Source organism: uncultured Lutibacter sp., from assembly GCF_947493565.1.
Taxonomy (GTDB): Bacteria; Bacteroidota; Bacteroidia; order Flavobacteriales; family Flavobacteriaceae; genus Lutibacter; species Lutibacter aestuarii.
Genome location: NZ_CANLRG010000005.1, coordinates 57,672 through 173,014 on the forward strand (window position 1 = coordinate 57,672; position 115,343 = coordinate 173,014).

The following is a 115,343-nucleotide window of genomic DNA, read 5'->3' on the forward strand; positions in this document are numbered from 1 at the left end:
ATTTGACTTCCCCAAAAAGTAGTTGTTTTTTTATGAATATCAGGGTCGAAATCTTTTTCCCCTAAAGTTTTCTCATCGTTTAAATAACGAAAATTTATAAAGCTCACCCAACCTTTTTCTGTATTGGTATATTGCCAACGGTTCATAATATTTACTTGTTTTGTAAGTGGCGTATCTAAAAAATGATCATTATTATCATCGATTTTTTTGTTTCTCATATTTCCATGAATATACAATCCAGTAGCCCATTTATCAGAAATTTTTGTATTTATATGAGTGTTTAATTCCAACCTTCCATTTAGTGAACTATAAGCGTTTATAAATAGCTTTTTATCAGTTAAGGGTTTTACCAACTCGGTGTTTATTAATCCGGTAATGCTCTCGTAACCATTAACTACGCTTCCAGCACCTTTGGTAATTTGAATACTTTCCACCCAGGTTCCGGGAGTAAATGTTAACCCGTAAGTTTGTGCTGCGCCTCTAATATTTGGAATATTTTCTTGAACTATTTGAATGTAGGGGCTTGTTAATCCCAACATTTTTATTTGTTTTGTTCCTGTAAGAGCATCGCTATAATTTAAATCTATTGAGGGGTTGGTTTCAAAACTTTCAGCTAAATTGCAACAAGCTGCTTTTAAAAGTTCTTCTTTGCTTATATTAATTATGTTTTTTACTTCGTATGTAAGTTTATTAGAACTTTTTTTTCTAGTTTGTATTTCTATTTCGTCTAATTGATTTTCTGCAATTAAAATAATATCTACCTTTTTAATATTATTTATTTGAAGTTTTTGAGTTTTGTAACCAATAAAACTAATAACTAAACTGTTGTTGTTTGCTAAAGTTTTAATTTCAAAAGTTCCGTTTTGATCAGAGTTTGTTCCTAATTGAGAATTTTCCCAATATATGTTTGCTCCAAAAATAGGAGAATTGTTAGTATCTAAAATGGTTCCTTTAATAGTTTCTTGACTAATTGCTATAAAGGGAAATAGCATTAGTAGTAATATTATTTTTGTATTCATTATTTGTAATTCTTAACAATTGATAAATAGCCTATATCAATACATAAAGGCTTCAATATTCTTTTTATAAAGAAATTATTATCAGATTAAAAAGGTTTGAAAAAGTATTTGTTTATTTAATAAACGTGAAGGAGGGAAAAAATTTTTAAAATTATTTTTTGATGTATTAACAATAGTTATTTTTTGAATAAAATTGTAATAAAATGAAGTTAAAAATAATACTTGACCTTTGGTTATTTTAACCGTATTTGTATAATCAAAATGTAGAATATCTTTAATCGAGGCTTCGTTTTTACAGCAATTTTGTTCAGAAAACTTAACTTGGTTTGATGATTTTATTTTTTCAGTTTCACAACAACTATCAAATTTTTCTGTTGAGATAGCTACTAAATTACCTTCGCAAAAATGTTTGTAAACAGAAAATGAAGTTGTTGAAAACAATAAAATTGTTATCATTAAAATCGCGGTTATTTTCTTAAAAACATCTTTCATTATTACAAAAATACAATTTAGGTTTTATTCTAAAAGTTAAAACTGTATAAATTTAACGCTCACTTACTTTAAGTCTTGCGGTTGCCGAAGTTGGTTCTTTTAAGAAGCTACCGTTTAAATATTTTAGATAACCAACAATTGCTATCATAGCAGCATTGTCTGTGGTGTATTCAAATTTAGGGATATAGGTTGTCCATCCAAATTTATTTTCAGTTGCTTTAAGTGCTTTTCTAATTTCAGAATTAGCACTAACCCCACCTGCAATAGCAATGTGTTTAATTCCTGTTTGTTTTACGGCATTTTTTAGTTTGTCAAACAAAATTTCTACAATGGTATGTTGTATAGATGCGCAAATGTCATTTAAGTTTTCTTCAATAAATGTAGGACTTTCTTTAGTCTTTTTTTGAATAAAATAAAGAATACCTGTTTTTAAACCACTAAAACTAAAATTTAATTCATCAACCTTAGGTTTGGTAAATTTGAATGCTTTTGAATTTCCAAGTTTAGCATATTTATCAATTAAAGGTCCTCCAGGGTAAGGTAGTCCAAGTATTTTGGCAGATTTGTCAAAAGCTTCTCCAACAGCATCATCTAAAGTTTCACCAATAACTTCCATTTCAAAATAATTATTGATTTTTACAATTTGTGTATGTCCACCGCTAATGGTTAAACACAAAAAAGGGAAAGGAGGTTTTTGTTGATTTTCTTCTTCAATAAAATGCGCTAAAACGTGTCCTTGCATATGATTTACTGCTATTAAAGGAATGTTTAAAGCTAGGGACAAAGACTTTGCAAACGAGGTTCCAACCAATAATGAACCCATTAATCCAGGTCCGCGAGTAAAAGCTATGGCATTTAAGTCTTTTTTGTCGATATTTGCTTGTTGAATGGCCTGTTGAATTACAGGAACTATATTTTGTTGATGTGCACGTGATGCTAATTCAGGAACTACGCCGCCGTATTTGGCATGAATTTCTTGATTAGCCACAACATTTGACAGTATTTTTCCGTTGCAGATAACAGCTGCACTAGTATCATCACAAGATGATTCTATACCCAGTATGTAAATAGGTTTATTTTTAATCATTAATTAACAAATAAAGGCATAAAAATTGCCATTAAAATGCAAATTTAGCGCTTATCAAACGAATTAAAAAAATAGTTGTCAAATTTTTACTAGTATTAGTGCTATTCATAGCACTAATAAGTACGCTATTGTCTATACCTGCTGTACAAACCAAGTTAGGTAAAATGGTAACTAATTATTTACAAAGTGAATTTGATGTTGATATAACTATTGATAAAGTTGATTTGGCTTATATTGGAGATGTGCAGCTAAAAAAAGTTTTTGTAAAAAATCATCATGCAGATACGTTAATTTATATCAATGATTTAACAACTTCCATATTTAGCTATAGAAATTTATTAAAAAGTAAGCTAGAGTTTGGGCAAATTTCATTAAACAATTTCATACTTAATTTAAGAACTTATAAAGGAGAAAATGATGATGCATTAACGGTGTTTGTTGATAAATTTGATGATGAAACCGTGAGTGATAAACCTTCAGGATTTTTGCTTACATCAACAAACTTGAAATTAAATAAAGGGTATGTTGAATTATTTGATGAAAATAAAGAAACTGAAAAACCATTATTTTTTAAAAATATAAATGGAGATGCAGAAAATTTTAAAATAGAAGGGCCAAACGTATCTACAGCTATAGATAAATTAAGTTTTACCGAAAATCATAATGTTGAGGTTTTGAGTTTGTCTAGTAATTTTTCATACTCAAAGCAACAGATGAGTTTTTTTAATACAATATTAGAAACTGAAAAATCAACAATTTCCGCAGACATAGTATTTAATTATAATAGAGAAGATTTTTCAGATTTTAACAATAAAGTAGCTATAGAAGCTAATGTTGAAAGTGCAAATGTTTCATTTTTAGATTTACAAAAATTTTATAATGAGTTTGGAACGGAAGATATACTTCATTTTTCAACCAAAATAACAGGGAATTTAAATAATTTTACCACACATAATCTTCAATTAAAAACAGATCAAAACGCCATAATAAATGGAGATTTGAATTTTAAAAATGCATTTAATCAAGAAAACGGTTTTTCATTAGATGCATATTTAACCAATTTAACATCGGATTATATTCATTTAAAAAAACTATTACCTAACGTTTTAGGAAATAATCTGCCATCTACATTTAAAAAATTTGGAAGATTCACTTTAAGAGGAAATACATTTATAACCGAAAATTTAATCAATGCCAAGCTAAATTTAAATACAGCTATTGGTTCTGCTATCACTGATTTGGAGTTGACAAATATTTCCAACATTGATAATTCATCTTACATTGGACATATTAAAGTTGTGGATTTTGAATTGGGAGAAATTATTGGAGATCCTTTAGTTGGTCAAATTTCTTTAGAAGCTGATATTGAAGGAGAAGGGTTTACCTTAGAAAAAATAAATACTGCAGTTAAAGGGCATGTTTCAAAGCATCAATACAAAAGTTACACCTATAAAGATATCACCATAGATGGAGTTGTAAAAAACAAGCATTTTGATGGAAATATGGAGGTAAATGACGCTAATATTAAATTAAATTTTAATGGTCTGGCAGATTTTTCTAGTGCAATTTATACGTTCGATTTTAAGGCAATTGTAGATTATTGTGATTTGAATAAAATAAACCTTTTTAAACGTGATAGTATTTCGAATGTAAAAGGAGATATTGAAATTAAAGTTAAGGGAAATACACTCGATGACTTGGTTGGAACAATTGATTTTAAAAATTCTTCTTACACCAATCAAAAAAATAATTACTTTTTTAAAGATTTTAACATTACCTCCTTATTTACCGATAGTATTAGAACCATAACAATAAATTCAACTGAAATTATTGATGGAAGAGTAAAAGGAAATTTTAAATTTAATGAACTAGGGAAACTAACTAAAAACTCTATTGGAAGTATATTTACCAATTACAAACCTTATAAAGTAAGCAACAACCAAAATTTAGATTTCAGATTTAATATTTATAATAAAATTGTTGAAGTTTTTTATCCTGAAGTTACACTTTCACCCAACACTATAATTAGAGGTAACATTAGTTCTAACAATAACTTATTTAGATTAAATATTAAATCGCCTAAAATTGAAGCATTTTCAAATATTATTGATGAGTTAAGCCTACAAATAGATAATAAAAACCCAATTTTTAATACGCAACTTAAAGTTGATAAAGTAGCTACAGATTTGTATGATATTTCTAAATTAAACTTGGTAAATATTACATTAAATGATACCTTATATTTTAGAACAGAATTTTTAGGAGGTGAACAAAATACTGAAAAATTCAACTTGTCTTTTTACCACACATTTAATGAAGATAATAAATCTGTTTTTGGGTTAAAAAAATCAGATTTTACCTATAAAAATAATGTATGGGAAATCAACCCTGAAAATGATAAAATGAATAAAGTTGTTTTTGATGGAAAAACAAAGATGTTAGATTTTAAACAATTTTTAGTTAGCTCCAAAAATCAAAAAATAGAATTTTTTGGAAAAGTAAATGATTCCATTTCAAAAGATTTAAAATTTAAATTTGAAAATGTTAAACTTGCCAGTATTACACCAAATATTGATAGTTTAAAGTTAAGAGGAACATTAAATGGTAATCTAAATTACAGGCAAATTAACAAAAAAATAGAACCAACAGCCAATCTATCTATTGCAGATTTTAACATCAACAATTCGCATCAAGGAAATTTAAATATTGCTATTGAAGGTAGAAACTCATTAAAACAATATGATATAGATGTTGCATTGGTTAGAGAAAATAACAAAAGTTTTTCAGCACTTGGTGAGCTTGATTTTACTTCAAACAACCCAACACTAGATGTACAAGTTGGTTTTGAAGAGTTTAAATTAGATGCTTTTAGTCCTTTAGGAGAAGACGTTTTCAATAATATTAGAGGTTTTGCCTACGGAAGTGTACATGTTTCAGGTTTGCTAAAAAATCCAAAAATGGATGGAGATTTGTTTTTAGATCAGGCAGGCATGTATTTTCCATACTTAAATGTAGATTATAACTTTGATGGCACAAGTATAATTAGTTTAAAAGATCAAACATTTACTTTTGAAGATGTTACTTTAAAAGATACTTTTAAAAATACTAAAGGAGGATTATCAGGAACTCTCAGTCATAAAAATTTCGATAATTGGTTGCTAAACCTCAATATAAACACAAAAAATTTACTAGTTTTAAATACTGTTGAAGATGAAAATTCTGTGTATTATGGAACTGGTTTAATAGAGGGAAATGCAGTAATTAATGGGCCTACTGATAAATTAGTGATTGATGTTGTTGGGAAAACTAAAAAAGGTACCTATTTTGTAATTCCATTAAGTGATGTTAAAACGGTAGAGTCTTCTCAACTAATCAGATTTATAAATAAAAATGAATCTGAAAATGATGATGAAATTCGCAAAGCATTTATTTCTGAAAAGCTAAAAGGATTATCGTTAAATTTTAATTTAGAAGTAACTAAAGATGCTGTAGTTGAAATGGTGTTAGATAAAGCTACTGGCAGTTTTTTAAGGGGGAGTGGAACAGGAAATTTACAAATTGAATTAGACACCAAAGATAAATTTGATATGTATGGCGATTTCATTGTTGATAATGGAATTTATAATTTTAAATATGGTGGTTTTATCAACAAGCCATTTACTGTTAAAAAAGGAGGAAGTATTAGTTGGAGTGGCGATCCGTTTACGGCCATTTTAAATATAGAAGCAGTTTATAGAGTTACAGCAAATCCAAGATCATTACTAGAAAATATCACATCTAATAGAAAAATTCCAATTGACCTAATTACTCGTTTTTCAGGAGAATTATTTAATTCAGAAAGAGAATTTGATATTGAAATTCCAAATTCTAGTTCAACCGTAGCCTCTGAGCTGGCATTTAAACTTAATGATAATGATGACAATACCAAAACTAGACATTTTGTTTCATTATTAGCGTCAGGTGCCTTTTATAATGAAAGTGATTTAAGTATTAACACAACAGGATTGGTTTATGGTACCGCTTCAGATATGCTTTCCAATGCATTGGATAATATTTTTAATCAAGGAAACAATAAATTTAAATTAAAACCAGTATATACAGTTGGAGAAAAAAGCAAAGTAGATAATTTAAATATTAATGACCAGTTGGCAATTGATTTAGATTATCAGCTCAACGATAGAATTATTATTAACGGACGTGTAGGTGTTCCTGTAGGATCTAAAGAACAAGCCTCTGTAATTGGCGAAGTAAAAGTAGAATTTTTAATAAATGAAGATGGTACATTTAGATCAACCGTTTTTAATCGTCAAAATGAAATTCAATACACAGAAGAAGAAGAAGGTTATACTCAAGGAATAGGTTTAAATTATCAAATCGATTTCAACAGTGGCTCCGAATTATTAAAAAAACTAGGCTTAAAAAAGGACAAGCCTAAAGATACAATCAGTACAACTAAACAATTAGATACCTTAAAAAATAAATTACTCAATTTTAAAAATAAAACATCAAAAAATGAATAAACCAACATTAGTAGTTTTAGCTGCGGGAATAGGAAGCAGATATGGAGGGCTAAAACAATTAGATACCTTTTCTCCACAGGGAGATACCATTTTAGATTTTTCTGCATACGATGCCATTCAGGCAGGTTTTGGTAAAATTGTATTTATCATTAGAAAAAGTATAGAGGAAGATTTTAAATTATTTTTTAATAAAAAATTAGAAGGTAAAATAGAGGTTGAGTATGTGTTTCAAGAAGTAGAAAATATTCCAGAAAAGTATAGAGATAATAACCGTCAAAAACCTTGGGGAACAGGTCATGCACTGTTGATGGCAAAAGACGTTGTAAAAGAAAATTTTGCTGTAATTAATGCGGATGATTTTTATGGGAAAGAAGCTTTTTTTGTAATTGCAGAGGCTCTAAAAAACATAGATAAAAATTCTACAAACTTTAATATGATGGGCTATGTGTTGAAAAACACCATTTCAGAATACGGTTCAGTTTCAAGAGGTGAATGTAGAGTGAATGATCATGGGTTTTTAACAGGAATAACCGAACGTACACATATTGAAAAAATAAATGGAGTTCTTAATTTTAAAGATGACGATGGCAAGTTGAAGCCTATTTTAGAAGATACTACAGTTTCTATGAACTTTTTTGGATTTACTCCTAAATATTTTGAACTTTCTGAATCTCTTTTTGAAAACTTTTTAGAAAATAACTATCAAGAACCTAAAGCAGAGTTTTTTATTCCGTTAGTTGTCAACCATTTAATCGTAAATAATTTAGCAACTATGGAAGTATTAAAATCTGATGCGCGTTGGTTTGGGGTTACTTATAAAGAAGATAAAGAATATGTGACTTCTGAAATTCAAAAACAGAAAGATCAAAACATCTATCCTGAAAATTTATGGAATTCTTAATTTAAAATAAATTTCATTCAAAATATAGTTTTAATTTTGCATTTCACTTATGGGTAAAAAAATAAAAAAAATAGGAGTTATGACTTCTGGAGGTGATGCTCCTGGAATGAATGCAGCAATTAGAGCTGTTGTAAGAACTTGTGCGTATTACAATATTGAATGCGTTGGAATCTATAGAGGCTACCAAGGAATGATTGATGCTGATTTTGTAAAGCTTGATGCACGTAGTGTAAATAATATCATTAACAGAGGAGGAACCATATTAAAATCATCGCGGTCTGCCGAATTTAAAACAAAAGAAGGAAGGGCAAAAGCCTATGAAAATATTAAAAATGCTGAAATTGATGGATTGATTTTAATTGGTGGAGATGGAACCTTTACTGGTGGAATGGTTTTTTATAATGAATTTAAAGTTCCCTGTATTGGTATTCCAGGAACCATAGATAATGATATTTTTGGAACCAATTATACTATTGGTTACGATACAGCTTTAAATACAGTTATAGAAGTAATTGATAAAATTAGAGATACCGCTAGTTCACATAACAGATTGTTTTTTGTTGAAGTTATGGGGCGTGATGCTGGTTTTATTGCTTTAAATGCAGGAGTTGGAGCTGGAGCTGAAGAAATTTTAATACCTGAGGAAGATTTAGGATTGGATCGATTGTTAGAATCTTTAAAAAGAAGCAAACGTTCAGGGAAATCTTCGAGTATAGTGGTGGTTACTGAAGGTGATAAAATAGGAAAAAGTGTATTTGAACTAGCAAACTATGTAGAAGAAAATTTACAGCAATACGAAGTAAGAGTTTCTGTTTTAGGACATATGCAGCGTGGAGGTTCTCCAAGTTGTTTTGATCGTGTTTTGGCGAGTAGACTTGGGGTGAAATCTGTTGAGTTACTTTTAGACGGAAAATCCAATTTAATGGTTGGTTTAACGAATAATAAAGTAACTACTACATTATTGGATAAAGCGGTAAAAGGGCGACATGAAATTAATATGGAATTAATTCGAGTTAGCGATATTATGTCTATTTAAAACTAAACCTATATTACAATAAGTTAAATAAAAAAGGATTGAGTTAGGGTTAAAGTTTTATAAAATTAAACGATTTAAAAGTTAATGATTAAAATTGGAATAAATGGGTTTGGAAGAATCGGACGTTTAGCGTTTAGAACTTCAATTCAAAGAGTAAATACTGAAGTAGTTGCTATAAATGATTTACTTGAAGTTAATCATTTAGCATATTTGTTAAAATATGATTCTGTTCATGGAAAATTTAATGGAACGGTAGAAGTGGTCAATGGAAATTTGGTGGTCAATGGAAAAACTATTCGTATCACTTCAAAAAGAAATCCTGAAGAAATTAAATGGGATGATGTGGATGTGGACTATGTAATTGAATCTACAGGGTATTTTACAGATAAAGATAAAGCAGCCTTACATATAAAAGGAGGTGCCAAAAAAGTTGTGATTTCTGCTCCATCAAAAGATGCTCCAATGTTTGTTATGGGAGTAAATCATAAAGATTTATCAAAGAATGATGTAATTTTTTCCAACGCATCTTGTACAACAAATTGTATTGCTCCTTTAGTAAAACTTCTAAATGAAGAATTCGAGATTATTGAAGGACTTGTTACAACAGTACATTCGGCAACATCAAGTCAAAAAACGGTTGATGGACCCGAAGCAAAATGGAGAAGAGGTAGAGCAGCTTTAAATAATATTATTCCTACTACTACGAGTGCAGGTTCTGCAGTAGTAAAAATTATGCCCGAATTGAAAGGAAAATTTATGGCAATGGCTGTTCGAGTTCCTACAGTTGATGTTTCTTTGGTAGATTTAACAGTTCGTTTTAAAAAATCAACATCTTATTCAGAAATTAAAAGTGTAGTTAAAAAAGCTTCTGAAAATCAATTTAAAGGAATTATTGGTTATACTGAAGACGAAGTTGTTTCTCAAGATTTTGTTTCAGAACCTAGAACTTCAGTTTTTGATGCCGCAGCAGGCTTTGCTTTAAATGATAACTTTTATAAAATTATTTCTTGGTATGATAATGAATTTGGTTATGCTACCAAAATTATAGATTTAATAGAATACTCAGCATCTTTATAAAATTAAATATAAATGGAAATTGCAATAATAGCACATGATGGAAAAAAAGCTGAAATGATTCAGTTTTTGATGGATTTTAAAGCCTTAATAATTTCAAAAAAAATTGATTTAGTTGCCACAGGTACAACTGGCAAAAATGCTGAAAAAGCAGGTTTTAAAGTTACTAAATTTTTGTCTGGTCCATATGGAGGTGACGCTCAAATTGCGGCAAGAGTAGCCGAAGGAAAAACCAATATGGTATTCTTTTTTAGAGATCCTTTAAATAGTCATCCCCATGATCCAGATATTGCAATGTTAATGAGGTTGTGCGATGTACATGATGTTCCTTTAGCTACCAATCCTGCAACTGCAGAATGTTTAATAAAATCTATATAAAGATTTATTTAATTGCTATCATAGAAATTTCAACATTTACAAATTTTGGTAAATTACCAACTTCAACAGTTTCCCTTGCTGGAGCTGTATCAGCATTAAAATAGCTTCCATAAACAGTATTTATTTTGGTAAAATCGTTCATGTTTTTTACAAAAATGGATGTTTTTACTACATGTTCAAAAGTCATGCCTGCTTCAGTTAAAACGGTCTTCAAATTTTCCATGACCTGTTTAGTTTCATCTTCTATACAATTAGTAACTAATTCTCCATTTTTAGGATTGATGGCTATTTGACCAGAAGTATATAAAGTGTTTCCAGAAAGCACCGCCTGATTATATGGTCCAATTGGTGCAGGAGCGTTTTGAGTGTTAATTATTTTTTTCATTTTATAATACCATTTAATTTTTTAATTAAAATAAAGCTCTGTCAGGTACTTTTCTTTTATCATATTTTAAATCACTTAACATAGATGATTTAACACCAATAAAGAAATAATAAGTTTGGCGATCTCCAAACGGAACCCAGTTAAAATTAAGTTTCCAACTATCTAAATCTCTTGAAAATCTTAATTGAGTATATGTAAATCCTTCATTTTTAATATCATATCCAGAAGAGAAACCAACACTCCATTTTGGTGTTAGTTCAATATCTCCTGAAAACATTAATGAATTTGATGAGATTTCTTTTTCTCTATTACGATTGCTGTAGTTAAGGGCATAAGCAAATTTTAAAGACCAAGGAATGCTACTTTTATACAATTCAGTTTCTTTTACTGAACCATCATTAGGTTTACTGGTTTCAGCTGAGCCATTTTGTTGGTTACTAGCAGTTAAATTTTCACCAAAAATACCATCCGAGTTATTGTCTTCAGCATTTTTTTGTTTGGTACTTTTTTCTTTACTTCCTTTACTTGAAAGGCTATAGTTCATAGTGATACCTGCTGCTGTTAATCTAAATAAACTTCCTCCATTATTAATATTAAAAGTATTTATTTTTCGTCCATTAACATCAATAGCATATGGATCTAGAGTAGCTCTAACATTTAAACCCAACTTATCTTTAAATAATTTGGTTCCAGCATTGACTCCAACAGGGCTCCATTTTAATGAATCGGCAGCCATATTATAGCTTGTGGTAAAATTTAAATTATTAATTAATACTATTTTTTTAGCTTCTGTTTCTGTAGAGTCTTTAGATCTAACTTTTGCTTCAATATTATTATTCAATGAAAAATTTAAACTATTTGATAGCCCTTTACCTGGTTGTCCAAAAATTCCGTTAGCAAAAGGAGAGTATTCAATAATATCGTTTGGATCTGCTGTTTTTTGAACTTCTTCATCATAACTACTAAAATCTGGTCGATAGCTATAAGAAACAGATGGTCTTACAGTGTGTCTAATAGCTTCTAGTTTTCCTTTCTTAAAAGGAAACATTCCATAAAATGTGGTTGATAAAGATACTGCTGTTGAATATTCTCTAAATGTACTAAAGCTACTAATAGTGTCGGTTACAACTGCATTTTCAACATCATCAAAAGTCTTTTTGAGTCTATCAAAATACCAAACCTCTTTATAATTTACACTTGGTGAAAGGGTAAAATATTTTAAGGCTTTCATATTGGTATTCATAGATAAATTGTGCTGTATTCCTGATTTTGCATTTTTAAACATTTCTTTTTTAAAGAAGAATTCATCAGAAGTATCAATTCTATTATCAGCTTTCATGGAGTAATTTAAGCCAGTTTTTTGAATAGCGTTAGTTTTAGCTCCATTTTTTCCAGCAAAAGGATAAACTCTATCCATATTAACTTGTAATGAAGGAAGTGTCATATTAATTTTCTCGGTATTTGTATTTTGAGAATGTGTTACTGATAATGACATATTAAATGGTGTTCCAACAAACTTTTTATAATATGAAATTGAAGAACTTAAATTGTTATTTAAAAATGCATTTGTGTTGTATTCATTGTTTGATTGTCTATAATACGTACTACTTCCTAAATTTACGGATGCTGAAAATCTTGAATTTGGGCTAGCTTTAGCATCTTGAGAATGACTCCACCTAATGTTGTAGTTAGAGGCTTTTGAATAATCGTCTAAACCTTTTAAACTATTAATTAAGTTTTCGTACCTAAAATCAAATTTACCAGAGTATTTGTACCTTTTGGCATATCCAGATTCTGCTCTCATACCCCAACTTCCGTTGGTGTAAATATCACCTAGCAAGGCCAAATCAAAATTATCATTAATTACAAAATAATATCCACCGTTTTGTAAAAAATATCCTTGTCTATTATTTTCACCCCAAGTTGGCATTAAAAAACCAGACGTACGACCTTTAGTTAAAGGAACGTACGCAAAAGGTAAAACTAAGGGTGTTGGAACATCGGCGATAACTAATTGACTCGACCCAGCAACTAATTTTTTATCTTGAATAAATTTTGCTTTTTTTATATTGATATAATAGTCTGGGTTCTCTTTTTGAGATGTTGTAAGTCTAATATTTTCAATATAAATTACAGAATCATTGTGTTTTTTACTAACTTCCCCTTTAATTAAAATACCCTGTTGTTCGGTTTGTAAATTATAAATTTTAGCTTTTTCCGATTTAAAATTAAAAACAATAGAATCTTGTGTAGATTCCTGTCCACCTTGTTTAAAAACTGGAAGTTGAGAATAAGTTCCAACGCTGTCTTTAATCCCTTTTGCTTTTACCAAAAAAGTATTATTATCAATTTCTATATAACCAGCAGTTAAATCAATATCTTTATAATGCACATGAGCATTTTTATATAGAGTAATTTTATTGTTTTTAATATCTTGCCTTATTAAACTATCTGCACTATGATCTATTATACTCTCAAGGAGTTCTATAGGTTTATTAATGGTGTCTTTAGGTTTTATTGATAAAGAATCTTTTGCTGAATTTTTTATAGAGTCTAAAGCTTTGATAAATGCAGCATTTTTTGTGGTATCAATTACAGCTTTAATTGTGTCCTTAGCTTTTAAGGGTTTAATTTCTTGCGAATAGATAGTTGAATTGATACTAAAAAAAAGGAGCATCAAAAGAATTAAAAAATAGGTATTTTTAAAAGATGTTTTAATAACTAATGTTTTATAAAAATAGCTTTTAATTGGGTTGATAACTCAAGTTTTTTTACTTTAGCTTATTAAATTATCAACCATAAATTTTTTGTTTGTAAATGTATGGCTTAATATTTGAATCATACAAATAACAGTTGCCAAAAATAATTAAAATAATTGATGAACTCACAACTCTTACATAAAATTAAAATTACAACGAATCTTAGTCTTATTTTCGTGTTTTTTTTATCACTTTTTTTTACAACAACTAGTGTATTTGCTCAAAAAAAAGAATTTGTAGTAGTACTAGATGCTGGTCATGGTGGGAAAGATCCTGGGAAAATAGGATACAAAAAAATTAGAGAAAAGGATATTGCACTAAAAATTGTGTTGCAAATCGGTAAACTTCTAGAGAAAGAGAAAGGGATTAAAGTTGTTTATACTCGTAAAACAGATGTATTTGTTGACTTATGGGAAAGAGGAAGAATAGCAAATAAAGCGGATGCCGATTTATTTGTATCGGTACATTGTAACGCGCATCATACTCAGGCATATGGAGCAGAAACTTGGGTTTTGGGAACTCATGCAAACAAGCAAAATTTTGAAGTTGCCAAAGCGGAAAACTTGGTAATTGAATTGGAAGATAACTATCAAGAAAACTATAAAGGTTTCGATCCACATTCACCTGAGTCTGTTATTGGTTTAACATTAATGCAAGAAGAATATTTAGATCAAAGTATCCAGTTAGCAAGTATTATTCAAGATGGGTTTACAAACACCTTAAAAAGAAGAAATAGAAATGTAAAACAAGCTGGTTTTGTTGTTTTACATCAAACTTATATGCCGAGTGTATTAATTGAAACAGGATTTATAACTAATAAAAATGAAGCGGCATTTTTAAGCTCTGTTGATGGGCAACAAAAATTTGCAAATTCAATTTACAAAAGTATAAAGAAATATAAAGAACAACTTTTTTTAAATACTATTGAAACAGATAACACTATCGTTTCAAATCAAGTAAATATCGAAACTGAAAATACCACTAATGAAGTGTTTGAAAATATCCAATTTAAAGTTCAAATTGCTTCAGGATCAAGAAAATTAGTTACAAAACCGTATAATTTTAAAGGATTAAAAAATGTGGAGCGTGTTAAAGTAGGAAGAAGTTATAAATATTATTTAGGATCAACTTCTAATTATTCCGAAATTAAAGAATTTCAAAGGTTGGCAAAATCTAAAGGATATTCTACTGCTTTCATTGTAGCCTTTAAAAATGGTAAAAAAATAGCTATTGAAGAAGTTTTAAAAAAATCATAGCTGTATTGTTAATTACTCACAAAAATAATTAGTAATATTGCTTCAATAAAAAATTTTGATTTGAAAATTACAAGAGAATTTAAAACAGGCGTTGTCGCAGTTATAGTGCTAGCATTATTTGTTTGGGGATACAATTTTTTAAAAGGACTTAACTTATTTGATGGTCCACTAAATACGTATTTTACTGAATATAGCAATGTACAAGGATTAAATACAGCTAGTGTAGTAACTATAAATGGCGTAGAAGTTGGTAAAGTTATAGCTATTAAATTCAATAAAAATCCAGAAAAGAGAGGAAGATTAATAGTAGAGTTTAGTGTTGAAAATGATTTTGAATTTTCAAAAAATAGCATTGCTAAAATTTATAGTGCAAGTTTAATGGGAGGAAAATCATTAGCTGTAGTGCCTTCATTTGAAGGAGAAACCGCAAAATCTGGAGATTTTTTAACAGGAGAAATTGAATCTGATATATTTTCATCAGTAACCGAAAAATTAAATCCGCTTCAGGCCAAAGTTGAAAATGTAATCGTAAGTGCCGATTCTTTAATGACAGGTTTAACAGATGTTTTAGATATGAAAAGTAGGGAGAATCTAAAAAACAGCATTGCGCAACTAAATTCAACCATTTCCAACTTTAATTCAGCTTCAGCATCAATAAATAGTTTGCTTAAAGATAATGAGGCTAAGCTCAATAACACATTATCAAATGCTGAATTATTGTCAGGAAATTTAGCTAAAATATCAGATTCTTTAGTTAATGCTAATATTGGAAGTACCGTTAAAAATTTAGAGAATACGGTAAAAGATATAAATCAAATTTTAACCAATTTAGAAGCAGGAAACGGCACTTTAGGGAAGCTGTTAAACGATGAAGCAATGTATACCAATTTAACCAATGCTTCTAAAGAATTAGAGGAATTGTTAAGAGAAATGAAACTGCATCCAAAAAGATTTGTGCATTTCTCTTTGTTTGGAAAAAAGGATAAAGGTTATAAACCTGAAAGTTCAGAAAAATAAGTGTTGAATTTTACCTATTAATTGGGTTATATTTTTAACTAATATTAAATTTTAATAGGCAATAATTGTTAAAAATCAACCAAGTTTTCAATAATATTAATTTAAATTTGTAACTAGATTTTAGTTATAAAAGTTGAAAATCAATATAAGTAAAAAGAATTAAAAAATCAATAACAAACTGGGTTTATGAACTATATTGGTACTATTGCATTCGCAATTCTTCTTATCGCAGGAATTGGATTTTTTGTAAAAAATATAAAAAAAATTTACAGAAACATTCAACTAGGAAAAACAATCAATAGAAAAGACCATCCAGCTCAACGATGGAAAAACATGGGCATGATTGCTTTAGGGCAATCTAAAATGGTAAAACGCCCAATAGCTGGAATTTTGCATATTATTGTTTATGTTGGTTTTATAATTATTAATATTGAAGTTCTTGAAATTATAATTGATGGATTATTTGGAACCCATAGAGCATTTACTTTTTTAGGAAGTTTTTATCACTTTTTAATCGCTTCTTTTGAAATATTAGCATTTTTAGTTTTAATCTCTGTAATTGTATTTTGGATACGAAGAATGATTGTTAGAATTCCTCGTTTTTGGAATAAAGAAATGAAAGGCTTTCCTAAAAATGATGCCTTATACATTTTATATTTTGAAATGGTTTTAATGAGTCTGTTTTTAATTATGAATGCTACCGATGTACCTTTTCAACAAAACAACGCAGGAAACCCAATTAGTCAATTTTTAGTTCCTTTTTTCGAAAACAATTTTAATGCAGGAACTTTATTTTATATCGAACGCACTGCTTGGTGGTTGCATATTGCTGGTATTTTAGTATTTTTAAATTACCTATACTATTCTAAACATCTTCATATTTTATTGGCATTTCCTAATACTTATTTTGCCAGTTTAAATCCAAAAGGGCAATTTAATAATTTGGAAGCAGTAACCAATGAAGTTAAAATGATGATGGATCCAAATGTAGATCCTTTTGCTGCGGCACCAGAAGGAGCAGAAGAAGAGATGCCAGAAAAATTTGGAGCCAGTGATGTAATGGACTTAAATAGAATTCAATTACTAAACGCCTATACTTGTACAGAATGTGGACGTTGCACTTCTTCTTGTCCAGCAAACCAAACAGGTAAAGAATTATCGCCAAGAGCTATTATGATGAAAACTCGTGATAGGTTAGAAGAAGTAGGTAAAAATATTGATAAAAACGGAACGTATAAAGACGACGGTAAACAATTATTAAATGACTATATCACTCCAGAAGAAATTTGGGCTTGTACAAGTTGTAATGCTTGTGTTGAAGAATGTCCTGTAAATATTGATCCGTTATCTATAATCATAGATATGCGTCGTTATTTAGTAATGGAACAGTCAGCAGCTTCTCAAGAGCTTAACATAATGATGACCAATATTGAAAATAATGGAGCACCTTGGCAATACAATCAAATGGATAGATTGAATTGGAAAGATGAATAATAACTAATAACTATAAAAAATCATTTAAACCCATAAGAATGAAAAAAGAAGATGTAGATAAACTTTTACATAAAAAAGTTGAAGAAGGATTACATATAAGTCCAATTTTACCAGAAGGAATTAAAAACTATTTAATTGATATAGATGGAACAATTTGCGACGATATTCCTAATGAAGAACCAGAAAGAATGCTAACGGCTAAAGTTTACCCAGATGCTTTAAAAACGTTAAATGGATGGTATGATGAAGGACATATCATTTGTTTTTTTACATCTCGTTTGGAAGCGCACAGAGACTATACTGAAATTTGGTTAAAAAATAATGGTTTCAAATATCATAGCTTATTAATGGGAAAACCAAGAGGAGGAAATTACCATTGGATTGATAATCATTTGGTAAAAGCAACTAGATATAGAGGTAAATTTACTGATTTAGTAGAAAAAGAAGTTACTATTGAAGTTTTTGACGACGGTAAACACGAATAAAAAATATAAAATTTTAAAACATGAATGTACCAACAATGGCTGAAATGATGGCACAAGGAAAACAACCAGAAGTTTTATTTTGGGTAGGTTGTGCTGGAAGCTTTGATGACAGAGCAAAAAAAATAACAAAGGCTTTTGTAAAACTATTAAACAAAGCAAATGTTGAATTTGCTGTTTTAGGTACTGAGGAAAGCTGTACAGGAGATCCAGCTAAAAGAGCAGGAAATGAGTTTTTATTTCAAATGCAAGCTATGACAAATATTGAAGTCTTAAATGCGTATGAAGTTAAAAAAATTGTTACAGCTTGCCCTCACTGTTTTAATACGTTAAAAAATGAATATCCTGAACTTGGAGGTATTTATGAAGTTGTGCACCATACAGAGTTGCTAAAATCCTTATTAGATGAAGGTAGAATTACTATAGAAGGGGGTAAATTTAAAGGAAAACGCATCACTTTTCACGATCCTTGCTATTTAGGAAGAGCTAATGATGTTTATGAAGCACCAAGAGATTTAATTAAAAAATTAGATGTTGAATTGGTAGAAATGAAACGCTGCAAAACAAATGGTTTATGCTGTGGAGCAGGTGGAGCACAAATGTTTAAAGAACCTGAAAAAGGCACTAAAGATATAAATGTTGAAAGAACTGAAGATGCTATTGAAGTACAACCAAATATTATAGCAACTGGCTGTCCTTTTTGTAATACAATGATGATTGATGGAATAAAAGCTACTGACAAAGAACAAGAAATAGAAGTTTTAGATATTGCAGAACTAATTGCAAATGCTGAAGATTTGTAAAATTCGTTCTTGTTTTTCTACTACATATGATAAGTAACTATATTAATGCAGCTCGTTTAAGAACCTTACCTTTATCGGTTTCAGGGATTATAGTTGGAAGCTTTATTGCTGCATCTGAAAACTATTTTAATTGGAAAATTTGTGTTTTAGCTTTATTAACTACCGTAGGTTTTCAAATTATTTCAAATTTTGCGAATGATTATGGTGATGGTATCAAAGGAACAGACAATTTGGATAGAGTAGGCCCCAAAAGAACTATCCAAAGCGGTGTAATAACGCCAAAAGCAATGCGCAAGGCAATAATTATAACAAGTGCGGTTACTTTTTGTATTGCAATTCTATTAATTTACTTGGCGTTTGGAAAAGATGATTTTATAAACATAAGTATTTTTCTTATACTGGGCTTAGCAAGTATTGTAGCTGCTATAAAATATACCGTAGGCAAAAAGGCATATGGTTATAGTGGTTTTGGAGATTTTTTTGTATTTATTTTTTTTGGATTGTTAAGTGTTATCGGAAGCTATTATCTATATACCAAACAATTTCAAATAACAATACTTTTACCTGCATTTTCAATAGGTTTTTTAAGTATAGGTGTTCTTAACTTAAACAATATGAGAGATAGAGCTTCAGATATTAAATCAGGTAAAAATACTTTAGTAGTTAAAATAGGTATTGAATTTGCTAAATACTATCATTATTACTTACTAATTTCTTCATTTTTATTTGCACTACTGTATACAATGATACATTTCAAGTCATATTATCAATTTATATTTGCACTGGCTTTTATTCCAATAATAAAACATTTTATAGTTGTATATAAGAATAATGACCCAAAAAAATTAGATCCAGAACTTAAAAAACTAGCAATTAGTACATTTTTGTTTTCTCTGTTATTTGGTTTAGGTTTTATGTTATAATTTTTTTTAATATAGTGATTACAATCACAAAAAAATAAAAAAATAAAAGATATATTTGTCCATTATTTAAACCCTGTTGATGAAACGTCAGTTTTTAGGCATATTTTTTTACTTATTATATTTATTGGCTATGGTTCGTCCAGTAATGCCAATTATTGAGTATTATGCAAACTACGAATATATTGCAACAGTGCTTTGTGAAAACAAAGACAAACCTTATTTAGAATGTAATGGAAAATGTTATTTAGAAAAACAGCTAAAAGAGGTTGATCATACCAACCACGATCATAAATCTACAGTTCCAGGAATTGAGTTAAAAGATTACCCGATAAGCCCTTTAAATGAATTTTCTTACAGTTTTAAAGAACAACAATTAATAGTTACTAAAAGTATAGATGTTTATAAAAACACTTCTCAAAACTTTTTAAATACTATTTTTAAGCCTCCAAGAAACCTTTCTTAATTTTTTACATCACTTTTTATTATTTCGAATTATTTTGAAGTTTTATGAACAAATAAATACTTCCGATACTTCGTAAACATTTTACATTAAATTTTTAAAACATACTAGAGAGTATGTTGGAAATAATTTATAGTAGAGTGGTGTAATTGTATACTTAAATGAAAAACTATTCAATTAACGATAAATTAATTGAAAAAACTATTGCAATTATTTTAAAAATTGAAAAAAACTAATGAAAAATAAATTACTACTTAGCTTTATTGTTTTACTAACAACGGTGTTTTCTTATGCACAATCAACTAAAATAAAAGGGAAAATTGTTGAAGAAAATACAAATAATCCAATTGAATATGTAACTATCAGAGTTTTAAAAAATAATGTTTTTGCTACTTCAAAAAACAATGGAGAGTTTTTGATAAATGCTGAAATTGGAGATAAAATTGAAATTACACACATAAGCTATAAAAAAGTTATAGTACCATTACAAAATAATATGGTAATAAAACTAGCCTTGGCTCAAATTGAATTAAATGAAATATTGGTAGCAGCAAACCCACTGCAAGATATAGCACAATCTACTGTAATAAATGATGCGGAAAAAAGAATAAGTCAACCTAGAAGTGTGGGGCATTTGTTTAAAGATATTAAAGGTTTTGGTATCACTAAAAAAGGAGCTTATGCCTCGGAGCCAGTGTTTCGTTCGTTTAAATATGAGCAGTTAAATGTTCAATATGATGGAGGTATGAAAGTACTGAATGCCTGTCCGAATAGAATGGATCCTATAACCACACACGTTATCCCAGAAGAAATTGAAAAAATTGAAATTGTAAAAGGACCTTTTACAGTTCGCTTTGGACAAAACTTTGGAGGTATTATTAATTTAGTATCTAAAAATCCAACCAAAGAACAAATTGGATTTCATGCAAGTGTTGAAGGTGGTTATGAAACCAATGGAAATAATTTAGTAAGTGGTGCTTCGGCATTATATGTAGCAAAAAAATTCGATATTCATTTAAATGGTTCGTATAGAGATTTTGGTGATTATGAAGATGGAAACGGAACAGAAGTTCCTTCATCTTTTAAAACAACAGATTATTCTTTAAAAATTGGGTTTAATCCAACCGAACAACAACGTTTGCAATTAAGCTGGAGACAATCCTTTGGAAGAGATATTGACCATGCAGGTTTGGCAATGGATTCACCATATGATGATAGCTATTTAGCAGGAATAGATTATAAAATGAAAGAAATTTCTGAAAAAATTAATAGCTTTTCTGTAAAAGCATTTTATTCGTACGTAGATCATTTAATGACCAATGAAAATAGACCTAATTTTAAAATGGTTGATGCACAATCACCAGTAGAATCTTGGACTTATGGAGGAAAAGCTGAATTGGTGATAACTCCTTCAAATACTACCAGAATTTATACAGGAATTGATGCAAACTTAATAGATAGAAAGGGTGATAGAACACGAATAGTGAAAATGATGAATGGTATGATATTACCAACTCCTAAAACTTTTACGGATAAAATATGGCAAGATGCTAGTTTAAATGATGTTGGAATTTTTGCTGAAGGAAAATTCAAGCTATCGGATTTTACAACGATTACTACAGGAATTAGAGCCGATTTTATTTCTACCTCTTTAAATGATGCTGCAGCAGATTTTGAAGAATTATATGGTGGAACTATTGGTGATGTAACAGAAACTAATATAAGCGCTAACGCTTCTGTAAAACACCAAAAAAACGGATTTCAAACGCAGCTAGCCATTGGTAGAGGAGTAAGAACAGCTTCTATGGTTGAACGTTATATTAACCATTTTACTGTAGGAGTAGATCCTTATGAATATGTGGGAAATCCAAATTTAAAACCTGAAGTAAATACTCAACTAGAACTTTCTTTTTTAAAAAGTTTTAAAACTATTGAATTAGGCGCTTCAGTTTTTCATTCTTTTTTAACAGATTATATTTCTGCATTTGTTAATACTTCAATACCAAGAAAATTTATGTCAACAACTCCTCCGGTATATGCAAAACAGTTTATAAATATAGATAAAGCTTCTCAAACTGGTTTTGAATTTTCTTTCAATGTAAAGGCTTCAGAGCGTTTATCCTTTACTTCTGACATTTCTTTTACAAGTGCTCAAAATAAAGATTTTGACGAACCTTTGGCACATATTCCTCCATTTATGGCAAATTTAGGAGCTAAATATGAAGGTACATTATATTGGCTAGCACTAAGCTCTCGTTTGGTAGCTAAGCAAAGCAGAGTGTCAGAAACTTTTATGGAAGAAGAAACCCCAGGTTTTGGAACATTAGATGTTAGAGCGGGTATTGAGCCCTTTAAAGGTTTTTCTATAGGATTTGCAGTGCTAAACATTTTTGATAAAACGTATTATGAACATTTGAATTTTTCTTATAACAATTCAAATACTCTTGCAGGTAATATTTATGAACCTGGTAGAAATTTTACAACGTATTTTAAGTATCAGTTCTAATATTAGAAGATACTTATTTGTTTGTTTGTTAACCACAGAAAGAAAGCTTTCTGTGGTTTTTTGTTTATTTATAGGAATTAAAATTAAATAAATTTAAAATGGTTGAAATATATTTTTTAAATTGCAGTAAACCAATTAAAAACCACCCATACAATGAAAATATCATATTTAGGACATGCAAGTTTAAGTATTGAAACAAAAGATAAAACCCTTATAGTAGACCCTTTTATTACAGCAAATGAGTTGGCCTCAACCATAGATATTAATAAATTACAGGCAGATTATATTCTAATTACTCATGCGCACCAAGATCATATATTGGATGTTGAAGCAATAGCAAAACGAACAGGAGCCAAAATAATTTCTAATTATGAGATTGTTACTTATTTTGAACATAAAGGCATTGAAGGACACCCAATGAATCATGGGGGAAAATGGAATTTTGATTTTGGTACAGTTCATTATACAAATGCCATTCATTCAAGCTCATTCCCAGATGGAAGTTACGGAGGTCAGCCAGGGGGATTTGTAATTGAAACTGGACATCATAGAATTTACATTGCAGGTGATACGTCTTTAACCTACGATATGAAGTTAATACCTGATGTTATTGGAGATTTAGATTTGGCAGTTTTACCTATTGGAGATAATTTTACAATGGGTATTGATGAAGCTATTAAAGCGAGTAAATTTTTAAATTGTAATAAAGTTTTAGGATATCATTTTGATACGTTTGGTTATATAAAAATTAACCACAAAGAAGCTTTTGAAAAGTTTGCAAAGTCTAAAAAAGAGTTGTATTTATTACCAATAGGAGGAAATTTAAAAATATAAAAATTTATCAAAGTTGTGCGATGCCATTAAATAAAAACCCTAAAAAAGAATCCCAAAACTAGAGTGTTGGAAAAATAATTAATTGCTTTTAACAATAGTTATAGATGTTTTTTCTCTTGTTTTTAAACGGGTTAAAGTATTGATGTTATTTTCATCATCAATAATTTCAATTTTAGCAGTGTTTGGAGAAATTGTACCAATATTTAAAGCTTCAACTTGAACAGTAGTTGATTTAGACTTTAAAGGAATTGTAAGTTGCTTTATTTTTTTATTTACAACAAAATTTCTGAGAAAAATGGTGTCATTTATATAAATATTAATTTTATCACCATCTACTTTTCCAGCATCATAAATTTTTAATTTAACTTCAGATGAAGTTGAAAACATAGTTAAGTTTTGATTGGGTTTTAAAATATTCATTTTTAAAGTATCTAAAGTCTGAGCCACACTCACAGTTGATTTAATAGTATTATCAATACGTTTTGATTTTTGAATTACTTTGTCAATTTTTCCAGCTTTTTTTTCTATTTTTTCAATATTCTTAAGTTTAATTTCTCCATCTATACAAGTGCTTCCATCACTGTACAGTCCTCTAAATTCACCTTCTATATTTTTTTTTGAATTTACATTGAGTACTTTCCCTTCAAAGTGTATGTAACAAAAATCATAGTCAGAGATTTCAGATTTAGTATAAATAATTCCAATTTCTTTAAATGACATCATATTGGTTTTATTGTTGTATGTGCCTGTAATATTGGATTTAGTCTCGTGATCACCACCAATATCAGTAATTGAATATCCAGATATTAAATTATTATTTTCAAATAAATTTAATCTGTAGGATATAAAAGAAGAGTCGTTTAATTTAATAACCCCTAAATATTCTTGTTCATTTTGTGCATAAATAGTTTTATTAAAAAGTAATAAGGTTAAAATTAAAATAAAGGATGTACTCTTTTTAGGCATTTTTTATTAGATTTGATTACAAATTTAAATTTAAAAGTTATGAAATTAAAAATTATTTTATCAATAGTGTCTCTATTATTGATGACAAGTTTTAGTTATGCTTCTTTTCCAGTTAAAAGAGTTTCAACATTTGATACCTCTACACAAGTTAATAAAACTTCAGTAGCAGAAGTGTTAGTTTCTCCAGCTGCTGCTGGCTCAGAAAAAAGTCAAGGTATTGCATTGTTATTAGGTATTTTTTTAGGAGGTTTAGCTGGACATAAGTGGTATTTAGGAAATCCTTGGTATATTAATGTACTTTTTATAATTACGCTAGGAGGTCTTGGAATTTGGTGGATAATTGATATGATTAGAATTATAACTGGAGATTATAAGCCTCATAATGGAAGCTATAAAGCAGATTTCTTTTAGAAAAAACTCAAATTTATAAATGGAAAGAGAAGTATTAACTTCTCTTTTTTTATTCAATTTTTTTAGATTTAGATGATAGCCATTCTTTTCGTAAATCATCTGATACTAATCCTGTACCATCATGTTTCCATCCAGGAGGTTTTATAAAATACTTTAGCTTATTTAAAAAAGTTGTTTGAGCGGAAAAAGCATCTTTAAAAACAGCAATCCATTCATGAAAAGCAATTTTTAAAGGATTAAAAGTAGTTATGTTTGAAGTTAATCCATAAATTACTTTTTCATCATTAAGTTCTGGTTGAAATGTTCCAAAAAGTTTATCCCAAATAATAAATATTCCTGCATGATTTCGATCTAAGTACAATGGATTACTTCCGTGATGCACTCTGTGGTGAGATGGAGTATTAAAAATAGCTTCAAACCATTTTGGCATTTTGTGTATTAACTCTGTATGAATCCAGTATTGATATAGCAAACTTATACTCATCTGTGTAAAAATCATCAAAGGATGAAAACCTAAAAAAGGTAATGCGATATAAAATATAAAACTAAAAAAACCACCAGTCCAAGTTTGACGCAAAGCGGTACTTAAATTGTATTTTTGAGAAGAATGGTGTACAATGTGTGAAGCCCAAAAAAATCTGCTTTCATGTCCAATTCTATGTGACCAATAATAAAAAAAATCATCAGCAAATAAGATTAGTAACCAAGCCCACCATACAAAAGGAATGGTTGTAATTCTGAAATTTTCATATAAAAAAGTAATAATAAAAGCAACTAATAATTTACTTAATAAATTAGAAACTACGTTACCAATACCCATAGATAAAGAAGCTAACGTATCTTTAATTTGGTATGTCTTAGGATCTTTTTTAAACAATATAATTCCTTCAAAAATAACAGTGACTATAAAAAAAGGAATTGCGTAATAAATTAAATTAGGTATGTGTGGAACTTCCATTTTTATGATTATTATGTACCAATATAAAATAAATTTTTAAATATTTGTATCTTTCAATTTTTAAAAGAAATGAAGGCAACATATCAAAAATATACGTTGATTTTTAAACAAGCAAGTGGAACTTCTAGAGGGGTGTTAAAAACAAAGGAAACGTATTTTTTAAAATTATATGAGGATACTAAAATAGGAATAGGTGAGTGCGGTTTATTTAAAGGTTTAAGCGCTGATGATAAACCAGATTATGAAGAAAAATTAAAATGGCTTTGCAATAACATCAATCATAATATTGAAGAATTGTTGCTGAAGTTAAAAGAGTACCCTTCCATTCAATTCGGATTAGAACAAGCGTATCTGTCATTAAAAAGCTTAAATTCTTTTGAATTGTTTCCATCTAAATTTACTCAAACAAAAGACTCCATTTGTATCAATGGATTAATTTGGATGGGAAGTGAAGCTTTTATGAAACAACAAATTAAAGAAAAGTTAGAAGTGGGATTTTCTACTATAAAAATGAAAATTGGTGCTATTGACTTTAATTCTGAGTTGTCACTCTTAAAAAGTATTCGTGATGAGTTTAATCCGAAAGAGATTACGTTAAGAGTTGATGCAAATGGTGCTTTTAAGCCAAATGAAGCTTTGGAAAAATTAAAAAAACTGTCAGAGTTTCAAATTCATTCAATAGAGCAACCAATTCAACAAGGTCAGCCATATGAAATGGCAAATTTATGTTCAAAATCACCAATACCAATTGCTTTAGATGAAGAGTTAATAGGCGTTTTTGATGTAACAAGAAAGCAAGAATTACTACAAATAATACAGCCGAAATATATAATTTTAAAACCTAGTTTGGTAGGTGGTTTTAGAGGAAGTGAAAAATGGATAAATTTAGCCGAAAAAAGTAATATAGGTTGGTGGATAACATCAGCATTGGAGAGTAATATAGGATTAAATGCCATAGCTCAATGGACTTATAATTTAGGAAATAAAATTCCACAAGGTTTAGGTACTGGAAGTTTATTTACAAATAATTTTGAAAGTCCGTTAGAAGTAAAAAAGGGACATTTGTTTTATAATAATAGTTTAAAATGGAAATATAATTTAGAAGTATGAAATTTATACAACAAGCATATAAAGGAAATAATGAGTGGTGGGCATATTTAGTAACACTTTTTTTATTGGTTTTTGGTTGGCAATTTTTGGGTGTGATACCTTTAATTGGAACTGCATTTTTATATGCTGAAAATACACAAGAGTTTATGGATGCTGCCATAAATAATTTCACAAACTTAGGAATAGACTCAAACCTGTATTTATTGCTCATGATTTTTACTTTTTTGGGAGGTTTAATGGCGTTGTTACTAGGTGTTAAAACAATTCACAAAAGAAAAATAACAAGTTTGGTAACTAGCAGAACAAAAATTGATTGGAGTCGTATTTTTTATGCATTTGGTGTTTGGGGACTTATAGGTGTTTTAATGATAGCTATAGGTTATTATTTAGAACCAGAAAATTATGTATGGAATTTTAAACCAGTTTCATTTATACTATTAGTAATCGTTTCCTTTTTATTTTTACCAATACAAACCAGTATGGAAGAATTATTGTTTAGAGGTTATTTAATGCAAGGTTTTGGAACGTGGTTTAAAAAATCATTCGTGGCATTAATTTTAACCGCTGTTATATTTGGATTGCTACATGGTTTAAATCCTGAAGTTGAAAAATTAGGTTGGATAAGTATGGTGTATTATATTGGTACAGGTTTAGTATTGGGTGTTTTTACTTTAATGGATGAAGGCACAGAGTTAGCGCTAGGGTTTCATGCTGCGAATAATATTGTAGCAGCGGTATTAGTTACAGCTAATTGGACTGTTTTTCAGACAGATGCTTTACTTATAGATACTTCAGAACCATCTGTTGGATGGGAAATGTTTGTTCCTGTGCTAGTGCTATATCCTTTAGTGCTTATTATTTTTTCAAAAAAATATGGCTGGACAAATTGGAAAGAAAAACTATTTGGTACAGTTTTAAAACCAATTGAATTAAATGAAAACGAATTTATAGCTTAAATTAGTGTGTTGAAATCTGCCATGTTCATTCATAAATCCTTTAAAATAAATGGAGAATCTTTTTCATCAATAGAAGAATTGATTTTATTTTCAGAAGGAGTTTCTAATGAAATTGCTCAATTTCTTAAAGAGTGGTTTAACCTAGAACCATTTGTTGAAGTAAAAACTTCTGGTTCCACAGGTACTCCCAAAATTATTCAACTTCAAAAAGCACTAATGATAAATAGTGCTAAAGTGACAGGAGCATATTTCAATATAAAAGAAAATGCTAAAGTACTTTTATGTATGTCTCCAAATTTTATTGCAGGAAAAATGATGCTGGTAAGAGCTCTCACATTAGGTTGGCATTTAGATGTTGTTTCTGCAACTTCAAATCCGTTAAGGACAATTAAAAAAGTATATGATTTTTCGGCGATGGTACCTTTACAATTGCATAATTCATTACCTCAAATTAATAAAATTAAGAAATTAATTGTTGGAGGTGGAGTGGTTTCTGAAAAACTATTAAATCAACTACAAGTTATTAAAACTAATGTTTATGCAACTTATGGCATGACAGAAACTATTACCCATATTGCTGTAAAAAAATTAAATAATTTTGAAGGAAAAGAGTTAAATTTAAATGTGAAATTTAATTATATAACACTTCCAAATATTACTGTTTCAAAAGATTATAGAGGCTGTTTGGTAATTAATGCCCCTGAGGTAGCTAATGAATTAGTGATTACAAATGATTTGGTTGAACTTATATCTGAAACTGAGTTTAAGTGGTTAGGACGGTTTGATACTATTATTAATTCAGGAGGGGTTAAATTAATTCCAGAGCAAATTGAAGAAAAATTAGCATCAATTATTCAAAAGCGTTTTTTTATAACTGGAATTTCTGATCCAATATTAGGAGAAAAGTTAATTTTATTAGTTGAGGGTAAAAATGATATTTCACTTGAAAGTAAACTAAAAAAAACGACCTTACTCTCAAAGTATGAAAAGCCTAAAGAAATATATTTTATAAATGCTTTTATTGAAACTCCAACAAGTAAAATTAATAGAGTTGAAACAATGAAATTACTTAAAAATATTTACTAAAAATTTTAATTAAAATAAGAGTTTTTAAACCTATCAAACCTGCGTAAAACCAAATAGGAGTTTTAACAGTTTCTTTAAGTTCAAAATAAGCAAGTTTAGTAAGTTTAGGCATTGTTTCTAAATTGTATTCCTTAGCACAATCATTACAAATAGATTTTCCATATTTACCACTTGACAAAAATGGAATATGAAATAGATGTTTATAAATTCCAATGACTGAAATTTTGGTAGTATTTATAGCATTACAATTAGGACAAATTACATCTTTTGATGTTTCATTTTTTAATTCTGAAGTTTTTTTACCCAATAAAAACATAGATAAGAATTACATTTCCATAGAATGATACACATTTTGTACATCATCATCTTCTTCTAAACGTTCTAATAATTTTTCAACATCAACTTGTTGATCTTCATTTAGCTTAGTTGTGGTAGTAGGTATACGTTCAAAGCCTGAAGATAAAATTTCTAAATTATTTTCTTCTAAAAACTTTTGAATAGCACCAAATTGTTCAAAAGGAGCATAAATTAAAATTCCATCTTCATCTTCAAAAACTTCTTCAACTTCAAAATCGATTAATTCTAGCTCAAATTCTTCCAAATCCATGGTTAAATCTTCTGCTTTTACTCTAAAATTACAAGTATGGTCAAACATAAAGGCTACTGAACCAGAAGTTCCCATATTTCCATCACATTTATTAAAGGCAGCTCTTACATTTGCAACAGTTCGATTATTGTTATCAGTTGCAGTTTCAACTAAAATTGCCACTCCATGAGGTGCATAGCCTTCAAATAGTACTTCTTTGTAATTAGCGGTGTCTTTATCACTTGCTTTTTTTATAGCACGTTCAACATTATCTTTAGGCATATTAGCTGCCTTTGCATTTTGAATTACTGCTCTTAAACGCGCGTTGGTATCTGGATTAGGACCTCCTTCTTTAACTGCCATCACAATATCTTTACCAATGCGTGTAAAGGTTTTTGCCATAGCTGACCAACGTTTCATTTTACGTGCTTTTCTAAATTCAAAGGCTCTTCCCATAAGTACTTTATATTTTTAGTGATGCAAATGTATATATTACCAATTATTTTTACAATTTTTTAAACTTGAATAATTCCCAAATTGAATGGTTTTTCTATTGGGGCGTGATTGGCAGCTTCAATTCCCATGCTAATCCATTTTCTTGTCTCAAGTGGATTAATTATGGCATCGGTCCATAAATGTGCTGCAGCATAATAAGGAGACGTTTGTGCGTCGTACCTTTTTTTAATCGATTTTAAAATTTCTTCTTCTTTTTCTTTGGTTATTTTTTCTCCTTGCTTTTTAAGTGAAGCGGTTTCAATTTGTAATAAAACTTTTGCGGCTTGTTCTCCTCCCATAACAGCTAATCTAGCAGATGGCCATGCAACAATTAATCTAGGGTCATAAGCTTTACCACACATTGCATAGTTTCCAGCACCATAGGAGTTCCCAATAATAATGGTAAATTTAGGAACCACAGAATTACTTACTGCATTTACCATTTTGGCACCGTCTTTAATAATTCCTCCATGCTCACTTTTACTACCCACCATAAATCCTGTAACATCTTGTAAAAATACCAATGGAATTTTTTTCTGATTACAATTGGCTATAAACCGAGTGGCTTTGTCCGCAGAATCTGAATAAATAACACCTCCAAATTGCATTTCTTTTTTAGCATTTTTTATGACTGTACGTTGATTGGCAACAATACCTACAGCCCAACCATCAATTCGAGCATAAGCACAAACAATAGTTTTACCATATTCTTTTTTATATTCTTCAAATTCTGAATTATCTACCAATCGTTCAATAATGGCACGAATTTCATATTGATCAGTTCTTAATTTAGGCAAAATTCCAAAAATCTCTTCAGGATTTTCAATCGGAGGTTTAGTTTCACGTCTGTTAAATCCCGCTTTGTCGTAATCCCCTATTTTATCAACAATAGTTCTAATTTTATCAAGAGCATCTTTATCATCAATGGCTTTGTAATCAGTAACACCACTAATTTCACAATGTGTTGTAGCCCCACCTAATGTTTCATTATCTATGTTTTCGCCTATAGCGGCTTTTACTAAATAGCTTCCTGCTAAAAAAATACTACCAGTTTTGTCAACAATCATTGCTTCATCGCTCATTATAGGTAGGTAAGCACCACCAGCTACACAACTCCCCATCACTGCTGAAATTTGTGTAATTCCCATACTACTCATTACAGCATTGTTTCTAAATATGCGTCCAAAATGTTCTTTATCTGGAAAAATTTCATCTTGCATAGGTAAATAAACTCCTGCACTATCAACTAAATAAATTATGGGAAGTTTATTTTCAATTGCAATTTCTTGAGCCCGTAAATTCTTTTTCCCTGTAATTGGAAACCAAGCACCTGCTTTAACGGTAGCATCATTGGCTACAGCAATACATTGTTTACCTTTTATATACCCAATTTTTACAATTACTCCACCAGATGGACAACCTCCGTGTTCAGAATACATGCCTTCTCCAGCCAAAGCACCAATTTCTAGGGTTTCAGAATTTTTATCAAAAAGATAATCAATACGTTCTCTAGCTGTTAGTTTACCTTTTTCTTTATGTTTTAATATGCGTTGTTCTCCACCACCTTTATATACTTTTAGTAGTTTTAGTTTTAACTCCGCTATTTGCAGCTTATTATGATCTTCGTTTTTATTGAAGTTGATGTCCATTTATAATGAGTTTGATAGGTGCTAAAGTACAAAATGAATGTTAAACATTGTTGAATAGGTACCTGGAAAATAAATACCTAGGTAAATAATAAAAATTTATTGTATATTTGTCAAAAATTAAAATATAAAAAATGAATTTAAATAAAATTATTTACTGGGTTAGTACTACACTATTAGGAGTTTTATTATTAATGTCAGCAGGAATGTATATCTTTAATTATTTAGCCATTGAAGAAGCATTTAAAAGCTTTGGTTATCCTACATATTTAATATATCCTTTAGCAATAGCAAAAACTACAGCGGTTTTAGTATTAGTTATTCAAAAGCAATCAATAATTAAAGAATGGGTGTATTCAGCATTGTTTTTTGAAATAGTTTTAGCTTTTTTTGCTCATTTTATGATTGGAGATGGTGAGCAAACAGCGGCTGTTATTGCAATGGCGTTGTTAATTTTATCTTATATATTTGGAAAAAGAACCTTTAAAAATTCAATAGTTTAAATGAAAAATATAATAACATTAGGAGGAAGCTCGAGTAGAAATTCAATTAATAAGCAACTTGCTGAGTATGTTGGAGAATTAGTAAATAACGTTACTTTAATAAAAATTGATTTAAATAAATTTGAAATGCCGTTATTTTCGGTAGATATTGAAGCAAAACAAGGTTTTTCAGAAGGCACTAAAAAATTAAATGAATTATTTGAAAAAGCCGATGGCTTTATCATTTCATTAGCTGAACATAATGGAGCTTATTCTGCAGCATTTAAAAATACATTTGATTGGCTCTCAAGAGTTGAGGCTAAGGTGTTTAGAAATAAACCTCTAATTTTGCTTAGTACTTCTCCAGGAGTTAGAGGAGGTCAATCAGTTTTAGAAATTGCCTTGAACAGGTTTCCTTATCATAACGCTAATATTGTTGGAAGTTTGGCATTTCCTTCATTTAATGAAAATTTTAATAACGGTCAAGTTACCAATATGGAATTGAAACAAAAGTTACTATCTGTGGTTCAAAAATTTGAAAATACTATTTAGTTATGGGTGATATTGCTAAAGATATAAATTCGAAGTTTCCAAACGAAAAAATAAAGGCTTTAATAAATATAAAATATACTGCAAACTGGTTAGATGGTTGTGGGAATGAAATATTAAAACCTTATAAAATATCTGTTCAGCAATATAATATTTTACGAATTTTAAGAGGAGCCAAAAGGGCCATTACAGTAACTACAGTTAAAGAAAGAATGGTACAAAAATCACCTAACTCTACTCGTTTAATGGATAAATTATGCGATAAAAATTTAATTGAACGCACACGCTGTGAAAACGATAGAAGAGTGGTTTATGTTAAAATCTCAAAAAGTGGATTAGAACTTTTGGAAAAAATAAATAATTCTGAATTTGATAATCAAATGAAAAATTTAACCGAAAGTGAAGCAAAAAAATTGAATTCACTTCTAGATAAAATTAGATAAATGGAAAAAAATATATACAGAGCAAGTGAAAGAGGTACGGCAGATTATGGATGGTTAAAAGCAAATTATTCCTTTAGTTTTGCTAATTATTACCATCCAGAAAAAGTGAATTTTGGTGCTTTAAGAGTTTTAAATGACGATATTATTGAAGGAGGAATGGGATTTGGAACCCACCCTCATGAAAATATGGAAATAATTACCATTCCTCTAAAAGGAAGTTTGAAACATAGAGATTCTATGAGTAATACTTGGATTTCTATTAAAACTGGAGAGGTACAAGTTATGAGTGCTGGAAGTGGAATTATGCACTCTGAAATGAATAATTTACCAAATGAAAGCATTAATTTATTTCAAATATGGATTGTTCCAAACAAACAAAACGCAACTCCAAGATATGATCAAAAAGCGTTTAGCGCATTAGAAAGAGCTGATAAGTTACAAGTATTGGTTTCTTCAATTGATGAAGAGTTAAAAGATTCTTTAAAAATTCATCAAAATGCACAAATTTCAAGAATAGATTTAAGTAAAGGTAAAGAGTTCACATATCAACTTAAATCAAAAAACAATGGAGTATATCTAATGGTTATTGATGGTGAAATTACAGTAGATAACACTTTTTTATCTAAAAGAGATGCTATTGGTGTATATCAAACATTACAATTTTCAATACACTCTCAAACAGCATCTGAATTACTTTTTATTGAAGTACCGATGCAGTTTTAATAAAAATGATTTTTCATTAAATTATAGTTTAGAAAAATTTAACCGAAGTAGTTTAATTTTAACATACAATCAGTTTATTTTTTTAATATAGCACCCTTTTAATAGCGGGTGTTTTTTATGAAATTCATTTTAAAATTACGATATTTGCAAACTGCTCATTAAATGGGAATTTAAAAAAATAAGAAAGATTTATAAAAATGAATAAAAATACAGTATTAGCTTGGGCAACAGCCATAATGATAATTGTTGGAGTAATTTTAATTGGGTTAGGAGCTTTTAGGTACAACGAAATAGCAGGTTGGGGATTTGCAGCAGTTGGTATAGGTTTTTTTGCAATTGCTTGGGTATTTAATGCTTTAAAGGGTAGAGTTTAGTGCATTCAACTCTTTAAACTAAAATTTAAATAATAATTAAAAACATAAAAAATGTCAGACGATAAGAAAGTTATCTTTTCAATGTCAGGTGTTAGTAAAACCTATCAAGGAGCTAATAAACAGGTTTTAAAAGATATTTACTTAAGCTTCTTTTATGGAGCCAAAATTGGAATTTTAGGATTAAACGGATCTGGTAAATCTACATTGTTAAAGATTATTGCCGGAATTGAAAAAAATTATCAAGGAGACGTTGTTTTTGCTCCAGGATATTCTGTAGGATATTTATCTCAAGAGCCTCAGTTAGATGATTCTAAAACAGTGTTAGATATTGTAAAAGAAGGTGTTGCAGAAACCGTTGCTATTTTAGACGAATACAACAAAATAAACGATATGTTTGGTTTGGAAGAAGTGTATTCAGATGCTGAAAAAATTGATAAATTAATGGCACAACAAGCTGTGCTTCAGGATAAAATTGATGCTGCCAATGCTTGGGAGTTAGACACAAAACTGGAGATTGCTATGGATGCATTAAGAACTCCAGATGGTGATACCCCTATAAAGCACTTGTCTGGTGGTGAACGAAGAAGAGTAGCTTTGTGCAGATTATTATTACAAGAACCAGATGTATTATTGTTAGATGAGCCTACAAACCACTTAGATGCAGAATCTGTACATTGGTTAGAACACCATTTACAACAATATAATGGAACAGTAATTGCAGTAACTCACGACCGTTATTTCTTAGATAATGTTGCTGGCTGGATTTTAGAATTGGATCGAGGTGAAGGAATTCCTTGGAAAGGTAATTACTCTTCTTGGTTAGATCAAAAATCTAAACGTTTAGCTCAAGAATCTAAGCAAGCTTCTAAACGTCAAAAAACATTAGAAAGAGAGTTAGAGTGGGTACGGATGGCTCCAAAAGGGCGTCATGCAAAATCTAAAGCTCGTTTGGCAAATTACGATAAGTTAATGAGTCAAGATCAAGTTCAACTAGATGAAAAGTTAGAAATTTACATACCTAATGGGCCTCGTTTAGGAACAAATGTAATAGAGGCCAAAGGTGTTTCTAAAGCCTTTGGTGATAAATTATTATACGAAGATTTGAATTTTAATTTACCTCAAGCAGGAATCGTTGGTGTTATTGGACCTAATGGAGCTGGAAAAACGACCATTTTTAAAATGATTATGGGAGAAGAAACTCCTGATAAAGGAGAGTTTAAGGTTGGTGAAACCGCTAAAATAGCTTATGTGGATCAAAGCCATTCAAATATAGATCCTGAAAAAACCATTTGGCAAAATTTTTCTGATGAACAAGAGTTAATTTTAATGGGAGGAAAACAAGTGAATTCTCGCGCATATTTAAGTCGATTTAATTTTTCAGGAAGTGAACAAAATAAAAAAGTAAATACATTATCGGGAGGAGAGCGAAACCGTTTACATTTAGCGATGACATTGCGTGAAGAAGGAAATGTGTTATTGTTAGATGAGCCTACCAACGATTTGGATGTGAATACATTACGAGCTTTAGAAGAAGGTTTAGAAAATTTTGCTGGATGTGCAGTTGTAATTAGTCACGACCGTTGGTTTTTAGACAGAATTTGTACGCATATTTTAGCTTTTGAAGGAAACTCTCAAGTTTATTTCTTTGAAGGATCATTTACTGATTACGAAGAAAATAAAAAGAAACGTTTAGGAGGAGATTTAATGCCTAAACGTATTAAGTATAAAAAACTAGTTAGATAATTGAAAAAAATCCCAGAAGAAATTCTGGGATTTTTTAATAAGGTGATTTACTGACTCAAATTTAATTAAATGGCCCTATAGGATTAGATTTAAAAAATTCAATTATTTCAGTTTTTTTAAATTCTTTAATATCCATAGTAATGGTAGTAAATTGAGCAATTGAAGTACGAGCTTTCATTATTTGTTTATTTTTATTATCTAAAAATCGAAATGTAATATTCGATACTCCTTTTCCTTTGAAAATGGTTCCATACTCTAGTTTTTCTTTACAAGAAATAGGTAAAATATTATATTCTAATAAAATTGTAAGAGATGGCCGAGTCCAATGAGCACCTTTTGTCCTTACAGAACCTTTAAAACCATAACATTGTGACTTATCAGTTTTTTTGTACATAAACTCAATAGTTCCTTTCTCCGCAATTTTGTTAATCTTTTCACCATATTCAGTTCTTATCTTTTTGGAATTTTCTTCAAGAATTTTCAAGTCTTTAGCAATTTTTAAAAGTTTTTCTTCACTTGCATTTTGATCCTGTTTTAGAATTAATTCCGCCGTTTTTTGTAACTCTTTTATTTTAGTTTCATTGATTTTAATTTTACCCATGGCTTCATGAGCTAATGATATAATAGTTTGTTTGTCATCAAAACCCGAACAATTAAAATTACAGCTAGCTTCTTTTACAAATTCTTTAAATTCCCCTTGTTCATTTACAGGATAAGGTGTTCCATCTTTTTTAATGTTTTTTTTAATAAAATTAAGTTTTCTTTCATTTAGTTTAGGCTCTATTACTTCGTTTTTTGAATTAACAATTAATAATATATCTTTATTAGCTACGGCTTGTTTTTTACAGTTTTCTAATTGTTTTTTGCAGGCATCAATTTTTTCTTTTAATTTTGAATCCATAGGTATATTTTTCCCACATTCTGCACAATCTAAAAAGTAAAAATAATTAGGGCTTATTATTTCTAGTTCAATATATTCAAGAGCTCCATCCTTATTGTTACTCTGGCTAGCAACAATTATAGGTTTTTTATTTGATGGTGAGATTGCCCAAATCTGTATAGCAGAATAACCTTCCTTATTTCTCGTATCATTAGGTTCTAATTTTTCCATTAATATAGCCTCTGATTTTTTTTGCCATTGAATAGGAATGTTCGGTTCCGATTTTGCATATAATATAATTGGTTCTCCTTTCTCCCCAAAATAGCCGGTCCTAATAGTTGATGGTCCTTCAATGACTATTTTAACTTCTTTAATATGATTTTCATAATAATTTTCAGCACCATTAGCAATACTAGTTAAACCGGCTAGTAATTCTGATAATTTAGCTGAGTTTGTAATTAATGGTGCAATTTTTAGTGGATTACCCATGGGTATAAATGCTGTTGCCATAGATGCAAGAGATAATGTATCGTACATAAAGTTTTCTTTTGGAAGAACCTTTACAGTTATATCTAATAATAAAGATCCACAAACAATTGCAGCGGCTGGAATTCCTGCTCCAGTGATTATCAATCCTCCACATAATGCAGTCTGCAAGGCTGTTGAGGCATAGCCAAGTTTAGTAGCTAGGCTCATGGCATTATTTTCGAATAATATTGATGCTAAATTTGGTCCTTGCCCATTTTTTTCTTGAATAATACTTGTTGAGAATGAATCAAGGTCTTCAATCTTTGTGACGTTTTTATTTATAAAATTTCCATTGTTATCATATAATGATAACTCCGTTAAATTATTTTCTTGGACAGAAAAGTTAATTATGTATTCACTAAATACTATTCCTTTGGGTGTGTTATCATCATTGAATAATAAAGTAATAGCTTCTGAATACTCATGCTCTTTAAAAATTAGTGATTTAACAGACGTCTTATTTTCTGACAAATTATATCCTATTAAATGTCCATTTTTATGAATAGCTAATAAATCCATTTCAGGATTTCCAGTTTTTACAATTATAAAATCTTCATAAATACCGGCTTCTTTAGATTTTAAAGTTTTTGAATTGCTCGGGTCTGTATTATTTTGAGTTATAATTTTATTTTTGGAGAGCTCAAGAATTTTTTCTTTTAGAGGGTCTAAAATTTTAGCTGCCTGCTTTTTAGACATTGGTAAAGGATTATCTATCCAGTTACTATTTGACTGGTATTGTCTATTTCTTATTGAAACAGTTAATTTGTTAGCTGTTACGTTAACTTTAAATACAAATCTGTTTTTTACCATTAAAGTTCTATACGTATAAAAGCTACTTTCAGTAGTAGTTTGGTTTTTCCAAAGATGCATTTTAGGTAATTTTAAATCTTTAAATGCCTGATTTACTGAGAGTCTAGCAGTTTCTTTTTCAAGGTTTAAAATTTCTAATGTAGTATAATCTTGAGCAAACAATAGACTTTTTGAAAAGAAAAAGAGCAGTAGTATTATAATTTTACTTTTCATTGTGATAACTATTTTAGTTACTATTAAAAAAAATCCTAGAAGAAATTCTGGGATTTTTTTATAAATGTTACATTTTTATAAACCACTTACCATTCATTTTTATGAGTTTGGCATCTTCTTTTTCACTATCGCCATTTTTAAAATGTACCGTATATTTTACTTTAGCACTGTTTCCATCTTCTGAAATGGTTTCTTCATCAATAACTATATTTTTTAAACCATTTTTTTTATCAAATTCTTCTTTAGAAGCCATTCCTAATAAACCTTCCATTTTTTTTGCTTCTTCTTCTGAAAACTTTTCGCCATCATGATTTACGTATAAAGCAGCTACTTTTTTAAAATTTTTAGATTTCATTAAATCATAAGCTGTTTTTATGGTATCACTTGGAGCAGAGCCACTGCTACAGGAACTTATACTTAAAAATACTGTTGTTAAAAACAGAACGAGAAAAAATTTTAATTGTTTCATAATTGTTTTTTTATTGATTTATATTAGATAACTCTTTTAAAATGAGGTTTTTTAGTGAATTCTGAAGGGAAGATGATGGCATGATTACCAATTACATATTTTATTTTTTTTGTTTGAACATTTAAATGAATCCCTGCGTTTTGAAATGATTTTAAAATTAACTCCGTACAGTAAAGCTTGGTATTTGTTTGCAAATTGTACTCATTGTCAAAAATGTACTTTTTCTCAAAAAATGTATTTGCTTGCATCACTACATTTTTTAAAATGGTTGAATTAAAATTGGTTCTATAAATAGCAACTTTTGATGCCTTTTTTGGATTAAGGAATTCATTTAAGCGTTCTTTTTTAATAAAATTATTTTTATGAGGAACTGCATGAATTACGTATGGTATGTTATTTTCTATTTTAATTATGCCAATATGAGTAAATTCAGCATTACTATCTGTTAAATGAATGGCATAACTTTCTGTAGATCTTCCACATCTTAAAATCAAATCTCCATTTTTTACATCTTTCAATTTGATTTGTGTGATGTTTCTTTTTAAATGATTAAAATTTTTATAATTTATAGTTATAATAAAAGTACTGCTTAGTAAAATAAATACTATTATAATTACTAAAGTCGAGTATGAGCAATACTTTTTAATCATAGTAATTGATTTCGATTGAAATACTTAACAGCGATTAAATTAGTAGTAGTACTATAAAATTAGTGAGTTTATTTTAAAAATAGTTTTTAAAAGGTAAAAAGTATTTTTAAATCGTAAAAAAACTTCAAGAGTTAACTTGAAGTTTTTAAAGTTTTGGGATTAATTTAACTATTTTACTTTTGGAAATAGTATATTGTTTTCTAAATGAATATGTTGATACAAATCGTTGATAAATTCATCTAATTTATGATATAAAGCTTTGAAAGTATTACATGCCCATACAGGAGGTGTAAAGTTGTTACTTAATTCTTGAATTTTTTTAACAATAGTTCCAGCACTGTCATGTTCATCTTCTAAAATTGCAATAACATTTTTATCGTAGCTAAAATTAGGGTCTTTAAGTTTAGACTTTATAGCAGGGAATAAAATTGTTTCTTCTTTTTCTAAATGTGAAATTAATTCATTTGAAAGAGTAGTAAATAAATGATCAATTTCAATTGTTTCAGGAGCATGATGCCCATGTACACTTGCTACTTTTGTAGAAAACTCATTAATTATACTTAAATTTTCTTTAACATAAGTATGATGAACATTTACAATATAATCTGCTAAAAATTCAGGATTCCAGTCTTTAAAATTTAATGTAGGAGCATCATTTTTTGGAGTATTGGAAAGTAAATCGTTGATTACTTCATCTACATTTATATTTGCCTTAATACAAGCTTTTTCAACTGTTTTTCCACCTCCACAGCAAAAATCTAAATTGTATTTTTTGAAAACTGAAGCGGTACTTATATCATCGCTAACAATTTCAGCAATCGTTTTATTTTTTATATCTAACATTGTTGTAAAATTTATACTGCAAATATAGTAAAAAAATAATAAAAGACAAATAAGTCTTTTATTATTTAATCCAACAACAATCTAAATAGTCAGTTAGTATATGAAAGAGTAACCCTATTGCAATAATTCTAGTTTTGGATGGTGCTAGCATAAAAAAATATAAAACAATAGCGTAATTGGTATGTAAAGGATGAAAATTGATGCTACATCTATTAGGGCTAAAGATTGGAGTAGCAAATAAGTGGTCAATATCTATTAACATAGTTAGTATAAATATGAGCCAAGTGGTTTTCCATTTATCTTTAAAAAAAATAAAAGCAATAAAACCAGGAATTAAGAAATGCATTCCGTAGTGAGTAACAAACCTTAAAATTTCCAAATTAAAATGTTATGTTTTGATTTTCTAAATAATTTAATGCATTTGGACCTTCCATAAAAAGTAAGTCTAAGATACTTAAATTAGAAATAAATCCATGGTGTTGTTCAAATACTTGAATATATCTTGTTAAATTATATTCTTTTTGACCTTTTGCGATAGCTAGATTTCTAAAATCTTTTAAATCAGAATTTTTTATATATGCTGATGTGATTAATGTTGAAAGTTCTATTTGAAGTGCATCCATAATAATTTCATGACACTTTAAATTTAAGTCTAATAAAAAGGTGTATTTTTTTTCAAAAATTGGAGATAAATCGTCTATATAAAATTCAAAGAAAGGAGAGGAGTTATAAGCTGTTTTTAGGGTTTTTAAGTGGAGCTTATTCCAATCATCTTTATAATCTATTTTAATATCTTTAGTTTTTTGTTTTATTCCTTTTAAATGTTGAATTGGAACATTTAACAAGTGTTTGCCATTTGATGTATAAACATAACAACGATTTCTATAGGTCTGTTTTTGATAGTTATCTTCAACTTCAAAAACAATACCATTAGATTTTGAAATGGCTAGGTATTGAATTATTGGTGAAAAGTAAGTAGGTTGTATTAAAACCATTAAATAATAGTTATACTGTTTATTCTAAGTTTACGATTTAAGATCCTTCTTCTTTTTTACGTTTTCTGTAAGTGTTGTATCCAAACCAAAGGAGTAGGGCTCCTAAGAAATAATACAAATAAGAAACCGGTTTTCCACTACCATGAACTGTAGTAAATACACGTTCCCAACGTATTTTATTAGCTAAACCTTGAGCATTACCATCCCAACTCATCCAAATAAATACAGGCTTTCCAACTACATGGTCAAATGGAACATAACCCCAAGAACGAGCATCTTCAGAGTTATGTCTATTATCACCCATCATCCAATAATAATCTTGTTTAAATGTATAGGATGTCGTTAGTTGACCATTAATAAATATTTCATCTCCATTAATCGTTAGGTTATTTTTTTCGTAAACTTCAATAATTCTTTTATAAAAAGGTAACGATTTTTTATTTAGTTTAACTGTCTTACCTGCTTCTGGGATATAAATAGGTCCAAAATTATCTATAGACCAAGCATATTGTTTGTTATGTGGAAAAACACCAGATTCGTAGGTTCCTTTAGGAGTAATTTCTTTGTCAATACTTTTTACTAGCGGGTTGTTTTTTAGTTTAGCAGCATTTTCATCAGTTAAATTTAAAAGGTAATAATCTCCATAAAAACCACCTTCTGTAATATCATATCTACTTAAAGTAGTAGCACTTAATTGTCCGTTAGTAACTACTTTATGCATATATTGAGGTTTAGCTCTATCGGGAAGTATAGTTTTGTCACCATTAATGTAAATATAACCATCTTTAATTTCTAAAGAATCTCCAGGAATACCAACACAACGTTTTACATAATTTGATTTTTTGTCGATAGGTTTATCAATATGAATATTAGATGTATCAAAAAACCTTTGAACTGTATCTACAGGCCAATTAAAAACAACAATTTCATTTCGTTTAATTTTCTCAAAACCAGGAAGCCTAAAATAAGGCAATTGAGGTTTTTTTAAGTAGGAACGTAATTTGATAAAAGGTAAAGAATCATGTACCATTGGAGCAGCAATGGTTGTCATTGGAGTTCTAGCACCATAATGGAATTTACTTACAAATAAAAAGTCACCCACTAAAAGAGATTTCTCAAGCGATGATGTAGGTATGGTGTATGGTTGCATAAAATACGTATGCACTAAAGTTGCTGCAATAATTGCAAAAACTATAGAACTAACCCACTCACCAAGCTCTGTTCTCGATTTTAAGCTTCTATCTTCAATATAAGTAACATTAGCTAAATAATTAATGTAATAAGTGTAAAACCCTAAAGTTAAAACAGCTAAAAATGAATCTATAGTTGAATTTTTACCGAAACTTCGAATAGTTTCAATCCAAATTACAGGAAACATTAAAAGATTGATGATTGGAATAAATAGTAATACAATCCACCAAACAGGTCTGTTAATAATTTTCATAAGTACAATAGCATTGTATATTGGTACTATTGCTTCCCATGATTTTCTTCCTGCTTTTACATATAATTTCCAAGTTCCCAAAAAATGAATTAATTGAACTATTAAGAAAAAAATAAACCATTGAGTCATTGTCATAATAAAAATATTTTAAACTTTACTTACATCAAAATCATGTGTAAAGATGAGTATTATTTGTTTAAACCAAGAACATCTTTCATAGTAAAAACACCTGTTTTTCCTACAAGCCATTCTGCGGCTACAACTGCTCCTAAAGCAAAACCATCTCTATTGTGCGCTGTGTGTTTGATGTCTATTGTGTCAACTTTTGATTTGTATTTTATTGAATGTGTTCCAGGAACATCATCAATACGTTTTGCCACTATTGGTAATTCAGTTTCATTATTTGTTACATCTAATGTCCAACTATTTTTAGATGAATGTTTAATGATATCTTCAGCTAAAGTAATAGCTGTACCACTTGGAGCATCTAATTTTTTAGTATGATGAATTTCTTCTAATGATATTTGATAATCGTCTAAATGATGCATCATTTTAGCTAAATAATTATTTAATTCAAAAAAAATGTTTACACCTAAACTGTAATTAGAAGCATAAATAAAAGCCCCTTTTTGTTGTTTACAAATTGTTTTAGCTTCTTCAAATTTTGCCAACCACCCAGTTGTACCACTAACTACAGGTACATTGTTTTTGAAGCAATTTGTAATATTGTTGAAAGCTACAGAAGGAATGCTAAAATCTATGGCTACATCAGCTATGGTAATATCATAATTCTTTGTGTTTTCGTCTACTTTTAAAACAATTTCATGACCTTTTTGTAACGCAATTTGTTCAATTGTTTTACCCATTCTTCCATAACCTAAAAGTGCTATTTTCATTGTTAAAATTTAAAGTTTATAGATGCACCAACAATAGTTTTATTGGTGGCGGTATCTTTAATTAATTGAGGCTTTACCGAAAGGGCATCGTCAACATTATGTTGTAATAAGTGTGCATTTGTACTAGCCTCAACTACTTGTAATAAATATAAGCCAACGGTAACTAAAAGTGATAAATCTCGATCTTTTTTATAAGATTTTTGCGCCCTTACTAGAGCATCATCTGATAAGAGGATGTTACCATTTGTTCCGTCAAACTCGTGAGGTTTACCGTCAATAGACAACTTATAGGCATTTCTTGCCCTTTTATAATTGGTATTATTGTCACTATAAAAGTAAATTCCTGAGCCTAAGGCAGCATATATAATAGGTATTTTCCAATACTTTTTATTGTAAGCCTGTCCTAATCCTGGTAAAACAGCCGAGTAAAAAGCAGCAGTAGCTGGTGCTAGAGGTTTAAATTCTTTGGATATACTTCCAAATTTATTTTTTATTTTTAAGGTGTCAGTCACTTCTTGAGAGTGAATTGCTAGCACTCCAAAGCTAAATAAAATTAAAAATAAATACAGCTGTTTTTTTAACACTATTGTAGTAATTTTTTTAACCTGTTAAAATCTTCTTCTGAATGAAAAGGAATGATAATCTTCCCTTTGTCGTTTCCAGATATTTTAACGTCGATTTTATGTCCAAAGTATTCGCTAAACGTTTTAATTCCTTTACTAACATATTTAGGAACTTCAACATCTTTACTGTTGGCTTTAGGTTTTGTTGAGCCTCCTTCTTTTAAAGCTTTTACCAATTGCTCTGTTTGCCGAACAGATAATTTTTGTTGAATTATTTTTTCGTAAATACTTAATTGATCTTCTGTATCTTCAATGTTTATAAGTGCTCTTCCATGTCCCATAGACAAAAAACCATCGCGCATGCCAGTTTGAATAATTGGATCTAATTTTAATAAGCGTAAATAGTTAGTTATGGTAGAACGTTTTTTTCCAACGCGTTGACTCATTTCTTCTTGTGTTAAATCAATTTCGTCAATTAAACGTTGATATGAAAGTGCTACTTCAATAGGGTCTAAATCTTTACGTTGAATATTTTCAACCAATGCCATTTCCAACATTTCTTGGTCATTGGCAATTCTAATATAAGCTGGAATAGTTTTATTTCCTATTAGTTTAGAGGCTCTAAATCGTCTTTCACCAGAAACTAATTGAAACTTATTTCCATCTAATTTACGAACTGTAATAGGTTGAATTACACCTAACTCTTTTATTGAACTAGCCAATTCACGAAGCGCTTCTTCATTAAAATAACTTCTTGGTTGGTAGGGATTTACTTCAATTGTGTCTAATTCAATTTCAATAATATTTCCAACAACCTTATCAGCATTTTTATCGTTTGCAGAAGTGATATCTGAACTCGTTTCTTTTAATAAGGCAGATAACCCTCTTCCAAGCGCTTGTTTTTTAGTAGCTTTTGCCATCCTTATTATGATTTTTTAATATTTCGTTTGCTAAGTTAATATAATTTACGGCACCTTTACTAGTAGCATCATAAGCAATAATACTTTCGCCATAACTTGGTGCTTCACTTAATCGAACATTTCTTTGTATAATGGTTTTAAATACCATGTTTTGGAAATGTTTTTTAACTTCTTCAACAACTTGATTAGATAAACGCAAACGAGAATCGTACATGGTTAATAATAACCCTTCAATATCTAAATCAGGATTATGAATTTTTTGAACACTTTTAATGGTATTCAATAATTTCCCTAAACCTTCTAATGCAAAGTATTCGCATTGTATTGGTATTATTACTGAATCGGAAGCTACCAATGCATTTAACGTTATTAACCCAAGTGAAGGGGCGCAGTCTATTAAAATATAATCATAATCATTTTTAATTTCCTGAAGAACCTCTTTTAACATATATTCACGTTGGTCTTTATCTACTAATTCAATTTCTATTGCAACTAAATCAATATGCGCAGGTATTAAGTCTACATTAGGTGAATTTGTTTGAATTATAGCATTTTTAGCTGAAATGGCATGTTCAAGTAATTGGTAAGTTCCCAATTCAACTTCTTCAACATCTACACCAAGTCCAGAGGAAGCGTTAGCTTGAGGATCGGCATCAATAAGTAATACTTTTTTTTCTAATACACCTAAGGCTGCAGCTAAATTAACGGTTGTAGTAGTTTTTCCAACACCACCCTTTTGATTTGCAACTGCGATTATTTTTCCCATAAAAGAAATACGAATTATTTAAGATGTAAAAATACAATTATTTATGGTTTTTAAAAGGGAATAATGTTAACAAACCTATAAAAAGAAAAAGGCTTGTTAAATAGTAGGGCTACTCTTTGTTTCAATTAAAATGAAGTTAAAGAAGCGCTTAAAATCAGTCTAATAAATGCGGTGGTAAATAAATGACTAATTTAAACTATTGAACAAGCCTTTTTAAATGACTAGTTTTTAAATGGAATATTCTCTAAAATTGTTAATAAGAATTTCCAAAATTTTTGAGTAGATTTAATATTCGCTCTTTCATCAGGAGAATGGGCTCCTTGTATAGTAGGGCCAAAAGAAATCATATCCATTTCAGGGTAATTGGTTCCTAAAATACCACATTCTAAACCAGCATGACAAGCAACAACATCAGCTTTACTATCAAATAATTTTTCATAAGTATCTGTTAATACTTTTAAAATTGGTGAATTTACATTTGGTTTCCATCCTGGGTATGATCCAGACATGGTAACTGTATAACCAGCCAATTCAAATGTTGCTTTTAATGCATTAGCCAAATCAAATTTTGAAGTTTCTACAGATGAACGTGTTAAACACATAATTTTGATGTCTTCATCTTTAACAATTACTCTAGCGATATTGTTTGAAGTTTCTACAAGCCCTTCCATATCATTACTCATACGATAAACTCCATTATGAGCTGCGTATAAAGTGTTTAATAATGTAGTTTGACTAATAACCGTCATCACTCTTTCAGGTGTTTTTATTTTTGAAAGAGTTATTTCTAAATTAGGATCAACTGTTTTAAATTCAGTTTTAATTTCCTTTGTTACTTTTTTAATTTTTTTTAAGAATGCATCTTTTTTAGATTCATATACAGAAACTATTGCAAAACTTTCTCTTGGAATAGCATTTCTTAAGCTACCTCCATTGATTTCAGAAATTCTTGAAAAATCTAAAGTTTCATAAAGCAAACGATTCATTATTTTATTGGCATTTCCCAAACCTTTATGAATATCCATTCCTGAATGTCCTCCATTTAAACCTGTTACAGAAATGCTATATCCAACACTGTTAGATGGTGAATGTACTTCGTTATAAGTATTTTCAGCAGTTATATCAATTCCACCTGCACAACCTATATCAATTTCATCATCTTCTTCTGTATCTAGATTTAATAGTATTTCACCGTTTAAATATCCTTCTTCAAGCCCTTTAGCACCAGTCATACCAGTTTCTTCATCAATAGTGAACAGTGCTTCAATAGTAGGGTGTTGAATGTTAGTAGAAGCTAAAACACTCATAATAGCCGCAACACCTAAACCGTTGTCTGCACCCAAGGTTGTTCCTTCAGCTTTTACCCAATCTCCATCAATTATCATTTTAATACCTTCTGTATCAAAATCAAAATTGGTATCGGCATTTTTTTGATGTACCATGTCTAAATGTGATTGCATCACCACCGTTTTTCTAGTTTCCATACCTTTTGAGGCTGGTTTTTTGATAATAACGTTTCCTACAGGGTCAACAACAGTTTCAAGGTTTAATTTTTTTCCAAAATCAACCATAAATTCAATTACACGTTCTTCTTTTTTAGAACCTCTAGGAACTGCATTTAAGTCTGCAAAATTGTTCCATAGTGCGGTTGGTTCAAGTGCTCTAATATCTTTACTCATGATTTAATTTATTTTTTTGATTTTAATTTTAATTTATATTATTTCTATAATGGTTTCATTCAAAGGTTTTCTAACCTTTTTCATTTCACTCATAATATCATCATCAGCTCTATATCCAACAGGGAGCATTAAAACTGATTTTAGTTTTTTTTCTGTTAAGTTTAATAACTTATCTACTTTTTCAGGAATAAATCCTTCCAAAGGACAAGCATCAATTTTTTCTACAGCACAAACGGTCATTAAATTCCCTAAGATAATATAGGTTTGGTAAATGGCGGAAAGTTGTTTTTCTTCAATTGTTTTATTTTCATACATTTGAAGTAGCTGTTTTCTAAATTTTGAAATAGTAGCCTCACTAACATTTCTAGTTTCTTTTTCTAAATCAAAATAAGCATTGATATCTTCCGAAGTTGTATCGGTATCTATACAAAGAATGAGTAGGTGTGAAGCATCTGCAACTTGACGTTGAAAGTAAGAGAGTTCTACAAATTTTTCTTGGAGTTCTTTATTTTCAATTACAATCATTTTTACAGGTTGTAATCCAAAAGAAGTTGCTGTTAGGTTAAAGGCATTTTTAAGTACTTCAACTTGTTTATTTGATAGTTTTTTTGAAGGATCAAACTTTTTGGTAGCATATCTCCATTTTAAACTATTTATAATATCCATGTTACTAATTTTTATTCTTAATTCTTACAAAATTACTTTAAAAATATTGAAAAACAGGTAAGTTACGACTTCAATTTTTTTAACTAAAAGTTAATTTATATTTTTAGGAATAAAATAAACGCTATGAAAGAAAATTTACTTCATTTTATATGGAAGTTGAAGCTATTTCCGACTTCTAAAATTAAAACAACAAGTGGAGAATTGTTAGAAATAAAGTCTTCGGGATTACTAAATTATAATTCTGGACCAGACTTTTTGAATGCTCAAATTAGAATACAAGATCAGCTTTGGGCTGGAAATGTAGAAATTCATTTAAAATCATCAGATTGGTACATTCATCGTCATGAAAAAGATGAAAGCTATGATTCAGTGATTTTACATGTGGTTTGGGAACACGATGTTACAATTTTTAGAAAATCTAACAAAACAATTCCTACTTTAGAATTGAAAAATTATATTTCAAAAGAGTTGTTAGAGAATTATCAAAAATTATTTAGTACGCCTAAAAAATGGATTAATTGTGAACAGGAAATAAATAGGATTGATTCATTTATTTTAGAACATTGGTATGAGCGATTGTATTTTGAACGTTTAGAACAAAAGTCTGTACAAGTTCAAGATATATTCATAAAAACAAATAATAATTGGGAAGCCACTTTATTTAGTTTGTTAGCTAAAAGTTTTGGTTTAAATGTGAATGGCGAGGCTTTTTTAAACCTGGCTTTATCGGTTGATTTTACTACTGTAAGAAAGGTTTCTAATAACTTAAACCAGTTTGAAGCGCTGTTATTTGGGCAAGCAGGTTTATTGTTCGATAACATTGAATCTAATTATTTTTTAAATTTAAAAGAAGAGTTTAAATACTTGCAAACTAAGTTTAAATTAGAACCAATATCAAAAAATCAAATTCAATTTTTTAGGTTACGCCCCAATAATTTTCCTACCATAAGAATTTCTCAACTTTCGCAATTATACCATACACATCAAAATTTATTTTCAAAAGTTATAGAAAATGAAAAATTAGAGGAATTTTACGAATTGTTTTCAGTTTCAGCATCAACTTTTTGGGAAACGCATTATACATTTTCTAAAGAATCTAAAAAAAGTATAAAAAAAATCACTAAACCATTTATAGATTTGGTATTGATAAATACAGTAATACCCATTAAATTTTGGTATTTAAAAAGTTTGGGTAAAAATGATTTTAGTCCTCTATTACAGCTAATTCAACAAATGAAACCTGAAAAAAATAGTATTATATCAAACTTTAATATGTTAAAGGTTAAAAGCGATAATGCATTTAAAACACAAGCCTTGTTACAATTAAAAAATGAATATTGTTCTAAACAACGTTGTTTAGAATGTTCTATTGGAAAAGAATTACTTAAAAATTAGTTTTTTGGATACCAATTTCGTAAGCGTACTTCAATGTTTTTATTTTTGCTATTTACTAATTTTTTAAATTCCGCAATGTCACTTAAACCATCAGTTCCCCTGTAATGATATGGATATACAACTTTTGGTTGAAATTCTAAAACAGCACTTGCAGCCTGATTGATGTCCATTGTGTAAGGTAAATTCATGCAAATAAAAGCAATATCTATATGTTGTAAAGTTCTCATTTCGGGAATATCTTCGGTATCTCCAGAAATGTACAGTTGTTTATCATCAATACTTAAAACATAGCCATTTCCTCTACCTTTAGGATGTTTAGAATTTTCAATCTCAGGTAAATTGTACATTGCAATTGCTTTAAAAAAAATGTTTAATCTATGGATACCTTGTCCATTTTTCAGTACCTCTACTTTAGAAATCAACCTTTTGGGTAATTTTGAAGCAACTTCTTTTGGAGTAATAAATATTGTGTTTGAAGTATCAATAACATCTAATGTTTTATGGTCTAAATGATCTCCATGAATATCAGTTATCAACACAATATCAGGAGATTTAAAGCTTTTATATAAGTCTGAACCACCATAAGGATCAACATAAACAGTTGTATTGTTATAAGTTAATACCAAGCTTCCATGTAAAATAGGATGAACTTTAATGATACCATTTTGTGTTTTAAATTCATCAATTTCATTTTTTTGACTCCAAATGAAAGAAACTGTAAATATGAATACGATTGTTAAAATACCTTTTAATTTCATAGGTGGATGTTTTAAATTTTAAAGAACAAAAATTCTGCTATTTAATATTAAAATTTATAGCGTTATAAATATACTATTAATTTAATTACTACTACTTTTGCATATGTTTTTATGTGCTAAAATGGATACATTCTTTTAAATATTTAAAAATGAAATTTTCCTTTAAATTCCCTTCTCCTTATACCGTTTTAATGATTGCTATTATGCTAAGTGCTATAGCAACTTGGCTTTTACCTGCAGGATCTTACGATACATTATCATACAATTCAAACACTAATGAATTCACCATTAATTCTGAGGTAAAACAAGAAAGTATTGCAGCTACTCAAAAGGTTTTAGATGATCATAATATTTTAATCTCTTTAGATAAATTTAAAGAAGGTAAAATTAAAAAGGCAATTTCTATACCAGGAACTTATAAAGAAGTAGCCTCAAAACCACAAGGAATTTTAGAAATTATATATGCTCCAATTAAAGGTATTTATGAAGCAATTGATGTAATTTTATTTGTTCTTATTATAGGAGGTTTTATAGGGGTTTTTAATAATTCAGGAGCTTTTAATGAAGGAGTTGGGTTTTTAGCAAGCAAATTAAAAGGAAGGGAAAGTGTTTTAATTATTATTGTTACCTCTTTAATTGCAGTTGGAGGAACTACTTTTGGTTTAGCTGAAGAAACGTTAGCTTTTTATCCAATTTTAGTTCCTGTTTTTTTGGCGGCCGGTTACGATTTAATTGTGCCAGTTGCAGTAATTTATATAGGATCCTCAATAGGAACTATGGCATCTACAGTAAATCCATTTTCAACCATTATAGCCTCAGACGCAGCTGGTGTAAATTGGACGATTGGAATTTATAGTAGGGTAGCTATGTTAATTTTAGGACTGGTGGTTTGTATTTGGTATATTATGAGATATGCAAAAAAAGTTAAAGATGACCCCACAAAATCTCTACTATATGGTTCAAAACTAGAAAACCCATTTACCAAGGTTACTGAAACTGAATCTACAAATAAACTAAAAGGAATAACCAAAGTATTGTTAAGCCTGTTTGCATTAACATTTGCAGTAATGATATACGGAGTGTCAGTTTTGGGTTGGTGGTTTCAGGAAATGACGGCGTTATTTTTAGTTGCAGCTATATTAATAGCAGTTTTACAAAGAGTTGGAGAGCAAAATTTTATTAAAGAATTTATTAATGGAGCTAAAGATTTACTTGGAGTGTCATTTATTATAGGAATTGCTAGAGGAGTTACTTTTGTTTTAAATGAAGGGCAAATTTCAGATACCATTTTATTTTATGCTACAAACTTAGTAGAAGGAATGCCTCCTGGAATATTTTTGCCAATTTTAATGATGGTATTTTTTGTACTTACTTTATTTATATCCTCCTCTTCAGGAATGGCTGTAGTTACCATGCCAATTATGAGTTCTTTGGCTCCAGTAGTTGGGGTTCCTCCCGAAGAAATTGTAAATACTTATTTATTTGGAATGGGATTAATGAGTTTTATTACACCAACAGGATTAATTTTACCATCATTAGCAATGGTAAACGTTAATTATAATACTTGGTTAAAGTTTATTTGGCCTTTATTAACGTTGCTAGGTTTGCTATCCTTTTTGATTCTTTGGGGTGGGTTGTTAATCTAAAGATTTAAAATAATCTTTTACCCAAGCAACTATTTGATTTTCAGTTAAATAATTTACGCTAGAAACTCCAGCTAGTTTGTGGGTTAATTGCATATTATTTCTAATTTCTTTTTCAAAAATATTTTTCATTTTTGAAGGGCCAAAAACAACAACAGAATCACAAGTTTCAATTTCTTTTAATAAACTTTTTAGAAATTGATTGGTCATTTGAATGCGTTTGTTTTCTCTGTTTTTTTCGTATGTTAAATATTGACCTCCAAATCTTCCATATTTTTTAGTTTCTCCTTCAACTCTTTCACGAGTTTCAATATTAGATTCAATAGTTTTAAAAGTGTGTGAATTGTTAGAAAGTCTAATTACAAAAGCGTGTTTGGTATCTATCCAAATTCCAATGTTTTTTTTCATAATAGAAGTTTTTAATGATGAAACAATTGGGGCAATAAAGCTTATTTGTATGCATATATAAAATTACAAAAAAAATAAACGAAAAGGTTAAAAAAATAAAAAAAGATACAACGAATTTGTTGTATCTTTTTAACGCGTAATTAAATTGATTGAATTTTAAAATTAAAAACAATAGCTGTTTTCAGTAATTACTTTTTCAGCAATTATTTTTCTTAAAGCTATAGGGTTAGGGTTGTTAGTGTACTTGGTAAAACGCTTTAATCCCATTAATAACATACGTAGTTCGTCACCTTCGGCAAAATATACGATAGCTTCTTTCCCCATTGTTGCTGATTTTTCTACGGCATTAAATAGATTTAATTTTGCCATAGCTATTTGACATTCAGCTTCTTTTTCTGAAGTTAATTTTGCAACTTTTTCAGCTTTTAAAATAGCAGATTCAGCCATATAAACTTCAATCATTACTTCAGCAGCAGCCAAAATTAATTGTTGATGATTTTCTAGATCCATACCATATGTTTGAACTGCTTTTCCAGAAATCATTAAAAAGGCTTTTTTTAATTTAGCAATCATTTCTTTTTCTTCTGAAAATAAAACAGTATAATCTGGCGTGTCAAATGAAGGTATTCCCAACAAGCTATTTCCAACTTCCATAGCTGGAGTTAATAAATCAATTTCACCTTTCATAGCTTTTTTAAGTAGCATTCCAACAGTTAAAAGTCTGTTTATTTCGTTGGTTCCTTCATAAATTCTAGTAATTCTAGCATCTCTCCATGCACTTTCCATTGGAGTGTCTTTTGAAAATCCCATTCCGCCAAAAATTTGAATTCCTTCATCAGAAACAAATTGAGAAACTTCTGACCCAAATACTTTTATAATAGCACATTCAATAGCATATTCTTGAAAAGCTGCTAGTTCTGCATCTTGGTGCGATTTCCCTTCAGCTAAGCCAGCATCAATCATATTTTGTATGTCTTTTGCAGCTCTATAGCAACCAGCATCAATTGTAAATGTTTTGGCACTCATTTCAGCATATTTTTTTTGAATTGCTCCAAAATTTGATATGGCGGTTTTAAATTGTTTACGCTCATTACCATATTTAACTGATTCTGTGATAATTCTTCTACTAGCATCTAAACAAGCAGCCCCTAATTTTATACGACCCACATTTAAAGAGTTCATGGCAATTTTAAACCCTTTTCCTCTATCGGATAACATGTTTTCTACTGGAATTAACGTGTCACTAAAAAACACTTGACGGGTTGAAGAAGAGGTAATTCCTAATTTTTTTTCTTCCTCCCCTAGGGTTACACCATTTGGATTGTTTTTGTCAAATTCCATAATAAATGCAGTGATATTTTTATCATCCTCTATACGTGCAAAAACGATAAATATTTCGGCAAAACCTGCATTTGAGATCCACATTTTTTGTCCGTTAATTTTGTAATGTTTACCATCAGCTGTTAATTCAGCTGTTGTTTTTCCAGAATTTGCATCACTTCCAGCATCTGGTTCGGTTAAACAATATGCGCCAAATTTTTGACCAGAAGTTAATAATGGTAAATATTTTTGTTTTTGTTCTTCGGTTCCGTATAAAAATATTGGCATAGTACCAATTCCTGTATGTGCACCAAAAGCAGTTCCCAATGATCCGGTTGCTGATGAAATATAATCAGTTACTAACATAGTAGAAACAAACCCCATTCCAATTCCACCATATTGCTCGGGTATTGATACTCCTAAAAAGCCCATTTCTCCAGCTTTACGCATCACTTCTTCAGTTAATGCATAATCTTTATTTTCAAAACGTTCTTTATGAGGCCAAACTTCGCGATCTATAAATTCGATAACCGCTTCTTTCATCATTTTTTGTTCTTCATTAAATTCTTCAGATACGAAGATATCTTCCGATTTAATTTCTTTTATTAGGAATTCTCCTCCTTTTATTGTTGCCATTATTCTGATAGGTTTTGATTTTAATATTTTATTTTAAAAGTTCATAAACACCTGCGGCACCTTGCCCAGTACCTACACACATAGTTACTATTCCGTATTTGTTTTTTCTTTTTTTCATTTCGTTGAACAACTGCACTGAAAGTTTAGCCCCTGTACAACCAAGAGGGTGTCCTAAGGCAATAGCTCCACCATTTACATTCACAATATCTTGATTAATGTTAAGCTCTCTCATTACTGCCAAAGATTGGGAAGCAAATGCTTCGTTTAATTCAATTAAATCGATATCATTTAAAGTTAAATTTGCTTGTTTTAATGCTTTTGGAATTGCTTTTACAGGACCAATTCCCATAATGCGTGGTTCTACACCTACAGCAGCAAAAGAAACCATACGTGCTATGGGTTCAATATTTAATTCTTTTACCATTTCTTCACTCATCACCAATAAAAAAGCAGCGCCATCACTCATTTGAGAGGAGTTGCCAGCGGTTACACTGCCTCCTTGAGCAAAAACAGGACGTAATTTAGAAAGTGCTTCTATTGAGGTTCCTTTACGTGGACCCTCATCTACAGAAACCGTATAATTTTTAGTTTGTTTTTTACCATTTTCATCTAAAAATATATTTTCAACGGTTATAGGAACAATATCTTCTTTAAATCTATTTTCAGCTTGAGCTTTTAATGCTTTCATATGTGAATTATAAGAAAATTCATCTTGGTCTTCACGTGAAACTTTAAACTGTTGAGCAACAGCTTCTGCAGTTAACCCCATTCCCCAATAATAATCTTCATGACCTTCTTTGGCTGATTTGTAATTTGGGACAGGACGGTAACCACCCATAGGAATATAGCTCATACTTTCAACGCCACCAGCGATGATACAATCTGCCATTCCAGATTGAATTTTAGCAACTGCAATACTCACAGTTTCTAATCCTGATGCACAATATCTATTCACAGTCATTCCAGGGACATCTTCAATTTTTAGTCCCATTAACGAGATTAAACGCCCCATATTTAAACCTTGTTCAGCCTCAGGCATGGCATTTCCAACAATAACATCATCAATTCTTTTTTTATCTAATTGAGGTATATCTTTTAATAAATGTTCTATGGTTTCTGCTGCCAATTCATCAGGTCTTTTAAATCTAAAAACTCCTCTAGGTGCCTTACCTACCGCTGTTCTATATCCTTGTACTATATATGCTGTTTTCATTTTTTTAGTTTCTTAGTGGTTTACCTGTTTTTAACATATGTTCTATGCGTTCTAACGTTTTTCTTTCTGTACACAAACTCATAAAAGCTTCACGTTCAATGTCTAATAAATATTGCTCAGATACGTAAGTTGGTTCCGATAAATCTCCACCAGCCATTACATATCCTAATTTATTGGCAATTTTTTTATCGTGTTCAGAAGCATAATGGCCTTTTTCTAAGCTATCAGTTCCAACTAAAAACATACCCAATGCTTGTTGACCATAAACCAATACTTTTTTTGGTACAGGTTGTGTATAGCCATCTTCCAATAGTTGAATTGCATGACGTTTAGCTGTTGCAATTTGTCGGTCTTTATTAACAACAACAATGTCTTTATATTCTTTTAAGAAGCCTAAATCATATCCTTCGTATGCAGAAGTTGCCACTTTAGCCATGGCTACATTAATGAAGTAATCGCGAAGTTTATTTAATTTTACATCATCTTTTAAAACCCCTTCCGAGGCTCTTAAAGCCATTTCTTTAGAACCTGCTCCACCTGGTATAATTCCTACGCCAAATTCTACTAAACCTATATAAGTTTCTGCAGCAGCTACTACTTTATCTGCGTGCATACTTAATTCGCAACCACCACCAAAAGTATAGCCGTGTGGAGCAATTATAGTTGGACAAGATGAATAGCGCAGTCGCATTACTGTGTCTTGGAAATATTTAATTGAGAAATTTAATTCATCGTACTCTTGTTCTACAGCCATCATAAAAACCATTGCTAAATTAGCGCCTACGGTAAAATTAGCTGCTTGGTTTCCAAGAATTACAGCTTCGTATTCAGTTTCAGCCAAATCAATTCCTTTGTTGATTGCTTGTAAAACTTCACCTCCAAGCGTATTCATTTTAGATTGGAATTCTACATTTAAAACACCATCGCCTAAATGTTGAATAGATGCACCTGAATTAGACCAAATTGTTTTTGCTTCGCGAATATTATCGAGAATAATAAAGCTATCTTGACCAGGGATTTTTTCTTGTTTTTTTGAAGGAATTGAATAATAGTATTTAGTACCTTCTTTAACTGAATAGAAAGATGTATTTCCACTAGCAATCATATCAGTTATCCAATTTGCTATAGGAATATTTTCAGCTTGCATTAATTCAATCCCTTTTTCAACACCTATGGCGTCCCAAATTTGGAAAGGACCGTGTTCCCAACCAAAGCCAGCTTTCATAGCGTCATCTAATCTGTATAATTCATCAGAAATTTCAGGGATTCTATTTTGAACATAGCCAAACATAGCGGCGAAATTTTTTCTGTAAAACTCACCTGCTTTGTCTTTTCCTTTGATTAAAACTTTAAAACGATCAATAACTTTATCAATGGTTTTTGTTAATTCTAAAGTTGCAAATTTGGCTCTTTTATTTGGACGGTATTCTAAGGTGTCTAAATCTAAAGATTGAATTGATTTTTTTCCATTTTCAACAACTTTTTTATAAAATCCTTGACCTGTTTTGCTTCCTAACCATTTGTTCTCCATCATTTTATCAATAAATTCAGGAAGTTTAAATAGTTCGTGTGCTTCATCATTTGGACAATTTTCATAAATTCCATTTGCCACATGAACCAAGGTATCTAAACCAACAACATCAACAGTCCTAAATGTTGCAGATTTTGGACGACCAATCACTGGCCCTGTTAATTTATCGACTTCTTCTATGGTTAAGCCTAATTCTTTTACTTGATGAAACAAACTCATAATTCCAAAAATACCAATTCGGTTTCCAATAAAAGCAGGAGTATCTTTTGCTAAAACAGAAGTTTTTCCCAAGAATTTTTCACCATACATCATTAAAAAGTCGGTAACTTCTTGATTGCAGTTTGGTCCTGGAACTACTTCAAATAATTTTAAATAGCGTGGTGGATTAAAAAAGTGAGTTACAGCAAAATGTTTTTGAAAATCTTCGCTTCTACCTTCATTCATTTGACTGATTGGAATTCCAGAAGTGTTTGAGGTAACTAATGTTCCTTTTGTTCTATATTTTTCAATTTTTTCAAAAACTAGTTTTTTAATGTCTAGTCGTTCAACCACCACTTCAAGTACCCAATCTACATCTTTAATTTTATGTAGATCATCTTCTAAATTTCCTGTTGAAATTCTGTCAGCAAATTTTTGATTGTAAATAGGAGATGGTTTAGACTTTAATGAAGCTTTTAAGCTGTCATTTACTAAGCGGTTTCTAACAGCTTTATTTTCAAGTGTTAGTCCTTTAGCTTTTTCTGTATCTGTTAATTCACGGGGAATAATGTCGAGTAATAAAACTTCAACACCAATATTTGCGAAATGACATGCAATGCCTGATCCCATAATTCCGGAACCAATAACGGCTACTTTTTTAATACGTCTTTTCATTATTTTGATTTTTTATTTAGTTGGTTCATGTTCAAAAATTGATTTTTCAGCAATTAACTTATTGATGGTTTGGGTAACTTCAAAAAAATGTTTAATTTTTTCTTCAGACACGTGTTGTTTTACAACTTTATTAAATTGAATTACGTGTTCTCTAGAAATATTTCTTTTTTCTATTCCAAACGCTGTTAGTTTAATTAAAACACCTCTTCCATCATCTGGATTTTTTTCTCTGTAAATAGCACCTTTTTCTTCCATGTTTTTTAAAATACGAGAAAGACTGGTAGGTTCCATTCCCATTTGTGGACCTAAAGCAGTTGATGGAGTTCCGTTTTCAATGTCTACATTTAATAAAACAAAAGCCATTGCCATGGTACTGTCATGTTTTACCGCTTGTTCGTTATACATCTTAGCTACTGATTGCCAGGTAGCTCTGAGTACATGATCTATTGTTTGTTCTTTTTGCATTTCTCAAATATATAAAAAAATACTATGCACGCATAATAAATATTTAAAAATTATTTGTTAAATTATTTTACTTGTTTATTTTAAAAAAAAAGGATAAGTTTAAAACACTAATCACAAACCATAAAACAATGAAAGCAAAAGAACTAATAGGAAAAATTATTATTCAGGAAAATATTGATACTGTTGATGAAAATAAAATACCAAAAACTTTTGTAATCAATGTTCCAGATCCATACGAATCTTATTATAGTCGTTTTACAGATATCAATAAGCCAATTTCAATTATTTTTGTTACAAAGAACCCAACGTCGTTTGAAAATATTTTAAGAGCTACTAAAAAAATTAATGAAGCGTATCATTTAGAATTAGATGCAGCAAAATGTGAAGTTACTATAGACTCAAGGAAGCTAAATGGAATAAGAGTTAAAGGAATTAATAGATATACGGAGATTGGCGAAATTCAACAACATTATGCAGATGAAGGATATGAGTTTGCCAAAAGTGAAAAGTTTACAGATGTTGATTCTTTAATAAGAATAAATAAGTTTTTTAATGTAATAGAACTAGAAAATGGTATTTATCAAGACCATCATGAAAATGATGTGTACTATATAGAAGTCCCTAGGTTAATGAGTTGGAGTGAGTTTAGAACCATTACTTTTGAAGTTAAAAATAACATGACTGATAAAAATTATGATATCGCCAAAGGAATATTTTACACCAATGGAGGTATTACAGAAATGTTAAGGATAGTTAAACCCAAAGCTACCATAGAACTCCTAAAAATAATTCAACAAAAATATATTGATAAACTTGATTAATTTTTTAAAAGATTAATTAAATATCTAACAAAATAAATCTATTTTCGTTTCGAAAAACAAAAAATTTAGAATGGAAAATGTATTAACGGTTGAAAATGTAAGTAAAAATTATGGGAATTTTACTGCATTAAACAACGTTTCTATCTCAGTACCAAAGGGTAGTGTATTTGGGCTATTGGGACCAAATGGTGCTGGTAAAACATCCTTAATTAGAATTATCAATCAAATTACTTTGCCAGATAGTGGAACTATTTATTTAGGAGGTGAAAAATTGCAACCTCAACACGTACATCAAATAGGCTACTTACCTGAAGAAAGAGGCTTATATAAAAGCATGAAAGTTGGTGAGCAGGCTTTATACTTGGCACAATTAAAAGGATTAAGCAAATCTGAAGCAAAAAAGAAATTGCAATTATGGTTTGAAAAATTTGATATTTCCAATTGGTGGGATAAAAAAATTCAAGAACTTTCAAAAGGAATGGCACAAAAGGTTCAATTTATTGTAACTGTTTTGCACTCACCAAAATTGTTGATTTTTGATGAGCCTTTTAGTGGTTTCGACCCTATAAATGCTAATTTAATTAAAGATGAAATTTTAAAATTAAGAGATGAAGGTGCGAGCATCATATTTTCAACACATAGAATGGAGTCTGTTGAAGAATTATGCGATAATATTGCATTGATTAATAAGTCGAATAAAATATTAGATGGAAAATTAATTGATATCAAAAAGCAATATAGAACCAATCAGTTTGAAGTGGGACTTTTAAGTAATAAAAACACTAAAGAAGTATTATTAAATCAAGTAAAAGAACACTTTAATGTTGAAACAGCAGCTACTAAATCTTTTTACAATGATTTAAGGTTAATTGTTAGTTTGAAGAACAGTGAAACTTCTACAGATTTGATTAATTTTTTAAATGATAAAGCTCAAATCAATCATTTTACAGAAATAATTCCAAGTACAAACGATATATTTATAAAAGCAGTTGGCGATAATGAATAAGTTAAAATTAATAATTAAAAGAGAGTTTTTAGCAAAGGTTAAAAACAAATCATTTATTGTAATGACTATTTTGAGCCCGCTTTTAATGGTTGGACTTTTTATGTTAATTATTTTTTTAAATCAAAAAAATAGTGAAGAAATACGTACCGTTGCTTTTGTTGATGACTCACAATTACTAACCGCAGTTTTTAAAGATACTGATAAAACAAAATATGTTGATTTAACAGCTATTGGATTAGAAGAAGCAAGAAAGCAAACAGAAAACTCTTATTACGGAATACTTTATATTCCTAAAAGTGATACGTTAGAAAACCTTTCCAAAGGTATTTTATTCTATTCTGAAGATTCTCCAAGTTTAAACTTAATAAGTGCTATTGAAAATAAACTTGAAAAAAAAATTAGAGATTTAAAAATTGAACAATTAAACATAGATATTAACCAAGTTAAAAGCGCTGAAACAGATGTAGAAATTACTTCCGAAAATTTTTCAGGAGAAAAATCTTCAAAAATAGGAAGCATTTTAAAAATGATAACCGGTGGCGGATTTGGATATTTAATATTCATGTTTATTATTATTTATGGCACTTCAGTTATGCGAAGTGTAATTGAAGAAAAAACCAGTAGAATTATTGAGGTAATTATTTCTTCAGTAAAACCATTTCAATTAATGCTGGGCAAAATATTAGGAAATGCTTTAGCAGGAGTTTTACAATTTATTATATGGATGGTTTCTGCAGGGTTTTTAATGTTTGTTATAGCCTCTGTTTTTGGTTTAGAGTCAGCAAGTTCTAGTTCAGCTATGGGACAAATGAATCCAGAAATGGTACAACAAGTTCAAGAAACAGCAATGAGTGAATTGCAGTTAGCATTTTTGGAGGTTAAAAACTTACCAATTTTAACCATATTTTTTTCGTTTATAGTATATTTTATTGGAGGTTATTTAATTTATAGCTCTATTTATGCAGCCATTGGAGCGGCAGTTGATAGTGAAACCGATACGCAACAATTTATGATGCCAGTAATGCTTCCATTAATTATTGCAATTTATGTTGGTTTCTCTGTAATAGAAAATCCACATGGACCAATAGCTTTAGGGTTTTCATTATTTCCATTAACATCGCCAATTGTAATGTTAATGAGAATTCCTTTTGGGGTACCATGGTGGCAAATTTTAACATCTATGATATTGCTGATAGGAACTTTTATTTTAATTGTTTGGTTTGCAGCAAAAATATATAGAGTGGGAATTTTAATGTATGGAAAAAAACCTACTTATAAAGATTTATATAAGTGGTTGAGATATTAATTTTTTAATTTAAATTTTTTTAAATGAAGAAGTTACTTGAAATTTTAAACTATGAATTTACATTTAGTAAAGATGTTCATATTTCAGTTAAAGCAATTATTATAGTTATTGTTGCATTAATTGTAACCTCACTTGTGTTAAAATTAATTAGAAAATTAATTACAAGAAAACTACCAGATGATGACAAAGTAAAATTTGTATCCTTGTTTTCATATAGCAAATGGTTTATTTATGTGATAATTATTTTAATGACATTTCACAATATTGGTATTAATGTAACAGCAATTTTTGCTGCCTCTGCAGCTTTACTAGTTGGTGTTGGTTTGGCATTACAAACGTTATTTCAAGATATTATTTCAGGTATATTTATCTTAGTAGATCAGTCGGTGCATGTTGGAGATATTATAGAATTAGATGGTAAAATTGGACGTGTTGAAAATATTAAATTACGAACAACTAGAGCTGTGACTATTGATAATAAAGTTTTGATAATTCCTAACCATTTATATTTAACAAATAGTTTGTATAATTGGACAGAAAATGGCTCAGAAACACGAGAACATGTATTTGTAGGCGTAGCTTATGGGAGTGATGTTCAATTGGTGAAAAAATTATTATTACAAGCGGCAAACTCACATCCATTAGTTTTAAAACAACCTGAACCAACAGTGTTTTTTTTAAATTTTGGTGATAGTTCTCTAGATTTTAAATTGGTATTTACTTTAAATAATAGTTTTGAAGCAGCAATGCCTAAAAGTGATATTCGTTTTGAGATTGATAAATTGTTTAGAGAACATAATATATCAATACCATTTCCACAAAGAGATGTTCACCTATTTCAAAAATAATTGTAAAACAAAAATTGGCTTAATATTTGCAATTTCTACTTAAAATTAAATTACATGCCTAAAATATTAATTATTGAAGACGAAGCTGCAATCCGCAGAGTATTAAAAAAAATAATTTCAGAAGAAAACGAAACCTACGAAGTTGAAGAAGCTGAAGACGGTTTAAAAGGAATTGAAATGATTTCAAAATCTGATTTTGACCTTGTTTTATGTGACATTAAAATGCCTAAAATGGATGGTGTTGAGGTGCTTGAAAAAGTAAAAAGTCTAAAACCTGAAATTCCAATTGTAATGATTTCAGGTCATGGAGATCTAGATACAGCTGTAAATACCATGCGTTTAGGAGCTTTTGATTATATTTCTAAACCACCAGATTTAAATCGTTTATTAAATACTGTTAGAAATGCGCTTGATAGAAAAGAATTGGTAGTAGAAAACAAGCTTTTAAAGAAAAAAGTGAGTAAAAAATACGATATGATTGGTGAAAGTGAAGGAATTACTCATATCAAAAACATGATAGAAAAAGTAGCGCCTACCGATGCACGTGTATTAATTACTGGACCTAACGGAACAGGAAAAGAATTAGTTGCGCATTGGTTACATGAAAAAAGTGATAGAACTAAAGCTCCTATGGTGGAGGTTAATTGTGCAGCTATTCCGTCAGAATTAATTGAAAGTGAACTTTTTGGACACGTAAAAGGTTCGTTTACAGGTGCAAATAAAGATAGAGCTGGAAAATTTGAGGCTGCCAATGGAGGAACTATTTTTTTAGATGAAATAGGAGATATGAGTTTGTCTGCTCAGGCTAAAGTATTGAGAGCGTTACAAGAAAATAAAATTTCTAGAGTTGGAAGCGATAAAGATATTAAAGTAAATGTTCGTGTAATAGCAGCTACAAATAAAGATTTACAAAAAGAAATAGCAGAAGGAAAGTTTAGAGAAGATTTATACCATAGACTTGCGGTAATTTTAATTAATGTACCTGCATTAAACGATAGAAGAGAAGATATTCCGCTTTTAATACAATTTTTTGCAGAACAAATTGCCCAAGAACATGGAACAACAGCTAAAACTTTTTCAGCTTCAGCAATAAAATTATTGCAAGAATATGATTGGACAGGCAATATTAGAGAACTTAGAAATGTAGTGGAAAGATTGATAATTTTAGGAGAAAAAGAGGTTTCTGAACTCGATGTAAAACTCTTTGCAAGTAAATAATAAATATTGATGCCAATTTTCAAGGTATAAGAAAAGTTTATATTGGAATAAAAAATAAGGATAAAAATTTAGGAATATCTTTAAAATACTCGCTTAAATTTGTCCTAAATAAAAAATATAAACAATAAAAAGATATTAATTATGGCAACACAAGTAGGTAAAAAATTTCCAGATTTAAATGTAGATGCAATGAATGAAATGGGAGATACATTTAAATTAAACATTTTAGAAGAAGCAGTGAACAATAAAAAGAAAGTATTGCTTTTTTGGTACCCAAAAGACTTTACTTTTGTTTGTCCTACAGAATTACACGCATTTCAAGAAGCTTTAAATGAATTTGAAAAAAGAAATACCATTGTAATAGGTGCTTCATGTGATACACCTGAAGTTCATTTTGCTTGGTTAAATACTTCAAAAGATAATGGAGGTATTGAAGGAGTTACTTACCCTATTTTAGCAGATAGTAACCGAAATTTAGCAAGTAGATTAGGTATTTTAGATATTTTTAATGAAACCTATGATGAAGAAACTGGAACAATTCAAGTTGAAGGAGATAATGTAACTTACCGAGCGACTTATTTAATTGATGAAGAAGGAACTGTTTTTCATGAAGGAATTAATCATATGCCTTTAGGTAGAAATGTAAAGGAATTTTTACGTTTAATTGATGCCTACACTCATGTACAAGAAAAAGGTGAAGTTTGTCCAGCTAATTGGGAAGAAGGAAAAGATGCAATGAAGGCTAACAGACAAGGAACTGCAGAATATTTAGCTTCACATTAAAAATAAACTATCGATGTATCAAGAATTAACACAAGATAACTTAGAACAACTTGTTGCCGATAATACAACAGTGGTTGTGCAATATGCAGCAACTTGGTGTGGAAACTGTAGAATAATGAAGCCTAAATTTAAAAAATTAGCTTCTGAAAATACCCATGCAGTATTTGTAATTGCAGATGCCGAAAAATTTCCAAATTCAAGAAAGTTAGCCAATGTTGATAATTTACCAACTTTTGCAACTTTTACAAATGGAACTTTTGTAAATCAAGTGCAAACAAATAAGTTTGATGTATTAAAAAATTTAGTAGATGAAGTTACCAATAATTAAACATTTAATAAGTTTTATTGAAGAAAACGATGAAGATTATATTGTAGAAACTATAGAGACGTTAGAAGCGTTGACAGAAGTTTCTTCTTTAAAAGATGAAGAATTAGATGTTATAGGTGAGTTAATTTCTAATTTATATGGCGCTCTTGAAGTTGATAAAATGGTAAAAGAAGGAACACCAAAAAAAGAAGCTTTAAATACTTTTATGAAACGTGTTTTAGGTTCTATTGATACTTAATAAAGAAATTACTACTAACTAAAAATTAAAAAATCCCGATTTATTCGGGATTTTTTGTTTGTGTCAATTATATTTATAAAAAAATAAAACTTATGAATAATTATCTAGTAAAGAGCTCCATTCAATTAAAAAAAACTGAAACTAAAGAGGTTATTGACAAAGCTAAAAAAGAACTTAAAAAAATAAGAAAAGAAATTAGCAAGCTACAAGATACCATGTATGCAGAGGGTAAACACGCAGTTTTAATATGTTTACAGGGTATGGATACTTCTGGAAAAGATAGTTTAATACGCGAAGTTTTTAAAGACGTAAATGCTAGAGGTGTAGTAGTTCATAGTTTTAAAGTACCTACTGAAAGAGAACTAAAACATGATTATTTATGGCGTCATTACATTGCTTTACCCGAACGTGGTAAAATAGGTGTTTTTAATAGAACACATTACGAAAATGTATTGGTTACTCGTGTACATCCAGAATATATTCTTGGAGAAAAGATTCCTTCTGTAAAAAGAATAACGGATTTAGAGGACAGTTTTTATCATAAAAGAATGGAAGAAATCAACAACTTTGAAGAGCATGTGGCAGCTAATGGTACAATCATTTTAAAATTCTTTTTAAACTTATCTAAAGAAGAACAAAAAAATAGACTTTTAAGAAGGTTGCGTTTAAAAGAAAAAAACTGGAAATTTTCTCCAGGAGATTTAAAGGAACGCAAATTATGGGATAAATACCAGTTTTGTTATGAAGAATTATTGAACAAAACTTCAAAAAAGCATGCGCCATGGTATGTGATACCTGCAGATGATAAGCCTACAGCAAGACTGCTAGTTGCTCAAATTATTTTAAATACCTTAAAGCAACATAATTTTAAAGAACCTGAATTACCAGCAAAATATAAAGTTGAAATTGAAAACTATAAAAAAGAACTTGAGTTAGAGTAGTTTAAGCTTTTTAATTTTGATGTTAGTAATGTTTGTTTATTACTATGAATGATTTTATAATTTATTTCTTTCTATAGAATTGTTTTTTATTTAAATTTTAACAAAAACAACTTCATTTAAGTCAAAATCGTAAATTACAAATTGTATCTTTACACTTCAATTTTTATAAAAAACTATGGAATTAAAATTAAAAAAGCCAATCATTTTTTTCGATTTAGAAACAACAGGAGTCAATATAGCAACAGATAGAATTGTAGAAATATCTATTTTAAAAGTGTTCCCAAACGGAAACAAAGAAAGTAAAACTTGGCTAGTAAATCCTGTAATTGAAATCCCAAAAGAAGCTTCAGATATACATGGCATAACCAATGAACAAGTGTTAAATGAACCAACTTTTAACGAACTTGCACCTTTAGTTAATGAAATGATAAAAGGCTGTGATTTGGCAGGGTTTAATTCCAATCGTTTTGATATACCTTTATTGGCAGAAGAAATGATACGTGCCAATGTAGATTTTGATATGAAGGGAAGAGTAGCAATTGATGTACAAGTAATTTATCATAAAAAAGAAGAAAGAACACTAAGTGCTGCCTATAATTTTTATTGTGGTAAAAGTTTGAAAAATGCACATTCAGCTGAAGCAGATACCAATGCAACTTACGAAATTTTAAAAGCACAATTAGATAAATATTCAGATTTAAAAAATGATGTTAAATTTTTAAATGAATATTCAACATTTAATAAAAGAGCCGATTTTGCTGGTTTTATTATGTATAACGAAGATGAAAAAGAAATGTTTACCTTTGGAAAGTATAAAGGAAGAACTGTTGCTGAAGTTTTAAAAGAAAATCCAGGGTATTTTAGTTGGATTCAAAATGCAGATTTTCCATTATACACCAAAAAGGTTTTGGCAGAGTTAAAAGAAAATTTATTTCCAAAAAAGAAAGTAAATACCTTAGAAGATTTACAAAATAAATTTAATAAAAAAATATAAAATGTTTGTTGATTTTGAAAGTTTAAAAGATGATTCAAGGGTTTGGATTTATCAAGCTGATAGAGAATTTTCAACTAATGAAGTAGAAGAAATTAGTGAAAAAATTAAGAACTTTGTTGCCACTTGGCAACGACATGGTGAAGATTTAAAAGCTTCATTTCAAATAAAATATAACCAATTTATTGTTTTGGCTGTAGATGAAAGTTTTAACAATGTTTCAGGTTGCTCAATTGATGCTTCAGTAAATTTAATAAAACAACTTGAAAATACACTAAATATGGATTTAACTAACAAGTTAAACATTTCATTTAAAGATGGTAATAATATTAATGTAGTTAAATTAGCTGATTTTCAAAAATACGCCAAAGAACAAAAAATTACAGTAGATACGGTAGTTTTTAATAATATGGTAGCCACTAAATCTGAATTTGAAAATAATTGGGAAGTCACTGCAAATAATAGTTGGCACCAACGATTTTTAGTAAAATAATAAAAATCCACTTATAGAATGTTCAAAAGAATACTATTTATAGTAGTAGTTTGTAATGCTCTTTATTTGAATGCTCAAATTAAAGATCCATTAATTACTAAAGACACTTTAGCACAACAAAAGTGGGTAGATACTATGTTAAGTAGTATGACACTTGATGAAAAAATTGGTCAGTTATTTATGGTAGCTGCGTATTCTAATAAAGATAAAAATCATGAAAAATTTATAGCTAATTTAATAGAAAAGTACCATATAGGTTCATTGATTTTTTTTCAAGATGATCCCATAAAACAGGCTGAGTTAACAAATAAGTATCAAGCGTTGTCTAAAATTCCCTTACTTATAGGTATTGATGGGGAATGGGGATTAAATATGAGGTTAAAAGATACCTATCGTTTCCCTTGGAATATGACTTTAGGTGCAATAAATGAAAATTCGTTAATTACAGCCTTTGGAGTTCAAGTTGGTAAGCATTGCAAGCGGTTAGGAATTCATATGAATTTTGCTCCTGTTGTAGATGTAAATACGAATCCTGAAAATCCAATTATTGGTAATCGCTCATTTGGAGAAAATTATTTAAATGTAGCTAATAAATCGGTAGCTTTTACCAAAGGGCTTCAAAGCGAACATGTACTTGCTAGCGCAAAACATTTTCCAGGTCATGGTGATACGGCTACGGACTCACATCATACATTACCCACAGTTGATTTTGCAAAAGAACGGTTAGACTCTATTGAGTTAGTACCGTATAAAAAAACATTTGAAGCTGGTATTGCAGGAGTTATGGTAGCCCATTTAAGCATTCCAAGTTTAGAACCAACAACCAGTTTACCTTCTTCTTTATCAAAAAACATTGTTACAGGTTTGTTAAAAAATGAATTAGGTTTCCAAGGTTTAATTATTACCGATGCCTTAAATATGAAAGCTTCAGCTAATTTTGCATCTTCTGAAGAAATTAATCTAGCTGCAATATTAGCAGGAAATGATGTGTTAGATGTACCTTTAAATATTCCTGAAACAGTTATTAGATTTAAAGAAGCATTGCAAACAGGTGAATTAACAGAAGAACGTTTAGATTACTCTGTTAGAAAAATACTAAAAACAAAATATTGGGCAGGATTAAATAGCTACAAACCCATTGAAACACAGAATTTACTAGCAGATTTAAATTCTTTTGAAAATGAATTATTACATAGAAAATTAATCGAACATTCAATTACATTGCTAAAAAATAAGGAGGCTATTTTACCAATTAAAGAACTAGATAAAAAGAAAATTGCATATGTAAAATTAGGTGATGGAGAAAATGATAGTTTTATTTCCATGCTAAGGAATTATGACAATATTGATGTGATTTCAAGTGACAATTTAGATGAATTAATTTCAAAATTAAAATCATACAATTTGGTAATTATAGGTTACCATAAATCCAATACCAATCCTTGGAAAAATTATAAATTTAATAATAAAGAATTGGTTTGGTTATATGAAATTGCAAGAACCAATAAAGTAGTTTTAAATATTTTTGCAAGCCCATATAGTTTATTACAAATAAAAACCTTTGAAAATATTGAAGGATTAGTAGTTTCTTACCAAAATAGTGAACTCTCTCAAGAAATCTCGGCTCAAATAATTTTTGGAGCACTCGAAGCAAAGGGCAAATTACCAGTTTCTATAAATAATACATTTGCTGAAGGAGAAGGTTTAAAATCAACTTCTTTAAAACGTTTAGCTTATTCTATTCCTGAAGAAGTGGGTTTAAGTAGTAAAAAATTAAACAAAATTGATTCTATGGCCAACATTGTTATCAAAGACCAAATGGCTCCTGGATTACAAGTTTTAGTTGCTAGAAAAGGAAAAGTTGTTTATAGGAAAAGTTTTGGATATCACACCAATGAAAAAAAAGAAAAAGTTAAAAATTATGATATATATGATGTTGCTTCATTGACTAAAATTTTAGCAACATTGCCTTTAATTATGGAGTTAGAAGAACAACATGTTTTTCAACTAGAAACTAAGCTAGGTGAGTTATTACCAAGTTTAAAAAATTCTAATAAAGATACATTAACAGTTAAAGAAATTTTATCTCATACTGCCAGATTAAAAGCTTGGATTCCATTTTATAATAAAACTTTAGACAGTATAACCAAAAAGCCATCGGAAGAATATTATCAAAAGAAAATGTCGAGTAGATACAATATTAAAGTTGCTGACAAGCTGTATTTAAGGAATGATTATAAAGACTCTATAAATTTTATTGTTAAAACTGCAGAACAAAGAGAAAGAAATGGTTATAAATACAGTGACTTAACTTTTTTTATTTTTAAACAATATATTGAAGATTATTATAAAAAAGATTTAAATGCACTAACTCAAAATCACTTTTATAAACCATTAGGAGCTAATAGAACTACTTATTTACCTTTATCAACCTTGCCAAAAAGTAGCATTGTGCCTACTGAAATAGATGACTATTACCGTTATCAATTAGTGCATGGCTATGTTCACGATATGGGAGCAGCCATGCAAAATGGAATAGGAGGTCATGCAGGGCTGTTTTCAAATGCTAACGATGTTGCTAAAATTATGCAAATGTATTTGCAAAAAGGATATTATGGTGGAAAAAGATATTTTTTACCTAGTACAATGGATAAATTTAACCATCGTTATTTTGAAAAACAAGAAGTTAGAAGAGGTTTAGGGTTTGATAAACCTCAAATAAAAGAGAATGAAAAAGCAACTTGTGGTTGTGTTTCAGATAAAAGCTTTGGACACAGTGGCTTTACAGGAACTTATACTTGGGCTGATCCTGAAACGGAAATAGTGTATGTATTTCTATCCAATAGAGTTTACCCTACAATGGAAAATAAAAAATTAATTAAAAGTAATATAAGAACAGAAATTCAACAATATATTCAAGAAGCTATAATTAACGAACAATACTAGTTTTGGTAGTAATTAAACTCAAAACTATACTCATTGTAAAATAAATGAGTGCGTACCTAAAATTAAAAAAGTAATAAACTACAACCGCTTGAAGGCTATAAAAAAGTGGAAATAAAGTAGTAATTACTGCAAATCTAAATGTATGTGAAAATATAACTTCTTTTATGTTTTGCTTTAAATATTTCCATATAATCAATGGAAAAATACTATTAATTTTTGCAAGCAGGTGTAATGGATAAAACCAGTTAATATGATTGGTTTTTATTTTTTGAACCTTAGAAAGTAATTTGATATTTTTTATCATTTCATTTCCTTTTATAGGATTTAGGTAATCAATATTGTTATTTTCTAAAATTTTTATAGTTGTTTCATATTCCAAATCATTATTTACGTGCAATGTTAATTTTTTTAATTCATCAGAAGTAGATTTTAAGATATCATGATAATTTAAAGTCTTTTTATTGAAGTCAAAAAAACGGTTTGCTAAAATAGGTTTCCCATAATATATGGAAGTACTACAAGGAAAATTTAAATGAGAATCGTAATTAATTCCAACAGGTATAATCTGAATAGCTAATTCTGGATATTTTTTTAGTGCACCTTCAATAATTCTTGTGAATCCTTTTTTAAAAGGGAGCACTTTTCTTTGTAAATGATGTTCGCCTTCAGGAAAAATTTGAATGGCCTTTTTTTGCTGTAAGATTTCAATACATTGTTCAAAAACCTCAAAATTTTTCCCCATTTGATGTACGCCATCTCTAATTCGGTAAACAGGAATCATATTTAAACTCCTTAAAATTTTATTAGCTAAATTGTTTTTAAAAGCACTGGCTCTAGCTAAAAAATGAATATTTCTTGAAGTAGTTGTAGGTATTAATATGGCATCAATTAATGCGTTTTGATGATTTCCAATAAAAATGATGGCTCCTTTTTTAGGAATATTTTCTCTACCATGTACAGTTATTTTTTTTATTAGAAAAAACAAACCTGTTTTTACATAAATTCTCATTAAGTGATACCAAAAATGCTTCAAAATTTATGATTTTACTTTTTGTTTAGACCAATAACTTGCTAATAATAATCCTGAAAAGATATCCCAAATAGCCCAAAAAGCAACTAATAAAGCCATTCCTCCTAAGCCATGAAAAAAGCTAAAAATTAATAACAGTCCCAATCCAGAATTTTGAATACCTGTTTCAATAGCCAATGTTTTTTGATTTTTAAAGGAAAGTTTCATTGCTTTTGCAAAATAAAATCCTGTTAAAATTGCTAAAATATTATGTGCAATTACCAATAGTAAAACGTAATGTACATAATTAATAAAAATATCAAAATTGTCATAAAATGCAATAACAATAAAGAGCATAAAAATTATAAGTGAAATGGGTTTTAATATTTTGGCTAGTTTATTCGCTAAAACAGCTTTATGCCGTCTCACCCACATTCCAATTATAAGTGGGATTCCTAAAATAAGTGTAACTAATTTAACAAGCTGCCAAGGACTTAACTGAATGGTTTGTAAAATTTCGGCAGTAGGCGCATATAAATTACCCCAAAAGGAGAGGTTAAAAGGTGTCATAACCAGAGAAACTAACGTGGCAAATGCAGTTAAGCTAACAGATAAAGCAGCATTTCCTTTAGCCATTTGAGTCATAAAATTTGAAATATTTCCTCCCGGACAGGCCGCTACCATCATCATTCCTAAAGCTATACTTGGCATAGGATTTACCAATTTTATAAAAATAAATGTAACAAATGGAAGTAATAAAAATTGAGAAACAATTCCAGTTAATAATATTTTAGGATTGCTAAAAAGTCTTTTGAAGTCATTAGTTGTAATTCCCAAAGCAACGCCAAACATAATAATTGCTAAGGTAATATTTAAAACCCAGAGGCCTTCGGTATCAAAATTTATTTCGAGAGAATCTAAGTTTTCTTCCATATTAGTTTTTAAAGGCGTATTCAACAATATTAGCTCCCATTTTTAATGCTTTTTCACGAATTTCAAAAGAATCATTATGAATTTCTTCGTCTTCCCAACCATCACTTAAATCGGCTTCATAATCGTAAAAACAAACCAACCTTCCTTCATAAAATAAACCAAATCCTTGAGGCGGTTTATTGTCGTGCTCATGAATTTTAGGCACTCCATTTTCAAAATTAAATGTTTGATGAAAAATGGGGTGATTATAGGGTATTTCTTGAAATTCTAATGTAGGAAATATTTTTTTAATTTCAGTTCTTATAAATTTATCTAATCCATAATTGTCAGAAATATGTAAAAATCCACCAGCAATTAAGTAGTTTCTTAAATTTTTGGCATCCACTTCTGAAAAAATAACATTTCCATGACCTGTCATAAAAATTATGGGATAGTTAAATAAATCTAAGCTATTTATTTCAACAGTTTCTATGTTTTTTTTAATGGTAGTGTGAATGTTTTCATTGCAAAATTCAACTAAGTTAGGAAGTGCAGTTGGATTTGCATACCAATCGCCTCCACCATTATATTTTAAAATTGCAATTTGTTGTGCTTGTATTATAGTGATATTTAGTAAAAAAAGAATTAAGCTACAAATCCAAATTTTGCGTATTAAAAATTGCTTTTTATAAGGTTTGTTAGAAAGTAAAATCATTTAGTTATTCATTTACAAAAGCAACACTATGAGTGGCAACAACTCCTGCAGTTTCTGTTCTTAGTCGGCTTTTTCCCAAAGATACAGGAATAAATTTATGTTCCAAACTTTGAGTAATTTCTTTGGTTGAAAAATCTCCTTCAGGACCTATTAGTATGGTAGTTTTTGTTGAAGGGTTTAATACTAATTTTAATGATTTTTTTTGGGTTTCTTCACAGTGTGCAATAAACAAATCTCCTTCAAACTTTTGGGTAATAAAATTTTGAAAGTTCATGGGCTCATTCAATTTTGGAAAATGAAATTTAAGTGATTGTTTAGCAGCTGACTGAATAATTTTCTCCATTCGATCAAGCTTCAAGGTTTTTCTTTCGGAATGTTTACAAATAATGGGTGTAATTTCATCTATACCAATTTCTGTAGCTTTTTCTAAAAACCATTCAAAACGATCGTTTAATTTTGTAGGTGCAATAGCTATATGTAAGTAATAATTCCAAGGTTTTGGGTGATTTTCAATTTTTGAAATTTTAACCAAACATTTTTTGTCGTTTGCAACTAAAACTTTAGAACAAAATAATTGTCCTAATCCATTGGTAATATAAATTGCATCACCTTCTTTTTTTCTTAATACCCTAACTATATGCCTACTTTCTGTTTTATCAAAAGTAAATTGAGAAGTATTTTGAGTTATTTGAGAATTGTAGAATAATTGCATTTATAAGTTTTTTTTATAAGTACATCTTTTTTTATACGTAATAGGGTTGAAATTTTTCCATACCGCAGCTATAGCTTTGTTACTAGCTAATTCTGGAGTTCTAATACAATTTTCGATATTCATTTCTTCAAATGTTTTTTGATACTCATTGAAAATCAACGCATGAATTCCTTTATTTTGATAAGATGGATGTACTCCAATTAAATAAAAGATAACATCTTTACTTTCTTTTTTAGCTTTTAATAAATGAAATATTCCAAATGGAAATAATGTACCATTTGCCTTTTGTAATGCTTTTGAAAACGAAGGCATTGTAATTGCAAATGCTATCATGTTATGGTCTTTATCAACTACAAATTTTATATATTCTGGATTGATAAATGAAATGTATTTCTTTTTAAAATATTCAATTTCAATGGTTGAAATAGGAACAAATGAAGGTAGAGCAGCATAGGTAATGTTAAATAATTCAAACATTTTATCCACATAAGGCATTAAATCCTTAGTTTTTGTAAAATTAAGAGAGGTAAGCTGATACCTTTTTTTTAAAATAGTACTAATTTTTTCGATAGGCTCTTTAACCACATTTTTAAAAGGAAATTTATTTTCTAAATATTCTTTTTCAACGTTAAAGCCTAATTTTTTAAAGTGATCTTTGTAATAAGGGTAATTGTACCAAGTAATCATAGTTCCAATATGATCAAACCCCTCTGTAAGAACACCTACTTTATCTAAATTTGAAAAACCAACAGGACCTTCCATAAATTCTAGTTGATGTTGAATACCAATTTCTTCAATTTTTTTTAAAAGCATTTTAGAAACTTCAAGATCATCAATAAAATCAAACCATCCAAAACGCATTTTTTTTATGTTTTGTTCATTCAATTCTGTATAATTAATGATAGCGGCTATACGTCCAACAATTTCATTATTTTTTAGTGCAATAAAAAAACGAGCTTTTGCATGTTTAAAAACGGGATTGATGTTTTTATCAAAAGAGTCAAGCTCCTCTTTAATAATTGGAGGTACCCAAAAAGGATTGTTTTTATAAAGTTTAAAAGGAAATTTTACAAATAATTTTAATTCCTTTTTTGAAGTTAGTTCTTTAATGGTAATCATAAGTTGTAGGTCAGTTAATTGCGCTTTTTACTAAATAATCTTCCAAAGAAACCTTTTCTTTTAGAACGTTTTTTAGATGGTTGTTTAGGTTGGTTTTTGTATATAAATGAATCTTGATGCCTATCTAAACGCCAAGAAAAACCAGCGGTTAAATATAAATAAGAATAATTGTCAAAAAAATTGGTTCTAGCCGAGGCATCAATTTGTAAGTTAGGAGATAAAAGATAGGCGATTCCTGTTCCGAACTGTTGTTCAGGAGCAAGTTCTTCATAAATATTTCCTTGGTTTTCAATAAAATAAGACCATCTTTCATTAATGGCGTAAGTCATAGTTACAATATATGAATAGTACTGCTCTTCAGTACTTATTTTATCAGCTATTAAATTGGTAAGTAGTACTAAACGGTCAGTAAAATCGTTTTGTAATAATATAGCTCCTTTAAAACTTATACCTTCATCACTTTTATAATCTTTGCCTATAAAATTAGTATTTACACCAGCATAAACACCTACAGAAGGAATCAATCTTTTTTTATCAAAAGCCATTTTCCTTTTCCAGCTTCTAATTTCTTTGGACTTGTCTTTATAATTTTGTTGGTAAATTAAGTACTTACCACCAATAGTAATTTTGCTAATTCCATTAGTTTTAAAATTAGATTCAAATTCATGATTAAATTCATCTTTTTGATAAGCGATATGGGCATTAAACTCTAGCTTTTCAGAAAATCGAGCATATCTTAAAAACAATTCACCTCCAAATGATTTTGTATTGGCTAATGGCGCTTTATGGTTGCTGTCTTTAAAAAATAAACCACTTTCTACTTGATATACACCAGTACCTATCCCATAAGGACTTTCAGAAAAACCAGGTCTTTTAGAGTTGATAATTTCCGTGTATTGGGCTTTAGAAATTTGAAAAATGTGAAAGAAAACAAAAAGTAGAAAAACTCTTTTCATAGTTAGGTTGTTTAATGTGTCAAATATAAGATTTTATATAATTAAACGTTTTAGTTCTTTTCAAATTGTTATTTTTGAAAATTATAAAATACTTGAATGAAATGGGATTGTTAAGAACTATAGCAATTATTATAATTGTATATTATGTGTTGAAGTTTATTAGTAAGTATATTTTGCCTTTATTTTTAAAAAAAATGGTTGATAATGTTCAAAAAAAATATACAGAACAACAAGAACAACAACAGCAAAATACGTATGAAGGTAAAGTAGGTGAAACTATAATTGCAAAAAAACCAGCCGAACCAAAAGAAAGTAACAAAAATGTAGGTGATTATGTAGATTATGAAGAAGTAAAAGATGATAAATAAATGAATTTTTCTATTAAAAAAACTGTTCCATACCTAATAGCATTCGTAATTTTTACGGTTGTTTCTGTAGCTTATTTCTCTCCTGTTTTAGAGGGAAAGAAAATTTTTCAAAATGATATAAAGCACTTTATTGGAATGGCTAAAGAAGTAAACGACTTTAGAGCCGAAAATAAAACAGAACCTTATTGGACAAATGCAGCATTTGGTGGAATGCCAACCTATAGTTTAAGTGCAAAATACCCCAATAATTATATCAAACAATTAGATAGTTTATTGCGATTTTTACCTAGACCTGCGGATTATTTATTTCTTTATTTTTTAAGTTTTTTCATTTTACTCACAGTTTTAAAAGTTGATTGGAAATTATCAATATTAGGTGCACTAGCCTTTGGTTTTTCAACGTATTATATTATTATTTTAGGAGTAGGTCATAATGCAAAAGCACATGCCATAGCTTATATGCCATTGGTTTTAGCAGGTATTTTAATGGTGCTGCAAAAAAAATATTTGTGGGGCTTTGTATTAACTGCCATTGCAATGGCATTAGAAATTAATGCAAGTCATCCGCAAATGACATATTACTTATTATTTACAGTTCTTATTTTAGGAATAATTTACTTAATTGATGCTTTTAAAGAAAAAGATTTAGCAACCTATTTTAAAGGTATTGGAATTTTAGTTGTTGCTGTAACCATTGCGGTTGGAGTTAATGCATCTAGTTTATTAGCTACAAAAGAATATGCTAAATATAGTACTCGAGGTAAAAGTGAATTAACTATAAATCTAGATGGATCTACAAAAGAAGCTGTTAATGGACTTTCTAAAGAATATATAACACAGTATAGTTATGGGATTTCCGAAACCTTTAATTTATTCATTCCGCGTTTTATGGGTGGAGGCAATTATGAAAATGTAGGTTTAGAATCTAATATTTATGAATTTTTAAAAGATAAAACTGATCCACGGCAAGCAAAACAATTTTCTGAGTTTGCACCTATGTATTGGGGGCAACAACCCATAGTAGAAGCACCTGCATACATTGGGGCTATTTTAATATTTTTATTTGTACTAGGAATTTTCTTAGTGAAAGGGAAATTGAAAAAATGGTTAGTTGGAGTGGTAATTTTTTCAATTTTACTTAGTTGGGGAAAGAATTTTGAGATATTGACTAACTTTTTTATTGATTATATTCCTTTATACAATAAGTTTAGAGCAGTTTCTTCTATACAAGTTATAACAGAATTAGCAATTCCATTATTAGGAATTTTAGCTTTAAAGGAATGGTTTTCCAATACTATTTCTTCGGAAAATAAATTGAATGCATTAAAAAAAGCATTTTATATAGCAGGAGGTTTTGCTTTAATTTTCACTTTATTTGGTTCAAGTTTATTTGCTTTTGAAGGGTTAAGAGATGCTAGTTACGATCAAATGTTACCTGGTTTATTGGATGCAATTATGGCAGATAGAAAAGCAGTTTTCTTTTCAGACAGCTTGAGAACCTTAATTTTAGTTACATTATCAGCTGGAATATTGTGGTTATATTTAAAAAATAAATTAAAATTAAATACAACAATAATTACTTTAACAGTTTTGATTTTGTTTGATTTAATAACTGTAGATAGACGCTATGTTAATAACGATGATTTTGAAGCAGCAAGTATAATTGAAAAGCCATTTGTAGCTTCTGAAATTGATAAAGAAATTTTAAAAGACACAAGCTATTACCGAGTGGCTAACTTTATGGTTGATCCAATGAACGATGGAAGTACATCCTATTTTCATAAATCTATAGGAGGTTATCATGCTGCTAAATTGGGTATTTATCAAGAACTGTTTGATTTTCAAATTGCTAAAAACAATATTGAAGTATTAAATATGTTGAATACCAAATATTTTATTTTTGAAGATGGTAGTCAGCGAGCAACAGTTCAGCAAAATATTCAAGCAAATGGAAACGCTTGGTTTGTAAATACTATAAAAGTTGTTGAAAATGTCAATGAAGAAATGATGGTCTTAGATAGTTTAAAAACGAAAAATGAGGCTGTACTTACTAAAAATCGTATTCCAAATAGTTTCAAAACCAATTATGAGATAGATTCTTTGGCAACTATTAAATTAATTTCATACAAAGCAAATGAGTTAATTTATCAAGTTTCATCAACTAAAAACCAGTTTGCTGTGTTTTCAGAAATTTATTATAAAGAGGGATGGAACGCCTATATTAATACTAAATTGCAACCTTATTATAGAGTAAATTATGTGCTACGTGGTATGGAAATTCCTAAAGGAAAACACACCATTACTTTTAAATTTGAGCCGTCTGTAATTAAAAAAGGAACAAGCATCTCATTAGTATCATATGCTTTACTTTTATTAATTCCTGTTGGATGGTTTTTTGTTCAAAAACGAAAAAAAGATGTATCATAAATTACCTGTAAAACGTTATAAATATACGCTTGATTTTTTACAAAGTGTATTACCAGCACCTGCAACAATTTTAGATTTAGGTGTACGAAATCCTTTTTCTGAGATTATGGAAAAAAATGGATATACCGTATTTAATACATTAGGCGAAGATTTAGATGAAGTACCAGAAATTGTAAAAAAATACAAGGTAGATGCTGTTACTGCTTTTGAAATTTTTGAGCACTTGCTGTCTCCTTATGAGGTGTTAAAATCAATTGAAACTAAAAAAATTATCGCAACAATACCGCTCAATTTATGGTTTGCAAAGGCATATAAAAGTTCAACCGATATGAGAGATAGACATTATCATGAGTTTGAAGACTGGCAGTTTGATTGGTTATTGGAAAAAACAGGTTGGGTTATTTATCAAAGGCAAAAATGGACAAGTCCTATTAACAAAATAGGAATACGACCAATTTTAAGAAAATTTACACCACGTTATTACGCTGTGTATGCAGAAAAAAAGTAACGATGCGTATAGGAATGATTTTAGACAAAACCTATCCACCTGATCCTAGGGTGGAGAATGAAGCTGTTTCATTAATTGAAAACGGTCATGAAGTTTTTTTGTTTTGTTTAAAATATGCAAATGAAAAAGGAGAAGAACTAATAAAAGGAATTCAAGTAAAAAGATATATTTCAAATAAGTTTATTTATAAATCTTCAGCTTTAGCTTATACCATCCCTGTATATTCTAAATTAATGTCTAATAAAATTCGTCATTTTTTAATTTCAAATAAAATAGATATTGTTCACATACACGATATTCAAATTGCGAAAGCAGCTTTTAAAGCAATAAAAAAAACAGGTTTAAAAACCATATTAGATTTACATGAAAATAGGCCTGAAATAATGAAGTTTTATCCTCATTTACAAAAATTTCCTGGGAGATATTTAATTGCAATAAAAAAGTGGAAACAAAAAGAAGAAGAGTTTATAAAAAAGGCAACTAAAGTTGTGGTTGTTACTGAAGAATCAAAACAGGAAATTATAAATAGAGTTGGGGTTCATTCAAATAAAATAGTAGTTGTACCAAATACGGTTCATCAATCGTATGTAAACAATGCAACTTTTAATCAAGAAATTATTGAAAAATATAGCACACAATTTACGTTATTGTATGTTGGTGATACCGGTTTAAGAAGAGGATTATCTACTGCTATTGAAAGTATGGATGTTTTAAAAGAGAAAATTCCAAATATTAAATTGGTAATCGTTGGAAGTAATTCTTCGGATGTGTTTTTAAAACAACAAGTAGCAGATTTAGAAATTCAAGATTATGTAGATTTTGAAGGGTGGAAAAATGAAAATTTGTTTCCTTCTTACATTAAAGCTAGTTCAATTTGTATATCTCCTTTGCATCGAAATTTACACCATGATACTACTTATGCTAATAAACTTTTTCAATATATGAGTTTTGGGAAACCGTTATTGGTTAGTGATGCTACGGCACAAAAAAATATAGTTGAAAAAGCAGCATCTGGATTAGTACATAAAGCAGAAGATATTGTAGATTTCACAGAAAAAGTATTGGAATTATATCATGTCAAAGTTTTGCAATCTAAATTGGGAGAAAATGGAAAATCTTTTATCGAAAATGAATTCTATTGGGAGAAAACTTCGAAAGATTTAATTGAGTTATATGCTAATTTAAATCTATGAAAAAAGTCTTAATTATAACATATTATTGGCCGCCAGCAGGTGGGTCTGGCGTACAACGCTGGTTAAAGTTTGTAAAATATTTTCGAGATTTTAACATTGAACCTATAGTATATACAATAGCCAATCCAAACTACCCAATTATTGATGATACACTAATAAACGAAATACCAAAAGATATTGAAATTTTAAGAAAACCGATTTGGGAACCTAATAATTTTCTTTCTTATTTTGGCAAAAAGAAAACGGAGAGTTCTGGATTTTTAAATCCTAATCCTTCTTTTATTGGTAAAATAATACAATATATTAGAGCCAATTTTTTTGTTCCTGATGCTAGAGTATTTTGGGTCAATCCATCTGTAAAATATCTAAAAAAATACCTTTCAAAAAATAAAGTTGAAGTTATAATTACTACAGGTCCTCCGCATAGTTTGCATTTAATTGGACTAAAATTAAAGCAACAATTAAAAGTTAAGTGGATTGCAGATTTTAGAGATCCTTGGACAGAAATAGACTATTTTCATCAATTACCATTTTCAAATCGAATACTAAAAAAACATCATAAGTTGGAAGAAGAAGTTTTAAAAACTGCCGATAATGTGATGGTTGTTGGTAATACAATGAAAGATAATTATAGGAAGTTTATTAAAAATATAAGTGTTATTACTAATGGATTTGATGATGAATTTACCAATAAAAATAACGAAGTTCAATTAGATTCAAAATTTAGTATTACTCATGTAGGTTTATTAAATGCTGATAGAAATTCAAAAACATTGTGGAAAGTTTTATCCGAGATATGTAGGGAGAATGTACAATTTAAAAAAGATTTAGAAGTTAAATTAATTGGAAAAGTTGATATTTCTGTAACACAAAAAATATTAGAATTTGGGCTCACCAAAAAAGTAAATATAATTAATTATATTACCCATAATGAGGTAGTTCAATTTCAAAAAAAAGCCCAAGTATTATTGTTATTAGTAAATAATGTACCTAGTGCAAAAGGCATTTTAACAGGTAAAATTTTTGAATATTTAAATGCCAAAAGACCTGTTTTAGCTGTTGCTCCATTGGATGGAGATTTAGCTGAAATTTTAAAAAGCACCCAAGCAGGTTTTGTAGTTGATTTTGAAGATGAAATAGGATTAAAAAATCAACTTTTAAAATTATATAAAGAATTTAAAAAAGGAAGTTTAAAAATACATTCAAAAAATATTGAACAATTTCATAGACGAGAACTCACAAAAAAAGTATCAGAACTAATAGAACAAATTACAGAATGAAAAAAATTGTAACCATTTTAGGTGCGCGTCCTCAATTTGTAAAAGCTGCTGTATTGAGTAGAGTGATTTCAAACCACAAAGAACTTGAAGAAATTATTGTTCATACAGGGCAACATTATGATGTAAATATGAGCGACATTTTTTTTGAAGAAATGGAAATTCCTAAACCAGCCTATAATTTGGCAATTAATGGTTTAAGTCATGGTGCTATGACCGGTCAAATGTTAATAAAAATTGAAGAGGTTTTAGAGTTCGAAAAACCAGATATAGTAGTGGTTTATGGGGATACAAATTCAACTTTAGCTGGGGCATTGTCTGCCAAAAAACTACACATTAAAGTTGTTCATATTGAAGCAGGTTTACGATCTTTTAATATGACTATGCCTGAAGAAATAAACCGTATTTTAACCGATAGAATTTCTGATTTATTAGTATGTCCAACTGAAACCGCAGTAAGTAATTTAGTAAACGAAGGTTTTTCAAATATGCCTTCAAAAATTGTGAAAAGTGGAGATATAATGAAAGATGCTGTTGAGTATTATAGTAAATTTTCGAAAGAAAAATCAACGATAATTTCCAATTTAAATCTAACACCAAATAACTTTGTTTTAGCTACAATTCATCGCCAAGAAAATACAGATGATTTGGAAAGTTTAAAAGCTATTTTTAAAGGGCTAGAAAAAATTAGCAAAATAAAACAAGTTGTATTACCATTACACCCTAGAACAAAAGCTATTTTAGAAGAAAATAAGTTAGTATTTGATATTAAAATAATTGAACCTGTGGGGTATTTTGATATGTTAGAGTTATTAAAAAATTGTAATTTAGTTATTACTGATAGTGGGGGACTTCAAAAAGAAGCCTATTTTAATAAAAAGCATTGTATTATTGCTCGTTATGAAACTGAGTGGATTGAGCTTGTAGAAAATAAATTTGCTGTAATTGTTGGGAATAACCCTCAAAAAATGGAAGATGCTTTCAAAAATTTTCAAAAGTCAACAGCTCATTTTAATTTAGATTTATATGGAACAAATGTAGGTGAAAGCATTTATCAAGAAATTTTAAATATTATATAATGGGAATTGTTTTAAAACAATCATTTATTAATACAATAATTCTATTTTTAGGTTTTGCTATTGGTGGAGTAAATGTATTGTTTTTGTTTACCCATTTTTTACATGAAGATTATTTTGGCTTAATCACTTTTTTGCTTTCTGCTGCAAACATATTACTTCCTTTATTGGTTTTTGGAATGCAGCATACCGTTATTAAATACTATTCATCCTATAAAACTCAAAAAGAAAAAGATGGTTTTTTAATTTCAACACTACTTATTCCGTTGTTAGTAATAATTCCAGTAGGTTTGATTGGAACTTATTTATATGAAACTATTGCAAATTGGTTATCATCAGAAAATATACTAATAAAAAAATACACCTATTTAATATTTATTGTTGCTATTTTAATGGGGTATTTTGAAGTTTTTTATGCTTGGACCAAAGTTCAATTCAATTCTGTTTTTGGAAATTTTATTAAAGAGATATTTGTACGTATTTGCACTACATTTTTATTGTTTGCAGTATATTTTGAATGGATTACAAACGAGCAATTTATTTATGCAATAGTAGTAGTATATGCTGTAAGAACTTTACTAATGAAATTATATGCATATATTGTTTATAAGCCTCAAATAATATTTAAAATACCTTCAAATATTAAAGAAATTTTATCATTTTCATTGTATATAGTTGTTGCTGGTTCTGCAGCTGGGATATTGTTGGAAATAGATAAATTCATGATTCCAAAACTGGAACAAATTGCCGAAGTAGCTTATTATTCTGTGGGTATATATATTGCAAGTGTAATAGCAATTCCTACACGAGCTATGCAGCAAATCACCACTTCAATTATTGCTAAAAAGATGAATGAAAATAAGCTGTTTGAAGTAGGTAAATTGTATAAACAAACCTCCATAAATTTATTGGTAATAGGAGGGTTACTTTTTTTGTTAATTAATTTAAATGTAGAAGATTTATATTTACTTATTAATAAACCTGAGTTTACAAAGGGTATCTCTATTGTATTAATAATTTCTTTAGCTAAATTAATGGAATTAGCCTTTGGAACGGGAAATGCAATTTTAGTAAATTCTAAATATTACAAAATATTTTTTTATTTGTCACTAGCAATGGCTATTACTGTTGTTGTTTTAAATAACTGGCTAATTCAATTAATTGGTATAAAAGGTGCTGCACTTTCAAGTTTAATTGTGGTAGTGTTATATACAATAATAAAAATAGGCTACATTAATTTAAAGTTTAACATTAAACCATTTAGTTTACAAACAGTGAAGTTACTTTGTTTAATAAGTTGTATTTTTATACTTTTTTATTTTTGGAATTTCTCTTTTCACCCACTTTTAAATATATTTTTAAAAGTAATATTAATTACTATTTTGTATGTTTTTTTAATTAAAAAGATGAACATTTCAGAAGATATCAATATGCTTTTTAAAACATATTTTTAATAAAAAATAAAAAACCATCAGAATTTAAGTTTGATGGTTTTAATTATTAAAATTAAGAAAAATCTTAACTTTCAGCAGTATTGTTATAAGAATTAATTTCTAATACAAATTTAAGCTAATCTTTCATATAAGATTGTAATAAAAGTCACAGGAAAGACTCATTATAAATTAATATATTCGCAAAATTATATTTAAAAAGATGGATTATTTTTTACATGTATTTTATGGGGTTTTAATGGCTTATATTGGTTTAATTTCACCAGGAATGTTAAATATGACGGCCTTGAAAATAAGCTTATCTACAAATAAAAAAGAAAGTATCAAATTTGCTTTAGGAGCTTCTTTAGTAGTATTTTTTCAAGCTGGAATTGCATTGTTTTTTGCTGATTATTTTGTGAAAAACCCTAAAATAATTGAAGTATTAAAAGTTATTGGAGTTTTTGTTTTTTTTATACTTTCTGTCCTTTTTTTTATACTATCTCGAAAGGTATTGAATGCGAAAACGACCAAAGGTGCTAGAAATTATTTTTTAAAAGGTATTGCTATGTCAGTTGTTAATATGTTGGCTGTGCCATTTTATTTAGGAATAAGTATTTATTTAGCATCAATTAATAAAATAATAATTGAGCAACCATTTATCATATTATTTGTTTTTGGGTCAGCTTTAGGCTCTTATTTATTGTTTTACACCTATATTATTTTGGCGGATGTAATTAATAATAAAATAGCATTTATAGCTAGAAATATTAATTTAATATTAAGTATTTTATTTTTGATTTTAGGAATTTTAACATTGTTTAAGTTACTTCGCTAAAAATATTTTTATATTTACAAAAATTAATATTATTTAAAATATGATTGAAGCTATAGAGCACAATTTACGTAGAGGTCTTAATCTTTTAACGTGTATTTCTGATGAAGAATATAGTAATACGTCAATTGCTCCATATCATTCAAGCATTGGTGGTCATATGCGTCATATATTGGATGTTTTTGATTGTATATTTGAAGGAATTGAATCTAAAAACATCAATTTAATTCAACGAAAAAGAAATCCATTAGCTGAAAATTATACCAAACATGGAGTTGATTATTTTAATTCAACTATAAAAAAACTTCATAAATTAAAAGAGGTAGATTTTAATTCAATGGTTTCTGTAACTGATGATTTAGGTCTTGGAGTTATAGCTACCAATTATACCTTAAGTGCCATATTAATACAAGCACACAGTCATGCAATTCATCATTTTGCCAGTGTTGGCTATGTAATTTCACAATTAGGAATTGAATTGCCTGATGAAGATTTTGGATTTAATCCAACAACACCTAAATCCAAGGTAAATTAAGAATTGTTAAGTTTTTTAATTTGTTTTAAATATTTTTTATACCTAAAATATAAGTTTATAAAATAGCTTAAGTTAGTAAACTCTCCGTTCCCTGTTTTTTTATTTTGAAGACTGATTTGATATAAAATTTTCCAATGGTTTTTTATAGATTTTAGAGCTTTTAAGTAGGTTCCTTTGGAAGCATCATAAATATGAGTAGGCTCAGATATAATACCGTTAAGTTCTAAAACTTTAAAATTTTTACCTTCTACTAATTCTTCAAAAGTTGTATATTTTACATCAATTCTTCCATAATTCCAACCATCTATTTGGGTGTTTAAAGTATTTAAAAATGTAGTTAACTTTTCATTAATTAAATGGTTACCATTTATAAATTGAGTTCCTTTTGAATGATTTCCAATGATATTCAAAATTAATGCCTCATTGTTTTTTGGAATATATGAAAGTCTTTCTTTGTTAATTTCAGAAATCAATTTTGAATAAATTCGAGCCCTAGAATCTAGGCTAATTAATTGACTCAAATTGTTAATACCATCTCCAATTATAGTTAAATATTTTTTTAATGTGATAGAAGATATTTTTCCTTTTTGTTGGTTTGGAAATCTATAGAAAAAAATACCACATTCATTAGGTAAATTAATGTACTCTTGAAGTAATAAATTTATAGAGTTGTATTTGTTTACATATTTTATAAGTTCAATTTCAGAATTGAGTTTTTTTACTAGCAATCCTCTAAAACCAATATCTGGTTTAATTATTAAAGGGAATGTAAGTTGTTGTTCATTTATTTTTAAAGAAACAGCATCAAAACTTTCACCTTTAGCTATGTAAATTGTTTTAGGACAATATTTTTTTGGAATTAATTGAAGAGTTTTAAATTTTGATTCTAAACCATTACCAGCTCCTTCAATTGATGGATTTACAGCAGAAAAAAAACCAAAACTTTTTGCTTTTAAAGCCAAATAAAAAGCATAAGGTAGAATCGGAATGTAAAACATATAGGATGGCCAATATTCCCATTTAGTAATTTTATGTAACGTTGTATTCACTTTTATTTTTTGTTAAAAAGTGCATTTAAAATAATTTGGATACCCAAAAAGCCTAAGACAACAGCTAAAATTGCTAAAAGAATACCAATAATTAACCATAAATAGTTATTTTGTTGTTTTATAGCTTTATAACCAATGGTAATTAGTATAGGTGCCAAAAACAATAGCGGTAGAGCCGCTAATTCATATTTTAGTCCTCTAAAAAGTTCTTTTTTATCTGTTGCCATTCGTAAATTTTTCAATTGTTTTTTTACACTTTTATATGTTGAAAGTACTCCCTGAATTACAAGTAATGCATGCGGTTAATATAATGTTCATTACATTTTTTTAAGTCACTATTTACATGATAAAACTCATAAAGCCAAAAATAATAAAATGTTGGTTATATTTTAAAAAAGGTAGTTTTTTTGTGACTTAATTTAATGTAAAGTGTCATAATTATAAATAGTTGTAAGGTTTAGTATAATTAGTTGGTAAAAAAAGAGCGAAAACATATGTTTTCGCTCTTTTGATTTTTAAATTGTTTAAGGCTTAATCAATAGATTTAATTATTTGGTTAAATGTTGTGCTAGGTCTCATTGCATTTTTTGTCAAATCTTCATTAGGTTCATAATAACCTCCTAGGTCAACGGGTTTTCCTTGAGCACCGTTAAGTTCGTTAAGAATTGTTTGTTCATTTTCTTTTAAAGCCAGTGCAATTTTAGTGAATTTATCTTTTAATTCGATGTCTTTGTTTTGTTTAGAAAGTGCTTCGGCCCAATACAAAGCTAAATAATAATGACTTCCTCTATTGTCTAATTCACCAACTTTACGAGAAGGAGATTTTTTATTATCTAAAAACATATCAGTTGCATCATCTAGCGTTTCAGCTAAAATTAGTGCTTTAGAGTTGTTGTTAGTTTCTCCTAAATGTTCTAAAGATACTGCTAGAGCTAAAAACTCACCTAAAGAGTCCCAACGTAAATGTCCTTCTTCATTAAATTGTTGTACATGTTTTGGAGCGGAACCTCCAGCGCCAGTTTCAAATAATCCTCCACCATTCATAAGAGGAACAATAGATAGCATTTTTGCACTTGTACCCAATTCTAAAATAGGAAATAAATCAGTTAAAAAGTCGCGTAAAACATTTCCTGTAACTGAAATAGTATCTAAACCATCTTTTAATCTTTTTAAGGTATAAAGGGTAGCATTTTTAGGAGACATAATTTGGATATCTAAACCTTTGGTATCAAGTTTTGGAAGGTATAAATTTATCTTTTTAATAATTTCTGCATCATGTGCTCTGTTTTCATCTAACCAAAATATTGCTGGAGTTTGGCTCGACTTAGCTCTTTTAACAGCTAATTTAATCCAGTCTTGAATTGGTGCATCTTTTACCTGACACATTCTCCAAATATCTCCGGTTTCTACATTGTGTTCAATTAAAATATGGTTAGATTCATCTATAACTTGGACTACTCCGTTAGCAGTAATTTCGAACGTTTTATCGTGAGAACCATATTCTTCTGCTTTTTGTGCCATTAATCCAACATTAGGTACAGTACCCATTGTGGTTGGGTCAAAAGCTCCATGTTCTTTACAAAAATTAATAGTTGCTTGGTAGATACTTGCATAGCTACTATCAGGTATAACAGCTTTAGTATCTTGAAGTTTTCCTTCGGCGTTCCACATTTGACCAGAAGTACGTATCATTGCAGGCATTGAAGCATCAATTATCACATCACTTGGCACATGTAGGTTAGTAATTCCTTTGTCAGAATTTACCATTGCAAGTGAAGGACCATTTTTAAAACAAGTCTTTATATCTGTTTCAATTTCAGTTTTTAGATCCTCAGGAAGTGTTTTTATTTTAGAGATTAAATCTCCAAAGCCGTTGTTTTCTTCAACACCAATTTTTTCTAGTACCTCATGATGTTTATTAAACACTTCTTTAAAAAATACTTTTACTGCATGTCCAAAAATAATTGGATCAGAAACCTTCATCATAGTAGCTTTCATGTGTAGAGAAAATAAGATATTTTTCTCTTTAGCATCTTTAATTTGAGCTTCAAGAAAATTAATTAATGCTTTTTTGTTCATTACTGTTGCATCAATTATTTCTCCTTCTAACAATGAAGTTTTTTGTTTTAAAACAGTAGTGTTTCCGTTATTATCTTTAAAAACTATTTTTACATCCCCAGCTTTTGAAATGGTCACAGATTTTTCATTGGAGTAAAAATCACCACCATTCATTGAAGCTACATGAGTTTTAGAGTTTGGAGACCAAGAACCCATAGAGTGTGGGTTCTTTTTCGCATAATTTTTAACAGCTTTTGGAGCTCTACGATCTGAATTTCCTTCTCTTAACACAGGGTTTACAGCAGACCCTTTTACTTTGTTATATTTTTGTTGAATTTCTTTTTCTTTATCTGTACTTACTTCTTCAGGATAATTAGGAATGTTATATCCTAAATTTTGCAACTCTTTTATAGCGGCTTTTAGTTGTGGAACTGAAGCAGAAATGTTGGGTAATTTAATAATATTTGCTTCTGGTTTTTTTGCCAATTCTCCCAATTCAGTTAATGCGTCAGAAACTTGTTGTTCAGGGTTTAAATATTCAGGAAATAAAGCTAAAATTCGATGTGCTAAAGAAATATCTTTTACCTCTATTGCAATGTCAGAAGTTTTTGTAAAAGCTTCAACTATAGGTAAAAATGAATAGGTAGCTAGAGCAGGAGCTTCATCAGTTTTTGTGTAAATAATTTTTGCGGTTTTACTCATCATTTTTTAATATTTTAAGTTTATAAATTGAATTTAAATTCAATTTATAACTGTACTAATTATTTTTAATTTGAAGTAGTGCAAATGTAGTAAATATAGATATAAAAACACCTATCGAAAACGTTATAAATATGGTATTTTTTTAGTTTTTTGATAAAAATAAATATAGAAAATTATGGGAATTATAATTGATAAAAACAAAAGCCATAATATTGATTTCTCATTATTATGGCCTTTTGCTGAAACATTTAACTTAATAAGTCTAAAGTTAACTTGTTAAAACTGATTTGTTGTTTTTCTTGTTAAAGAATCACACAATTTTAAAGTCTTTCAATAGCTTGTTGCTTTCTTACGAAACAACTTCTTATTAGCTTAAGTATTTCGTTTAAAACAAGTCTAAAGCTTTGTTGTAATTTCTAAAAATTACTCGCTTTAAAACACTATTTTAAAAATGCTTTTAAAACCATGTTTCCATCTATTCATGCTAAATACTTGGGCACATTACTCTTTTAAAGTTGGTTTTAAAAACGATGTTCAAGAACATTAAGAATATTACTTTAAAATGTTTTACAGTATTAAAATTTGCATTTCAACAATGTAAATTAACATTTCTCCGTTAATTCTTTTGTAAAATAAATAGGTAAAATTCTAATTTCCAAATTTATAATGGGTTTTATATCAACAAGTTGTAAACTGTAGTTATTAACAAATGTTAATAACTGAAAAAGCCCAATTTTCAATTGAAAATTGGGCTTAAATTTTGTTGTAGAAAGTAGATCTTAACGTCTTCTTTCTTGGATTCTAGCTTTTTTACCAGTTAAACCTCTAAAGTAGAAAATACGAGCTCTACGTACTCTACCGTGTTTGTTAACTTCAATTTTTTGAATTGCTGGTAAATTAACAGGGAAAATACGCTCTACACCAACGGTTCCAGACATTTTTCTAATGGTAAATGTCTCTGAAGCTCCAGTTCCTCTTCTTTGAATAACTGTACCTCTAAAGAACTGTGTACGTGTTTTTTCTCCTTCTCTAATTTCGTAGTATACAGTAATAGTATCTCCTGCTTGAAATTGAGGAAATTCTTTTTTTGCTACAAATTCGTCTTGTACAAATTTTACTAAACTTTCCATTTTAAAATTTAATTAATGGTTTTTCATAAATCAACATTCACGAGTATCGTCAGAGGTTAATTTTGAGAGTGCAAATTTAGTAAAAAAGATTAGTCTTCCAATAAATCGGGTCTAATTTTTTTTGTATGTTCAAATGCTTTCTCATTTCTCCACTCTTCAATTTTAGGAAAATTGCCTGATAATAAGATATCGGGGACTTTAAGTCCTTTATATTCAGAGGGTCTAGTATATACTGGAGGCGATAATAGATTGTCTTGAAAAGAATCTGTAAGAGCAGAAGTTTCATCTCCTAAAACTCCTGGGATTAATCTTATAATTGTATCACATAAAACTGCAGCACCTAACTCTCCTCCGCTAAGTACATAATCTCCTATAGATATTTCTTTGGTTATAAATAAATCTCTAACTCTTTGATCTACTCCTTTGTAATGTCCACAAAGTATAATGATATTTTCTTGTAAAGAAAGTGTATTGGCAGTTTGCTGATTTAAAGTTGGCGCATCTGGAGTCATATAAATGATTTCATCATATGTTCTTTCTGATGTTAATTTTGAAATGCATTTATCAATAGGTTCAATCATTAAAACCATACCAGCTCCGCCGCCAAATTGATAATCATCTATTTTACCATATTCGTTTAAAGCATAAGTTCTTAAATCATGAAAGTGGACTTCAACTAAGTTTTTATCAATGGCACGTTTGATTATTGAAAATTCAAACGGACTTTTAATCAATTCAGGTGAAACAGTAATAATATCTATTCGCATTTTGCAAATATACTTAATTATAGAAAAGCTTTTATCATTCTGTTAACTTCAAAAATATCTTTTTTTAATTGTATTTCTTTAAATCCTTTTTGGTGTAACAGTTGGACAGTTTCTTCTCCTAAATATTGATTGATTTCAAAATAAAGTGTTCCATTTTTTTTAAGATGTATTTTGGCTAAATCAGCAATTTTATCATAAAATACTAATGGGTTTTCATCTTTTACAAACAGGGCTAAATGAGGTTCATTTCCTAATACATTTTGTTGCATTTGATTTTTTTCCAATTCTCTAACATAGGGAGGGTTACTTACAATAATATCAAATTGATGTGGTAGTTTTTTAAGGCTGAGGATATCTTCAGTAATAAATTGGATTGCTACGTTGTTTTTTAACGAGTTTTCTTCTGCAACTTTCAGTGCTTCTTTAGAAATGTCTAGTGCATAAACGCTAGTATTAGGTAAATTTTTTGCTAAAGAAACTGCAATACAACCACTTCCTGTACCAATATCAAGAATTTTTAATTTAGAATTTTGAACCTTATCTAGGTGGTCCTTTATAACCCAATGTACTAATTCCTCGGTTTCAGGTCTTGGAATTAAAACGTCATTAGTTACCTTAAATGGCAATCCGAAAAATTCCGTTTCACCAATTATATATTGTATAGGAATATACTTTTTTAATGTAGTTAAAGCATTTTGAAGAAAGGCTAGGGCTACTTTGTCAATTATTATATTTGGATGAAGTGCAATCTCAACACGATCCATTTTTAATTGATGTTTAATTAAAAGATTAAAGAACGATTGAATTTCTGTTTGTGGATAAATTTCAGAAAGTTCTTTAAAAAATAACTGTTTAAATTCTTGAATTTGCATTATAAATCTTTAAGCATCCATAAATTACAAGAATAATGTCCTGTATCTCCCATTGGTTTATCCAAGTCTTTAAAACCAACTTTTCTATACAGTTTTCTGGCTTCTTCCATATAAGGAAGGGTTTCTAAATAACATTTCTCAAAACCAAAATCTTTAGCCTTTTGTAAACATATTTGCATCATTTTACTACCTAGTCCTATGCCTCTTGCAGCAGGTAGGAAATACATTTTTTGAAGTTCACATACTTTTCCAGTATAATTATCGAGTTGTTTTATTCCAGCTCCGCCTAAAATTTCATTATTTTTTTCAACTACATAATAAATTGCATTTTCAACATTGTAGGCTTCAAATAAGGTGTCTAAAATTTTGTCAGCATATGCAGTGCCAACTTTAGGAACGCCAAATTCAATTAAAACTTCACGAATTGCTTTGGCTATTTTAGGATTGTCTTTAGGTTTAATTTCTCTAATTGTAAAGTTATTAAGAGTCATTTTAAAGTACTATTTTTACGACGTGAAGATACACGAAAAATATATAAAAAGATGCATACAATTAGCTAAAAATGGTTTGGGCACTACGTATCCTAATCCTATGGTTGGAAGCGTTATTGTATACAATGATACAATTATAGGTGAAGGGTGGCATCAAAAAGCTGGAGAGCCTCATGCAGAAGTGAATGCAATTAACTCGGTTAAAGATAAATCGCTGTTAAAAGATGCTATTATTTATGTTAGTTTAGAGCCTTGCTCTCATTATGGAAAAACACCTCCATGTGCTAATTTAATTGTTGAAAGTGGAATTAAAAAAGTAGTTATAGGAATTATAGATTCTAACAGTGAAGTATGTGGTAGAGGGGTTTTACATTTGCAGAAAAATGGTTGCGACGTTATTATAGGTGTGTTAGAACAAGAGTGTTATCATTTAAATAAACGGTTTTTTACCTATCATCAAAAACAGCGCCCATTTATAATCTTAAAATGGGCTGAAACTAAAGATAAGTTTATAGATAAAAAAAGAGAAAAAGGAGGGAGTAATTCTCCTAATTGGATTTCTAATAAATATTCTCAACAGTTGGTTCATAAAATGAGGGCAGAAGAACAAGCTATTCTAGTAGGAACCAATACCGCTTTAAACGATAATCCAAATTTAACCGTTAGAGGTTGGTATGGAGAGAATCCAATAAGAATCCTTATTGATAAAAATTTAAAAGTACCAAAAGATTGTAATTTATTAGATGATAGTGTTAAAACCGTAGTTTTAACGAATAAATTACCCGAAAAAAGTTTATTTAAAAATACGTATTTTGAGAAAATAAATTTTTCAGAAAATGTTCCTCAACAAATAATTAAGATTTTGTACAAGTATAAAATACAGTCTGTGCTAATTGAAGGAGGAGCTTATACTCTAAAAGCTTTTATAGATAAAGGTTTATGGGATGAAGCATATGTATTTGAAGGGAATACAAATTTTAAATATGGATTAAAAGCTCCAAAATTTAAAAAAGCACCATCTGAAATCCGAAAAATTTCAGATGATACGTTGTATATTTATAAAAATAGTTGATTAGTTTGTTTTTTCAAACATTTCAATTTTAGTATCTCCGTTTGATTTTTTGTAGCCTCTAAACATGCCTGAGGAATTAAAATCCCAGTAAACATCTCCATTTTTATCTAATAAAATCATTCCACCTTCTCCACCTAATTTACCAATTTGATTGAATAAAACTTCGTGAAGCGCTTCGGATGGACTTACTTTTTTATATTGAATTAAATTTGAAACTTCATGAGCGGCAACGGTTCTAATAAAATATTCACCTGAACCTGTACTAGAAATTCCACATGTTAAATTATTAGCATACGTGCCTGCTCCAATGATAGGAGAATCTCCAATTCGTCCATATTTTTTATTGGTCATACCACCTGTTGAAGTGCCAGCAGCAATATTTCCATTTTTATCTATTGCAACGGCGCCAACGGTTCCGTATTTATGATCGTCAATTAATTCGTTTTTTATTAAAAACGCAGTATGGTCTAACTGAGTTTGCTCTTTTCCCTGAATTTTTTTAAGCTGATTCATTCTTTTTTCTGTAAAAAAATAAGAACTATCTACCATTTCAATTCCGTATTTAGCAGCCATAATTTCTGCACCTTTTCCAGAAAGCATCACATGTGAAGAGCTATCCATAACTACACGCGCAGCTAAAATTGGATTTTTAATATGGTTTACGCCAGCAACTGCTCCAGAATTTAAGGTTTGACCGTCCATAATTGAAGCGTCCATTTCTTGAGCTGCTTCACTGTTATATACGGCTCCTTTACCTGCGTTAAATAATGGTGAGTCTTCCATAACATTTATTGTAGCTTGAATAGCATCTAATGAAATACCACCTTTTTCAAGTACTAAATATCCAGCGTTTAAAGCTTCTTGTAATTTTTCGGCATATGCTTTCTGTTGTTCTTCGGTAAAATACTCTCTTTTTATTCCGCCAGCACCTCCATGGATTACTATTGCGAAAGAGTTAGGAGTTCTTGTTTTTTTAATTTCTTTTTTTAAATCTTTTTCTTGACAAGAAATAATTAAAAGAAGTGAATAAAGTAATAAAGAAATTTTTTTCATAAGTGGTTAAGTTTAGTATTCAAATATATTCATTTAAAAACAGAAAATTAAAATTTTACTTTTGATATATTTGTATTCTTAAATTATGTAATATTTTAGAAAAAGACACATATAAAACTATTGATGTAGCTAAAGGCGAGGCTTTATATAAGGAAAAAGGAAGTAAATTTATTGGTTATGTTTTTCCTGTTACTTCAGAAGATGAAATAAAAGAATGTATTGAAAGTGTTAAAAAAAAGCATCACACGGCAAGGCATTGGTGTTATGCTTGGCAGTTAGGTGTTGAAAACCTACAGTACAGAGTTAACGATGATGGAGAGCCTAATAATTCTGCAGGTCAACCAATTTATGGGCAAATTTTATCTAAAGAATTAACAAATATTTTGGTAATTGTAGTTCGGTATTTTGGAGGAACTAAATTAGGGGTTGGTGGGTTAATAAATGCATATAAAACCGCTGCCAAATTAATTTTAGGTGAAGCTGAAATTGTTGTAAAAACGATAGATATTCATTTTCAGTTAATTTTTGAATATCAGTATATGAATAAAGTGATGCGAATTATTAAAGAAGAAAATCTAGAAATTTTAAATCAAAAAATGGAATTAAATTGTGATTTTATAATTTCGGTTAGAAAAAAGAATTCACAAAAAGTTAAAGATAGATTTGAAGATTTAAGGTGTTTAAATATTAAGGAAGTGTAGCATTAAGTTTTTTTAATTTGTTTAATAAATATTCAGGAGCTTTAGTAGGTTTATTAGTTTTCATATTTACAAATGCCAAAGTAATGTTAGCCGTTGTTAAAAGTTCGTCGTTTTCATTTCGTAATTCGTATTCAAATTCAATTTTAACAGTTGGTGTTTTTACAAGTGTTGTTTTTAACGTTAGTAAATCATCGTATTTTGCAGGCTTTTTGTAATTTATATTTAGATTAATTACAGGTAACATAATGCCAGTTTCTTCCATTTTTTTATACGAAACCCCCAATTCTCTTAGCCATTCTATTCTACCCATTTCAAAGTACTGAGCATAATTCCCATGATATGCATAACTCATTTGATCGGTTTCGCCATATCTTACTCTAAATTGAATTTTATTTGAAATCATTTTGTATATTTATACGTGTTATGTTACGTAAAAAAAAATTAATAATCAATAGATATTTAATTTTTTTATACTGAAAAATATTCACATTTTTGTACAACCAAAAAAGGAAAAGGAGTTTACTCTTTTTTAAAAACTAATTAACTTAAATACACCTTTTAGATTACCAATGAATAAAACTGCATCATCAGTTTGGACGGAATGCCTATCTTTTATAGAGGATAACATTAAGCAGCAAGCGTATAAAACTTGGTTTGAGCCAATTAAACCAATTAAATTATCAGGTGAAGCATTGACAATTCAGGTTCCTAGTAAATTTTTTTACGAATGGTTAGAAGAACACTATATTAAGTTATTAAGAGTTGCTTTGGTAAAACAATTGGGTGAGGATGCAAAGTTGATTTATGATGTAAGAATGGAAAATAATTACAGTAGTAACAATCCACATACTGTAAAAATACCAAGTTCTAATAGAAACCCAATTACACCTCAAGGAGTTGCGTTTCCACTAGATATTAATAAACGAGAATTAAAAAATCCATTTATAATTCCTGGAATTCAAAAGGTAAAAATTGAATCTCAATTAAATCCTAATTACAATTTCGAAAGTTTTGTTGAAGGAGATTCTAATAGGTTAGCTCGTTCGGCAGGAATGGCTGTTGCTAATAAACCTGGAGGAACTTCATTTAATCCTTTGCTAATTTATGGAGGAGTTGGATTAGGAAAAACTCATATAGCTCATGCTATTGGAGTTGAAATTAAAGATAAATATCCAGACAAAACAGTGTTGTACATTTCTTCAGAGAAATTTACACAACAATACATAGATTCTGTAAAGGGAAATACTAGAAATGACTTTATTCATTTCTATCAAATGATAGATGTATTAATTATTGATGATGTTCAATTCTTGTCTGGTAAAACAGGAACTCAAGATGTGTTTTTCCATATTTTCAATCACTTGCATCAAAATGGAAAGCAAGTTATTTTAACATCAGATAAGGCGCCTGTTGATATGCAGGATATTGAGCAACGTTTGCTATCGCGTTTTAAATGGGGGTTGTCTGCAGAGTTACAAGCTCCTGATTATGAAACTAGAGTGTCTATTTTGCAAAATAAACTCTATAGAGATGGTGTAGAAATGCCAGAAGAAATAGTTGAATATATTGCAAAAAATATAAAGTCGAATGTTCGTGAGTTAGAAGGGGTTTTAATCTCAATGATTGCTCAAGCTTCTTTTAATAGAAAAGAATTTACCCTAGCACTTACCAAACAAATTGTAGATAAATTTGTTAAAAATACCAAAAGAGAAGTTTCTATAGATTATATTCAAAAAATTGTTTCTAATTATTTTGAATTAGATGTGGCTACCTTGCAATCTAAAACTCGTAAGCGTCATATTGTTCAAGCTCGTCAATTGGCAATGTATTTTGCAAAAAGAATGACGAAAGCTTCGTTAGCAAGTATTGGTTCTCAAATTGGAAAAAGAGATCACGCAACCGTGCTTCACGCTTGTAAAACTGTTGATAATTTGACAGAAACCGACAAGCAGTTTAGAAAGTACGTAGATGATTTAACTAAAAAACTTACTTTTTAATAAAATGACTAAAGTATTAATGGTTTGTCTCGGTAATATTTGCCGCTCTCCATTAGCAGAAGGAATTTTAAAATCTAAACTTTTAAAACCAGGTTTTTTTATTGATTCTGCTGGAACTGGGGCGTATCATGTTGGTGAACACCCAGATAGACGTTCAATAGCAATAGCAAGACAATACGGAATAGATATTTCTACCCAAAAAGCTCGTAAATTTACCGTTGATGATTTTGATAAATTTGATGTAATTTATGTAATGGATAACTCCAATTATTCAAATGTTATAGCATTGGCTAGAAGTGAAGAAGATAAAAAGAAAGTAAACTACATTTTGAATGAAGTTTTTCCAGGTGAAAACTTAGATGTTCCAGATCCTTATTATGGAGGAGATTATGGTTTTAAAAATGTATATTTAATGTTAGATGAAGCTTGTGAAATTATTTCAAAAAAAATAAATTCAAATGAGTGATATAAAAGGGGTTTTGTATTTGATTCCTACAACTTTAGGAGATAGTGAACCTTTAGAGGTGCTTCCTTTGTCTGTAAGAAAAGTTATAGAAGAAGTCGATCACTTTATAGTAGAAAATGAAAAAACAGCTAGAAGGTTTATAAAACGAATTACCCCAAAAAAATCACAACCTTCACTTACCATTTATAAATTGGATAAATATGCTGATGAATTTGAAGTGAAAACTTATTTAGATGTTTGTGAAAAAGGTATTTCAGTAGGTTTGATTTCTGAGGCGGGTGTTCCTGCAATTGCAGATCCAGGAGCAGAAATTGTTAAATTAGCTCATGAAAAAGAAATAAAGGTGGTTCCGTTAGTTGGTCCTTCATCTATTATTTTAGCAATGATGGCTTCGGGTTTTAATGGTCAAAATTTTACGTTCAATGGGTATTTACCTATTGAAACTAATGAGAGAAAAAAGGTAATAAAAAGCCTTGAAAAACTTTCAAAAGAAAAAAATCAATCTCAAATTTTTATTGAAACTCCTTATAGAAACGAAAAAATGTTTGCCGATTTAAAAAGTACATTAACTCCAACAGCAAAATTATGTATTGCTTGTGATATAACATTGCAAAACGAATATATTAAAACGATGGAAATTAAAGATTGGAAACATCAGCAACCTGATTTACATAAAAGACCCACCATTTTTATAATTCATAAAGATTAAAAAAAAGCCTCAACACTAAGTTGAGGCTTTTTTGTTTAACCAAAATTATTCTAATTATAAAACAGGTTTCCTTTTAGCTTTAATAAAAGAAGTGTCATAACCTGAGAATTCTTTTAAATAGTGCCTAACTGAAGAGCCATAAGCATCTTCAAAAGTAAAAGCACCTTTGCTTCTTAAAAATTTCTTTACATTTCCAGCTCCAGCTAAATGAGCAGCTGCAATAATGCCGGATTCTGTAATTTCAATTCCGTGAATATTTTTTCCAACACTTCGTTTAATGTCTTTTCTTAAAATCCATTTATTAAGTGAGCATAAGGCTAAAAATGCATCTTCTTGTAATTCTGGATTTCTTAAAAAAGAGTGAGTGTCATAAATTTTAAATCTACTAAGGGTTGATTTTCCAAATTGATATTTTCCTAAATATCCAAGTGTATTAATAATTTCGTATCTACCTTGTGATTCTTTAAATGCTAAAGCTTCTCTAAACCCAACAAATTTGTTGCCAATAAAAGGAATGTTGAAATCTTGAAGAGCTGCTTCTTCTTCTGTAGGAACATAGGCTACAGATGTAGTTGTATTAAAGTTTATTTTCGAGTTTTTTGTGTCTTTTGAAAAACTAGAAATAATTATTCCTAATACAATTAAACTTAAAAATAGTATTACTTTTTTCATAATTTTAAGGTTTAATTACCTTATAAATTTCGGGGTGCAAATGTAATGTATATTTTTATATTGGCAATAAATTTAATAAAAAAATAATTATTTTAATAAATAATTAACAAATATTCTGTTTTATTAAATAATTTTTAACTTTTGTAAATTAAGATTACTTAGAGTTGTAAAGTTTTTAATAAACTTTTTTTTTACAGACTAATAATTATCTATTCACGCCTTGTTTATTAAGCCAATTTTGATATTTAAGTGCATTTTTATTATGTTGTGATAGCGTTTTTGCAAATTCATGTGTGCCAATTTTGGTAATACTAGCGCACATATAATAGTAGTTATGGTTGGCTGGATTTAAAACTGCTTCAATTGAAGAAATATCAGGCATAGCAATTGGTCCAGGAGGTAATCCTAAATTTATATAGGTATTGTATGGAGAATTAATTTTTAAATCTTTTTTTAAAACTCTTTTTATTGTGGTATTTTCTCCATGTTGCATTTTATAAGCAAATATAACTGTTGGATCTGCTTGTAATGGCCAATTATCTTTAAGTCTGTTTAAATATAACTTAGCTACCATTGGTCGTTCGCTCACTGTTGAAGTTTCTTTTTGTACGATTGAAGCAAGTGTAATTACTTCATTTTTTGTTAGATTTAGTTTTTTTGCTTTTTGCAATCTTTCATCATTCCAAAAGCGTTGATATTCTTTAAGCATTTTTGCTCTAAATGCTTCAGCGCTTGTATTCCAATAAAATTCATAAGTATTTGGAATATACATTCCAAGAGCCGAATTTTTTGTAAAGTGATGCTTGTTTATAAAATTTTGATCATAAAATGCATTTAATAATGAAATGGAATCAGCTTCAATTTGCTCTGATATTCTTCCTGCTAATTTTTTAAAATTGTCTTGATTGTTGAATGATAATTTTACAGGAGTTTGGTTGCCACTTCTTAATAGATTTACCAAGTCATTATTATTCATTCCTTTGGCAATATGATATTTTCCAGGTTTAATGGTATTGGTATATTTTTTTTTAGCTGCAACCCAGGTAAATGGTTTTACTCTTTTTAAAAATGGACGAACTAAATTTTCAACTTCAGTAAAATTACTATTAGAAGGAATGTATAAATAGCCTTCTTTTATAGTATTTGGTTTGTAAATTTTATTGTAAAAATTAAATGCTAAAAAACCAGCTATTATTAATAATAGAGAAATGATTAATAGGATAAGTTTTTTTAAATTCATGTTACGATTTAATCAGTTGGTATAATACTTCATCTTTAAAGTTAGGGTTTGAATAAATCCAATCTTTTTTTACACCAATTTTTTTAAAATGATGTTTTTCAAATAACCTGATGCTTTTGGTATTGTCCGAAGTAATATTTGCAAAAATTTGATGAACATCTAAGTAGGTAAATGCATAATCGATGATCATTTCAAGAGCTTCGGATCCATAGCCTTTATTTTGGTGTTGAGGTAGTAATAAAATTCCAATTCCAACTCTTTTATGAAGTGGGTTAAAATCAAATAAATCAATCATCCCAACAGGAATGTCGTCAAAATCACTAATTACAAACCTATATTGTTTGGCTTCATAAATATCTTGATGTGAGTTTTCAAGATATTTTTTTAGTACGTATTTTGAATAAGGTAATTGTGTACCGCTTATTTCCCAAAAAAGCTCATTGTTTTCTGTTGAAAACAAAAAGTTTAAATCTTCAGGCTCTAAAGCTCTTAAATTGATATTTTTACCTAATAAAATTGCCATTAAATTGTAATATTACCTTCAAATACAAATTGAGCAGGTCCTTTTAAAAAAACATTTGTGTAGGAAGTATCCTTTTTTTCAAAAGAGACTTCTAAGTTCCCTCCTAAAACTTCAATTTTAATAGTGTTAGAATTGGTTATGTTAGTTTTATTAGCTGCAATTGCAACCGCAGTAACACCTGTTCCACAAGCTAAAGTCTCATCTTCAACACCACGTTCGTAGGTTCTAACTTTGAATGAATCGTTAGTTAATTGTTCAACAAAATTTACATTGGTTCCTTCTTCAAAATAGGGAGCTCCATATCTAATTTTTGAACCTACTTCTTTTACATTTATAGTCGATATATTTTTACAGAAGCTGATATGGTGTGGAGATCCTGTATTTAAAAAAGTGTATTCTTTAGCAATTTCTATTTCAGTTACATCAATCATTTTTAAGCTAACTATGTTATTTTCAATAGTAGCATAATGTAATCCGTCTACAGCATCAAAAGTAGTTTTATAAGTTATTATACCAAGCTGTTTTGCAAATGCAACCAAGCATCTCCCTCCATTTCCACACATGCTTCCTTCATTTCCATCGGCATTAAAATAAACCATTTTAAAATCTTGTTTATTCGAAGGTTCTAATAAAATTAAACCATCTGCACCTATTCCAAAACGTCTGTCACACAGTTTGTTAATAAGCGAAATGTTAGTTTTTGGAAACGATAAATTTCGATTATCTATCATGATAAAATCGTTTCCAGTGCCTTGATATTTGTAAAAATGTAATTTCATTAGTGCAAATGTAGTAAATTTCATTGTAGGTTTTTTGATTAAAGATAATGATGAAACCAAGAAATGTTAAATATGGTTAAATGAGCGTTAATAAAGCGTTAAAGGAGTTTTTGAAAAGCAATAAAATTTTAATTTTGAATGTTAATTTATAAAAATATTAAAGATGAAAAGAATAATTAGTATTGTGTTATTTTCGGCTTTAGGAGGAGCACTTACTTTAGGTGCTTATAAATTATTTATTGAAAAGCCACAAGTTGTTATTGAAAAAGCAGTTGAGTCAAAACCATTGGCGGTCAAGACAAATTATACAAATACGTTAGGAACTGCCATTGAAGATACTGATTTTACCATAGCTGCTGAAAAAACATTAAATGCTGTAGTTCACGTAAAAAACACGTCTTATAAAACAGTGAGAGACCCTTTTGCAGAGTTTTTTTACGGACAAGGAAATGGAATTAAACATTATTCGCAAGTTGGTACAGGTAGTGGTGTAATTTTTTCATCCGATGGATACATTATTACCAACAATCATGTAGTAAAAGACGCTACAGATATTGAAGTAACTTTAAATAATAAGAAAGTTTATAAAGCTAAAATTATTGGAAACGATGCTATAAATGATATAGCACTCCTTAAAATTGATGAAAAAGAGTTGCCCTATATTACCTTTGCTAATTCTGACAATGTAAAAGTAGGTGAGTGGGTGTTAGCCGTTGGAAATCCATATAATTTAACGTCAACAGTTACTGCAGGAATTATCAGTGCAAAAGGTAGAGATTTAGAAGGAAATGGTCCAATTACAGATTCATTTATACAAACTGATGCCGCAGTTAACCCTGGTAATAGTGGAGGAGCCTTGGTAAATGTTAGAGGTGAATTAATAGGTATTAATACCGCAATTTCTTCTAGAACAGGTTCTTTTATAGGCTATTCATTTGCTGTTCCTTCCAATATTGCAAAAAAAGTAATTGAAGATTTAATGGAGTTTGGAACTGTACATAAGGCAATTTTAGGAGTGCAAGGAGGTGAGTTAAATGGAAAAGTTGCTCAAGATTTAGATATAGATTTAACAGAAGGTTTTTATATTTCTTCTGTATCCGAAAACTCTGGAGCTAAAAAAGCAGGACTTAAAAAAGACGATGTAATCATTCAAGCTGATGGAGTAAAAATAACATCATATGCTAATTTAACAGGTTTTTTAAATACCAAACGTCCTGGAGATGTAATAAAAGTAACTTATGTAAGAGAAGGACACGAATATACTGCAAATGTTAAATTGAGTAAAAATGAAATGAGTAAAGTAAACTCTTTAGGTTTAGAATTGAAAAATTTAGATGCCAAAGAATTGAAAAAACTAAAAGTTTCTAATGGAGTAAAAGTTACAGATATTACCAATAAAGAATTGTTGTATTATGGAGTACGAAAAGGATATGTAATTACTTCTATCAATAATCAAAAAGTAAACTCTGTTGATGATGTTACTGAAATGATTTCTACCAAAGCAGCTAACGAGGTATTACGTATTGAAATGTTAAACTTAGATGGAGAGGTAGAACGCTATATTTTTAGGTAGTTGTTAGATTGTGTATAAAATCCTTTCAAAAATTGAAAGGATTTTTTTTACAAAAAAGAGTTGCGAAAACGTTTGAAATTGGTACTTTTGCAAAAATTTTTAACAACACACAACTAAAATGTCTTACAACGAACTTTACGAAAAAGAACTCGCCTTTCAAGCAGATAGGCGAAGAGCTACAGTAGAATTTATTAGAATTATTAGCGATTTATGGTATGATGATACCATAGAACTAATTCTTTTTAGAAATCAATTAATTGATAGAAATGTTAGTGAAATACTTAACTTAGTTGAGTATGCTAGTGAATTTGTAGAAAAACCAATTTCAATATTTGATGCTGTTGAAATTGCGCGTGAAATTAAGAATCAAAAATTATCGCCTTCAAAAATTGATATTGGTAAATTGGTGTATGAGTATCATATAGAGAGTAATAGTAAAAATATTGAAGACTTTATTGCTGAAAAATTAAGTGATGCAAAAAAAATAAATGGAATTGAGCCAAAAGACGTTGTATTATATGGCTTTGGAAGAATAGGAAGGCTATTAGCTCGAGAATTAATGACTCGTACAGGAAAAGGTAATTTAATGCGCTTAAGAGCTATTGTTACAAGAGGTGAAATAACAGAAACGGTTTTAGAAAAAAGAGCAGCATTATTAAGAAATGATTCCGTACATGGTGATTTTCCTGGAACTGTAAGTGCTGATATTGAAAAACAAGCTTTGATCATAAATGGAACTACAGTAAATATAATTTCAGCAAATTCACCTGAAGAAATTGATTATACTTCTTATGGTATTTTTGATGCTTTAGTAATTGACAATACGGGAGCTTTTAGAGATAAAGAAGCTTTAAGCAGGCATTTAGCATCTAAAGGCGTGTCTAAAGTTTTACTTACTGCGCCAGGTAAAGGAGTTCCAAACATAGTTCACGGTGTTAATCATTTAGAATATGAACCTACTAAAGTTGATGTTTTTTCAGCAGCTTCTTGTACTACTAATGCAATTACACCTGTTTTAAAAGTTATGGAAGATAGTTTTGGTGTAATAAACGGACATTTAGAAACGATTCATGCATATACAAATGATCAAAATTTAGTGGATAATATGCATAAAAAATATCGAAGAGGAAGAGCAGCAGCTTTAAATATGGTAATTACTGAAACTGGTGCTGGTAGTGCTGTTTCTAAAGCATTGCCTTCATTTGAAGGTAAGTTAACATCAAATGCTATTAGAGTTCCTGTGCCTAACGGAAGTTTAGCAATTTTAAATTTAAGACTGGAAAATGCTGCAAGTAAAGAAACAATTAATTCAGTAATGAAAAAGTATGCTTTAGAAGGTGATTTGGTTGAGCAAATTAAATATTCTTTAAGCAATGAATTGGTTTCTTCAGATATTGTTGGAACTTCTGCACCAGCAATATTTGATAGCAATGCAACCATTTCTAATAATGATGGAAAAAACGTAATTCTATATGTCTGGTACGATAATGAATACGGATATAGTCATCAAGTAATAAGGTTGGCAAGGTATATTTCACAAGTACGAAGATTTACGTACTATTAGTATATTGTTACTTTATATTTACACTATTTTATACAAAAAAGCCTCAACATTTGTTGAGGTTTTTTATAATAACTCTAATGGAATATCACCATATTTTAATAGATGTTTATGAAAACTCTTATATGAAAATTCATTTTCTTTTTTTGCTTTATCCAACTTATTTAAAAATATGTTAGCGCCATATTTATATGTTACAACTTGTGCAGGCCAACGTTTCATTCGTTCAATTTCTCGTAAGCCAATGTCGTCTTTATTTATGATATATTTTTTCCAAAAATTTTGTGCTTTTATGTCAGACCAACCATAATAGTTTATGCCTACATCTAAAGCAACCCGTACTGAACGGATTAGATCCCATTCCCATTTCCCATACTCATCATAAATGGTTTTGTATGCACCTAATTCTTTTCCTAAAAACTCAACATAAGCTCCCCAACCTTCAGCAAAACCTGGATACCAAAATAATGCTTGAATTTCTGTTCTATGAATTAGATTGTTTATCATAAGCTGGTAATGATGCCCTGGAATTGCTTCATGAATATAAATCCAATCAATTTGACGCTTGTTGAATGGCTTATCAAAATAATTATAGAAAAAAGTTCCATTGTTATAATATGCAGGTACTTGTGTTAAAGAAGGATTGTTACCTTTTTTAATTTTTACATCTTGAACTTTATTAATGTACGGAAACAATGTATCAGCCTTTTTGTTTACCAAGAGTTTGGTTTTTTCAAATGCTTTTTGAATATCACTTACTTTAAAATAGAAGAATGAAGAATCCTTTAAGAACTTATCAAAATTAATTTTATGGTGCCCTGATTTTTTTTGAAGTTGAGTCATTTGAGTTTTTACAAATTCAATTTCTCGTAAACCAAATTGAAAAATATCATCAGGATTTACGTTAGCATTTACCCAACGTTTTAATAAATAAGCATACCACTTTTTGCCGTTTTTAATTGTATAAATACTTTTATTATCATCTAATTTGATTGAGGTATCCCATTGTTTTTCGAGAGCTATCCGTTCTAAATTTAATACTGTTTCATACTTCATTATTTGATAATCTAACTTTTCATACTCCGTTAAATTCTGGAATGGAACCTGTTTTAAATTTTTTTTAATTTTCAAGAAGAATTTTTCTTGTTTTTCGATATCCATTTTATTTTTAATGGAGTTTAAATTTTGAACATAATTTATTTGAAGATTTGGAATTTCTAACGCAGTATATTCTTTTACAAACAGTTTTTGTAACTGGTTAAAACTATTTTGGGCAACAGAGAGTTGGGTTATATATAAAAATATTAGTATAGGTTTTAGTTTCATATTAACTTTTGGTTGTATTTTTCAGAATTAAAACGAATTATATAGTGATTAAAAAAGGTATTTTCATCAGTACTTCCTCTACTACTTGTAAAAATTAAATATTTTCTATCTTTAGTTACAAACGGACTTCCATCATATCCTTGAGAATTAATTTCTTTACCCATCCAAACTGGTACTGACCATGTACCATTTTCATTAAAGCTTATGTATAAATCTGATTTACCAAGATTTTGACCTCTTCCAAAACCAGCAAATATTAAATAACTTTCATCTGGAGATAAAAAGGCATCACCTTCTAATTTTTCTGAATTAATATTTATAAGTGGTGAAGGTTTTTGATAGTTCCCATTTTTATATTTAGAAACGTATAAGTCACTATTTCCCGAGCCGTGAGGTGTTATTGAAAAATAGAGATTTCCACTATTTGTTAAATACGGATAAAATCGATTTCCTTCTATATTTTTTTCAAAAAAAGGCATAGGTTTTTGCCATTCACCGTTTATTCTTTTTGATTTCCAAATATTCCAATCCATACAGAGTCTCTCTATAATGTTCCCTCACCTAATTTTACAGGTGTTTTTGTATTTGCATACAGCCGAAAATTATCAGTTTTATTAGAGCAACTACTAATTATAACAAAGGTTAAAGCTAAAAAGTGAATTATTGAATTTCTAATTCTAATTTTTTCCATACTAAAGAGTTTAAATTAATTTTTCCATTGTTATTTATGTATTTTAAGTAAACATTCTTTATGTCTGTTGAAATAATTCCTTCCGATTGAAAATAAAGTTCTGTTTTGATTTCAAAAAAACTTTTCATTTTTCTATTCATTGTTAAAAATAGCTGTTCTCCTTGAGTATTAATAGCAATTTTTCTTCCATTTATTTTATAAGTACCCTCAAGTTGTTTTGCGATTTCTTTCGGGATTTGTTGTTGATCTGAATTAAGTTTACAGTTTTCAACTGCTGTTAACCAAGTGTCTATATTTTCTTTATAATCAGAGTATTGATAGTTAACTTTTATTTCTGGATTTAAATAAGTACTGTTATCTTGCTTCCAACTTGTTGCCCAAAAAGTATGTGTTAATGATGCTTTTAATCCTGAATTTGGTAAAGTTATATATGTAATATCTCCAACAGTATTTACACCTTCAGCTGTAGGTTCCCCAACCAAAATAGCTTTAGTATTTTGATTTAAAATTGAAGCTAACTCTAATAAAGTTCCTCTTGTAGCTTTGCTAGTTAAAACAAATAGTTTCCCTTTTTGGTTGATGTTTTTTGAACTTTTCAATAAATCGGTAAACCCTTTTAACTTAAAACCATTTCCGCCACCTCCATAACGAATGTCGATAATTAGTTTTTCAACTTTATTTGTGTTTATCAATTTTTCAATAGTATCAACAAATTTGGAAAATGAATTATCTTTTTTATCATTAACGATTTGTTGTAGTTGAACAAATAAAGTTTTAGTGTTTGGGATAAGTTCAAACCAATAGTTTTTTCCTTTGTAGCTTTTATTTTTAACATTAAAATACCCATCATTTGGTAGTTTTCTATCTAATTTAGAATATTCAGAAATTGAAGCAGCCTTCATTGTTATCTGTTCTTCTGAATTGAGTTCTAATACAACTTGGTCGGTAAATTCACTTAACCCTATTGTTTTTAAAAGTGAAGGCATAAAGCCATATACTTGAAATAGATAGCTGCGATAGTAATCGTTATCAGCATTTAAATAGTTGTTAGTTTTTTCAAATACTTCTTCAAGTGAAAATCCATTAATTTTTGTAATTTTTTTTCCTATGAACTCTCTGTAATCAGTTGAAGCGTCTAAGATGTACATTCCATCATTAAACCAGTAGGGCTTTATTGGTAAAACCTGAAGGTCAAGCCCCTCTTGGAATAAAGGAATATTACAACCTTCATCGTTTAATGTATTTAAGACTCGTTGTAAAGCGTAAACTCTTTTTTCAATAGTTTGTATGTCAGAGCTCAGCGTTTCATTAAAAATACGTTTAAATTCATTTTTATGTATTGAGTTTTGAAAAGAAGGAAACGTCTTTTCAACTTTTTCTTTTAAAAAAATCAAATCCTCCTTCCATTGTTTGTCACTTATTAATAAATTCACTTCTTGTGAGCAACTAGTAAATGAAATGAATATAAAATTTAAAAATAATATTAGTTTTAGTTTCATCTTATTTTATGATTGATTTCATCCAATTTATACTTTCTTCGCCAATTTTTTTATTAAAATTATCTCTGGCATAATTCATATAAGTACCATTACCCAATGTTTCAACATTGTGTTGCATGGAGTTAAAATTGATAAATCCGTGATCAGCATTTTTAACTAAAATAAAAGTTCCATTTCCTCCATTTTTGTTTACTATGTTAATCAGTTCTTGAGCTCCATCTGAATTTATAGCTTGAATATCAAATTCTCCGTGAAGTGCCAATACATTGGTTTTTACTTTAGTCCAAGCTTTAGGGATGTTGATATCGGCTAAAGATTGCCAAAATTTAAAATGACGACCAATGTATTGATTCCTTTTAAAATCGTTAACGTTAAAAAATTCAGCATAGTCTTTGTTTTTTAACATTTCTTCACCTGATAATTTATTGATTAACAAATCGTTATTGAATTTTAAATTAACTTTATTATTTTCTTTAATTTCAGCATCTGATGTGCCAAAATGTTTCGGTTGAATGGTGTACAAATCAACCATATAATCGTACCAAGATTTTGCTACAGTTCCGTAAGTAATTATTCCTTTTGGTCTATAGTATTTATTTAACAGTGGTGCAATTACGCCTCCCATTGAATGCCCGAATAAAAAAATATTTGTTGAGTCAATACTTTGTTGTTGTAACAAATATTTATATCCTTCCTTAAAAGCCTGTAGTTCTTCAGTAAAACCAATCTCCAAACAATTCACTTTACACTTACTATCACCCACACCAGGTTTTTCAACTCTAAATACTGCAAATCCAGCATTTACCCAATCATTAAATAATTTTTTACTTGGATTGTGGTCAGAGGCAGTTTCAACTGAACCACAAGTGTAACCTTGTAGAAAATAAACAACAGGCGGATTCTTAATATTTTTAGGAGTTACCAAAATTGAACGTAATAAATTGTCTTTATAAGCCACTTCTCCATAAAAAACATTTCCGTTATTAAATTTTTCAATAGGTCTTCCTAGTAATTCAGTTTTTTTAAGTTGTTTTTTGTTTTTTGAATAAAACTCAGCTTCAATACTATCACCTTCAAAGAGTTCACTTGTAATAGTTAGTACATCTTGAATAGTATTTACTGAAATTCCATTTAGTTTGGTTAGTACATCACCTTGTTTTATACCTAAGTTTGAAAAAGTAGAATTTGGCATTACAGTGTTAATATACACCCCATTTTTGATAGTTAATTTATTTTGAGAAGCAATACTATCTGTTAAGTTTTGCATCATTATTCCCAACATCCCTTTGCGTTTAAGTGTTTGACTTTCTACAGAAGTTTGCACTAATGTGAAAGCTATAACAACCAATATAGTTTTAAGTAATTTCATTATTTTTATTTTAAAGTTTGTAAGTTCCTGACTTAATTTCTAAGATAATTTCATTTAAGCGGTTGTGAAAATGCTCTGGAGCTACTTTTATCACTTGCTTTACATCTTTTAAGGCATCTTTAGTGTTATTTAAAAAATAGTTGCTTAAACCTCTGTTTAATAATAAAAACCACGAATCTGGAAATTGTTTAAATTTTTTGTTATTATATTCAAAAGCATCATTATAGAATCCATTTCTTAACAAGAAAATACCAAAGCTATTAGCTTCATTAGCAGTAGTATGTAACTCTTTAGCTTCTTTTTTTACCTTTTCAATTTCATTATTTTTATTTAACTTTTTAAGTATACTAATTTTTGTGGATAAATTGGTTAAGTTTTTATTGGCTGCAAACCCATTATAACCACCATTAATGGAACGATTAATCCATTTTAAAGCTTCATCAAGATTGGTATTATGATTTAAGCACCAGTTTGCAGCATCATTCCAAGCTTGCCAGTGATAGGTGTTAATTCCACGAAGTTCATTTCTAAAGCTTTCTATTACTGTTTTGTTTAAATCTACTTCTACTTTAAAAGGAATGCGTTTTTCTCCCCATTCCAGCCCGATAACCAGTGAATTATCTGTTCTATTTAGAAACTCAAAATCTAATTGTTCTGATTTTGTACAAGTCTCAGGGTTTACTTTTACTCGTAGTGTTACATCTTTTTCAATATCTAAGTAATAACTACCCCATTGGTTATTTTTATGAGCAAATAGTAAAGTGTATGAATCATTTTCGGGAATAATATGAAAACCGTATTTACCAGCAGCCAAAGTTTGTCCTTCTAAAGTTACATCAGTTGAAAAAGAAATGGTTGTATTCATGTCTGCGCCAGCGCGCCAAGCAATAGGTTTTCCTTGTTGAGGAATTACATTTGTATTGTTCCATACATCTCTATCTCTTAATTTTGGTGAACTGTATGTAATAGTAATATCTGTAACTCCTAATCGTTGTTTTTCAACAACAGGCTGACTTCTTTTAGGGATATTAAGCGTATGAAATTGCGCTGTGAGGTTTATTGTAAAAACACAAAATAATAATAGTAAGGTATTTTTTTTCATAATGATTGTCTTTGAAAATTTAAAATTAGTGAATCAATAGCGACAAATCTATATGAACTGATGGTTTTAGGCGACCTAATTTGTGTATTCGCAATTATTAGAACCTATTTTTAACTTTTTTTAACAGTAAAAATTAATTTTTTAGAAGATTTTAAGAAGTAATTTTAATTCAAAAATGGAGCATGTTTTTTTTAAATTCAGAAGGGGTAACACCTTCTTTCTTTTTAAAAGCAGCATTAAAAACAGATTTGCTATTGAAACCAGCATCGTATAAAATTTTTAAAATAGTTAACTCCTCATTATTAGTTTTAAGTAGTTTTTTTGCTTCCTCAATTCGATAAGAATTTACAAAATCATAAAAGTTTGTGCCGTGAAAAGATTTGATAATAGCTGAAGTATTTCTACTAGAAATTCCTGTTAATTCTGATAGTTCTACTACTTTGAAATTTGGGTTTTTATACAATTCTTTTTCAAACATTAAATCGCATATTTTTTTATAATTAGCTTCATTTATGAACTTATTTTGAGTTTTATTTTTTTTAGTTTCAAATGCCTCTTGTAAAAAAAATACTTCAGGATTTTTTACCATAAATACTAAAGTTAGGTTCGATAAAATAAGTAATAAAAGGATTCCAATAAATTTAAAGTTGTTTGACAAATTAGGATTTTGGAAGTAGTTGTTTATTGCAAAATGAATAAAAAATACAAACCAAATAATTATAAATAGCAATAAGATGCTTTTTAAGAATTGAACTGTTTTATATTGGTGGTTGTATTCAAAATTTAAATTTTTAATAGTCTTAAGAGCAAAAAAAGTATAACTAAAAACCTGTATATAATATGCATAAGCCACAATTTCATTAAAGATTAAAGCAAAAGAGCCAAATGTATTACTCTTAATATTTAACTTGAATAAAAATACTTGAGTTATATTAAAAAAAGCATAAATAATGAAAGGTATAAAATGTAAGTAATTTCTTTTGAAATTAAATTGAAGACTCGTTATGGCTTTTGCGAAAAAGTATAAAAATGGAGCATAAAAAAATAGAAATGAATTCAATAATACACCAAACAGAACTTCTGTAGAAACCTCAGTTATTTCTGATAAAAGTATATTACTTAATAGTGTAATACCCTTTCCAGCTAAAAAAAATGAAAAAATAATTACTGGAACTTTAACTTTTCGTTTCATTAAAAAAATTAAAGCAGCAATTAATAAAAAGTTAAAAACTGAAATATATTGTAGTGTCATTGTTAACTCCATTAAAATTTAATTTTAACAAAGCTAATAAAAATGAAAATAAAGAATGTATATGAAATGTTAAACAAAAAGCCTCTACATTTGTTGAGGCTTTTTTTTATTAGTCAAGTAAAAATAAAATTTTCACTTGTTTTAGATGAATAATATTTGAGTTCCTTCTACATCTGCTTTGCTATAAAAATCTCCAATAGTTAAGATTCCATCAAGATCATCAATTAAATCTTCTTCTTTTAAATGGAACATGTCCACGGCTAGTTTACAACCCCACATTTTTACACCAGAAGCTGATAGAATTTCTAAAAATTCATCAACAGGAGGCATATCTAGTTTTTCCATTTCTTTTTTCATCATTTTAGTTGCAAGTGCTTCCATACCAGGTAATCCACCTAGCATTGTAGGGATATGCATTGCTGGGTTTCCTACTGTTGCAACGTGTAAATGATTTAATTTTTTCTTTTGAATTGCTTCTAAGCCAAAGAATGTAAAAAATATTTCGGCTTCAATTCCTTCCATTCTAGCTCCGTTCGCCATTACAAAAGCAGCATATACATTTTCGATTGTTGCCTTTGATAAGATGAACATCATTTTTTTAACTTTTGTTTTGCTCATGACAGATATTTTAAATTTTAAATACAGCTTTTAGGTTTTGGTACACCTGCTATTTTTGTAGATACTTTAAGAGGTCCTCCAGGGAACAGAGCATAAAATTCTTTAATATCAACAACTCCACTTTTTTTAACTCCTCTTACTGATAAAGCCGTGCCAGCTTTAACTTGTTCTTGTATCCAATTGATTACTTCCCAATGACGGTCAGTCATTTCAATTCCTTCGTTTTTAGCGATTTCATTTCCAATTTCTTTATTCCAATTAGAAAAATCTTCTAAGTAGCCATCTTCAGTTACTATTACTTTTATTCCTGCTAATACTGCTTCCATAATTGTTAATTTTTATAGTTTTTATTATATTTTTTTTCCTTTAGTACTCATATTTCTACTTACAAATGGAATTGCTATTCCTTTTAATAACATATTCCAATATATCCATCTAAATGCTAATTTCCCCCAATGGTTAAAAATACTTTCTTTTAATAGTTTTAGAGGTCCAAAGCCTGCAAAAGGGAAAGTTCCTTCTACGGGTTCTTGTTCATAGTTAAAGTCAATTAATAATGCTTTATTGTGTCCTGTTTCAATAAAACAGTTTGCATGACCATCAAATTCTTCTTTTAAAGGTTTGTTATTTATAAATAATAATATGTTATCTGTTAGTGTTTCAGCCTCAAAATGCGCTACTGATCCAGCTTTTGAAGCAGGAACATTGGTAGCATCACCAATCACAAAAATGTTTTGGTGCTCTTTAGATTGTAAGGTGTTTGGGTGTGTAGGTACAAAGTTTAGTTCATCGCCCATTCCCGAACGCTCAATAACTTCATCTCCCATATTGGTTGGAACAGTTACTAACAAATCATAATCAATCTCTTTTTCAGCATAGTCCACTATTTTGTTATTTTCATTATCTACATGTTCAATGGCAAAATCAGTTTCTAATTTTATATTTTTTTCTTTTAAAAGATAGCTTAATGAATTTGAACAAGTTTGTTTAGTGAAAGCACCTGAAAGTGGGGTAACGTAAGTGATGTCAACCTTGTCTCTCATTCCTTTTTTTGTAAAATATGAATCAGCTAAAAATGCAAATTCTAATGGAGCTACAGGGCATTTTATAGGCATTTCAGTAATATGTACTACTAATTTTCCACCTTGCCATGTTCTTAATTTGTTACGTAATGCTAAAGCACCTTCGTACGTATAAAAATCAAATACATTTTTATGCCAATTTTTACCTTTCATACCTTCTACTTCATCTGGAGCAATTTTAGAACCAGTGGCTATAATTAAAATATCATAACTAAGAGTTTGATCTTCTAATTGCACTTTGTTTTCATTAGGTAAAATTTGTTCAATTTTTTTCTGAATATAGTTGACTTCTTTAGGAATAAATTTTCCGCCAACTTTTTTAACTTGATTTTCTGTATAAATATCAAATGGTAAAAACAAAAAACCAGGTTGATAGTAATGTGTTTTATATTGATCTACAATAGTTATCTTCCACTCTTTTTTATTTAACTTAGGTCTTAAATGATTTGCCATCATTGTACCTGAAGTACCAGCACCAAGAATTAATAAGTTTTTCATTTTTAGTAGTTTAATATTTTTTTAAGACTTGTTTATGTAATTTTTATTACACTGTAAAGTTACTTAAGTAGCATAATGTGATTTATGATAAAAATCAGTCTACACTGTTACATTAGTTACATAATATGCTTAAATATAAGCAAAAAACGTTAAAAAAATGTCTGATATAAGTTAAAAAATATGATTACTTTTAGCCAAGAATTTTTGAATATGAAGCTAACAATTGAGCAAAAAATACAAAGGTTAAGAACAGAGTTAAATGAACATAATTACAACTATTATGTATTAGATAATCCTACAATTTCAGATTATGAGTTTGATTTAAAATTGAAGGAATTAGAGAAACTAGAAATCGAGCATCCTCAATTTTTTGATTCAAATTCTCCGACTCAGAGAGTGGGAGGTGAGGTAACTAAAAGTTTTGAAACTGTTGTTCATAAAAATAGAATGTACTCTCTAGATAATTCATATTCTAAAGAAGATTTATTAGACTGGGAAAAAAGAATAAAAAAAATGTTAGGTGTTGATGAGGTTTCCTATACTTGTGAATTGAAATATGATGGTGCTTCAATTAATTTATTTTATGAAAATGGAACATTGGTTAGCGCTGTAACTAGAGGAGATGGTTTCCAAGGAGATGAAGTAACCACTAATATAAAAACCATAAGATCTATACCCTTGGTTTTAAAAAAGCCCTTTGTGGAAAGTTTTGAGATTAGAGGTGAAATTATTTTACCTTTTGAGGGGTTTAATAAAATGAATGAAGAAAGAATTGATATTGGAGAAGAACCATATAGAAATCCTAGAAATACTGCAAGTGGTAGTTTAAAACTTCAAGATAGTGCAGAAGTAGCCAAACGTCCGTTAGATTGTTTATTGTATCATATAGTAACCAATAATAATCCTGTAAAAACCCATTATGAGATATTAAAAAAGGCTAGAGAAGTAGGTTTTAAAGTCCCTAGCACAATAAAATTATGCA

General features: G+C 29.1%; 112 protein-coding genes (2 of these 112 cut by a window edge). 55 read left to right on the forward strand and 57 right to left on the reverse strand.

Annotated features, from left to right (window positions below):
- The 3 genes from Q0714_RS07290 to tsaD form a co-directional block, all read right to left on the reverse strand.
- On the reverse strand, window positions 1–1,019 hold the start of the coding sequence (locus Q0714_RS07290) for a TonB-dependent receptor (RefSeq protein WP_298263872.1). Its footprint begins 1,210 nt before the window's first position; only the first 1,019 of its 2,229 coding nucleotides appear in the window; its start codon is at window positions 1,017–1,019; its stop codon lies beyond the left edge, outside the window.
- Between the two features lie 81 nt (window positions 1,020–1,100).
- The gene (locus Q0714_RS07295) at window positions 1,101–1,475 is read right to left on the reverse strand and encodes a hypothetical protein (RefSeq protein WP_298263873.1); all 375 of its coding nucleotides are present in this window, start codon (window positions 1,473–1,475) and stop codon (window positions 1,101–1,103) included.
- An 88-nt stretch (window positions 1,476–1,563) separates the two neighbouring features.
- The gene (tsaD, locus tag Q0714_RS07300; RefSeq protein WP_298264217.1) at window positions 1,564–2,595 is read right to left on the reverse strand and encodes a tRNA (adenosine(37)-N6)-threonylcarbamoyltransferase complex transferase subunit TsaD; all 1,032 of its coding nucleotides are present in this window, start codon (window positions 2,593–2,595) and stop codon (window positions 1,564–1,566) included.
- Window positions 2,596–2,762: 167 nt separating this feature from the next.
- On the opposite strand from tsaD, the gene Q0714_RS07305 reads away from it, so the two are divergent.
- From Q0714_RS07305 to Q0714_RS07325, 5 genes are all read left to right on the forward strand, one after another.
- Window positions 2,763–7,118, forward strand: coding sequence for a translocation/assembly module TamB domain-containing protein (locus tag Q0714_RS07305; RefSeq protein WP_298263875.1), 4,356 nt, complete (start codon window positions 2,763–2,765; stop codon window positions 7,116–7,118).
- On the forward strand, window positions 7,111–8,019 hold the full coding sequence (locus Q0714_RS07310; protein ID WP_298263877.1) for a sugar phosphate nucleotidyltransferase: 909 nt from the start codon (window positions 7,111–7,113) through the stop codon (window positions 8,017–8,019). Before Q0714_RS07305 ends, Q0714_RS07310 begins: the two co-directional genes overlap by 8 nt.
- Window positions 8,020–8,068: 49 nt before the next feature.
- Complete coding sequence (gene pfkA / locus Q0714_RS07315) at window positions 8,069–9,055, forward strand: 6-phosphofructokinase (RefSeq protein ID WP_298263879.1); 987 nt, start codon at window positions 8,069–8,071, stop codon at window positions 9,053–9,055.
- Between the two features lie 84 nt (window positions 9,056–9,139).
- Entirely contained in the window at window positions 9,140–10,132 is a 993-nt protein-coding gene (gap, locus tag Q0714_RS07320) for a type I glyceraldehyde-3-phosphate dehydrogenase (RefSeq protein WP_298263881.1), read from the forward strand.
- 12 nt (window positions 10,133–10,144) lie between these two features.
- Complete coding sequence (locus tag Q0714_RS07325) at window positions 10,145–10,507, forward strand: methylglyoxal synthase (RefSeq protein WP_298263883.1); 363 nt, start codon at window positions 10,145–10,147, stop codon at window positions 10,505–10,507.
- 4 nt (window positions 10,508–10,511) lie between these two features.
- Here the strand turns inward: Q0714_RS07325 and Q0714_RS07330 are convergent, their stop codons facing one another.
- Both Q0714_RS07330 and Q0714_RS07335 read right to left on the reverse strand, forming a co-directional pair.
- Window positions 10,512–10,892 (reverse strand): Rid family detoxifying hydrolase, encoded by a 381-nt coding sequence (locus Q0714_RS07330; protein WP_298263884.1) that lies wholly within the window; start codon window positions 10,890–10,892, stop codon window positions 10,512–10,514.
- 25 nt (window positions 10,893–10,917) lie between these two features.
- The gene (locus tag Q0714_RS07335) at window positions 10,918–13,569 is read right to left on the reverse strand and encodes a putative LPS assembly protein LptD (RefSeq protein WP_298263886.1); all 2,652 of its coding nucleotides are present in this window, start codon (window positions 13,567–13,569) and stop codon (window positions 10,918–10,920) included.
- 201 nt (window positions 13,570–13,770) lie between these two features.
- Between Q0714_RS07335 and Q0714_RS07340 the strand changes: the two genes are divergently transcribed.
- The 9 genes from Q0714_RS07340 (at window position 13,771) to Q0714_RS07380 (ending at window position 23,426) form a co-directional block, all read left to right on the forward strand.
- A complete protein-coding gene (locus tag Q0714_RS07340; RefSeq protein ID WP_298263888.1) occupies window positions 13,771–14,907 on the forward strand; it encodes an N-acetylmuramoyl-L-alanine amidase in 1,137 nt (378 codons plus the stop codon).
- A 60-nt stretch (window positions 14,908–14,967) separates the two neighbouring features.
- Complete coding sequence (locus Q0714_RS07345) at window positions 14,968–15,924, forward strand: MlaD family protein (protein ID WP_298263890.1); 957 nt, start codon at window positions 14,968–14,970, stop codon at window positions 15,922–15,924.
- Between the two features lie 186 nt (window positions 15,925–16,110).
- Window positions 16,111–17,418, forward strand: coding sequence for a (Fe-S)-binding protein (locus tag Q0714_RS07350; protein ID WP_298263892.1), 1,308 nt, complete (start codon window positions 16,111–16,113; stop codon window positions 17,416–17,418).
- A 38-nt stretch (window positions 17,419–17,456) separates the two neighbouring features.
- Window positions 17,457–17,903, forward strand: coding sequence for a phosphoheptose isomerase (locus Q0714_RS07355; RefSeq protein ID WP_298263893.1), 447 nt, complete (start codon window positions 17,457–17,459; stop codon window positions 17,901–17,903).
- 20 nt (window positions 17,904–17,923) lie between these two features.
- Window positions 17,924–18,703 (forward strand): (Fe-S)-binding protein, encoded by a 780-nt coding sequence (locus tag Q0714_RS07360; protein WP_298263894.1) that lies wholly within the window; start codon window positions 17,924–17,926, stop codon window positions 18,701–18,703.
- Between the two features lie 29 nt (window positions 18,704–18,732).
- Window positions 18,733–19,626: a 1,4-dihydroxy-2-naphthoate polyprenyltransferase gene (locus Q0714_RS07365; RefSeq protein ID WP_298264218.1), complete on the forward strand. Its 894-nt coding sequence runs from the start codon at window positions 18,733–18,735 to the stop codon at window positions 19,624–19,626.
- Window positions 19,627–19,705: 79 nt separating this feature from the next.
- Window positions 19,706–20,089, forward strand: a complete 384-nt coding sequence (locus Q0714_RS07370; protein WP_298263895.1) for a hypothetical protein — start codon at window positions 19,706–19,708, stop codon at window positions 20,087–20,089.
- Between the two features lie 232 nt (window positions 20,090–20,321).
- On the forward strand, window positions 20,322–22,592 hold the full coding sequence (locus tag Q0714_RS07375; protein ID WP_298263897.1) for a TonB-dependent receptor: 2,271 nt from the start codon (window positions 20,322–20,324) through the stop codon (window positions 22,590–22,592).
- A 153-nt stretch (window positions 22,593–22,745) separates the two neighbouring features.
- On the forward strand, window positions 22,746–23,426 hold the full coding sequence (locus tag Q0714_RS07380) for a metal-dependent hydrolase (protein ID WP_298263898.1): 681 nt from the start codon (window positions 22,746–22,748) through the stop codon (window positions 23,424–23,426).
- A 78-nt stretch (window positions 23,427–23,504) separates the two neighbouring features.
- Here Q0714_RS07380 and Q0714_RS07385 read toward each other — a convergent pair whose 3' ends face one another.
- On the reverse strand, window positions 23,505–24,392 hold the full coding sequence (locus Q0714_RS07385; RefSeq protein ID WP_298263899.1) for a hypothetical protein: 888 nt from the start codon (window positions 24,390–24,392) through the stop codon (window positions 23,505–23,507).
- A 39-nt stretch (window positions 24,393–24,431) separates the two neighbouring features.
- Between Q0714_RS07385 and Q0714_RS07390 the strand changes: the two genes are divergently transcribed.
- On the forward strand, window positions 24,432–24,803 hold the full coding sequence (locus Q0714_RS07390; protein ID WP_298263900.1) for a TM2 domain-containing protein: 372 nt from the start codon (window positions 24,432–24,434) through the stop codon (window positions 24,801–24,803).
- Window positions 24,804–24,852: 49 nt separating this feature from the next.
- On the opposite strand, the gene Q0714_RS07395 is transcribed toward Q0714_RS07390, so the two are convergent.
- Window positions 24,853–25,761 (reverse strand): sterol desaturase family protein, encoded by a 909-nt coding sequence (locus Q0714_RS07395; RefSeq protein WP_298263901.1) that lies wholly within the window; start codon window positions 25,759–25,761, stop codon window positions 24,853–24,855.
- A 69-nt stretch (window positions 25,762–25,830) separates the two neighbouring features.
- Here Q0714_RS07395 and Q0714_RS07400 point away from each other — a divergent pair, with 69 nt between their 5' ends.
- The 3 genes from Q0714_RS07400 to Q0714_RS07410 are packed head-to-tail and all read left to right on the forward strand — an operon-like array spanning window position 25,831 to window position 28,913.
- The gene (locus Q0714_RS07400) at window positions 25,831–26,871 is read left to right on the forward strand and encodes an o-succinylbenzoate synthase (protein WP_298263902.1); all 1,041 of its coding nucleotides are present in this window, start codon (window positions 25,831–25,833) and stop codon (window positions 26,869–26,871) included.
- Window positions 26,868–27,827 (forward strand): CPBP family intramembrane glutamic endopeptidase, encoded by a 960-nt coding sequence (locus Q0714_RS07405; protein ID WP_298263904.1) that lies wholly within the window; start codon window positions 26,868–26,870, stop codon window positions 27,825–27,827. Before Q0714_RS07400 ends, Q0714_RS07405 begins: the two co-directional genes overlap by 4 nt.
- A gap of 21 nt (window positions 27,828–27,848) precedes the next feature.
- On the forward strand, window positions 27,849–28,913 hold the full coding sequence (locus Q0714_RS07410) for an AMP-binding protein (RefSeq protein ID WP_298263905.1): 1,065 nt from the start codon (window positions 27,849–27,851) through the stop codon (window positions 28,911–28,913).
- Here the strand turns inward: Q0714_RS07410 and Q0714_RS07415 are convergent.
- Genes Q0714_RS07415 through Q0714_RS07425 form a run of 3 tightly spaced genes read right to left on the reverse strand, consistent with a single transcriptional unit; the run spans window position 28,897 to window position 31,643 of the window.
- Window positions 28,897–29,229: a hypothetical protein gene (locus Q0714_RS07415; protein WP_298263906.1), complete on the reverse strand. Its 333-nt coding sequence runs from the start codon at window positions 29,227–29,229 to the stop codon at window positions 28,897–28,899. The two genes, Q0714_RS07410 and Q0714_RS07415, sit on opposite strands and share 17 nt — an antisense overlap.
- A 9-nt stretch (window positions 29,230–29,238) precedes the next feature.
- Window positions 29,239–29,955, reverse strand: coding sequence for a YebC/PmpR family DNA-binding transcriptional regulator (locus tag Q0714_RS07420; RefSeq protein ID WP_298263908.1), 717 nt, complete (start codon window positions 29,953–29,955; stop codon window positions 29,239–29,241).
- 59 nt (window positions 29,956–30,014) lie between these two features.
- On the reverse strand, window positions 30,015–31,643 hold the full coding sequence (locus Q0714_RS07425) for an acyl-CoA carboxylase subunit beta (RefSeq protein ID WP_298263909.1): 1,629 nt from the start codon (window positions 31,641–31,643) through the stop codon (window positions 30,015–30,017).
- A gap of 131 nt (window positions 31,644–31,774) precedes the next feature.
- On the opposite strand from Q0714_RS07425, the gene Q0714_RS07430 reads away from it, so the two are divergent.
- The 6 genes from Q0714_RS07430 (at window position 31,775) to ettA (ending at window position 35,954) form a co-directional block, all read left to right on the forward strand.
- Window positions 31,775–32,143 carry a DoxX family protein gene (locus Q0714_RS07430; RefSeq protein WP_298263911.1) on the forward strand — a complete coding sequence of 123 codons (369 nt, stop codon included), beginning with the start codon at window positions 31,775–31,777 and terminating at the stop codon, window positions 32,141–32,143.
- Entirely contained in the window at window positions 32,144–32,674 is a 531-nt protein-coding gene (locus Q0714_RS07435; protein WP_298263913.1) for an NADPH-dependent FMN reductase, read from the forward strand.
- A 2-nt stretch (window positions 32,675–32,676) separates the two neighbouring features.
- On the forward strand, window positions 32,677–33,114 hold the full coding sequence (locus Q0714_RS07440) for a MarR family transcriptional regulator (RefSeq protein ID WP_298263914.1): 438 nt from the start codon (window positions 32,677–32,679) through the stop codon (window positions 33,112–33,114).
- Window positions 33,115–33,837, forward strand: a complete 723-nt coding sequence (locus Q0714_RS07445; protein ID WP_298263916.1) for a pirin family protein — start codon at window positions 33,115–33,117, stop codon at window positions 33,835–33,837.
- Window positions 33,838–34,034: 197 nt separating this feature from the next.
- Window positions 34,035–34,211 (forward strand): CAL67264 family membrane protein, encoded by a 177-nt coding sequence (locus tag Q0714_RS07450; RefSeq protein ID WP_298263917.1) that lies wholly within the window; start codon window positions 34,035–34,037, stop codon window positions 34,209–34,211.
- A gap of 51 nt (window positions 34,212–34,262) precedes the next feature.
- On the forward strand, window positions 34,263–35,954 hold the full coding sequence (gene ettA / locus Q0714_RS07455; RefSeq protein ID WP_298263918.1) for an energy-dependent translational throttle protein EttA: 1,692 nt from the start codon (window positions 34,263–34,265) through the stop codon (window positions 35,952–35,954).
- Window positions 35,955–36,015: 61 nt separating this feature from the next.
- On the opposite strand, the gene Q0714_RS07460 is transcribed toward ettA, so the two are convergent.
- The 13 genes from Q0714_RS07460 to Q0714_RS07520 all read right to left on the reverse strand — a co-directional run bounded on the left by Q0714_RS07460 (window position 36,016) and on the right by Q0714_RS07520 (window position 48,276).
- Window positions 36,016–38,385: a hypothetical protein gene (locus tag Q0714_RS07460; RefSeq protein WP_298263920.1), complete on the reverse strand. Its 2,370-nt coding sequence runs from the start codon at window positions 38,383–38,385 to the stop codon at window positions 36,016–36,018.
- Between the two features lie 67 nt (window positions 38,386–38,452).
- Window positions 38,453–38,854, reverse strand: coding sequence for a DUF4878 domain-containing protein (locus Q0714_RS07465; RefSeq protein ID WP_298263922.1), 402 nt, complete (start codon window positions 38,852–38,854; stop codon window positions 38,453–38,455).
- 23 nt (window positions 38,855–38,877) lie between these two features.
- Window positions 38,878–39,372: a YiiX/YebB-like N1pC/P60 family cysteine hydrolase gene (locus tag Q0714_RS07470; protein ID WP_298263924.1), complete on the reverse strand. Its 495-nt coding sequence runs from the start codon at window positions 39,370–39,372 to the stop codon at window positions 38,878–38,880.
- 300 nt (window positions 39,373–39,672) lie between these two features.
- The gene (gene ric, locus Q0714_RS07475; protein WP_298263925.1) at window positions 39,673–40,347 is read right to left on the reverse strand and encodes an iron-sulfur cluster repair di-iron protein; all 675 of its coding nucleotides are present in this window, start codon (window positions 40,345–40,347) and stop codon (window positions 39,673–39,675) included.
- Window positions 40,348–40,408: 61 nt separating this feature from the next.
- Window positions 40,409–40,726, reverse strand: coding sequence for a DUF6122 family protein (locus Q0714_RS07480; RefSeq protein ID WP_367181332.1), 318 nt, complete (start codon window positions 40,724–40,726; stop codon window positions 40,409–40,411).
- A 1-nt stretch (window position 40,727) separates the two neighbouring features.
- On the reverse strand, window positions 40,728–41,342 hold the full coding sequence (locus Q0714_RS07485) for a WbqC family protein (protein WP_298263926.1): 615 nt from the start codon (window positions 41,340–41,342) through the stop codon (window positions 40,728–40,730).
- Window positions 41,343–41,379: 37 nt separating this feature from the next.
- Entirely contained in the window at window positions 41,380–42,921 is a 1,542-nt protein-coding gene (gene lepB / locus Q0714_RS07490; RefSeq protein WP_298263927.1) for a signal peptidase I, read from the reverse strand.
- 53 nt (window positions 42,922–42,974) lie between these two features.
- A complete protein-coding gene (dapB, locus tag Q0714_RS07495; protein WP_298263929.1) occupies window positions 42,975–43,682 on the reverse strand; it encodes a 4-hydroxy-tetrahydrodipicolinate reductase in 708 nt (235 codons plus the stop codon).
- Between the two features lie 2 nt (window positions 43,683–43,684).
- Window positions 43,685–44,266 carry a DUF5683 domain-containing protein gene (locus tag Q0714_RS07500; RefSeq protein ID WP_298263931.1) on the reverse strand — a complete coding sequence of 194 codons (582 nt, stop codon included), beginning with the start codon at window positions 44,264–44,266 and terminating at the stop codon, window positions 43,685–43,687.
- Window positions 44,266–45,165, reverse strand: a complete 900-nt coding sequence (locus Q0714_RS07505; protein WP_298263932.1) for a ParB/RepB/Spo0J family partition protein — start codon at window positions 45,163–45,165, stop codon at window positions 44,266–44,268. The genes Q0714_RS07500 and Q0714_RS07505 overlap by 1 nt, the downstream gene beginning before the upstream one ends.
- A complete protein-coding gene (locus Q0714_RS07510) occupies window positions 45,149–45,931 on the reverse strand; it encodes an AAA family ATPase (protein WP_298263933.1) in 783 nt (260 codons plus the stop codon). The genes Q0714_RS07505 and Q0714_RS07510 overlap by 17 nt, the downstream gene beginning before the upstream one ends.
- Before the next feature lie 221 nt (window positions 45,932–46,152).
- A complete protein-coding gene (locus Q0714_RS07515) occupies window positions 46,153–47,610 on the reverse strand; it encodes an aminoacyl-histidine dipeptidase (RefSeq protein ID WP_298263934.1) in 1,458 nt (485 codons plus the stop codon).
- Window positions 47,611–47,643: 33 nt separating this feature from the next.
- A complete protein-coding gene (locus Q0714_RS07520; RefSeq protein ID WP_298263935.1) occupies window positions 47,644–48,276 on the reverse strand; it encodes an NAD(P)H-dependent oxidoreductase in 633 nt (210 codons plus the stop codon).
- Between the two features lie 123 nt (window positions 48,277–48,399).
- Between Q0714_RS07520 and Q0714_RS07525 the strand changes: the two genes are divergently transcribed.
- Window positions 48,400–49,671 carry a DUF2851 family protein gene (locus tag Q0714_RS07525; RefSeq protein ID WP_298263937.1) on the forward strand — a complete coding sequence of 424 codons (1,272 nt, stop codon included), beginning with the start codon at window positions 48,400–48,402 and terminating at the stop codon, window positions 49,669–49,671.
- On the opposite strand, the gene Q0714_RS07530 is transcribed toward Q0714_RS07525, so the two are convergent.
- Window positions 49,668–50,429 carry an MBL fold metallo-hydrolase gene (locus Q0714_RS07530; RefSeq protein WP_298263939.1) on the reverse strand — a complete coding sequence of 254 codons (762 nt, stop codon included), beginning with the start codon at window positions 50,427–50,429 and terminating at the stop codon, window positions 49,668–49,670. The genes Q0714_RS07525 and Q0714_RS07530 overlap by 4 nt on opposite strands.
- Window positions 50,430–50,578: 149 nt before the next feature.
- Between Q0714_RS07530 and Q0714_RS07535 the strand changes: the two genes are divergently transcribed.
- The gene (locus tag Q0714_RS07535; protein WP_298263940.1) at window positions 50,579–52,075 is read left to right on the forward strand and encodes a YfcC family protein; all 1,497 of its coding nucleotides are present in this window, start codon (window positions 50,579–50,581) and stop codon (window positions 52,073–52,075) included.
- On the opposite strand, the gene Q0714_RS07540 is transcribed toward Q0714_RS07535, so the two are convergent.
- The 5 genes from Q0714_RS07540 to Q0714_RS07560 form a co-directional block, all read right to left on the reverse strand.
- Entirely contained in the window at window positions 52,067–52,480 is a 414-nt protein-coding gene (locus tag Q0714_RS07540; RefSeq protein WP_298263941.1) for a hypothetical protein, read from the reverse strand. The two genes, Q0714_RS07535 and Q0714_RS07540, sit on opposite strands and share 9 nt — an antisense overlap.
- 162 nt (window positions 52,481–52,642) lie before the next feature.
- Window positions 52,643–54,436, reverse strand: coding sequence for an acyl-CoA dehydrogenase family protein (locus Q0714_RS07545; RefSeq protein ID WP_298263942.1), 1,794 nt, complete (start codon window positions 54,434–54,436; stop codon window positions 52,643–52,645).
- 28 nt (window positions 54,437–54,464) lie between these two features.
- The gene (locus Q0714_RS07550; RefSeq protein ID WP_298263944.1) at window positions 54,465–55,649 is read right to left on the reverse strand and encodes an acetyl-CoA C-acyltransferase; all 1,185 of its coding nucleotides are present in this window, start codon (window positions 55,647–55,649) and stop codon (window positions 54,465–54,467) included.
- Between the two features lie 4 nt (window positions 55,650–55,653).
- On the reverse strand, window positions 55,654–58,053 hold the full coding sequence (locus Q0714_RS07555) for a 3-hydroxyacyl-CoA dehydrogenase/enoyl-CoA hydratase family protein (RefSeq protein ID WP_298263946.1): 2,400 nt from the start codon (window positions 58,051–58,053) through the stop codon (window positions 55,654–55,656).
- 12 nt (window positions 58,054–58,065) lie between these two features.
- Complete coding sequence (locus Q0714_RS07560; RefSeq protein WP_298263947.1) at window positions 58,066–58,518, reverse strand: MarR family transcriptional regulator; 453 nt, start codon at window positions 58,516–58,518, stop codon at window positions 58,066–58,068.
- Window positions 58,519–58,646: 128 nt separating this feature from the next.
- On the opposite strand from Q0714_RS07560, the gene Q0714_RS07565 reads away from it, so the two are divergent.
- From Q0714_RS07565 to Q0714_RS07620, 12 genes are all read left to right on the forward strand, one after another.
- On the forward strand, window positions 58,647–59,339 hold the full coding sequence (locus Q0714_RS07565) for a hypothetical protein (protein ID WP_298263948.1): 693 nt from the start codon (window positions 58,647–58,649) through the stop codon (window positions 59,337–59,339).
- A 70-nt stretch (window positions 59,340–59,409) separates the two neighbouring features.
- Window positions 59,410–60,345, forward strand: coding sequence for an ABC transporter ATP-binding protein (locus tag Q0714_RS07570; RefSeq protein WP_298263949.1), 936 nt, complete (start codon window positions 59,410–59,412; stop codon window positions 60,343–60,345).
- Window positions 60,338–61,651: an ABC transporter permease gene (locus Q0714_RS07575; RefSeq protein ID WP_298263950.1), complete on the forward strand. Its 1,314-nt coding sequence runs from the start codon at window positions 60,338–60,340 to the stop codon at window positions 61,649–61,651. The genes Q0714_RS07570 and Q0714_RS07575 overlap by 8 nt, the downstream gene beginning before the upstream one ends.
- A gap of 23 nt (window positions 61,652–61,674) precedes the next feature.
- Complete coding sequence (locus tag Q0714_RS07580; protein WP_298263951.1) at window positions 61,675–62,499, forward strand: mechanosensitive ion channel domain-containing protein; 825 nt, start codon at window positions 61,675–61,677, stop codon at window positions 62,497–62,499.
- A 54-nt stretch (window positions 62,500–62,553) separates the two neighbouring features.
- The gene (locus Q0714_RS07585; protein WP_298263952.1) at window positions 62,554–63,717 is read left to right on the forward strand and encodes a sigma-54 dependent transcriptional regulator; all 1,164 of its coding nucleotides are present in this window, start codon (window positions 62,554–62,556) and stop codon (window positions 63,715–63,717) included.
- Between the two features lie 141 nt (window positions 63,718–63,858).
- Window positions 63,859–64,500, forward strand: coding sequence for a peroxiredoxin (locus Q0714_RS07590; RefSeq protein ID WP_298263953.1), 642 nt, complete (start codon window positions 63,859–63,861; stop codon window positions 64,498–64,500).
- Window positions 64,501–64,513: 13 nt separating this feature from the next.
- Window positions 64,514–64,828 carry a co-chaperone YbbN gene (locus Q0714_RS07595; protein WP_298263955.1) on the forward strand — a complete coding sequence of 105 codons (315 nt, stop codon included), beginning with the start codon at window positions 64,514–64,516 and terminating at the stop codon, window positions 64,826–64,828.
- A complete protein-coding gene (locus Q0714_RS07600) occupies window positions 64,809–65,066 on the forward strand; it encodes a hypothetical protein (RefSeq protein WP_298263956.1) in 258 nt (85 codons plus the stop codon). The genes Q0714_RS07595 and Q0714_RS07600 overlap by 20 nt, the downstream gene beginning before the upstream one ends.
- 92 nt (window positions 65,067–65,158) lie before the next feature.
- Window positions 65,159–66,007, forward strand: a complete 849-nt coding sequence (locus tag Q0714_RS07605) for a PPK2 family polyphosphate kinase (RefSeq protein ID WP_298263958.1) — start codon at window positions 65,159–65,161, stop codon at window positions 66,005–66,007.
- Window positions 66,008–66,182: 175 nt separating this feature from the next.
- Window positions 66,183–67,001, forward strand: coding sequence for a 3'-5' exonuclease (locus tag Q0714_RS07610; RefSeq protein ID WP_298263959.1), 819 nt, complete (start codon window positions 66,183–66,185; stop codon window positions 66,999–67,001).
- 1 nt (window position 67,002) lies between these two features.
- Complete coding sequence (locus Q0714_RS07615) at window positions 67,003–67,491, forward strand: ABC transporter ATPase (RefSeq protein WP_298263960.1); 489 nt, start codon at window positions 67,003–67,005, stop codon at window positions 67,489–67,491.
- Between the two features lie 18 nt (window positions 67,492–67,509).
- Entirely contained in the window at window positions 67,510–70,437 is a 2,928-nt protein-coding gene (locus Q0714_RS07620) for a glycoside hydrolase family 3 N-terminal domain-containing protein (protein WP_298263962.1), read from the forward strand.
- Here Q0714_RS07620 and Q0714_RS07625 read toward each other — a convergent pair.
- From Q0714_RS07625 to Q0714_RS07650, 6 genes are read right to left on the reverse strand one after another with little or no spacing between them, the layout of a single operon-like run.
- The gene (locus Q0714_RS07625) at window positions 70,421–71,470 is read right to left on the reverse strand and encodes a 1-acyl-sn-glycerol-3-phosphate acyltransferase (RefSeq protein ID WP_298263963.1); all 1,050 of its coding nucleotides are present in this window, start codon (window positions 71,468–71,470) and stop codon (window positions 70,421–70,423) included. The two genes, Q0714_RS07620 and Q0714_RS07625, sit on opposite strands and share 17 nt — an antisense overlap.
- A 3-nt stretch (window positions 71,471–71,473) precedes the next feature.
- The gene (locus tag Q0714_RS07630) at window positions 71,474–72,379 is read right to left on the reverse strand and encodes a bile acid:sodium symporter family protein (RefSeq protein WP_298263965.1); all 906 of its coding nucleotides are present in this window, start codon (window positions 72,377–72,379) and stop codon (window positions 71,474–71,476) included.
- A gap of 1 nt (window position 72,380) precedes the next feature.
- Window positions 72,381–73,073: a DUF4159 domain-containing protein gene (locus Q0714_RS07635; protein WP_298263967.1), complete on the reverse strand. Its 693-nt coding sequence runs from the start codon at window positions 73,071–73,073 to the stop codon at window positions 72,381–72,383.
- Between the two features lie 4 nt (window positions 73,074–73,077).
- Window positions 73,078–73,785, reverse strand: coding sequence for a 16S rRNA (uracil(1498)-N(3))-methyltransferase (locus tag Q0714_RS07640; RefSeq protein WP_298263969.1), 708 nt, complete (start codon window positions 73,783–73,785; stop codon window positions 73,078–73,080).
- A complete protein-coding gene (locus Q0714_RS07645) occupies window positions 73,786–74,904 on the reverse strand; it encodes a GTP cyclohydrolase (protein WP_298263970.1) in 1,119 nt (372 codons plus the stop codon). It abuts the gene before it with no gap.
- Window positions 74,905–74,918: 14 nt separating this feature from the next.
- On the reverse strand, window positions 74,919–75,860 hold the full coding sequence (locus Q0714_RS07650; RefSeq protein ID WP_298263971.1) for a transporter: 942 nt from the start codon (window positions 75,858–75,860) through the stop codon (window positions 74,919–74,921).
- A gap of 74 nt (window positions 75,861–75,934) precedes the next feature.
- Here Q0714_RS07650 and Q0714_RS07655 point away from each other — a divergent pair, with 74 nt between their 5' ends.
- The 9 genes from Q0714_RS07655 to Q0714_RS07695 all read left to right on the forward strand — a co-directional run bounded on the left by Q0714_RS07655 (window position 75,935) and on the right by Q0714_RS07695 (window position 85,509).
- Window positions 75,935–76,228, forward strand: a complete 294-nt coding sequence (locus Q0714_RS07655; RefSeq protein WP_298263973.1) for a DUF4834 family protein — start codon at window positions 75,935–75,937, stop codon at window positions 76,226–76,228.
- Window positions 76,229–78,655, forward strand: coding sequence for a YfhO family protein (locus Q0714_RS07660; protein WP_298263974.1), 2,427 nt, complete (start codon window positions 76,229–76,231; stop codon window positions 78,653–78,655).
- Window positions 78,645–79,163, forward strand: a complete 519-nt coding sequence (locus Q0714_RS07665) for a methyltransferase (protein ID WP_298263975.1) — start codon at window positions 78,645–78,647, stop codon at window positions 79,161–79,163. The genes Q0714_RS07660 and Q0714_RS07665 overlap by 11 nt, the downstream gene beginning before the upstream one ends.
- A 2-nt stretch (window positions 79,164–79,165) precedes the next feature.
- Entirely contained in the window at window positions 79,166–80,356 is a 1,191-nt protein-coding gene (locus tag Q0714_RS07670) for a glycosyltransferase family 4 protein (RefSeq protein ID WP_298263976.1), read from the forward strand.
- Window positions 80,353–81,636 (forward strand): glycosyltransferase family 4 protein, encoded by a 1,284-nt coding sequence (locus Q0714_RS07675; protein ID WP_298263977.1) that lies wholly within the window; start codon window positions 80,353–80,355, stop codon window positions 81,634–81,636. Before Q0714_RS07670 ends, Q0714_RS07675 begins: the two co-directional genes overlap by 4 nt.
- On the forward strand, window positions 81,633–82,712 hold the full coding sequence (gene wecB / locus Q0714_RS07680) for a non-hydrolyzing UDP-N-acetylglucosamine 2-epimerase (protein ID WP_298263978.1): 1,080 nt from the start codon (window positions 81,633–81,635) through the stop codon (window positions 82,710–82,712). Before Q0714_RS07675 ends, wecB begins: the two co-directional genes overlap by 4 nt.
- A complete protein-coding gene (locus Q0714_RS07685) occupies window positions 82,712–84,163 on the forward strand; it encodes a lipopolysaccharide biosynthesis protein (protein ID WP_298263980.1) in 1,452 nt (483 codons plus the stop codon). The genes wecB and Q0714_RS07685 overlap by 1 nt, the downstream gene beginning before the upstream one ends.
- A 199-nt stretch (window positions 84,164–84,362) precedes the next feature.
- Window positions 84,363–84,977, forward strand: coding sequence for a LysE family transporter (locus Q0714_RS07690; RefSeq protein ID WP_298263982.1), 615 nt, complete (start codon window positions 84,363–84,365; stop codon window positions 84,975–84,977).
- Between the two features lie 40 nt (window positions 84,978–85,017).
- Entirely contained in the window at window positions 85,018–85,509 is a 492-nt protein-coding gene (locus tag Q0714_RS07695) for a DinB family protein (RefSeq protein ID WP_298263983.1), read from the forward strand.
- Here Q0714_RS07695 and Q0714_RS07700 read toward each other — a convergent pair.
- From Q0714_RS07700 to Q0714_RS07730, 7 genes are all read right to left on the reverse strand, one after another.
- The gene (locus Q0714_RS07700) at window positions 85,506–86,558 is read right to left on the reverse strand and encodes a D-alanine--D-alanine ligase (RefSeq protein WP_298263985.1); all 1,053 of its coding nucleotides are present in this window, start codon (window positions 86,556–86,558) and stop codon (window positions 85,506–85,508) included. The two genes, Q0714_RS07695 and Q0714_RS07700, sit on opposite strands and share 4 nt — an antisense overlap.
- Window positions 86,559–86,560: 2 nt before the next feature.
- A complete protein-coding gene (locus tag Q0714_RS07705) occupies window positions 86,561–86,785 on the reverse strand; it encodes a DUF6095 family protein (protein ID WP_298263986.1) in 225 nt (74 codons plus the stop codon).
- Between the two features lie 304 nt (window positions 86,786–87,089).
- Window positions 87,090–89,318, reverse strand: a complete 2,229-nt coding sequence (locus Q0714_RS07710) for an NADP-dependent isocitrate dehydrogenase (protein ID WP_298264222.1) — start codon at window positions 89,316–89,318, stop codon at window positions 87,090–87,092.
- Window positions 89,319–90,097: 779 nt separating this feature from the next.
- Window positions 90,098–90,448 carry a 50S ribosomal protein L19 gene (rplS, locus tag Q0714_RS07715; RefSeq protein ID WP_298263987.1) on the reverse strand — a complete coding sequence of 117 codons (351 nt, stop codon included), beginning with the start codon at window positions 90,446–90,448 and terminating at the stop codon, window positions 90,098–90,100.
- A gap of 89 nt (window positions 90,449–90,537) precedes the next feature.
- Entirely contained in the window at window positions 90,538–91,215 is a 678-nt protein-coding gene (gene trmD / locus Q0714_RS07720; protein WP_298263988.1) for a tRNA (guanosine(37)-N1)-methyltransferase TrmD, read from the reverse strand.
- A 17-nt stretch (window positions 91,216–91,232) separates the two neighbouring features.
- Complete coding sequence (gene prmC / locus Q0714_RS07725) at window positions 91,233–92,087, reverse strand: peptide chain release factor N(5)-glutamine methyltransferase (RefSeq protein ID WP_298263989.1); 855 nt, start codon at window positions 92,085–92,087, stop codon at window positions 91,233–91,235.
- Entirely contained in the window at window positions 92,087–92,578 is a 492-nt protein-coding gene (locus tag Q0714_RS07730; protein ID WP_298263991.1) for a GNAT family N-acetyltransferase, read from the reverse strand. The genes prmC and Q0714_RS07730 overlap by 1 nt, the downstream gene beginning before the upstream one ends.
- A 22-nt stretch (window positions 92,579–92,600) precedes the next feature.
- Between Q0714_RS07730 and ribD the strand changes: the two genes are divergently transcribed.
- The gene (gene ribD / locus Q0714_RS07735; protein WP_298263992.1) at window positions 92,601–93,650 is read left to right on the forward strand and encodes a bifunctional diaminohydroxyphosphoribosylaminopyrimidine deaminase/5-amino-6-(5-phosphoribosylamino)uracil reductase RibD; all 1,050 of its coding nucleotides are present in this window, start codon (window positions 92,601–92,603) and stop codon (window positions 93,648–93,650) included.
- On the opposite strand, the gene Q0714_RS07740 is transcribed toward ribD, so the two are convergent.
- Window positions 93,651–94,703, reverse strand: coding sequence for an isoaspartyl peptidase/L-asparaginase family protein (locus Q0714_RS07740; protein WP_298263994.1), 1,053 nt, complete (start codon window positions 94,701–94,703; stop codon window positions 93,651–93,653).
- A gap of 119 nt (window positions 94,704–94,822) precedes the next feature.
- On the opposite strand from Q0714_RS07740, the gene Q0714_RS07745 reads away from it, so the two are divergent.
- Window positions 94,823–95,404 (forward strand): YigZ family protein, encoded by a 582-nt coding sequence (locus Q0714_RS07745; RefSeq protein ID WP_367181336.1) that lies wholly within the window; start codon window positions 94,823–94,825, stop codon window positions 95,402–95,404.
- Here Q0714_RS07745 and Q0714_RS07750 read toward each other — a convergent pair.
- On the reverse strand, window positions 95,391–95,807 hold the full coding sequence (locus Q0714_RS07750) for a thioesterase family protein (RefSeq protein ID WP_298263996.1): 417 nt from the start codon (window positions 95,805–95,807) through the stop codon (window positions 95,391–95,393). The genes Q0714_RS07745 and Q0714_RS07750 overlap by 14 nt on opposite strands.
- Window positions 95,808–95,973: 166 nt before the next feature.
- Between Q0714_RS07750 and dnaA the strand changes: the two genes are divergently transcribed.
- The 3 genes from dnaA to Q0714_RS07765 are packed head-to-tail and all read left to right on the forward strand — an operon-like array spanning window position 95,974 to window position 98,576.
- Window positions 95,974–97,401 carry a chromosomal replication initiator protein DnaA gene (gene dnaA, locus Q0714_RS07755; protein WP_298263997.1) on the forward strand — a complete coding sequence of 476 codons (1,428 nt, stop codon included), beginning with the start codon at window positions 95,974–95,976 and terminating at the stop codon, window positions 97,399–97,401.
- Window positions 97,402–97,405: 4 nt separating this feature from the next.
- Complete coding sequence (locus Q0714_RS07760; RefSeq protein ID WP_298263998.1) at window positions 97,406–97,867, forward strand: low molecular weight protein-tyrosine-phosphatase; 462 nt, start codon at window positions 97,406–97,408, stop codon at window positions 97,865–97,867.
- Window positions 97,860–98,576 (forward strand): SAM-dependent methyltransferase, encoded by a 717-nt coding sequence (locus Q0714_RS07765; RefSeq protein WP_298264000.1) that lies wholly within the window; start codon window positions 97,860–97,862, stop codon window positions 98,574–98,576. Before Q0714_RS07760 ends, Q0714_RS07765 begins: the two co-directional genes overlap by 8 nt.
- Before the next feature lie 54 nt (window positions 98,577–98,630).
- Here the strand turns inward: Q0714_RS07765 and Q0714_RS07770 are convergent, their stop codons facing one another.
- The 4 genes from Q0714_RS07770 to dapF form a co-directional block, all read right to left on the reverse strand.
- Window positions 98,631–99,248 (reverse strand): peptidoglycan-binding protein LysM, encoded by a 618-nt coding sequence (locus tag Q0714_RS07770; protein ID WP_363317283.1) that lies wholly within the window; start codon window positions 99,246–99,248, stop codon window positions 98,631–98,633.
- A gap of 205 nt (window positions 99,249–99,453) precedes the next feature.
- A complete protein-coding gene (gene mltG, locus Q0714_RS07775; protein WP_298264002.1) occupies window positions 99,454–100,488 on the reverse strand; it encodes an endolytic transglycosylase MltG in 1,035 nt (344 codons plus the stop codon).
- A gap of 1 nt (window position 100,489) precedes the next feature.
- On the reverse strand, window positions 100,490–101,011 hold the full coding sequence (locus Q0714_RS07780) for a GNAT family N-acetyltransferase (protein ID WP_298264003.1): 522 nt from the start codon (window positions 101,009–101,011) through the stop codon (window positions 100,490–100,492).
- Window positions 101,011–101,790, reverse strand: a complete 780-nt coding sequence (dapF, locus tag Q0714_RS07785; RefSeq protein WP_298264225.1) for a diaminopimelate epimerase — start codon at window positions 101,788–101,790, stop codon at window positions 101,011–101,013. Before dapF ends, Q0714_RS07780 begins: the two co-directional genes overlap by 1 nt.
- Window positions 101,791–101,953: 163 nt before the next feature.
- Here dapF and Q0714_RS07790 point away from each other — a divergent pair, with 163 nt between their 5' ends.
- Together Q0714_RS07790 and Q0714_RS07795 are read left to right on the forward strand one after the other, a co-directional pair.
- Window positions 101,954–103,363: a trypsin-like peptidase domain-containing protein gene (locus Q0714_RS07790; RefSeq protein ID WP_298264004.1), complete on the forward strand. Its 1,410-nt coding sequence runs from the start codon at window positions 101,954–101,956 to the stop codon at window positions 103,361–103,363.
- Window positions 103,364–103,481: 118 nt separating this feature from the next.
- On the forward strand, window positions 103,482–104,927 hold the full coding sequence (locus Q0714_RS07795; RefSeq protein WP_298264005.1) for a glyceraldehyde-3-phosphate dehydrogenase: 1,446 nt from the start codon (window positions 103,482–103,484) through the stop codon (window positions 104,925–104,927).
- A gap of 63 nt (window positions 104,928–104,990) precedes the next feature.
- On the opposite strand, the gene Q0714_RS07800 is transcribed toward Q0714_RS07795, so the two are convergent.
- The 9 genes from Q0714_RS07800 to Q0714_RS07840 all read right to left on the reverse strand — a co-directional run bounded on the left by Q0714_RS07800 (window position 104,991) and on the right by Q0714_RS07840 (window position 114,361).
- A complete protein-coding gene (locus tag Q0714_RS07800; RefSeq protein WP_298264006.1) occupies window positions 104,991–106,250 on the reverse strand; it encodes a DUF885 family protein in 1,260 nt (419 codons plus the stop codon).
- Complete coding sequence (locus Q0714_RS07805) at window positions 106,247–106,783, reverse strand: hypothetical protein (RefSeq protein WP_298264007.1); 537 nt, start codon at window positions 106,781–106,783, stop codon at window positions 106,247–106,249. The genes Q0714_RS07800 and Q0714_RS07805 overlap by 4 nt, the downstream gene beginning before the upstream one ends.
- 127 nt (window positions 106,784–106,910) lie before the next feature.
- Window positions 106,911–108,440: a hypothetical protein gene (locus tag Q0714_RS07810; RefSeq protein ID WP_298264008.1), complete on the reverse strand. Its 1,530-nt coding sequence runs from the start codon at window positions 108,438–108,440 to the stop codon at window positions 106,911–106,913.
- 1 nt (window position 108,441) lies between these two features.
- Window positions 108,442–109,809, reverse strand: coding sequence for an alpha/beta hydrolase (locus Q0714_RS07815; RefSeq protein WP_298264009.1), 1,368 nt, complete (start codon window positions 109,807–109,809; stop codon window positions 108,442–108,444).
- Window positions 109,810–109,819: 10 nt separating this feature from the next.
- On the reverse strand, window positions 109,820–110,911 hold the full coding sequence (locus tag Q0714_RS07820) for a DUF2911 domain-containing protein (RefSeq protein WP_298264010.1): 1,092 nt from the start codon (window positions 110,909–110,911) through the stop codon (window positions 109,820–109,822).
- Between the two features lie 169 nt (window positions 110,912–111,080).
- Window positions 111,081–112,175 (reverse strand): helix-turn-helix domain-containing protein, encoded by a 1,095-nt coding sequence (locus Q0714_RS07825; RefSeq protein ID WP_298264011.1) that lies wholly within the window; start codon window positions 112,173–112,175, stop codon window positions 111,081–111,083.
- Window positions 112,176–112,304: 129 nt separating this feature from the next.
- Entirely contained in the window at window positions 112,305–112,781 is a 477-nt protein-coding gene (locus tag Q0714_RS07830) for a DsrE/DsrF/DrsH-like family protein (RefSeq protein WP_298264012.1), read from the reverse strand.
- A gap of 17 nt (window positions 112,782–112,798) precedes the next feature.
- Entirely contained in the window at window positions 112,799–113,107 is a 309-nt protein-coding gene (locus Q0714_RS07835; RefSeq protein ID WP_298264013.1) for a TusE/DsrC/DsvC family sulfur relay protein, read from the reverse strand.
- Window positions 113,108–113,131: 24 nt separating this feature from the next.
- Window positions 113,132–114,361: an FAD-dependent oxidoreductase gene (locus Q0714_RS07840; RefSeq protein ID WP_298264014.1), complete on the reverse strand. Its 1,230-nt coding sequence runs from the start codon at window positions 114,359–114,361 to the stop codon at window positions 113,132–113,134.
- A gap of 210 nt (window positions 114,362–114,571) precedes the next feature.
- On the opposite strand from Q0714_RS07840, the gene ligA reads away from it, so the two are divergent.
- A protein-coding gene (ligA, locus tag Q0714_RS07845; RefSeq protein WP_298264015.1) for an NAD-dependent DNA ligase LigA crosses the window boundary here: on the forward strand, window positions 114,572–115,343 show its 5' end (the start). 1,232 nt of this gene lie beyond the right edge of the window; only the first 772 of its 2,004 coding nucleotides appear in the window; its start codon is at window positions 114,572–114,574; its stop codon lies off the right edge, out of view.

What these genes read in the sequence shown, in the direction of transcription:
- Q0714_RS07840 (WP_298264014.1), bottom strand. Translation starts at nt 114,361, where the DNA reads ATGAAAAACTTATTAATTCTTGGTGCTGGTACTTCAGGTACAATGATG.
- Q0714_RS07615 (WP_298263960.1), top strand. Translation starts at nt 67,003, where the DNA reads ATGTTTGTTGATTTTGAAAGTTTAAAAGATGATTCAAGGGTTTGGATT.
- Q0714_RS07795 (WP_298264005.1), top strand. Translation starts at nt 103,482, where the DNA reads ATGTCTTACAACGAACTTTACGAAAAAGAACTCGCCTTTCAAGCAGAT.
- rplS (WP_298263987.1), bottom strand. Translation starts at nt 90,448, where the DNA reads ATGGAAAGTTTAGTAAAATTTGTACAAGACGAATTTGTAGCAAAAAAA.
- Q0714_RS07595 (WP_298263955.1), top strand. Translation starts at nt 64,514, where the DNA reads ATGTATCAAGAATTAACACAAGATAACTTAGAACAACTTGTTGCCGAT.
- Q0714_RS07415 (WP_298263906.1), bottom strand. Translation starts at nt 29,229, where the DNA reads ATGTTTTTATTGGGTAAAAAAACTTCAGAATTAAAAAATGAAACATCA.
- Q0714_RS07835 (WP_298264013.1), bottom strand. Translation starts at nt 113,107, where the DNA reads ATGGAAGCAGTATTAGCAGGAATAAAAGTAATAGTAACTGAAGATGGC.
- Q0714_RS07355 (WP_298263893.1), top strand. Translation starts at nt 17,457, where the DNA reads ATGAAAAAAGAAGATGTAGATAAACTTTTACATAAAAAAGTTGAAGAA.
- Q0714_RS07405 (WP_298263904.1), top strand. Translation starts at nt 26,868, where the DNA reads ATGAAATTTATACAACAAGCATATAAAGGAAATAATGAGTGGTGGGCA.
- Q0714_RS07575 (WP_298263950.1), top strand. Translation starts at nt 60,338, where the DNA reads ATGAATAAGTTAAAATTAATAATTAAAAGAGAGTTTTTAGCAAAGGTT.
- Q0714_RS07760 (WP_298263998.1), top strand. Translation starts at nt 97,406, where the DNA reads ATGACTAAAGTATTAATGGTTTGTCTCGGTAATATTTGCCGCTCTCCA.
- Q0714_RS07440 (WP_298263914.1), top strand. Translation starts at nt 32,677, where the DNA reads ATGGGTGATATTGCTAAAGATATAAATTCGAAGTTTCCAAACGAAAAA.
- dnaA (WP_298263997.1), top strand. Translation starts at nt 95,974, where the DNA reads ATGAATAAAACTGCATCATCAGTTTGGACGGAATGCCTATCTTTTATA.
- Q0714_RS07815 (WP_298264009.1), bottom strand. Translation starts at nt 109,809, where the DNA reads ATGAAATTACTTAAAACTATATTGGTTGTTATAGCTTTCACATTAGTG.
- Q0714_RS07770 (WP_363317283.1), bottom strand. Translation starts at nt 99,248, where the DNA reads ATGAAAAAAGTAATACTATTTTTAAGTTTAATTGTATTAGGAATAATT.
- Q0714_RS07660 (WP_298263974.1), top strand. Translation starts at nt 76,229, where the DNA reads ATGAATTTTTCTATTAAAAAAACTGTTCCATACCTAATAGCATTCGTA.
- Q0714_RS07830 (WP_298264012.1), bottom strand. Translation starts at nt 112,781, where the DNA reads ATGAGCAAAACAAAAGTTAAAAAAATGATGTTCATCTTATCAAAGGCA.
- lepB (WP_298263927.1), bottom strand. Translation starts at nt 42,921, where the DNA reads ATGACAATGACTCAATGGTTTATTTTTTTCTTAATAGTTCAATTAATT.
- Q0714_RS07635 (WP_298263967.1), bottom strand. Translation starts at nt 73,073, where the DNA reads ATGATTTTACTTTCTAACAAACCTTATAAAAAGCAATTTTTAATACGC.
- Q0714_RS07675 (WP_298263977.1), top strand. Translation starts at nt 80,353, where the DNA reads ATGAAAAAAGTCTTAATTATAACATATTATTGGCCGCCAGCAGGTGGG.
- Q0714_RS07710 (WP_298264222.1), bottom strand. Translation starts at nt 89,318, where the DNA reads ATGAGTAAAACCGCAAAAATTATTTACACAAAAACTGATGAAGCTCCT.
- Q0714_RS07460 (WP_298263920.1), bottom strand. Translation starts at nt 38,385, where the DNA reads ATGAAAAGTAAAATTATAATACTACTGCTCTTTTTCTTTTCAAAAAGT.
- Q0714_RS07325 (WP_298263883.1), top strand. Translation starts at nt 10,145, where the DNA reads ATGGAAATTGCAATAATAGCACATGATGGAAAAAAAGCTGAAATGATT.
- Q0714_RS07705 (WP_298263986.1), bottom strand. Translation starts at nt 86,785, where the DNA reads ATGGCAACAGATAAAAAAGAACTTTTTAGAGGACTAAAATATGAATTA.
- Q0714_RS07825 (WP_298264011.1), bottom strand. Translation starts at nt 112,175, where the DNA reads ATGGAGTTAACAATGACACTACAATATATTTCAGTTTTTAACTTTTTA.
- Q0714_RS07505 (WP_298263932.1), bottom strand. Translation starts at nt 45,165, where the DNA reads ATGGCAAAAGCTACTAAAAAACAAGCGCTTGGAAGAGGGTTATCTGCC.
- gap (WP_298263881.1), top strand. Translation starts at nt 9,140, where the DNA reads ATGATTAAAATTGGAATAAATGGGTTTGGAAGAATCGGACGTTTAGCG.
- wecB (WP_298263978.1), top strand. Translation starts at nt 81,633, where the DNA reads ATGAAAAAAATTGTAACCATTTTAGGTGCGCGTCCTCAATTTGTAAAA.
- Q0714_RS07560 (WP_298263947.1), bottom strand. Translation starts at nt 58,518, where the DNA reads ATGCAAAAAGAACAAACAATAGATCATGTACTCAGAGCTACCTGGCAA.
- Q0714_RS07465 (WP_298263922.1), bottom strand. Translation starts at nt 38,854, where the DNA reads ATGAAACAATTAAAATTTTTTCTCGTTCTGTTTTTAACAACAGTATTT.
- Q0714_RS07695 (WP_298263983.1), top strand. Translation starts at nt 85,018, where the DNA reads ATGATTGAAGCTATAGAGCACAATTTACGTAGAGGTCTTAATCTTTTA.
- Q0714_RS07295 (WP_298263873.1), bottom strand. Translation starts at nt 1,475, where the DNA reads ATGATAACAATTTTATTGTTTTCAACAACTTCATTTTCTGTTTACAAA.
- dapF (WP_298264225.1), bottom strand. Translation starts at nt 101,790, where the DNA reads ATGAAATTACATTTTTACAAATATCAAGGCACTGGAAACGATTTTATC.
- Q0714_RS07730 (WP_298263991.1), bottom strand. Translation starts at nt 92,578, where the DNA reads ATGACTCTTAATAACTTTACAATTAGAGAAATTAAACCTAAAGACAAT.
- Q0714_RS07600 (WP_298263956.1), top strand. Translation starts at nt 64,809, where the DNA reads ATGAAGTTACCAATAATTAAACATTTAATAAGTTTTATTGAAGAAAAC.
- ric (WP_298263925.1), bottom strand. Translation starts at nt 40,347, where the DNA reads ATGTTAGATATAAAAAATAAAACGATTGCTGAAATTGTTAGCGATGAT.
- Q0714_RS07620 (WP_298263962.1), top strand. Translation starts at nt 67,510, where the DNA reads ATGTTCAAAAGAATACTATTTATAGTAGTAGTTTGTAATGCTCTTTAT.
- Q0714_RS07780 (WP_298264003.1), bottom strand. Translation starts at nt 101,011, where the DNA reads ATGGCAATTTTATTAGGTAAAAATATCAATTTAAGAGCTTTAGAGCCT.
- Q0714_RS07610 (WP_298263959.1), top strand. Translation starts at nt 66,183, where the DNA reads ATGGAATTAAAATTAAAAAAGCCAATCATTTTTTTCGATTTAGAAACA.
- Q0714_RS07380 (WP_298263898.1), top strand. Translation starts at nt 22,746, where the DNA reads ATGAAAATATCATATTTAGGACATGCAAGTTTAAGTATTGAAACAAAA.
- pfkA (WP_298263879.1), top strand. Translation starts at nt 8,069, where the DNA reads ATGGGTAAAAAAATAAAAAAAATAGGAGTTATGACTTCTGGAGGTGAT.
- Q0714_RS07570 (WP_298263949.1), top strand. Translation starts at nt 59,410, where the DNA reads ATGGAAAATGTATTAACGGTTGAAAATGTAAGTAAAAATTATGGGAAT.
- Q0714_RS07330 (WP_298263884.1), bottom strand. Translation starts at nt 10,892, where the DNA reads ATGAAAAAAATAATTAACACTCAAAACGCTCCTGCACCAATTGGACCA.
- Q0714_RS07370 (WP_298263895.1), top strand. Translation starts at nt 19,706, where the DNA reads ATGAAACGTCAGTTTTTAGGCATATTTTTTTACTTATTATATTTATTG.
- Q0714_RS07765 (WP_298264000.1), top strand. Translation starts at nt 97,860, where the DNA reads ATGAGTGATATAAAAGGGGTTTTGTATTTGATTCCTACAACTTTAGGA.
- Q0714_RS07400 (WP_298263902.1), top strand. Translation starts at nt 25,831, where the DNA reads ATGAAGGCAACATATCAAAAATATACGTTGATTTTTAAACAAGCAAGT.
- Q0714_RS07690 (WP_298263982.1), top strand. Translation starts at nt 84,363, where the DNA reads ATGGATTATTTTTTACATGTATTTTATGGGGTTTTAATGGCTTATATT.
- Q0714_RS07820 (WP_298264010.1), bottom strand. Translation starts at nt 110,911, where the DNA reads ATGAAAAAAAATACCTTACTATTATTATTTTGTGTTTTTACAATAAAC.
- Q0714_RS07545 (WP_298263942.1), bottom strand. Translation starts at nt 54,436, where the DNA reads ATGGCAACAATAAAAGGAGGAGAATTCCTAATAAAAGAAATTAAATCG.
- Q0714_RS07420 (WP_298263908.1), bottom strand. Translation starts at nt 29,955, where the DNA reads ATGGGAAGAGCCTTTGAATTTAGAAAAGCACGTAAAATGAAACGTTGG.
- ettA (WP_298263918.1), top strand. Translation starts at nt 34,263, where the DNA reads ATGTCAGACGATAAGAAAGTTATCTTTTCAATGTCAGGTGTTAGTAAA.
- prmC (WP_298263989.1), bottom strand. Translation starts at nt 92,087, where the DNA reads ATGCAAATTCAAGAATTTAAACAGTTATTTTTTAAAGAACTTTCTGAA.
- Q0714_RS07550 (WP_298263944.1), bottom strand. Translation starts at nt 55,649, where the DNA reads ATGAAAACAGCATATATAGTACAAGGATATAGAACAGCGGTAGGTAAG.
- Q0714_RS07580 (WP_298263951.1), top strand. Translation starts at nt 61,675, where the DNA reads ATGAAGAAGTTACTTGAAATTTTAAACTATGAATTTACATTTAGTAAA.
- Q0714_RS07395 (WP_298263901.1), bottom strand. Translation starts at nt 25,761, where the DNA reads ATGGAAGTTCCACACATACCTAATTTAATTTATTACGCAATTCCTTTT.
- Q0714_RS07450 (WP_298263917.1), top strand. Translation starts at nt 34,035, where the DNA reads ATGAATAAAAATACAGTATTAGCTTGGGCAACAGCCATAATGATAATT.
- Q0714_RS07360 (WP_298263894.1), top strand. Translation starts at nt 17,924, where the DNA reads ATGAATGTACCAACAATGGCTGAAATGATGGCACAAGGAAAACAACCA.
- Q0714_RS07555 (WP_298263946.1), bottom strand. Translation starts at nt 58,053, where the DNA reads ATGAAAAGACGTATTAAAAAAGTAGCCGTTATTGGTTCCGGAATTATG.
- Q0714_RS07645 (WP_298263970.1), bottom strand. Translation starts at nt 74,904, where the DNA reads ATGATTACCATTAAAGAACTAACTTCAAAAAAGGAATTAAAATTATTT.
- Q0714_RS07530 (WP_298263939.1), bottom strand. Translation starts at nt 50,429, where the DNA reads ATGAAATTAAAAGGTATTTTAACAATCGTATTCATATTTACAGTTTCT.
- Q0714_RS07525 (WP_298263937.1), top strand. Translation starts at nt 48,400, where the DNA reads ATGAAAGAAAATTTACTTCATTTTATATGGAAGTTGAAGCTATTTCCG.
- mltG (WP_298264002.1), bottom strand. Translation starts at nt 100,488, where the DNA reads ATGAATTTAAAAAAACTTATCCTATTAATCATTTCTCTATTATTAATA.
- Q0714_RS07810 (WP_298264008.1), bottom strand. Translation starts at nt 108,440, where the DNA reads ATGAAACTAAAACTAATATTATTTTTAAATTTTATATTCATTTCATTT.
- Q0714_RS07340 (WP_298263888.1), top strand. Translation starts at nt 13,771, where the DNA reads ATGAACTCACAACTCTTACATAAAATTAAAATTACAACGAATCTTAGT.
- Q0714_RS07640 (WP_298263969.1), bottom strand. Translation starts at nt 73,785, where the DNA reads ATGCAATTATTCTACAATTCTCAAATAACTCAAAATACTTCTCAATTT.
- Q0714_RS07565 (WP_298263948.1), top strand. Translation starts at nt 58,647, where the DNA reads ATGAAAGCAAAAGAACTAATAGGAAAAATTATTATTCAGGAAAATATT.
- Q0714_RS07685 (WP_298263980.1), top strand. Translation starts at nt 82,712, where the DNA reads ATGGGAATTGTTTTAAAACAATCATTTATTAATACAATAATTCTATTT.
- Q0714_RS07630 (WP_298263965.1), bottom strand. Translation starts at nt 72,379, where the DNA reads ATGGAAGAAAACTTAGATTCTCTCGAAATAAATTTTGATACCGAAGGC.
- Q0714_RS07510 (WP_298263933.1), bottom strand. Translation starts at nt 45,931, where the DNA reads ATGGGAAAAATAATCGCAGTTGCAAATCAAAAGGGTGGTGTTGGAAAA.
- trmD (WP_298263988.1), bottom strand. Translation starts at nt 91,215, where the DNA reads ATGCGAATAGATATTATTACTGTTTCACCTGAATTGATTAAAAGTCCG.
- Q0714_RS07670 (WP_298263976.1), top strand. Translation starts at nt 79,166, where the DNA reads ATGCGTATAGGAATGATTTTAGACAAAACCTATCCACCTGATCCTAGG.
- Q0714_RS07590 (WP_298263953.1), top strand. Translation starts at nt 63,859, where the DNA reads ATGGCAACACAAGTAGGTAAAAAATTTCCAGATTTAAATGTAGATGCA.
- dapB (WP_298263929.1), bottom strand. Translation starts at nt 43,682, where the DNA reads ATGAAAATAGCACTTTTAGGTTATGGAAGAATGGGTAAAACAATTGAA.
- Q0714_RS07790 (WP_298264004.1), top strand. Translation starts at nt 101,954, where the DNA reads ATGAAAAGAATAATTAGTATTGTGTTATTTTCGGCTTTAGGAGGAGCA.
- Q0714_RS07605 (WP_298263958.1), top strand. Translation starts at nt 65,159, where the DNA reads ATGAATAATTATCTAGTAAAGAGCTCCATTCAATTAAAAAAAACTGAA.
- Q0714_RS07435 (WP_298263913.1), top strand. Translation starts at nt 32,144, where the DNA reads ATGAAAAATATAATAACATTAGGAGGAAGCTCGAGTAGAAATTCAATT.
- Q0714_RS07520 (WP_298263935.1), bottom strand. Translation starts at nt 48,276, where the DNA reads ATGGATATTATAAATAGTTTAAAATGGAGATATGCTACCAAAAAGTTT.
- Q0714_RS07665 (WP_298263975.1), top strand. Translation starts at nt 78,645, where the DNA reads ATGTATCATAAATTACCTGTAAAACGTTATAAATATACGCTTGATTTT.
- Q0714_RS07375 (WP_298263897.1), top strand. Translation starts at nt 20,322, where the DNA reads ATGAAAAATAAATTACTACTTAGCTTTATTGTTTTACTAACAACGGTG.
- Q0714_RS07410 (WP_298263905.1), top strand. Translation starts at nt 27,849, where the DNA reads ATGTTCATTCATAAATCCTTTAAAATAAATGGAGAATCTTTTTCATCA.
- Q0714_RS07585 (WP_298263952.1), top strand. Translation starts at nt 62,554, where the DNA reads ATGCCTAAAATATTAATTATTGAAGACGAAGCTGCAATCCGCAGAGTA.
- Q0714_RS07430 (WP_298263911.1), top strand. Translation starts at nt 31,775, where the DNA reads ATGAATTTAAATAAAATTATTTACTGGGTTAGTACTACACTATTAGGA.
- Q0714_RS07650 (WP_298263971.1), bottom strand. Translation starts at nt 75,860, where the DNA reads ATGAAAAGAGTTTTTCTACTTTTTGTTTTCTTTCACATTTTTCAAATT.
- Q0714_RS07445 (WP_298263916.1), top strand. Translation starts at nt 33,115, where the DNA reads ATGGAAAAAAATATATACAGAGCAAGTGAAAGAGGTACGGCAGATTAT.
- Q0714_RS07800 (WP_298264006.1), bottom strand. Translation starts at nt 106,250, where the DNA reads ATGAAACTAAAACCTATACTAATATTTTTATATATAACCCAACTCTCT.
- Q0714_RS07485 (WP_298263926.1), bottom strand. Translation starts at nt 41,342, where the DNA reads ATGGTTTTAATACAACCTACTTACTTTTCACCAATAATTCAATACCTA.
- Q0714_RS07335 (WP_298263886.1), bottom strand. Translation starts at nt 13,569, where the DNA reads ATGCTCCTTTTTTTTAGTATCAATTCAACTATCTATTCGCAAGAAATT.
- Q0714_RS07385 (WP_298263899.1), bottom strand. Translation starts at nt 24,392, where the DNA reads ATGCCTAAAAAGAGTACATCCTTTATTTTAATTTTAACCTTATTACTT.
- Q0714_RS07390 (WP_298263900.1), top strand. Translation starts at nt 24,432, where the DNA reads ATGAAATTAAAAATTATTTTATCAATAGTGTCTCTATTATTGATGACA.
- Q0714_RS07535 (WP_298263940.1), top strand. Translation starts at nt 50,579, where the DNA reads ATGAAATTTTCCTTTAAATTCCCTTCTCCTTATACCGTTTTAATGATT.
- Q0714_RS07515 (WP_298263934.1), bottom strand. Translation starts at nt 47,610, where the DNA reads ATGAGTAAAGATATTAGAGCACTTGAACCAACCGCACTATGGAACAAT.
- Q0714_RS07740 (WP_298263994.1), bottom strand. Translation starts at nt 94,703, where the DNA reads ATGAAAAAAATTTCTTTATTACTTTATTCACTTCTTTTAATTATTTCT.
- Q0714_RS07750 (WP_298263996.1), bottom strand. Translation starts at nt 95,807, where the DNA reads ATGATTTCAAATAAAATTCAATTTAGAGTAAGATATGGCGAAACCGAT.
- Q0714_RS07305 (WP_298263875.1), top strand. Translation starts at nt 2,763, where the DNA reads ATGGTAACTAATTATTTACAAAGTGAATTTGATGTTGATATAACTATT.
- Q0714_RS07310 (WP_298263877.1), top strand. Translation starts at nt 7,111, where the DNA reads ATGAATAAACCAACATTAGTAGTTTTAGCTGCGGGAATAGGAAGCAGA.
- Q0714_RS07350 (WP_298263892.1), top strand. Translation starts at nt 16,111, where the DNA reads ATGAACTATATTGGTACTATTGCATTCGCAATTCTTCTTATCGCAGGA.
- Q0714_RS07425 (WP_298263909.1), bottom strand. Translation starts at nt 31,643, where the DNA reads ATGGACATCAACTTCAATAAAAACGAAGATCATAATAAGCTGCAAATA.
- Q0714_RS07540 (WP_298263941.1), bottom strand. Translation starts at nt 52,480, where the DNA reads ATGAAAAAAAACATTGGAATTTGGATAGATACCAAACACGCTTTTGTA.
- Q0714_RS07805 (WP_298264007.1), bottom strand. Translation starts at nt 106,783, where the DNA reads ATGGATTGGAATATTTGGAAATCAAAAAGAATAAACGGTGAATGGCAA.